Below are 115,343 nucleotides of genomic sequence, written 5' to 3'. Positions count from 1 at the left end.
AAATAAACATCCATTTGATGAGGTCGGCGCGGGTCTTGCTATTTTCCGCAGTAATTCGCTCATTAACTTTGCCAATCTCTTCTGTCATGCGCTCATTAACCTTGCCGATTTCTTCCGTCAGGCGCTCATTGACTTTGGAACTTTCTGTGGTGATACGTTCGTTGACCTTGGATATTTCTTCTGTCAACCGCCGTTCAAATTTTTCTTCCACAAACTCCAGCATCTCGTGTTTCCGCTGTTCAACACTTTGATTCACAAGACGAAGCAAACTTTCCGATGCGTCTTCGCCCAATTTTTCACGCAATGGTTTTTCTACAGTCAAAGCAGGCATTTCACCCTCCATTTTGATTTTAAAACATACATCAAGTTAAGGATATTTCACATAAATGCAAGAGAAAAAGCATCATCCTGCAGTTGTAGAATATATAGAAAAAGAGTGAGAACGGCACATTACCGGGAAAAAGGCTGGATCCTGCCGCTCCCATTTGTCGCACAGCAGGCGAGCTGTACGACAAAGAGCATAGCGGGCTGCAACGCCGATGCGATCCAGGTGTCCAATATTGGAATTATAATTTCCATTTTTGAAGCAGAAATGGAATTATTGTTTCCATTTTTAGATATTTTATGTATATTGTAGAAAAATAACAGGTGACGGCATGAAATATATTACCAGGCATTTTTCCCCGTCCGAACAATCCTATTTTCTGTTCGGCCCGCGCGGAACCGGCAAGTCCACGTTTTTAAAGCATCATTATCAAAATGCGCTGTGGATTGACTTGTTGATGGCTGATGTGTATCGGACGTTGTCGGCGTTTCCCGAACGTCTCAAAGAACGGGTCGAAGGCAATCCGGATAAAGATATCATCATCATCGATGAGATTCAGAAAATCCCGGATTTACTGGGCGTTGTGCATGCGCTGGTGGAACAGCACAACGACAAACAATTTATCCTGACCGGCTCCAGCGCCCGCAAGCTCAAACGAAGCGGCGTAAATTTGTTAGCGGGACGCCTGCATTATTACACCATGCATCCTTTTATGCTTTCCGAAGATGTGGATTCGTCTTTTGATGAGGCGCTCGATCGCGGATTGGTGCCGGTTGTGGCCAAAAACGCTGATCCGCGTGCGACGTTGGATGCGTATGTTTCGCTTTATGTGCAGGAAGAGGTGCAGCAGGAAGGGCTTGTCAGGAATATCGGCGCCTTTCACCGTTTTCTCGAATCGATCAGCTTTTCTCACGGTGCGCAGCTCAATATCAGCAATGTTGCCCGCGAGGCGCAAATCGAGCGCAAAGTCGTCGAGGGCTATATTCATATTCTGCAGGATATTTTATTGGCCTATCGAATTCCGGTGTTCACCAAAAAAGCCAAACGGGCGGTTGTTTCGCATCCCAAATTATTTTTGTACGATTGCGGTGTCTTCCGTACGCTGCGTCCCAGGGGGCCGTTGGATAGACCGGAGGAAATATCCGGGGCGGCGCTGGAAGGGCTCGTGGCGCAGCATTTAAAAGCGTTTCTTGCCTATGGCGCTGAAAAAAATGATCTGTTTTATTGGCGAACCCAACGCGGTGTTGAGGTTGATTTTATTCTTTATGGAGAAAGCGGCATAACGGCTATTGAGGTCAAAAATGCCAAACAGGTGCGTCACCAGGATTTAAAAGGGTTAAAAGCCTTTCGCACGGATTATCCCCGGGCACAATGCATTTTATTGTATCGGGGCGATGAGAAATTGTTGATCAGTGACGTGCATTGTTTGCCGGTTGCTGCGTTTTTGCGAAAACTGTCTCCGGGAAAATCGATTGACGAGGCGTTTTGATGTTGCAAATGATAAAACCCCGCGGTCTTTATGACCGCGGGGTTTTGGAGTTTGCTTTATGGAAGAACATTCTTACCTAAATATAATACAGAGTCAAGTGGAAATGAATCCTTAATCCAACCGATAAGTATATCAAAGCATCAAGATTGACCTTTGTAGAATCTGCATCAAAAGACAAGGCACCAGAAAAAACATCAGGATGCGGCTGCAAAAGAATCTTGACATGATCACCGGGATTCACATCGGTTGTATCAGAAAAATAATGATCAGCGGTTGTGTATGATCCGGGGGCCGCTCCGGCAGGGTTTTGCCAGGCCTTTGCCGGCACGGCCCGGAACCGGCGCCATGACATGGCCGTTGAGCGCATGTCCGCTTTTGGAAATGCGTTTGACAATCGAGCGGTGATGCTGTTGAAAGCGGACAAAATAGACGCCGCTGGGCTGGTTGGACAGATTCAGGGAAAAAGACCGGGATCGCGTCTGATCGCTGATCACGGTTCTGCCGAGAATATCGTAGACCGTCATCTGCACCGGCTCGGAGCGGTTGAATTCAAATCGAAACGCTCCGGCTGAGGGATTCGGGTACACGCGAGAAACATTGAAGGGGATCGTCGGGTTTTCAATGTCCTGAACATGGGTGAGATCAAACCGGAAAGAGCCGTCCGCGTTCACCGGTGTGGTCTGGCTGGTTTCGCCGTCCTGGTAAATCACAGTAGCGGCCGGGACGGGGTCTCGGTTCAATTCGTTCAGGACGGTGCCGTCGAGGGTCTGGGCAGCAGTCGTGCCGGTCAGCACGGCCGCGGTGATGAGTGTGAAAAGCGTCCGGAGCTTGAAGGACTGATTGTTATCTGTCATGAAACACCTGTGATTGTCGTGTGTTTGGTTGTCAGCGGGGTCTGGATATCCCCTTGCTTATAATTTAAACAAATTGTGGGGAAAGGCAAGAAAAAGGCTGTTATTGGAGTGAAATATCCGAAAGCTTTCACGGACTCGCGTCAAGGCAGAAATCGCATATACCGGTCCTCGTCGTACAATTCCAAAATGCGATACAAACATAGGGGGCTTGAGCCCTCTTTCGTCTTTGAGCTCACGGACGGTCTCCGCCTGCCGGCTGATTCATTCGTGGGCGGTTGGCCCGAATGGCAATCCTGTGCCGTATCCGCACACCGCTCCGGCGTCAATCAGCCGAAAGGGTTGCCCCTCCCATTTGTCGCACAGCAGCCAAGCTGTACGACAAAGAACATAGCGGGCTGCGCGGCAGCATCGCGGATGCTAAACTCCATATGCCACCCTCGTCGTACAATTCCAAAATGCGATACAAACATAGGGTGAGCCCACGGACGGTCTCCGCCTGCCGGCTGATTCATTTGTGGGCGGTTGGGCCTGGTGGCAATTCTGTGCCGTATCCGCACACCGCCCCGAATATCCGTGCATTGTATCTGAATTGTAAATAAGGTTGTGATGGGCGCGGTCTCTGGCTACTAAGGTTGACCCCGTAAAATAAAGTTTTCAATAATACGATTTCAGCACACAGCGGCAGATGTTGATCCGATAACGACAGTTTGTAGCTTTGCATTTTTTATCCCCTGTCCGGGTATTTTACCTTATTTTTATCTTTGCAAGCTTAGGTGCCGCAAGATAACAAAGGCATTACCTTATTACCTTATTTTATAACATGTTAAACGTTGTTGGCCATTTTCAAACGAGTTTATTTGAAAAACGCAAACAACAACCCCATAATCGCCCCGATTTGACCGATCCAGAAAGTAAACATCCATTTGATGAGGTCGGCGCGGGTGTCAGATATTTGATTTTTAACACCGGCAATCTCTTCCGTCATGCGCTCATTAACTTTGCCAATCTCTTCTGTCATGCGCTCATTGACTTTGGAACTTTCTGTGGTGATACGTTCGTTGACCTTGGATATTTCTTCTGTCAACCGTCGCTCAAATTTTTCTTCCACAAACTCCAACATCTCGTGTTTCCGCTGTTCAACACTTTGATTCACAAGACGAAGCAAACTTTCCGATGCGTCTTCGCCCAATTTTTCACGCAATGGTTTTTCTACAGTTAATATAGGCATATTACCCTCCTTGTTTATGGTAAACAAAAAATAATTTAATGATATTTCAGGTAAATGCAAGGAAAAAGTAAAGCCTGAAAGTCGAATAAACTTTAAAACCGAGTGTCCGGCCTGCGGTTCATTAGTGGACTGGCGACACGAGGCACAGGTCCGACTCGTAACGTTCACACAAGCGGTTCGAACTGCTGTCTGCGCTGCCGGGGTGTTTGTTTGGAGGTGGAACCTCTGTTTATCCTGCGTGCCGGTGTGGAACTCCGACGCGATCCGGGACAACAGCGGTCTTTAACCAGGTTGCTGCACCTCCCATTTGTCGCACAGCAGGAGTGCTGTATGACAAAAAATGAAATGCGTTTCAATATAATGTTTATTTTACTTGACATTTGTTAATTATTTTCATACTCTGATATCCTTCCATTGATCGGTTACGTCATCCTTGCTGCTGTGCACATTTATGCATTATTTTTTATATTTTGGCATTTTCGCCTGTACAAACAGGCATCAGTGTTCAGAATCGTGGTACTGATCCTCGGGATTGTTTCGTTATTATCATTCGGCGCCGAAAAAGTCATGATCGACGAAAAGCAGACGGCGGATTTGAAACGCGCCAGATTTAACAGTTGGTTGCTGACTCTGCCGTTGATGCTGTTCATATTTATCCTGCAGCTCCAAAATCTCGACGGACCGTTAAGCATTCACTGGCTGCCGATTTATATATTCAGTTCTCTGATCTTGTTCTCGGGATTCAGTTTGCTGTATTACAAGCGGGGATAATAAACGCTGCAAATATGAAAATGTCCGTATCCCGATCAGAAGAAACAAAGATACCGGGATACGGACATTGGAGCAACTCGCAAAGCGGTCTTGACATTATATTCAGATATTCAGATTGCCCTTATCGGGGCCAGTCATCCGTGCGGAACGATGACGCGGGCAGACCTTTTTCATTAAACAGAATGGCATCGCTGGTGTTATCCCAGGCATAACGCGCCGCCAGCGGCGTGTCAATGTCCGGATGCGAAACAACCAGGAAATTGCCGTTGATCTCAACCTCGGCAGGTCGAAACACACTGTCTGCTCCGGCAATTTCGAAATGAGTCTGCGGGTCCGCGGTCAGTTTCAAGCCGCCATCCACATAATCAAACGAACAAACGATTTTATCATCCCGAAGCGTCATATTCTGATAAAGCGGGCCGGACACATACACATCCCGGTTATAATCCCGGTTCAGCGCCCAGCGCGCCAGACGTGCACCGACATCCTGTTTATTGGCCGGATGAATATTTTGCGGATTGCCGATATCCAGAGTCACCGCCATGCCCGTATGGGGCAGTTTCAGCGCCTGCATTTGCGCTTCACGCAAGCGCTGTGATTCAGTCTGAGCCCCGTAATCATACGGGGCGATCTGTACAAAATAGAACGGAAAATCCCCGATTCCCCAGTTCTGCCGCCAGTGCGGATCATCTGCGGAAAGAGTTGAGCATATTGATCCGGATTACCGGTATTGGATTCACCCTGATACCAGATGGCGCCCTTGATGCGATAGGGCGTCAGGGGTGCAATCATGCCGTTGTACAGCATAGACGGCGTATGCGGACCCACCACAAACGGCAAATCCGGTTTGCTGTAAAAGTCAGGTGGATTGACATCAAACAGATAAAAGGTGTTACCGCGAAATTCTGCCGTCGGCAGGAAAGCCCAGTCACCTGAAAGCGGCAAAGCAATTTCCGGCTGGTCCTTTGGAAACAATTTCATCTGTTTGGGCTCACCGTAAATGCCGCCTCCGCCGCCCGTATCAATCACACGCACCGCGATCACATTCGAGCCCGTCTTGACCTGTTCTGCGGACACGTGATAAGTCCGGTTCACCTGCCAGGCGCCGTTCTGTTGAAGTCTGCCGATCTCTGTACCGTTAAAAAATGTGGCATCCATATCATCAACCGGACCGAGCTGCAGAGTCAGTTCTCTGTCTTTCCATGCTTTGGGGATATCGATACTGCGACGGAACCAGACGACACCGTCAAAGGCTCCGATCTCTGTATCTTCCCACGTTTGCGGCAGTTCCATAGTATTACACTGCGAATCATCAAATTCAGGATCGGCGACAACCGTCTGGCCAAAATCAAGCTGGGCCCAGAATTTATCCAAATCACGGTTGGGCACTTTGATTGTTTCTTTCTCTTCCAGCCATCTGTTATAGGCTTTGATTTTTTCATCCCCTTCCTGCAGAGCATCCAGAACCTTGAGAAATTCACCGGTTTCTCTCAAGGCTTCGGCATCCATCCAGGCCTGCACGGGGGTACCGCCCCAGCTTGAATGCAGCAGTCCGATCGGAACATCGAGTTGCTGATACAGATTCAGGGCGAAAAAATAAGCGGTTGCGCTGAACGCAAAAGCGGTCTCCGGCGTACAGGGTTTCCAGCTGCCGGATATCTCGTTTTTCGGCTGCATGGCTACTGAGCGGGCAGCCATAAACATACGAATGCGCGGATAATCCGCTGAACGGATTTCCCGGGCTGAATGGCGCACCGTATCCGCAGGCGGCCAGCCGGCAAGCGGCATTTCCATATTGGACTGTCCCGAGCAGAGCCAGACTTCGCCGAGCATCACATCCTGAATCCGGATCGTATCGTTGAACGCACTGATCGTCAAGGTAAACGGGCCGTCGGCTTGAACCGTCTCAAGCTCAACAAACCAGTGACCATCCTGATCCGCCCGGGTTTCCGCTGTTTCACCCCACTCTGACTTTACGACCACAGCCGTTCCGGGTTCCGCTGTCCCCCAGACCGGCACAGCAGTCTGCTGCTGCAGCACCATATGGTCGGAAAACAAGGGAGATAAATCCAAAGCTTGTGCAGATACAACAGTGAAAAACATGATTAATAACAGGCATTTCATAGCAACCACCTTGATGAATAATGATAAAAGTTAATGGGGACAGTGTACTGAAAATTCATTAAAGAAACAACACCGGCTTTTTATGCAAAAGCCGGTGTTTCACCTTACTTATAACTCCAGATCAGTTTCCACAAGCTTTGTCGTGGCTGTGCCGCCGCCCATCATGGCAGGCAGCTGACTGGTGGATTTGATCAAAAGATGCGGTTCCTTTTTTGTTACATACAGTGTCTGTTTTTCAGTGCCGTCCTCTTTATCGATTTCAACCACCAGGCATTCAAACTCACCAGCCGGCACAGTTACGGTTTGCGTACCGTTAATGCTTAAAATTCGTTTTTCAGCCTGCTGACGCAGCAGATTAAACATGGAAAATTGCGCCTGGTAATCGGTTGCAAGTGACATGCCCATGGCTGTAACATCAATGCTGCCCAATAGCTTCTCGGACACATCCACATTGATCTCGCGTTCGCGTCCGCCCATCTGCATGGATCCCGTCACACTGTTTTCATTATATTGCGTTTCAATACGGACCCGGGGCTGATTGACAATATGTTTGAGCGGCGCCAGATCGGTTGCAGCCAGATAAAACGAATCGACCGATGTTCCCTGCGGGGACTGTGCTTTATTGATCACCAGCCAGACGTCATTACCCTTGTATTTCGACTCGAGAACATTGCGCGTGACATCCATATTGATTTCCCGGCCCTGGGTTTCCAGCAGCTGTTCATAGCTTGCGGTAAAGGATGTCAGAATGCTGCCGTTCACATGCGGGAACCCCGCACCCTGGGAGACAAACGAGGTATCCGGCATGGCCACGCTGTCAATATCCACCTTGAGTTCATTCCAGCGTTCTTCAATCTCGGGGTCAACCGCCTTTTGATAGCGTCCGCCCAACTGTTCAGCGAGGAATTTTTCGATTGCCACCGCAACCACCAGACGATTATCCTGCTGTCGGAATCCGTGTCCCTCATTGGGCGCGACAAGATAGCTCATATCCAGGCCTTTTTCGCGTCCGGCCACCACAATCTGGTCCGATTCCTGTTTTTTCACGCGCGGATCATTGGCGCCTTGAATGACCAGCACCGGATCATCGATATTTTCCGCATGAAACAGCGGTGACTGCTGTTTGAGCTGTTTTCTGCCTTGCGAAGTATTGGGATCCCCGACGCGTTTGTAAAACATCTTTTTGATGGGTTCCCAGTAGGGAGGCAAGGAATTTAGCAGGGTCAAAAGATTAGACGGGCCCACATAGGAAATTCCCGCGTTGTATAATTCAGGAGTAAAAGTCAGACCGGCCAGGGTGGCATAGCCGCCGTAGGATCCGCCGAAAATGGCTATTTGATCCGGATGCGCATACCCTTTGTCTATCAGATCTTGACCGCATCCGAGATATCATGCTGCATCGAACCGGTGCCCCATTCTTTATTACCGGCATTCAGAAATTCTTTTCCATAACCGGCGGAACCGCGAAAATTCGGCTGCATGACTGCATAACCACGATTGGCCAGAAACTGGGCATAGGCATCGAATCCCCAGCTGTCACGCCCCCAGGGGCCGCCATGAATCAGCATGACAGTCGCCAGTTTCTCGGGCTCAACACCGCGCGGCAGGGTCAGATAGGCAGGGATTTCCATACCGTCCCGGGCTTTATAACGCAAAGCTTTCATGTGAGCCAAATGATCACTTTTGAGTTCAGGACGTGAATGATAAAGCAATTCAAGGTCTTTTTTGTCCCGGTCATACAAATACACCGAGCCCGGATTCACATCACTGGACAACCCCACCAGCACATAACGCATATCTTCACTGGCGGCGCGCACGGACAGTTCTCCATCGGGCAGATTTGATTTTAAAAACTCTATATCCTTTTCAAACTCTTTGGTTTTGGGATAAATGCGTTTTCGGTCACCCGTATACATGGTCGCAATCAGTTCCTCTGTGCGATTATCAAACAAGGCGCTGCCGAAATCCACTTTGCGTTCGGGATCGTACTCTACCAGTTCAGTCTCGCCGGTTTGCGGGTCCAGCAGGCAAAGTCGGGTCAGATCGACATTATCGCCTTTATTGGTCACAAAATATGCGCGCTCACCATCCTTGTGAAAGCGTACGCTATAGCAAGTTTCTTCAAAACCGACTTTGTAAATGCGTTCAAAGGCATCGCCGTCGAACTTTAGGATTTCCGTCCCCCCATCCTCGGTCTGCCGGGAAGCCAGTCTGAAGCTCCCCGTTCAGATCGAACGTAAAACCGGCAATCTGTTGTGTATTTTCAAATTCCTGTTCTTTCTCACCGGTAGAAATGCTCACCCGGTAAACATCATGATAAGAAGGATCCCGGTCATTCAATCCAACAATGATTTTATCCGGCGTATTTTCAGGAACTGAATAAATATAAGCGCGGACATCTTCCATTGGAGTCAGATCTTTGGCGGACGGAACACCGGTTTCAGGTTCAGGTTCAGCCCTCGGATCAACCGCGTAGACATGGTAATTTTCATTGCCGCCTTTGTCCTGTACATACAGGATATACCGGCTGTCCTGGCTCCAAAAGTATCCGGATACAGGACGATCATCTGCTGTGACCGGCAGGGCTTTTTCAAACGCTTCTCCACGTTTTTTTACATAAATATTTCTAACCTCTTTGTAAGGCTTTAGGAATGAAACATACTCTCCGTCCGGGGATATCTGAGCGCCGGCGATCTGTGGATCCCCAAAAAACAGATCCCGTTCGATCAGCGGTGGCAGGTTATCGAGATACTCCAGTTCGCCGGCCAACAAAACATTGGATACCAATAACAGGGTCAATACAAGAAAAAACCCCGATTGCTTCAAGAATGAATGCATGTGCTTCCTCCTTTGGTTAAATGTTATAATGTACAGGGATATTTTACCCCCAAATGCCATAATATTATTCGAACAAAAAAACGTTTAAATCTCTTCCTGTATCTCTTTAATATACCCCATATTCTCATATTTATTCAAGTTTCGGTGAAAAAGATAATATTTGCGTTTTAGGCGATTTATTTATAGTTTGCCGGTGTATCCTTATAGAATGCCATACGCCTGCAATAGAGACGCACTGTCCGGCAATCAGTTTCAAATAAATATGTTCATACAACAAAAGGTAAACCCATGAAACGCCTGTTCCTCATATTGATGTTCTCAGGGGTATTGACCGCTCAAGGATTCGCTGCCTCGCTGTTACTGGAAACGGAACGTTTTGATCCCGGAGGCTGGGTAGTCGATCCGCAGTTTGTTGAGCAGATGGGATCGCCGTATCTGCTGGCTCACGGCCTGGGACGTCCGGTTGAAAACGCTGCGATGCAATTCAAGGTTGCCAAGGCCGGTGTTTATCATATCTGGGCCCGAACCCTGAACTGGGTCCCGGGCTCCTGGGACGCACCCGGACGCTTCCGGGTGATTGTGGACGGGCGCGAACTGGATATGGACCTGGGCACGCGCGAAACCTGGGGATGGCAGTACGTTGGCACTGCCCGATTGAATCAATCTCAACACCTGATCGAATTGAGAGATTTAACCGGATTTGAAGGCCGCTGTGACGCACTTTATCTGAGCCGGAATAAAAAAGCCCCGCCCGATTCGGGAGACTCTCTGAGATACTGGCGGGCAGCCCGACTCGGAGAATCCTCGAATCAGATTGAAACCGAAACGTTTGATCTGGTTGTGACCGGCGGCGGCATTGCCGGCTGCGCTGCGGCGGTTGCAGCAGCCCAACAGGGTTTGCAAGTAGCGCTGATCCACGACAGACCTGTACTCGGCGGCAATGCGAGCAGTGAAATCCGGGTGCATACACTCGGCCTGACCTGGCGCTATGATGATATTCTTAAACATCTCAACACCAGCCACTACCCGAATGGTTCACCGCAAGCACAACAAGCCGATGAGAAACGCATGCAGTATATGCGCTCATTCCCGAATATTGCCCTGTTTCTAAATTGGCGTGCCTTTACGACAAAAAGCGATGACAGCCGCATTATTCACACGGATGCCCGGCACACACATTCCGGGAAGCGGCGTCGTTTCAAAGCCCCGCTGTTTGCGGACTGTACCGGAGACGGCTGGATCGGTTATTGGTCCGGCGCAGAATACATGTACGGCCGCGAAGATTCGTCCCGCTTTCACGAGCGCTGGCCGCAACACGACGAGCTATGGAGTCCCGCCGAATCGGACAACAGGGTCATGGGATCATCCCTATTGTGGCGTTCAATAGAAAACGAAACAGCCTCAAAATTTTTGTCCGTGCCCTGGGCTATGCCTGTTGCCGGAGATCATGCGGCGGTGAACGGAGAGTGGTACTGGGAATTTTCCCGTGACGATCTGCATCAGATCAGAGACGCAGAAAAAATACGCGATCATATGTTCCGGGCTATCTACGGGTCCTTTTACAACGCCAAACAACTCCCGGAGAACGCCAATCGAGAACTGGAATGGATATCCTATCTGCTGGGGAAACGCGAATCGCGACGTCTCAAAGGCGATTACATTTACACATTCAATGATATGCGCAAAAGCCGCACATTTCCCGACGCTGTGGTCAGAGAAAAACGCGACATAGATGTACACTACCAAAACATTCTTCTGGACCCGACTCGCCCCGATTTTTTATCCACTGCGTTATTCTATCCGGTGGAATTCTATTACGTGCCGTACCGGTGTCTGTATTCAAAAAACATTGAGAATCTTTTTATGGCCGGACGCTGTTTCAGCGGCTCACATATCGGTTTAGGCGGTCCGCGAGTCATGAACACAACCGGTCAGATGGGAGCAGCGGTGGGATACGCGGCCTCTCTGTGCGTAAAACATAAAACCGTACCGCGGCAAATATATGAACAGCATCTGCAGGAATTGTTGGATCTTATCAACCCGCAAAAGTAGGCATCAAAGTGAAGGGGGTTATGATTCGATTTATTGCAAAAAGTCTATTGTTGCGGCGGGATTTAATAGAAAATCAGGAGTATTGAGAACAATACTCCTGTTCGATTCAAATCAGGTATTAGGCGTCTGTTTTTTTGAAGGTTTGGACGGGGGCTCCTCCTCTTCATGAGACGGACGAATCGCCTTTTCCGCTTTCTCAAGGGCCTCTGCCGTTCTGGTACGCAGATTTCCAACCTGTTCCTTCAAATCCGCATAGTCCCCGCCTGATCGCCGATAAGCTAAAATGGCAAAAACAAGTGCGACAACCGCAATGATAAAATTAATAACGTGCATGAATCCTCCTGTCAGTTTATGAAAAGTTCCTGTTTCCTGTTATAACAACATCACATCACCTTTTTCATCCACAACATGAGTAAAAACCGTCATTTCAACATTTTTTTTCAAAACGGCCAAAAACAAGCCCCGCCACTCAATGCACATGTCCATGCGATTTTTCTTCATCCGTCGGTTCCCGAACACTCTCGATACTTACATCAAAATGCAGCCGTTCACCTGCCAGCTCATGATTACCGTCAACCGTCACTGTATCATCCTGAATACTCACAACTTTGATAGGAAGCGCGCCCTGTTCAGTCTGGGCCTGAAACCGCATCCCGACTTGCAGATCATCCACCCCTGAAAAGCGCTTTTTGGAACCTGCTGAATCAACTCTTCCCGGCGTTGACCATAGCCTTCATCCGGTTCGACTGTTACATCAACCGTGTCGCCTTCTGTCTTGCCGTCCAGGGCTTTTTCCAAACCATTTATAATATTACCTTTACCCTGCAAAAACTCGAGGGGCTCCCGTCCCTCGGAAGAATCCAGAACATCACCTGAATCGTTTTTTAATGTATAGTGTATACCAACTACTTTATTTTCTTTTACTTGCATAAACTTCCTTTCTTTGGTTAAAAAGTTGACTGTCAATCCTATAGATACTGACAATAGATCATTCTGCCGGAATCCGATCGATGATTATCAGTAATTTTTACGGAAACAAACGCCCCTTAAATAATAATAAAAATCATATCCAAATACAAGGGATATTTCTGATCTGTAACAACAGCACGAATTGAGCAGCTTTTTTTCTGAACAATCCGCGCTGTATCACTGTGATTATCTATTGAGGCTGCGTGGCTTCCGCTCTGTCTTTCAGCTCTTCGAGGGTCGTTTGTAGATTTTGCAGCGCATCCGCAGCCTGTCTGAACTGTTTATCAGCATTTTTTTGCAAATAATCATTAAATTCCTGATTGGCCTGTTGAACCAGTTCCTCAAAAGAAGCGGTCAATGCGGTTTCTGCGCCCGGCCCGGTCTCCGGAGACACCTCCTGAAACAATCCGCGAAGCGCTTTTTCAAATGTTTCCGCATAGCTGAGATTGTCGTTGTGCATCACCGCCACCAGCCGCAGTTCCGGATAGGCTGCCGTTTCCGCCTTGAGGTAAATGGGCTCCACATAAATCAAGGTTTCTTTCAACGGAATGGCCAGCACATTACCGCGAATCACACTGGAACCGCGCTGGTCCCACAAACTGAGCTGTCCGGACAGATAACTATCCTGATCAATTTTGGTTTCAACCTGCTGGGGACCGAGGACACGTTTTTCTTTCGGGAATTTATAGGACAAAAAGCGCCCGTAATTTTCACCGTCACAAAGTCCGGCAATCCAGCCAATCATCACCTGCCGGTTCTTTGGCGTAAACGGCAAAATGAGTGAATACTCGGGTATATCCGAACCCGGCGGCTCCCACATAATGTAATAAGGTTCCACCGGCTGAACGCGGTTGTAATATTTTTCCGTGGCCCGCACCCAAAGATCTTCCTGATTGTAAAAAACCGTAGGATCGGTCATATGGTACTTTGCGTAAACCAGTCCCTGAATCAGCAGCATATCCGCCGGATAACGGATGTGCTGATCCAGATTTGACGGCATCTCTTGCCGGGGCGAAAACAGGTCCGGGAAAATATTGCGCCAAACCTGCAGCACGGGATCCTCTTCATCGAACACATAGAAATCGACAGAACCATGATAGGCATCAACAACCACTTTAACAGAGTTGCGAATATAGTTGGCGCCTCTAAACTGATCATCGACCGGAGATGGCATCATCCGGGTATTGCGTCCGCCTGTCGATGTCAGATATTCTGTATTGGCAAATTTTTCACTGTAGGGGTAACGCTCCGAAGTGGTATAGGCATCGATAATCCAGTACAGCCTGCCGTTATCCGCCAATACGATATACGGATCTTTATCAAGCTTTAGAAACGGAGCCAGAGTCTGCACACGTTCCCGAATATTACGGTGAAACATCATCCGACTTTTAGCATTCGGATAGGACGACAGAAACAAACGTGTCCCGTCGAATTTCCAGCCAAACAGGAATTTCCGCCAGGCATTTTTGAACGGGACCCCGCCTTTACCTGAGTAATGGGTATATTTGTTTTCTTCTCCGCTTGGAAAATCAAACTCGGCTTCCTCGGAATTGACAACAACATGTGATGAGGATAATTCACCGTAATAAATACGCGGCTGTTTGACGTCAAGCTCTGGATATTTACTTTTAGGCGGAATATCCTGGATCAATAAATTGGGCAATCCTTCAGTCGTAAAATCGCTTACGGTTGTCAGCGTAATCCCGTTCCCATGCGTGTATTTGAATCGTCGATTGACAAACGTCTGACTTTGTTGCGGCAGGTTATTGACTTGCAGCTCTCTTGCCGACACCATAACCTGTTTATACTGGTCCTGGAATCGATAGCGGTCTATATCCACATCAAAAAATTCGTAATAAAGACGAATTTCCTGAAACTGCTTGTAAACCGCATCCAGCGCACGGTAATCCCACAATCGGATATTATCGAACAGATCCTGATCTTCCTGAACCATATTCTGCGTAAACTGTTCATCTGCGGGGAATTCACGTTCTTCTACTTTTTCCAGATCAAAAGCTTTTCTCGTATATTCAATATTATTCTCAATAAAAGGCCGTTCAAACGTAATTTCATTGGGTTCCACCCGCAACCATTGTAAAAGTCCCGGCGCCGCGGTTAATACGAATGAACCAGATACCTATGGCGAGAACCCCCACGGCCACCAATGCGTTCACCGGGTCATACCCGGTATTCTGACGTTTAAAAACAATCCGGCGCATCCGCTGCCTCAGAGAGGGTAAAAGTACGGTCACTCCCAACACAGCAGTTAAAATAATAGATACAATATATCCCGGAAGCCGGATATTGACATCGGTCCAGCCCGGCCCGGTAACCACACCAGGTCGAATACAAAAGTTCATAACGGTTGAGGAATTTACCTGCAGCCAGCATAAAAAGAATGGCTGCCGCATTAACATACAGCCAATTGACCATTTTTTTCCTGACCTCGACAGAAAAGGAGCGCACTTCCACTTGCATGCTGTTCTCATTCAAACGCACAAACAATGCACCCAGCAGCGTAGCCAGTGATAGAAACAGGATCAAAAGAATAAACCGGTAAAAACTAACCAGGAACGGCAGGACAAACATATAAAACCCGGCATCCTGACCCAGTACGGGATCTGCAACACCGGTTGACACTCGATTCATGAATTTTAGAATAACCAGCCAGTTGGAAAAGCCCCACAATGCTCCTATCACAGCACCCGCTCCCCTGGAAAACCAGCGTAAAAGACGGTTTTCTCCGGGAAGTGACAGTGTGAAAATAAACAAGAGTCCCCAGCCGATAAAAGCAGCGGCAGCCGCAAATCCCACTTTTGCCAGCAACTCGGTCCAGATCCGCTCTCCGTACCCGATCTGCTGAAACCAGAGTATTTCACCCCATAAATCAAGTATTGAAAAAAACACAATCGTGATCACAGCCAATGCACCACCGAGTACAGCAAGGGAAATGGTTTTTGTTTTGATCCCTTTGAACAGGATGAATGCAGATACCGCCAGCAGCAAAAACAACAGGGCAATATACATTAGAGTCCTCCACGTCAGTAAGTATAAAAACTATAGGGTTTTAGAAATAGCCTTCTATTATTGTAACACTTTGGAAATAGAAAAATTTCCAAGTCCGCTCTTGGATAAAAGCCCGCTTGCCCTAGCAAACGATAATTTCTTTAATATTAAGCTTGATTTTTTCCAATCTGTATTGTAGTTTGAATACAACCGACAATCCACTCGTGATCTATATTGCCCCCGTATCGAATGAACGTTACAGAATACATTTATCCGACTGCAAAAAGCGTTAAAAAATAAATCGCCGTTTAATTTCATATTGGAGGTGTTTGATATGCGTTTTTTTATTCTCACACTTTTTTTTCTGTTGGTCGTGACGACATATCAATTACAGGCGGCTGATCCCGTACTGGATTTGATCGAACAAGGCAAAAACGCTTACCAGCAGAAAGATTTCAAGCAAGCCCATGATCTTTTACAGCAAGCCCTGGGTAAAATTAATGAAAAGCTCAGTGCTTCATTTAAACCGTTTCTGCCAGAGGCGCCTGCCGGCTGGACAGGCGAGGAAGCGGACTCCCGTTCCATGTCATTTTCCGCGCCTGACGGCAATGTGCGGGTGACAGAGGCAAAGCAAAGGTTTGTGAATGATGCCGGCACGCAAACGGTACAGGTTACCATTACCAATACGCCGGAAATACTTAAACCCTACCAGCAAATGGCGCAGGCGATGCAGGCCCCGATGATGAAAGAAATGATGGATCAACAGGGAGTTGTGAAAACAGAAAACAGAGCCGGCTGGTATATCATAGTGGAGGAAACCAGCTCGGATACTTTTAAACTCACAGCGGTTCACGAAAAAGTGGTGGTTGTCATTTCGGGCGCTGACAGTGAAGAAACCTCTCGTAAGTTTCTAAGGAATATAGATCTGAGGAAACTCGCCAGGCATACCTGAGTTGCCGGTGTAACAAAAAACTGGTTTTCGCGTAACATTTAATGTCAAAATAAATCGAATTATCCATTCTATCCACTCTCTATCGACTATGCGAGTCTGTATCTTTTATCAAGACACCTGTGGACAAAATATGCGGAATGCTACTGCGCTGCTGGCTTCGGACCGAGACGGCAAAGCCGGTACGTATTTAGCCAGACATTTAAACCGTTTGATTGCCACAAAGCAGAAAATGATCATGCTTCCGGACTGCATGCGTCGGCAACACCATAGCGGCTTGATGAAATTCTGAATCCTGCCCCTGTGTCCGCTTAACTGCCGCCCGCCGTATCAAGAATCGAACGTATGCGCATTAAAAGTTCAGAGATCTGATATGGTTTTTGAAGCAGGTCTTCCTGAATATCGACTTTGAATTCATCACGCAGCTGATCGCGGCTGTATCCACTGGTGTACAGCACCTGGACTCCGGGGCGCACGGTGCGTACCTTGCGCAGCACTTCCCGGCCATCCAGTCCGGGCATCAAAACATCCATGATCAAAATATGGACACGGTCGATATTGCGCTTGAACTCGTCCCAGGCATCATTGCCATTTTTTGCACTGATCACATGATAGCCATTGGATTGCAGCAATTTCTCGACAAGCTGACGAAGAAGCTTGTTGTCTTCAGCATCACAGAATGGTATCGGTTCCCTTGACATCCTTCATTTTAAACTCTTTGGCTTTTAATTTTGCAGCATTATTTTTTTTCGCCGGGAGATAAATATTTAAATTATCACCGCTGTTTTGTTCGCCACACACTCGCATAAACCCTCCATTCTGCTTGATAAGCGTATAAATGGCAGCAAGCCCAGTATCCAGCTCTTTGGCGGCTTGTTCCGAAAACAGTGTGTTGACAAGCCGGTCAGGCAGCATTTTATTGCCGGCTTTGTCTACAAGCATAATACTCAACATCATAAAAGGTTCGGAAAGCACAGCTGGATTCACCTGGCACATCTCCGTGAAATCAGCCATTTTTAGAGATATATTCAGGCGATAATCCTGATGTTCGTGATTCTGAGAATTCAGACAAATGGACAAAAGAACCTGTTCAATCTGCAGCGGATCCGCAAAAACCGGATATTCGATCGGTTCCTTTTTAATTTCGACCAGACCATTCTCCCCCAACAAAGAGTTTAATCCGGGAGAAAGACATTCGATCAGATAGGATAAATAAAATTCGGTACCGTTGACATCTGTGAACCCCCCCACTCTGCCGTATTCACGGACCAGCGTAACCGCACGTTCAGTAGCCTTTATCATAGAATCCAGATATTCCATTCTCTGATTGGGCTTGCGACTGTTGTCCTTCATCAAAGAGGTATATCCAAAGATAATATGGAAAAGATTATTAAATTCCTGAGTGACATGTCCCGCAAACCGGCTGATCATATCCATATTCGACAAGGCTCTTCCCTGCACTTCCTGCTGTTTTTGTCGACTGACATCCTGAAGAGCGCCATATTTTTTAACCGGATTTCCATCCTGGTCATAGATATATCGGCCAAATTCCATGCAATGTTTAATTTTATCACTTTCTAAAAACACCCGGAAAGAACACTGATAAAAAGAGAGACGACGCTTTACCACTTCGTGATGCACAGCGAGATAATTATCGCGGTCCTCATCATGAACATAATCGTAAAATTGTTCAAAAGTCAAAGGATCGGACATGGAATGCACCTGCAGTATGCGGAACATACCTTCAGACCAGTTGATCTTGTTTTCCAGCATGTCATATTCGAAATATCCCAGTTTGGCCAGGAACTGCATTGAGCTCCAGCGATCATCCAGAGAATCCGCGGACTGTACCCGGGTTGATGTGCTCGGATCATCGATTTGAACGCCGAGGATATGAGAGGGTTCTCCGTTTTGATCCCGACCTACAATAAACGCTTTGACATAAATCCAGGTCCAGTCCCCGCCTTTGCTGCGCAGCAGAGCGCTAAATTCCAGTTTGTCGTCACGCTTATAATGATCAATCTGATGCTTGATACTTTCCCGCATGGTCGGATGTATCAGCTGAATCCAGGCATGGTAAGAGGAATTTAATTCATCCGGTTCGTATCCCAGCATACTTTTCAGATTTGAGCTATAATACGCCTGATTGGTATAAATATCCCATTCAAACATGGTACTGCGTTTAATATCATATTCAATATCGCCTGTGTCATTATTGCGCCGGGAATGATCAAGATGCGAACCGGCTACCGGCATGATCATTAAATGCCCGGACATGATCAACGGGTGCCCGTTCTGATCAATTTTCACAACTTTACCGCGGCGAACCACCCAAACCCAGTCTCCATATTCCATACGAAGCCGATACTCTGACCAGCGCATCACACCGATTTCGAACGCAGTCTGGATGTCATTCTGAGCCCGGTTAACATCATCAGGATGAATTCGATTCTCCCATTCGTGCGGTGATATATCAGTATCGGAATCGTTTTTTCCCAAAAATTGCCAAAAAGACGGCTCGCAATGAATCGTATGACCGGATATGTGCCACTCCCACAGCAAATCCGACAAAGCCCCTGGTATGCTATCGTCTCTGTTTTTGTCTTCAGGTTTCGCCGGTACAGCAGCCGCGGCAGGTTCCTGTTGAACAGGGGATATTTTTTGCTTGCGTATATTACGAATTTCCTGGATCTGAAAATTAACCGTTTGATATAGAGTCTCCATGAATTCCAGCATTTGTGCATGCGAAACCGTGAAAACTGATTCACCATTCCCATCTATGGGCACAATACTGTACCTGGGACCCGGTTTATAGGCGCCGTGACTACTGGCCAGCGCTGCTTGTATCTTTTTAACAAACAACTGTTCATTCAACGGCTGGGGTAAAAAATAGTCTGCATTGGAAGACAGTACATCATAAAAATCAATTTCATGAATAGAGCCGTACAAGATCACCGGAATATTGTTTCCGGGGGACAGGGATTTTATTTGACGGCTCAGGTGAATTCCATCCATATTGGGCAAACTGATATGACTGATGACCAAAGAAGGAGGGTTATTTTCAATGACGGAAAATGCCTCATTGCTGTCGTAACAGACCTGATGAGAAATACTGTGTTTATTCAACAGACGCTCAAGACACATAATTTGAGGACGACTGTCCTCCACCAGCAGTATATCATAACGGGATTCACGTTCTAAGCAATGCTCCAATTCTTTGATCAGAGCCTCGGTCCCGTGGCTTTTGGATACACAGCTGTCAAACACATGTTCCGCCTCGGTCAGCAATTCATCATCATTTGACAAGGTAAAGCAGATGACCGGGATATGTCTGAACCGATTGTCTGTCTTTACGGCCTGACAAAACTGAACGCCTCCCATGGATGGCAGCATTAGATCACAAATGATCCCGTCAGTGCGCTGCGTTTCCAGATATTCCATACCGCCCGGCACATCGGAAAACAACACTGGATTGTAACCTGCCTTTTGTAGCTTGTTTCGAATCAACAGCTGCTGAGCAGAGCTGTTTTCAATAATCAGGATTGTCCGCTCCAAATCATTCATACGCTATTTACAAATTCCTTTAATCGTTTAACGGTCATTCCATCCATTTCCGGAATAACAGTTTGGTCATCCAACTGATTCAGCATTTTACGCACCACATGAATCAATTTTACCACCAGTTCATTCTTGTTCCGAGTTTTATAAATAAATGACAACCCCATATACGCCGGCAGATATTGGGAATCCTGAGCAATCGCACGCTGAAACGAAAGAATGGCTGCATCCGAGTCACCTCGTTCCTGTTGTATAATAGCTCGCTGATAATGGCAAGAAGGATTGAACCAGTCATGCTGAACCGCCTCATCACACCATTGCATGGCCTCATTGATTCGATTCATCCCTTGGGCACATTTTGACATCAACAGACAGTCCCCGGCGGAAAGGTTTCCATTTTCCTGATTTAATAGAGAGTAAGCCTTTTCAAACTGACCCAGCTGGTAAAATTTTTCCGGGATCGAAATCAAATGCTCCTTCAGCACATCGTCCGGAGTGCCGTGTTTGTGTTTCACAGTAACTATGTTGTATTCAGGTGCCTGTATCTTTTTTTGACGCTGTTTCTGGAACAGAGTCACTCCATCAAAAGATACTGCTTTAAAGCCGGAATGATGCACCAATCCGGTCTCGCAGCGCCCTACCACAAGCCAGCCATTCGGCTTTAGTGATTTCCAAAACTTTTCCAGAATTACAGATATCGCCTGGGGAGTCATATATGAAAGAACATTGCGGCAAAACAAAAAATGCACCTCACCGGTATCCTGTTGTACATCCGGATATGAATCATCAAGCAGATTCAATTGCTTGAATTTGACTTTGCTCCGGATTGATTCTTTGAGACGATAAGACCCGTTTTTTTGTTGAAGGAAATAATGTCCCATCAACCAGGACAAGGAATTTCGGAACGACCAGCTTTTATACAACCCCTGACGTGCAGTTACCAGAAACTCGTGGTTAATGTCCGTGCCCAGCAGGGTCAAGTTAGCTTGATAAAATGCCGGATAATAACGATCCAGCAAAATGGCAATGGAATACGGTTCCTGGCCGCAGCTGCAGCCCGCAGACCAAATGCGGATTTTTTTACCGCTTGGAGCGGCTTTCTGTATCATCGGACCGGTCCATTTAAACACAGCATGCAGATATTCACTTTCGCGAAAAAAATATGATTCTCCATTTGTCAACTCGTAAACCAGGAGATTAAGCTGCCCGTAATTAATCCGGTTTTGCAAAAGATCATTAATATAGCTGCCAACCGAACGATATCCCTGAGATTCAGACATACGGTTCATGATCTTGTAAAGATCAGCATACTCGTCCTCATTGAAACTCATCCCAATCCGCTGTTCTATCAAATCAATCAACGGCTTTAGAACAGGCAAAAGGATATTTGATCTCGGCAGCACGTTTTCTCCATTCAGTCAGTAGTCATACACTAATTTCGCATAAAAACAGAGCCGGAATAAAAGCATCCAACGATAAATCGGCAATTATTGCGCCAAAATGATTGAAATTATTCCGGCCGGCGCCACATAAAATAACTTGATTTTATTTAACTTATAACTATAAATTGACAATAAATGAAAGTACCGGAATCATATTTTATAAATTGGGACATTAAAGTAACAAAAGAGAATTCGGGTTATACAGTTTTATCTTGATAAAAAAGGTATAAATTCATATTTTATAGAAATAAACAGGAGAGCCATTGAATTCTGAAAAACTTGCAAAACAGATTGCCCGAATATTAAAAGAGAAACAGGGCAGTGATATCGTGATCCAGGACCTGCGTGCCGTCACTACAATGACAGACTTTTTCGTATTATGCACCGTGCAGGCTGATGTTCAGGCGCAGGCGCAGGTGCAAACCATCGAAAAAGAAATGAAATCACAAGGTATCCGGCTATGGCATAAAGAAGGCCGATCGGGCGACCCATGGATATTAATGGACTATGTCGATGTCGTGGTGCATATATTTAAGGAGCAGGCACGCGAATTTTACGGACTGGAGCGAATGTGGGGAGACGCACAATTTATGGAAATAAAGGATGATGATGAATCATAAAGCGCTGATTGAGGAGAAACTCGAAAAAGCTTTGAAAAAGGCCGGCTATGAGGTTGACAGCCGGTCTATCGTATTAGAACAACCCAAACAGGAAAATTTCGGAGATATTGCCACTCCGGTGGCTATGAATCTGGCCAAGATAGCCAAAAAAGCGCCACGCCTTGTTGCAGAAGAGATTGTTCAGAATTTTGAGCCGGACGCTTCTGTTGTGGAAAAAATTGAGATTGCAGGGCCGGGATTCATCAACTTTTACCTTGCGCCCTTGCTTTTGCAGCAGACCATACATGATGTTTTAAAACAGGGGGCCGAGTTCGGGAAAAGCGAGTTCGGCGGCGGTGAGAAAATTCAATTTGAATTTGTCAGCGCCAATCCAACCGGGCCCCTGAACGTGGTCAGTGCACGCGCGGCATCGGTGGGTGATGTGTTGGCCAATATTTACCGCACAACCGGATTTGACATAAAAAAAGAGTATTATGTCAATGATGCGGGTCGACAGATTCGGCTTTTGGGCGAATCACTGAATGCCCGGTTTTTGACAGAGATCGGACAGGAAACCCCGATACCGGAGGACGGATACCATGGGGACTATTTGCGCGACCTGGCCAGGCAGATGGCCGAATCGGACGCCGAATCGCTGAAATCCCTGCCGGAAACCGAACGCATCCCGTTGTTCAGTGAAAAAGCGCTGAGCTATATGCTCGATCAGCACAGACAAAGTATGCACGAATTCGGTGTAGATTTTGATGTCTGGTTTCATGAAAGCGAATTGCGTAAAAATGAAGAACACCTAAAGGTTTTGCAACGCTTGGAGCAAAGCGGTCACACCTGTGAAAAGGATGGCGCAATCTGGTTCAAATCAACGGATTACGGAGATGAAAAAGACCGTGTTCTGGTGACAAGTAAAGGACGGCCGACCTATTTTCTGGTCGACGGTTTCAGTCCACGAAAACAAATATTTTAGAGGCTTTCACAAACTCGTTGATTTCTGGGGCCCGGATCACCACGGGTATATTCCGCGCATGTCGGCTGCACTGCAGGCTCTGGGGTATGATGAAAAACAGTTTAGCGTCAGCATTATACAACAGGTCAACCTTTTGCGCAACGGCCGGGTGGTCAAAATGAGCAAACGCGCCGGAGAGATCGTGGAAATGAACGAACTGATCAATGAAGTCGGTGTGGATGCGGCGCGTTATTTTTTCGTCGACCGCAGAATTTCTCAACCCCTGGATTTTGACATTGATCTGGCCAAAAAACAAACCGATGAAAATCCGGTTTACTATGTACAGTACGCCCACGCGCGCATCTGTAATATATTGCGGTTTGCGAAAGAGAACAACGTAGATATCCCGGATGCCGGCGACACCAGCCCGTTAACCGAACCCTCTGAATTGGAATTGATCAAAAAATGCGGCGAGTTTCCGGAAATCCTGAGCAAAGCGGCCCAGTTTATGGAACCGCACCGGGTGACCAATTATCTGCATGAACTGGCTACTGTATTTCATCGATTTTATCACGATCATCGGGTGGTGACAGACAACAAACAGTTGACCAGAGCCAGACTGATGCTGTGCAAAGCGTCACGTCAGGTTCTTTTCAACGGTCTAACCATACTCGGCATATCAACCCCTGAAAACATGTAACCAAGGAGCTTTTATTTATGAGCAGTTTACTCGTAGTCGGATCCATGGCCTATGATGATATCGAAACACCGTTTGACAAAAGAAAAGACGCTCTGGGCGGTTCGGCAACTTATTTTTCCACAGCAGCCAGCTATTTTACACCGGTGAATCTTGTTGCGGTTGTGGGCGATGATTTTAACCGCTCTTTGATCGATTATCTCGTGGAAAAAAAAGTCGATCTAAAAGGGCTCACAAACGAAACCGGCCAGACATTTCGATGGGGCGGAAAATATCTGGATAATATGATCGACCGTGAGACCCTGTACACACATCTCGGCGTATTTGAATCTTTTGATCCGATATTGCCGCCCTCCTATCAAAACAGCGAATATATTTTTCTGGCAAACATCCAGCCGAACCTGCAGTACAACGTGATCCAGCAGGTAAAAAACGCCAAATTTGTTGCCATGGACACCATGAATTTCTGGATAACCGGCGATCTGGACAATCTCCGCACCACTCTGAAAAAAGTAGACTGCCTGATCATCAATGATTCGGAAGTTCGGCTGCTCTCCGGCGAACACAATATATTCAAGGGCGCTCAGAAAATTCGTGAATGGGGTCCTGAAACCCTGATTATTAAAAAAGGCGAGCACGGATCCATATTGGTCAGCGGTGATAAATATTTCATGTGCCCAGCCTTTCCTGTGGAAAATCTTTTTGATCCGACCGGCGCCGGAGATTCCTTTGCCGGTGGATTTATGGGCTATCTAACTGCCACAGACCTGACAACGCCCGAAAGTTTGCGGCGTGCGATGATTGTGGGAACAGTCATGGCTTCTTTTTGTGTGGAAAGTTTTAGCACCGATAAATTGAAAACACTGAATGAACAGGAAATCAAAGCGCGAATCCGTGAATTGGTGTCCTTGTTCGAATTGGAGCGAGATAACATCTGGATTTAAACTATGGATATTATTACAGAAAAAATACCGTTAAAAACCAAAGGCCACTCTGATATCATAGATATCACCGGACGGGCTCAGGACATTCTGCAGCAAAGCGGTCTAAAAACCGGCACCATCACTTTTTTTATTGCCGGAGCCACGGCAGGACTCACAACCATAGAGTATGAACCCGGCCTGCTCAAGGACCTGCCTGAATTCTATGAAAAACTGGCTCCGGAAGGTGCGGATTACCATCACGATGCCACCTGGCATGACGGAAACGGCAACTCGCATGTCAGAGCCGCATTCCAGGGTCCCTCACTGGTCGTGCCGTTTGTCAACGGACAAATGATGCTCGGCACCTGGCAGCAGGTTGTTCTGATTGATTTTGACAACCGGCCTCGCAGCCGTCAGGTTATCCTGCAGATCATGGGTCAACGCAATCAGTGATGCAATGATAAAGATAGAAAATCTGAATTATCATTACGAGCCTGCCCGCACTTCTTCTACCCTAAAACACCTCAATCTTGGAATAGAACCCGGCGAACGTATTGCAGTGATGGGGCACAATGGCTCCGGGAAAACCACATTTGCCCGCTGTCTGAATGGACTGTTAACCCCGTCCAGCGGCAGCATCAGCGTGGATGGTCTGGACCTGCACGACCCGCGATCACTCCTCGAAATCCGCCGTAAGGTGGGAATGGTATTTCAGAATCCGGACAATCAGATTGTCTCTGCTACAGTTGAACGGGAAATTGCCTTTGGCTTGGAAAACCTGGGCGTGCCGGAACAGGAAATGCATCAGCGAGTCGAGTCGATGCTGCAGCAATTCAATATCGAAAAATATCGACGTCATTCTCCGCACAAACTTTCCGGCGGAGAAAAACAGCGGCTCGCTCTGGCATCTGTTATGGCCATGCAGCCCCGCTACCTCGTCCTTGATGAACCCACTTCCCTGCTGGATCCGGCAAATCGAAAAAGCATTTGCCACACCCTTCAAGTCCTGCACTCCAAAGATACTGAACTCGCTTCCATACTCATTACTCAATTTCCTGAAGAGGCGCTTGATGCGCACCGGCTGATTATATTTTACAAGGGAAGCATTGTCCACGACGAGCGGCCCGCCACCCTGTTTAAAAACAGCGCCCGCATCCGTGAACTGGGTCTGGAGCCGCCGCTTCTCTATCAGGTTAAAGAGCTGCTAAATAAAGATTGACATTTAGACAATTTTAAAATATATTGATAGAATCAGCAAAATTATCTCTTATCAGAGGAACGGCCGTGCAAGAATCGACCACACACCTACTCGACCTCATTGACAAAAGCGTCCTGAACGAAATTCAATCCACTTTTTCCAGAAAACACAACATTGGTCTGTGTATCTACGATGACGACTCGCAGCTGCTTACATCGATAACGGATTCATTCCCCGCTATTGCCAATCTCAACAAGGAAGAACGGACTTTTTTTAATGTGCTCTATGCTGTGGAACATATCGACACCGGGTTTGTGTTTAATGACCGGCAGCCGCTCTATCAAAGTTTTCTTAACGGCCTGGTCATCCAGACCGTTTTCCCTTTGCTTTTCAAAAACGAACTGTTTGGATTTGTCTGTCTGATCAAGGTTAACAACACTCTGAAACCCGATCAAAACGCGGAAGCTCTGGGCCTTCTCGAACAGATATTTAACGGGCAACAGGATATTGAAGACATCAAAGACTATACCACTCCCAACAATATTGAATCAAGCCTTCTTGTCGAAGAATTTGAAAACCTGATCCATCTATTGTTTGAAGCCGGACAGGTGCGGGCCAACTATATTGAAGACACCCCGGAAACACATGACCAGGAAGAGCCGGAGGAAACAGCTCTGCTGTTTTGCACACCGGACGGTGTCATTGTGGACACGCAGGAAGGTACAAATGCCCTCCTGGGACTGGGCGAACAGGAGAACCTGGTCGGAAAAAGTCTAATCTCCGATCTGACAGCGGATACCGACGATCTTGAAAAAATAAAAAGCATTATCAACTCTGAAACTGAAACAGAATGGGAATCGGTCACCCTGCGTACACCGGACGACCGGTTTGTTCTGGCGGATATCACGCTTGTTCCGCAAAAAGACGACCAGACCATAGTCGGATATGAGTGTTACATCAAAGTGCGTCAGAAAGAAACCCTGGATGAAGAAAATGACGATAGATCCGCTCTCGGAGTTATCGCCAATCATATGCTGCAGGAAGAAAATGCTTCTATGAACGAACTGGTCGAACATTATAAAGAATCCGCGCCCGAAACCACGGAGGAGCAGGAACCCGACCTCCTGTCCGTAAACAGATTGAACAAACCCGGTCTTTTTTCCTACTCTTTTAAAGGAGTTTCTCAACTCCTGGATGCTGTGCCTTTTCCGATTGTGGTTACGGATTCTAATGATAAAATCCGCATCTGGAACAAAGCGGTTGAGAACTTGCTCAACATATCAGCCGTCTCCATGCTTGACTCTGAATTCAGCAGCCTGATTGTCGATGAAATGCAGCAGGACTGGCAGGAATGGCGTGATACATTATACGGAAAGGAACAAACAGATTACAAGCCAAATTCGAAATTATTGGTCATTAGCAAAAAAGCTGATATTATCCCGGTACAGGTTCATCTGAGCCGAACCGATATTATGGGACAGGATTACATATCGATCCTGCTGGAATCATCTGAACAGAATTCTCAACCTCAACTCTGTCAGACTGAGACCCCAGATCAAAACAAAGAACTCTTGAACCACATAAAAGCCCAATTCGCTTCCATCTCTTGCCTTATCATTGAGCACTTGAAACATTTTCCGGGAGATTTAAAGCTAAATACCAAACAGCAAAAATCTCTAAATCACCTAAAAAGCCTGGCGCATGTACTGTCGGACGGTGCACACAAGCTCCAGTCCTATACCGGAGATATACAGCTCGACAAACGACCGGTAAATATCAAACATCTCATCGAATCCATTCGCAACAAACTCGAGCGCTTTCTGCCGGAACAATTTGAAATACGCCTCAATCTGCCGGGCCACCTGCCGCCTGCCCGCCTGGATCAGTTTAAAATAGTCCACATCCTCGGCTCATTGTGTAAAAATGCAGTTGACGCCATGCCGCAGGGCGGAATCATCCGGATTGAATCACATGCAACAGAAAATGAACTTTTAATCACAGTCAGCGATTCGGGACAAGGTATGGATCCGGCTATTCTGGAAAACCTGTTTAAACCTTTTACATCCGGCAAAAACGGTATTGCCAAAGGATTGACCCTGTCTTCGATTAAAGGCATCATGCTGGCCCATCAGGGATGGATCGATATCGATACAAATGAAAACGGCAGTACAGTAACTTTGAGATTTCCACTGCAATACGAGGCTGACACGCCAAAACATGAACAAGAGAAAGAAACGTCAACACCGGGTGTTTTGGTGGTTGATGATGATCAAGGGATCGCAGAAACGTCTGCGACAGCTTTAAAACATTACGGATTTCTGTCATTCAAGAGCAATTCCCCTGAGGATGCTGTAAAAACATTAAAAAAGGAGCAGGCAAAAATCCAGATAGTGGTGATTGACAATCATCTCGAAACCTGCAGCGGTCTGGACTGTGCACGTGAACTGCTGCAGATCAAACCTTCTCTTGACATTATTTTCACCAGCGGTGCACCGGCCGATACGGAACTCTCCGGTTATATTGAATCTCACTCGTTCGGATGGCTGCAGAAACCGTTTACCATGAACACCCTGGTAGACAACGTAAAGCACGTTCTGAGCGATTAAACACGCCCCCCGGCCTGGAATCTACACCGCAAAACGAAAACTGATTATATCACCATCCTTGACGATATAATCTTTGCCTTCCAGACGCAACACACCATCGGTCTTGCATTTCTGCAATGATTTTCTCTGAATAAACTCATCATAAGAAACCACTTCAGCTCGAATAAAACCGCGTTCAAAATCAGTATGGATAGCCCCGGCAGCCTGAGGCGCAGCTGTGTTCAACGGAATCGTCCAGGCGCGCACCTCGTCACTGCCGACCGTGAAAAAGGAAATCAGACCCAGGAACTCGTAGGACAGACGGATCAACCGCTGCATGGCAGAGTGGGTAATGCCGATATCCCGGCGAAAGGCTTCCGCCTCTTCATCGGACAGCTGTTGAATTTCCATTTCAATCTGAGCGGATATTAACACCACCGTGCTCTGTTCCGCCTTGAAAAGTTCCTCAAAAGCCTCAGGGATAGTTTCCGAATCCGGGATCTCCTCTTCACCGATATTCAGCGCCACAATCAATGGTTTTAATGTCAGAAACTGATAGCCCCGGATCATCATCTCCTGTTCCCGGCTGATTTCCAGGTCCCGCAGCGGGGTTTCGTTTTCCAGCGCCTCGCTGAAACTCTGCAAAAGATCATATTCCCGTTGATCTTCCGCAGTCTTTTTAGCTTTGATCTGTTTTTCCAGTCTCTGCATCCGATTTTCGATCACGTTCAGATCACTCAGCAAAAGATCGGATTGGATCAGATCAAAATCGCGTTTCGGATCTATAGAGTTTAACGGATGCGGTACGCTGTCGTTGTGAAAAGCGCGCGTTAAAATCAATACCGCATCCACTGTCCGTAAATTCCCAAGAAATTCATCCGTTAATCCGCCTTTCTTCTGTTCGGATGCGGTCAATCCGGCCAGATCGATATATTCAATAACCGCCGGCACTTTTTTTTCCGGCTGATATATTTCAGTTAATGTCTCTACCCGTTCATCCGGGACCTGAACATTGGCTTTATTGGCTTCCGCTTTGCCGGACGCGAACCCGGTCTGAGCGGCAGACCCTGTCAACGCATTAAACAATGTGGTCTTACCTGATTGGCCGAGTCCAACAATTCCTATTTTCATAATATCCTCAATAATTCAAAACCATTTTTTTTAATAACTAAATTTAAGGCTTGTGCAATGAATTGCAAGTGAAATATTAAAATCATGCTCATTCCCTGACAGGGGAACCATTTGCGCGTGAATTTGTTTGATAAAGTAATGATTTTTAATTACCTTTATCAAAAAAGGAGAATAACGTGCTGAAACGTCAGACAAGCGGTTCCATAAAGTGCCCCAAATGCGGACGTTTGATCTCGGCAAATTCAAAAAAATGTTCGTTTTGCGGGCGCTGGAATCCCGGTTTATGGGGATATGGTCCGTCCGTACGCCGTTTGTTCGGTGATTTTGACATGGTCAAGCTAATTCTGGGAACCAGTATTTTTTTGTACATCGCCAGTTTGCTGGCGGATTTGGCCGCCATATTCCAAACCCGGGGATTTTTGGGACTCTTGTCTCCCAGTATGCAGTCGCTTGATGCCCTGGGTATGACCGGACGCTACGCCATGGCTCAGGGACGCTGGTGGACCTTGATCACCGCGATTTATCTGCATGGCAGTATTTTGCATATTCTTTTTAATATGCTATGGCTTCGACAGCTGGGACATCTGGTTGAGCAATGGTTCGGATCCGGCCGTTCTTTTCTCATTTTTACATTTTCCGGAATTCTGGGGTTTTATATATCCGATATGGTCAATATTCCGTTCACGGTCGGCGCCAGTGGATCTATATTCGGCTTATTGGGCGCTCTGGTCTATTTCGGCAGAAAAAGCGGCGGAGAGTTTGGCAACGCCGTCTACAGGCAGGTCGGGACCTGGGCGATCATTCTCTTCGTCATGGGTTTTCTGATGCCGGGCGTGAACAACCTGGCCCACGCGGGTGGATTTGCAGGCGGATACCTCGCAGCCCTGGTTCTCAAATTCAACGATATCAAACCTGAAAATCAGAGTCACCAGATTGCCGCGCTGGCGACCGCGTTATTGACCATTGTTTGTTTTGTATTGGAAATCATAACATAAAAGCCCCTTAAGGGGGTTGGGCGCGCCCGGATGGACTCGAGAGCCCTCTGGCTCAAAGCCGGATGATCCAATTGAGCTACGGGCGCTGCTATTTTATTTCTGCTTTTTCTGGATTTTAGCCCAGGTATCCCGCAGCCCGACAGAGCGGTTAAAAACTTTTTCATCCGGGGTCGAGTCCAGATCCAAAACAAAATATCCCAGCCGTTCAAATTGACAAATAAAACCCGGTTCTTTATCCTGCAGACCGGGTTCCACCTTGCCCTGCAGCGCTTCCAGTGAATCCGCGTTAATATACTCTATAAAATCTTTATCTTCCTGTGTATCCGGATTCTCTACCGTGAGCAAGTAATCGTAAAGACGAATCTGCGCATCCAGGGCATGTCGGGCGCTGACCCAGTGCAGTGTGCCTTTTACTTTACGACCATCCGGCGAAGATCCCCCGCGGGTCTCCGGATCATACGTGCAATGAAGCTCGGTCACCCGGCCGTTCTCATCTTTGATCACATCCTGACAGGTAATATAGTAGGCATAGCGCAACCGGACTTCGCGTCCCGGAGCCAGTCTGAAAAACTTTTTCGGCGGATCTTCCATAAAATCAGTGCGCTCAATATACAACTCCCGGCTGAAGGAGACCGGTCGTTTGCCTGCATCCGGGTCTTCGGGATTATTAATCGCCTCCAATTCGTCTACCTGGTCTTTGGGATAATTGGTAATGACAACCTTGAGCGGCCGCAGTACACCCATAAATCTCGGCGCTCGCTTGTTCAAATCAACACGCAGACAATGCTCCAATAGCGCAACATCCACCACACTGTCACGTTTGGCCACACCAATACGATCTGAAAAATCACGAATGGATTCCGGGGTGTATCCGCGCCGACGTAGTCCGGAAATCGTAGGCATGCGCGGATCGTCCCATCCCCGAACCACACCTTCTTTGACCAGACGCATGAGTTTGCGTTTGCTCATGATCGTGTAGCTCAAATTCAGACGCGCAAACTCGATCTGCTGCGGATGATAAACCTCGAGCTGCTCCAAAAACCAGTCATAAAGCGGACGATGATTCTCAAATTCCAGCGTACACAAGGAATGCGTCACCTTTTCAATGGAATCTTCCAGGCCATGCGCCCAGTCATACATGGGATAAATACACCATTTGTCGCCGGTGCGTGGATGCGGCGCATGCAGAATCCGGTACATGACCGGATCGCGCATATTTAAATTGGGAGAGGCCATATCAATTTTGGCGCGCAGCACGTGTTCACCGTCTTTGTATTCGCCATTGCGCATGCGCTGCAGCATATCCAGATTTTCCTCGACGCTACGGTTCCGGTACGGACTTTTCTGGCCCGGCTCGGTCAGTGTACCGCGGTATTGGCGGATCTGTTCGCTGTTCAAACTGTCCACATAAGCCTTGCCTTTTTTTACCAGTTGGACAGCAAGTTCATACATGCGTTCAAAATAATCCGAGGCATAATACAGGTGATCGCCCCAGTCAAACCCCAGCCATTTGACATCTTTAATAATGGAATCGATGTATTCCTGTTCTTCCTTGATCGGATTGGTATCATCAAATCGCAGATGACAGCGGCCGTTATAACGTTCCGCCAGACCAAAATTCAGACAAATGGATTTGGCGTGCCCAATGTGCAGATAACCGTTGGGTTCAGGCGGAAATCGGGTGATGATCTCAGAGTGCTTGCCGCTTTTGAGATCCTGCTCGACAATGTCCCGAATAAAATGTGTCTTTTCGTTATTCAAAGAATCCGACGCTGAATCGCTTTTAATAGTTTTTTCACTCATACCCGTTCACCTTTAAAATTAAAAATGGTCTCTAAAACCAGTGATATTTCAAACAGGGCGGAAGCTCTTACCGCACAGATGACCATTCAATCACAAGTCTGTAATATACACTAAAATTCATCAAATTTCAACACATTTTACCCGGCGCTAAATCCGCAAAAACCGGGCTGATCATACAGTTCCCAAACAGAAAATAAGTGAGACGACACAGTCAAGTATGAAAAAGCACGACCGGCAGAGTATTTTATGCTTTCCAATATTGTACTGTCCTCCCTGAAACCACACGCTTGGTTTCTACAGACCCCGTCTCTGCCGTTTATGGAGGAACGGCTGAAAAAATCAAACCAAGCAAGCATATAATAATCAATAGAATATCTGTAAAAATCTTGCAAAATGCCCGTAATTTGCCTATATTTTAGTCACAGGTTAGAACAGCAAAAAAACCGGGAACGGCCATGTCCTCCTTTCGTTTTGTCATCATCGGCACCGGCAATATCAGTCAAACCTACTGGCAGGTGATTGAAAATCTCGATCAGGCCGAGGTAGCCGGATTTGTTTCACGCTCACTGACACGTCCGGACTATGTACCCAAAGACCGGCCGGTTGAGATCCAAAAAACGCTTGTACAGATTGAGTCAAGTTACCATGCCGTCATTGTCACCACACCGAACGGCCTGCATCACCGTGGCGCTATCGATGCCGCGGCGCTGAACAAACATGTACTGGTGGAAAAACCGCTGGATATTAATCGGGAAAACATGGCTGCCATGCTGCAGGCGTGCCGCCACGCCAACGTCAAGCTGGGCGTGGCGTACCAGCGCCGCATGAGCCGGGACAATCAGACCATCAAACAATTGCTTGATGAGGGTAAACTGGGGCGTGTTTACGCCGCGGATTTGTGGGTGAAATTCTGGCGCGGTCAGGATTATTATGACAGCGCGCCGTACCGGGGCGGCCGGGAGATTGACGGCGGCGGCCCCTTTATCCAGCAGGCCTGTCACAATGTCGATATTTACTGCTGGTTTTTCGGCAAGCCCGATAAAGTTGTGAGCATGACCGACACCTTTGCCCACCGCATTCAGGCCGAGGACCACGGGGCTGTCCTGCTGAGGCACCCGAACGGTATGATCGGAAGCATGGTTGCATCCACTGTGGCCTGGCCGGGATATGCGCCGGAGCTGCAGGTCCATGCAGAAAAGGGATCGTTCAGCATGAAAAATGATATCATCAGCGTGTGGGATGTGCCGGACCTTGAAAATCCCAGCGAATGTCAGGGGCAAAATTTTCATTCCGGAGCCGGCAGCGCAGCGGTCACACAGACGGCGGGGCACGAAACAATTGTACGCGATTTTATCGAGGCGGTGCAGCAAAACCGAAAACCCTGTGTGCCGGGGGAAGAAGCGAAACTGGCAACTGAGGTGATACTGGATATTTACGGCAACACGGTTTAAAGATATATCAATAAAGCGCTTATTTCTTCATTACCTCCCGCACTTTGTTTGCTATCATCTTGTGTGAAAAGGGTTTTTGCAAAAAATCAACACTATTCTCAAGCATGCCTTGATGCGAAATATGCTCACTGGTATATCCCGACATAAACAGGACTTTGATATCGGGGTAAATGTCAACCAGTTTTGCCGCCAGATCGCGCCCGTTCATCTCGGGCATCACCACATCCGTAATCAGCAGATGAATGTTATTGTCGGTTTTCTGTTCTTTTAACTGTTTTGCATACTCTCCGGCAAGTTGAATCGCTTCAACCGGTGTCGCTGCGCTCAGCACGTTATATCCTAAACGCTCAAGAAGCGTACCGGTCATTTTTAAAATAGCAGGTTCATCCTCTACAAGCAGAATGGTTTCTTCACCTGGTGCAGATGCCGTCGGGATCTCTTTCACATCATGCCGATCCTGTTGGGTCGAACACTCGGGGAAATAAAGTTTAAAGGTCGTCCCCTGTCCGGGTTCACTGTACACTCGTATGTATCCGTTATTTTGCTTTACAACCCCAAACACCGTGGACAACCCCAGACCGGTTCCTTTGCCGACATCTTTTGTCGTAAAGAAAGGTTCAAATATCTGGGCCAGAGTCTCTTTACTCATACCATGTCCGGTATCTGTGACGACCAGAAGCATATAATCGCCCGGCACAATATCAAAATTTTGGGAATAATCTTCTTTTTCAAAAGCAACATGATCAGTCGTAATGGTGATGCTGCCCACCTTGTCGATGGCATCGTGCGCATTGACACATAAATTTACAAGGATTTGATCCAATTGACTCGGGTCCATGCGTACACACCCGGTTTTTCGACTCGGCTGCCAGACCAACTCTATATTCTCCCCAATGAGTTTACGCAGCATACCGAGCATTCCCTGAATGGTATCATTAAGATCGATCACTTTGGGAGTGGTTGTTTGTTTTCGGGCAAACGCCAAAAGTTGTCGGGTGAGATCCGCAGAACGCTGTGCGGCTTTTCGGATTTCCTCAAGCGATGCCCGCCATATACTTTGCCGAGGCAGGTCATCCAAAAGCATTTCAGTATGACCCAGTATAACATTCAGCATATTATTAAAATCGTGCGCTACCCCGCCGGCCAATCGGCCAATAGATTCAAGTTTCTGAGCCTGGCTCAGTTGCTCTTGCAGTTTTTCGCGTTCCTGTTCTGCGACTAACCTCCGGCGTCTGTTTTCTGCTTCCTGAATTTCACGTTTGATAGCCGATGTCAGCCGCATTAATTTATCTTTCGAAAAATAATCATGCGCTCCGGCTTTCATAACATCTACCGCCACCTCCTCACCGATGGTGCCGGAAACCACAATAAAGGGGATATCCAGCCCGCTATCGAAAAGTACGCGCAGGGCGGATGGAGCATCAAAACGCGGCAATTTGTAATCCGACAGCACAACATCCCACTCTCGCTCTTTGAGAGCGGATTGCATCTCTTTTCTGGTCTGCACGCGCAGCCAATCCGGTTCATAGCCGCCACGCCGCAACGTACGCAGCACCAGTAAAGCGTCATCCTCAGAATCTTCTACAACAAGCACTCGGATAGTTTCACTCATAAGCAATTCCCTTCAATCGGCGGCGCCTGGTTCAGCAGCACCCAGTAACATCCCAATTGTTTTACCGCGCTGCAGAATTGTTCAAATTCGACCGGTTTGCGCACATAGCTGTTGGCGCCCAGCTTATAACCGTTAATTATATCTTTTTCTTCAGAAGATGAGGTCAGAATGACAACAGGCAAATGTTTTGTGCGCGGTTCAGAGCGAATATGCCGTAAAACCTCAAGGCCACCGAGTTTGGGAAGTTTTAAATCCAAAAGCACAACCGCCGGCGCGTCTCTTTCCTGATGGTCAGAATATTGACCCCGACCCAGGAGATAATCCAGAGCTTCCACACCGTCTCGAACCACATCGATCGGATTGACTATATTGCTGTCCTTGAGAGAACGCAAGGTCAGCAGCATGTCATTTTCGTCATCCTCAACCAGCAGTATTCTTTTTTCCCGCATGTCATACCTCTCGGATTTTTATTTTTTTTTTCAAACAATGTAAAATAAAACACAGCGCCTTTTCCAACACCCCCCTGCGCCCAGACGCTGCCGTTGTGTCGACGAATGATACGCTGAACCGTGGCAAGTCCAATACCTGTGCCGGGAAACTCGTTGTCCGTATGCAGGCGCTGAAACGGCTGAAACAGTTTATCAATATAATCCTGATCAAATCCGGCGCCGTTATCTCGAACGAAATAAACAAGTTCTTCCTCATCTATTTCCGCATTCGGGGCTTTGCACTTAAAATTGCTCTGCGCAGAAAACTCGATACACGCCTGTTTTGTTTTTTTTGTAAACTTCCATGCATTACCCAGCAGATTCTGGATCACCAGAGACAGAAGGTGAACATCACCGTAAGCGCTCATCCCGTCAGCACAGATCAATTTTACATTCCGGTCCGGCTCGGCGGTTTTCAGCCGTTCATACTCGTCGCGAACCATTTTACTAAAGTCAATGGTTTTCGGACTCATTTTATATCGTGACGCGCGCGACAATTGCAGCAAGTCATCAATCAGATGTCCCATTCTCTGGCTGGCGTCACGTACTCGCCGCGCATAATCACGGCCCTGCTCATCCAGTTTGTCCTGATAATCTTCCAACAGCGCCCGACTGAATCCGTCCATGGCGCGTAACGGCGCCCGCAAATCATGCGATACGGAATAGGCAAAAGATTCAAGCTCCTGATTGGAAAATTCCAGTTTGCGGCGTTCTGTCTTGAGTTCCGATGCGATTCGGTTCAGATCCTCGACCATATAAAGCATGGCTTTCTGACTTTTTTCAGACTCTTGAACCCTTTTCTGCAGTTCTTTTGTGCTTTGTTCCACTTTTTGTTCAAGACTTTTCTTGAGTTCTGTAAGTTCAGCGGTACGCTCCCGCACTCTGTCTTCGAGGTCATCCCGCGACTGCTGTAGCGCCTGTTTTGAGACTTGCAGTTCACGAGTGCGCTCGGCGACCATTTCCTCAAGTCGAAGGTTTCTCGCGCGAATCGTTCGGGTTCTATGTCGGATTAGAAATAGAATGAGCGCCAGTCCTGCAAACAGGCCCGTGATCCTGAACAAGGCGGTTTGCCAAAAAGGCGGAATAATTTCAAGTTCGACACGCCGGCCGGTTTCATTCCATATCCCGTCATTATTGGCCGCTTTTACAGAAAACGTATAATCTCCGGGATCAAGATTTGTATAGGTCACGGTGCGTTTGTGCCCCAATTGAATCCATGTTTCATCAAATCCCGTTAGCTTACAGGCGTATTTATTTTGCGACGGATTCGTGAAATTCAAAGCGGCAAATTCAAATGTCAATACCTTTTGTGTATCATTCAACTCGATACGCTTTGTTTCATTAATATGGCGGGACAGCGGAGAATTCTCATTGCCGAAATTTACCGATTCGTTAAAAAGTTTAAAATCCGTAAACACAATCGGCGGCGGTGTTCGATTGTAAGCAATGTTATCCGGATGAAACCTGTTATACCCCTTACTGCCGCCAAAATACAAATAGCCGCTGGAATCTTTGCAAGCCAAACCGCTTTCGAATTGGTACCCCTGTAAACCGTCAGAAAGATCAAAATTGACAAATTCACCCGTAGAAAGATCGAATCGCGACAGTCCATGAGAGGTGCCCAGCCAGTACAGGCCTTTGTGATCCTGAATAATACTCGCAACGGAATTGCCGGGCAGTCCATCCTCGCGTGTATAACGTTTGATGGTGTTTTTTGTGTGAGGATGAATCCGAAACAGCCCGTTTTCAGCCGGTATCCAGATATCATTGCTGTCAGAACGGTAAATTTGATTTCCACCCTTTAAGACGCTTACAGATAAAGAATCATCTGTAAAATGACCAATCGGGTGCACCTGTTGACGATCCGGTTGATAAATCCACACACCCTGCCGCTGCCCCGTCATCCAAACATCACCGTTGGCGTCCGATCCTATGGCCTGCAAATAGTCAGGCAGTTCCAAATACCCGGCAAGCGGTTGAAAGGAGCCGCTTTCATATTCAAAACGTGCGGCGCCGGGTTTAGACACGGTGAGCCAGATTCTGGATTGCTGATCCACATACATATCAGCTACATTATTCGATAAAAGGGATCGATCATCAGCGGGATTTTCCATAAAGCGGGTGAAATGACCGCGTTCGGGATTGAATACATTGACACCCCCGCCCCAGGTCGAGATCAAAATCCGGCCATCCGGCGCCTCTTCCACATCCATAACAGCATCCGAACTCAGGGCGCTGTTCGCCGTTGTGTAATGACGGAATCCCTGTTCCGGTCCTCTATACAAACAAAGCCCTCCATGATCAGTGCCCATCCAAAGTCTGTTTTTTGAATCCTGAAAGATGCTTGCAACCGGATTGGGGCTGAGTGAGGTAGAATCATAGGGATTGTTTTTGATCAAATCGAATTTTTTACGGCGCGGATCATGAACATTTACACCACCCGACAGGGTACCCACCCAGAGAATTTGGCTGACTCGGTCATAATAAAGAGAAAAAACATCTCCATTGGAGAGTGAAAATTGATCTTTGGGATCGGGTAAAATAGTGGAAAACGCTTTGGCGTCAAGATTAAAACACTGCAGTCCACCGCCGCCTTCAGTCCCAACAAACAAATACGATTGTATCTGAATAAAATCACAAGACAAATCTTTTGCAGGGTTTCCGGTATAATCTACAAAGCTGCTGTCCTTCGGCTGATAACGTATAACACCGTGTGCATCCGTACCGACCCAGATACATCCGCTGGTATCCTGAAAAAGATATTTTTCATAACGGCTATGGGGCAGTCCCTGAAAATCAAGCGCGGATGTAAATCTTTTGTTCACCGGATCGAATCTTTGAATGGTTTGATCCGCTGTCGCAATTAGGATATCTCCATTGCAAAGAGAAATGATATCCATGACAGTGTTGTTATTGATCGAATTGCCATTCTCCGGATCATGTTCAAACAGACGGAAATCGTTTTGCTCCGCATTATAAAGCGCCAATCCGCTATGCGTGCAGACAGCCAATTGCTCTCCGCGCAATACAGCAAGCTTGTGGATATAGATACCCTTTAGGTGGTGTTCGAATCCATCATACTCCGGGATATAACGATTCACCCCATTCTGAGTGCCAATCCACAGATTTCCTGAAGCATCAATTTCAATATCCGTGATCCAGCTATCGGAAAGTGAGAGGCTATCCGTACGGGCAGGGTAAATTTGAATATCATATCCATTATATTTATTCAAACCGGATGTAGTACCAAACCACATGAATCCATCCGGTCCTTTTTGTATCGCCGTTATTGTATTATCAGACAGGCCATCTTCAGTATCAATTTGATAAAACTGCAGGTTTGATGGATTGTACTGTGCTAACCCTGATGTAAACACCATACATAAGAAGAACAGAACTTGCTGACCCTGTTTGTTTTGCTATTGTACAACACTTGGCTTCCAATCACTCAAACGTTATTGCACCATGCCTAAAGCAATTTCCGCGACCTCTATTATTATATGCTTTGAAATGCCGGGGGCACACTCTTGCGTTAGCACTGCATAGATGTAATGCTTTGACAAGTCCAGTATAAAAAATTCAGCATTCAATAACAAGACATATCAACGGAGAATTCTTTGCATGAATATTCATGTTTTCGAAAAACTTTTTTAATCCCGTTCCTCTTTCAATGCCTTGATTTCTTGTCGCAACTCTTCCATACGCAATTCACGGTGAATGGTCGCATCCCGGAACTGCTGCAATCAGCTATCTTTTCCTGCAGTTCGATCGTATTTTCTCTGATTTTCTCTTCAAGTTCATTTTTCAACTGATAGAGTTCATCCTCGGTTTTCCGCCTTTCGGTAATATCCCGACAGCTTGAGTAAAAACAGCCATTGGGCAACCGAACTGCATTAATATCCACCGGAATACTCGTTCCATCCCGCTTTCGCAGCTCGAGTTCAGTGAAAAGACTGCCGGTTTCAACCAAATATTTGAACGTATCCGGTAATGTTTTCCGATTCAAGTCCGTGATATTCATACCGCAGAATTCTTGTTCTGAATATCCAAACAGTTCACAAGCTTTTTCATTTACATATTGATAATCACCCTTTTGATCCACAATAAAGATCGCATCCGCCGAATTTTCCGTGATGGACCGGAATCGCGCCTCGCTTGCTTTTAACTCATTCAAAGCAATATGATGATCAAACCTGACAAAAAACATAAACAGGAAAGCATTGAGGATAAAGGTAAAGAAAAATTTCAGGGACAAGGGTGCATTGGGATAAATTTGAAGAAACCCGAACGCATGCGTCAATGCAACAACAAGAAAAATCACCAGCCATGTATAACTGCTTCCGGCATAGGCCACAAATTCTTTGCGTTTGAACAGTACAATCACCAATGCCAGCATAATAAAAAGTGTTTGCAAAAATACAGCGGATTTACTCCCCAGTTCCGGGACGTACAGCATCGCAAGTCCGAGTATGAGGATCGGGGAAAACGTCCAGAACAGTACCGCGCGTTTGGAAATATGATAAAAATAAAGCAGGACTGCCCAAAGCAGCAAATAGGTCCCGATTGCAGCCGAAAGTCCAAAAACCGGGTGATTAATTTGTCCGGTATTATTGTACCCCCACAAACCAAGAATCGGACCGAGCAGATAAGCAAACCAGGCAAACGCAAGCACTGCATATTTCAGATCTCTTTTCCTCACATAAAGCTCAAAAAAGAACAGTAGAGCCACCAACCTGAAACCGATCAGCACCAGTAAAGAAATATTTATGGCATCAATAATCATCACATCCTATGCAGAAAACAGTTTATTCAGATTCTCTAACGTATACACGATCTATCCGCCCAATACTCGTCTCAACCAACCAACTAACCCTCACACCACACACCACACACCTCACACCTCATACCCCGTACCGCATACTGCAATACCGCATACCTCAACACCTCACATCTCATACCCCGTACCACAATACCACACACCAGATCATATGCGCGCTGATGATCATCATTGAATGTCTTTTATCTTTTCGCGGAGCTCATCATTTTCATCCCGCAGTTCTTTCATGCGAAACTCGCGTTCAATGGTGGCGTCATGAAAGCGTTCAAGCTCCTGGAGTCTCTGCTGCAACTCTTTTGTTTTTTTCTCCACTTCTTGTTCAAGCCTGTCTTTAAGCGTTCTCAATTCATTTTCCGCTTTTTTGCGTTGACTGATATCGCGGCAAAGTCCCATGATATAAACCTGATCCTGCAACCGGATTTTGGTCAGAGTCACCTCGGCCGGGAATATCTCGGCGTCTTTGCGTTGTTGCCGGGCTTCAAAGCGAACGGGATCGTTAAAATTCATCTGATCATAAAATGCGCCTTTTTCTTCGCGTTCATCATAATCCGGATCAATATCACTGACATTCATGTTCAGCAATTCATCGCGGGAATAGCCGTATTGATTGACAGAGGTTTGATTTACGGCCAGAATCTTTCCGTCCAGATCATGCAAAAGCAGGCCGTCAGCGATCTGTTCCACCAAAGTCCTGAATTTCCGCTCATTTTCTTTAATGATCTGATCTGTTTTTTTATGCTCGGTGATATCCTGAAGGGTTCCGCGCAGACCGATCACTTTCTCATGATCAAACACGGGTTCTCCCCGGGCCACAGTGTATCGGTTTTCACCTTTTTTGCGTATCAGTTCAAGCTCGATTTCATAGGGTTCACCGGTTTTTTTAGCGGTTTCCACGGCCTTTTGAAATCTCTGCCAGCTTTCAGGCGTGTAATAGCGCTTGTGCTGATCAACCCGCAGCAAGATTTTGTCTTTCTTTGCACCCATAATATTGTACATCTCGTCCGACAAATAGAGTTCATCGCTGTCAAAATACCACAACCAGCTGCCGATCTTGGCCAGGCGCTGGGCTTCTTTCAGATTCTGCTCGTTTTGCCGCAGCGCATCTTCCATTTGTTTGCGCTCTGATATATCAATGACGGTTGTAATAAAAAATTGAGGGTCACCCTGATCATCGCGATGCAGAACCGTACTGACATCCGCCCAAATGATCGATCCATTTTTATCAAGATATCGTTTCTCGAATCGGGCCGAATCCTTTTCTCCATTCAGCAATGGTGCTATTTGTGTTGTGCTTTTTTCTATATCTGCATCAGGAGTTAATTCCTGCCAGGTTTTGTCTCTCAACTCCTCCTTTGTATATCCCAGCATCTCGCAAAATGCTTTGTTAAAAAACACCTGACCGTCCGGCTGCGTGATACATTTTCCCACATTGGCCGTTTCAAAAACAGAACGGAATCTCTGTTCGCGCTCTCTCAACGCCTCCCGCATTTGATATTCTTTGCTGACATCCCGAAACACCAACACCACACCGGTTATTTCACCCGTTGCATTTTTAATCGGCGCGCCGCTGTCGGCGATCTGGTATTCCTGACCGTCCTTGGATACGAGTTTGGTATGATTGGCCAAACCAATAATGTTCCCCGATTTCAGCACCGGTTCAACCGGGTTTTTAACCCGTTTTCCGGTCTTTGCATTCTGAATGTTAAAAACTGTTCTCAAATCCTGACCCAGGGCCTCTTTTAATTCCCAGCCCGTCAGATCCCGGGCCACCGGATTCATATGTATAATTCGGCTTTTTACATCCGTAGCGATCACCGCATCGCCTATTGAATTGAGTGTAATCCGGTGCTTTTCTTCACTTTTGCGAAGCGCTTCCTCGGCGTGTTTCTGTTCAGTAATATCTTGCAGCGTTGCAAACACCTTGACGTTCTCTTTATCTCGCTCGATAACACCGAGGGCGTGCACGGTAATCACTTGACCGTCTTTTTTAACGAGCCTGTATTCATTCGGCTCCAGTTGATCACTGCCGGATTCAATACAGTCATTCAGCCATTTTGTCACCCGTTCCAGATCATCGGGATGATGAATCGGCGCATCCTCTTTCAGAATAAATTCAGAAAATGGTTTGCCGCGGAATTCCTCACCTGGACGGCCCAACATATCTCCCCAGGTGCTGTTGGTCTGGCGGATCATTCCCGCGTCATCCAGCACCACATATCCGACCGGCGCGTGTTCAAACAATGCGGCAAACCGGTCGCGGGTTTTCTGCAAAATGAGCTGCGTATTGCGCAGCTCTTCATGCTGCAGTTCCAGTTCAGCCTGATGCACCGCCAGTTCATGCGCCAGCTTGTTCACGTCCTGGAGTTCAGAGACTTTATAGGTCTCGGGGGATTCGTTCAACAGTTTTTCCGCCCGTCGTCGCAGAGCTACGGCTTTGTTTTTTCCGTTGCTACTCATGAGGCGCCGACCACGACAGCCGTCTGTTGTCCTGTTTTCCCAATTTTATTTTTCTTCATAGATACCCCCTTTCCGGCGGGACTGTCAAACTCCGCCGGGGCCATTCTTGGTCTGCAGGATACAGTATATGCTCTATCGATTTTTACCCCGTTGTGGTTCATCACCCTGCAAATCAAAAATCCCGTCAAACGGTATCTCTTACCCGGCCGAGTCATAAACTCTCCCGCTCCTGTTATTCCCGCCGCAATCGCAGACCCTTGTCCTCGCAATGGTCTTGCAGTGAAACAATCATCCGGCCAACAGCGTACACCACTATTCTACAATACAATGAGACAATTCATTATACGTAAAAAATTCAGTTAAATCAAGTATAAATCATGTTCCGGTCAAAGGCCGGGTTGAACCATTTGCAAAGCGGTGTAACATCATTTTTATTTCAATAATGGTTTAGTATATTCTAAACATTTCAAAATAACATTTTACAATCTGCCGGCCGCATTTCAAAGCAAGGCACAACAGATTTTTTCCAGATATCCGGGCATGACACACGGCAGTCAGTGGGTACAGGGCGATCACAGCATTTTCATCCAAAACGGATGTCCGGCCCTTGCCTTGTCATCCGATTGGCTGATCGAACACCTGGACACCCACAGGATCACACACTCGTCTGAAGATAATCCGGATATTGTAGAGCCGGGCAAATGCGTGGAAATTGCCGAGGCGCTGACGGAATTGATCACAGAGTTGGATGCATAGCAGATAAATTCGTTCATGGAAAATTTAATTTTCAAGACTTGACTCTCATTCTGTAAGAATCCAGCAAAAACAACCTGCCTATATAATGACTCGTGTCAGAATGTTTTCGCAAATAACGACCAGGCATATTCATGATAGACGGGATAATTTCAGGATGATTCACCAATACAAACAAAAATATATTAATAAAATAATGCATAAATCACCAGAAACGCACATATTTAGCAGAAGAAACGTTGTCTATCCTGGATTCCGGCGCCTGTCTTTTACCGGACTGCACCCTAATCGATATTATCGATCCAGAGCCCGGTTCAGGTTATAAGCCGCGCTGATTAATGCCAGATGGGTAAAGGCCTGCGGGAAATTCCCCAATGCCTCACCTGTGGGACCTGTCTCTTCGGCATATAATCCCAGATGATTCGCATAGCCCAGCATCTGTTCAAATATCAGGCGGGCTTGTTCCAGCCGTTTCGGGTGCACCCGACCAGCGCGCGTCAAAGCTTCCACAAGCCAGAATGAGCAAATATTAAAAGTACCTTCCGAGCCTTGCAGACCGTCTGAAAATGTTTGGGTATTGTAACGATATACCAGACTGTCCGAGACCAGGCCGCCGTTTTGAGGAGATTCGAGCACCGCATCCAATGTACTGAGCATTCTCCGATCATCAGGCGACATAAAAAAGACCAAAGGCATAATAAGGGTTGAGGCGTCGAGGTCCCGGCTGCCGAAATGCTGCACAAACGCCTTGCGTTTTTCATTCCAGCCTTGTTTCATTACAGTTTCATAGATCATATCCCGGGCAGACAGCCATGCATTGCGGTCCGCCGGGAACGAGCGTTTATCCGCGAGCCGCAGGGCTCTGTCCAGGGCGACCCAGCACATAACTTTTGAGTATACGAAATGCTGCCGCCCGCCGCGGGTTTCCCATACCCCTTCGTCAGGCGTGTTCCAGTTTTTGGCGACCCAGTTCATCAGCCGGCGCAACTGATTCCATAAATCATATGAGATAGGACTGCCATACTTGTTGTAAAGATAGACCGAATCCATCAACTCGCCGTAAATATCAAGCTGCAATTGGCCATAGGCACCGTTTCCGATCCGCACCGGGCCGGAGCCCCGATACCCTTCCCAATGGGAAAGCACCTGTTCGTCCAGTTTATGTTCGCCGCCAAGACCGTACATGACCTGCAGCGAGCCATCGGTAGAGAGTTCCCGGCAGCGCGCCTCCAGCCAGTTCATAAACTGCTCGGCTTCTTGAGTAAATCCGATGCGCAGCAATCCATAAAGCGTAAATGCCGCATCGCGTATCCAGGTATAGCGATAATCCCAATTGCGTTCCCCGCCGATCGCTTCGGGCAGGCTGCATGTGGGAGCCGCCACAATGGCGCCCGTCGGTTTAAAAGTAAGCAGTTTCAGAGCCAGTGCGGATCGATGCACCATTTCCCGCCACCGTCCTGTATAACTGCATGTTGAGATCCATGCACGCCAATACTCCACGGTGCGTCTGAATTCTTCCTGTGCTTCGCCCTTGCTGATTCCCGCCGCCGCACACGCCGGACACATTTCCTGCAATATAAAAAGCACGGAATCTCCTTCATGCAGATTGAGCTCTGCGCGACAGCCCTCATTGGTAATCTCTATCGGCACATCAGCAGAAAGCTGCATGTTCAAAGCGGATGAGGAAAAAGCAACACCGGACGCTGTCGGGGATACGTCCAGACTATCCCGTCCATAGTTGAATGCCGGATTACAGTGCATGCGAAACGTCAAAGATCCCCGAACCTGCCGAACCCTTCTGTACAGGCGTCTGTGAGCATGCGGATTATGCTCGTCGTATTTGTCCGGTATGGTCATAAAATCGATCACTTCACCCACCCCCTCCCGGCACAGAAATCGGGTGATCAACACATTGGTTTCGGGCCAGTAAAATTGTTTTTGTTTCAAACTTTTGCCATCCGGAGAGATGGAATATCGGCCGCCCTTTTTATCATCAAGGATTGCTCCGAACACACTGGGCGAATCGAAACGCGGATAACAGAACCAATCTATTGAGCCGTTTATCCCGACGAGTGCGACCGTTTCCATATCCCCGACTATTCCGTAATCTTCAATATTTTGGTATGCCATATCTGTTGCCCTTGTCAAGGTTGTAGCGCCGATAAAGCCAATTCATTCGGTTTATTCCTGAAAAACGCCCTCTCATCAACAACCCCTTTGGAACAAGAGTACTATTAAAAACCTCTTGTCCGGAACAGTCCGTTGCAATATCGCAGGCCATTTTAATGAAAACTGTCTCTGGACGTTTATTTATTCCATATAGTGGGTTATCGTCGAAATAAAAAATCCGATTCCTCTAAAATCGTAAACTCTAATATTTTGGTATTTCGATACCAAACAATTTTCGATACAATTCAATGGCATACGGGTCTGTCATACCGGACAAATAATCGAGCACGGACAGCACCTTTTTATAGACCGTATCATCCCCGGAATGGAATTGTTCGGGAATCAATCGCAGTATTTTCTGATCCCGGTGATCCGGGTTTTGTTTCAGCATGGCAGGGACAAACAGGGAGAGCAGATCACTCATAATTTTAAATCCGGCAATTTCCAGTTCGAGAACCGAATCGTGATTGTAAATGTTGTCAATGGATATTTTTTTAATTTCGGACAACAGCGCATTCTGATCCGTCAGGACATCCAGCAGTCCATTGTTGTAGCTCCCGTTTATGATGCGGTCGGCATTGTGGATATACAAATCAGCCGATTCCCGGGTCAATGTATTGATACACTTTGCCCGCAGATACGCGATCTGTTCGTTCTTGTCTGAAATCCGATTGTACGTTGCCCTGATCGCATCCATATCGTCCGTTTTTCTGCCAATGTTTTCAATCAAACTTGAAAACAGTTCCGCGACCTGTTTGTGCGGCAGAATATGCATGCGCTGGGCATCTTCAAAATCGACAATCCGGTAACAGATATCATCCGCCGCTTCGGTCAGAGTGACAAAAGGATGCCGACTGTACACCAAAGGATCATCCGATTGTTTACTGATAGTCAGGGCGTTTAAAATATCGACGGCCAACGCCTTTTCAGACTGAAAAAAGCTGAATTTCTTTGTATTGATGTTCTCTGTTTTAATGGCCGTAGACTCGCAGGGGTATTTGAGAATAGACGCCAATGTGGAATAGGTCAACTGATAGCCGCCAGCGGACTTGCCCTTGAATTGATGCGTCAATGTCCGGAACGAATTAGCATTGCCTTCGAAGGAAATCAGGTCAAGCCATTCTTCCGGTTTGAAATAATCCTGTAACGCTTTACCCGGTTCAATACCAACATGCGCATTAGATTCAAAGTAAGCGGATATCGCCTTTTCACCGGAATGTCCAAACGACGGATTGCCGATATCATGCGCCAGACAGGCGGACGCAATCACATTTTGCAGTTCATATTGGTAAAACTCTTGATAGTGTGCATCAATATATCCTTTATCGACCAGTTGTTTGCCGACGATTTTTCCCAGCGAACGCCCCACACTCGCCACTTCGAGAGAATGGGTCAATCGATTGTGAACAAACGTGGCCCCCGGCAGCGGAAAGACCTGGGTTTTATTCTGCAGTCTCCGAAACGCGGATGAAAACACCAATCGGTCAAAATCGCGTTGATAATCCGTACGGATTTCAGAGCTAATTGTGGTCCCCCCGGTGCGGTTTCCGGAAATAATAGTGTTCCAGTTCATAGTTATCCAGGTTTTATCGATTTGAATTCTCTGTCGTTCGGACAAGTCCGGCAGTTTTAACAACAAACAAAACAGCCTCAGAATTACCTATTTTATTTTGTTATTTTACAATAGTTTGAATCATGTCGAAACAGTACGTACTCCAGTACATACTGTTTCTGTTCTTTTGATTTAAAATCAGGGATTTTTTCGTTTTTCATACGCGCTTTTTTCCTTTTCACTCATCTCTCTTGCAGAAATAATTCGGACAAATTTATCCAATTTATATTTTATCCCGCCGATCACAAGTAGATTACTATTAGTCCAATCCCGGAAACACCTCTCTTAGTGTAAAATCAACCCAGAGCAGACCGCAGTCCTGGAAATGATGCTGAGCGATGGTATGGCCGATATCGGCGGGCGGATTCTGCAGCTGACGCCACCAGGGTCTGTCACTGGGATATCCGTATTGAAACCCCACTGGATTGGGTTTAAAATAATCCGCCCAGTACTCGACAAATTCCTGTATCATCGCGTCCATGCTTTCAAAAATCTGGCTGTCTGACACAAAAATCAAATCTCCGCGATACTCGGGCGGCATCCACAGGTAAGCGTTATGTTTGTTATGATCCAGGAACACCAGATTGGTGTCCGGCTGTCCCTCGGACGGAAATTCCAGTTTGCATCGGGTTTCTTGATGCATTCGTCCGACAATCCAGATGCCGCAGGGCGCGGAACCGTTGAAATGTTCTTGCATGCTGTTCATGACGGTTTCCCAGACCCGGGGAGCCGGAAACGGTTCGATACCATAGGAGGACGAGCGGGCGCCGGCATATTTGATATTATCAGGCGTGATCGTTTTATCAAGTGCATACTTTTTTCTGCCAATGTCAGCGCAGGACAATATGATTGTAAAGAAAAGCAAAACAACGAAAAACGATTTTCGTTTCATCAATAATTTCAAAAGCCTAACTCCTTTGTTTAATAATGTGTAATCGCAAAAATCTCTGCATGAATAATATTTCATACTGATATTTAACCATTTGTTTGACAAATATCAAGGGGAATTATAAAATTGCGGGTGTAAAGTTCAGCATCCGCGATGCTGCTGTGCAAGATCCAATAATCATGAAATAGCAATCATTTAATATTTTGATATTATCCGATATCTTTTACCGGATTCGCCGTTGCAGTTCGTGCCGTTTGTTTTGTTCGCTGTTCAAAGAAAATCAGCAACGAACAAGACGAACAAATAAACAAGCCCGGCATGTTTCATTTTTATCAGTTCCTGATAAAAATGAAACATGCAGCTCAGATCATTCACCAATACATGCCTGAATGTCAAAGATTGGTATTGCAAAAGTACCTACAATTCTAATAGTGGATTTTTAGAATTTCAGTTCGTGTCGTTCGTTTTGTTCGCTGCCCCGATATTCAGCAAGGAACGATACAAACAAAACATTGAATGATGAACAAAGAATAGCATCACAGGTAAAAAATTGAATGTCTTTTGCTTTATTGTGCCGCTCTCATTCACCGCCCTCTATTGTGCCGCGACCACTCGTTGCATAATTGGGGAATTGTACGACGAGGTCAGCATATAAAGTGCGGCATCTGCCATGCTGCCGTGCCGGGCAAAGCCGGGAAGCTCAGGTGTCCGTCAGAATCTGTGACCGATATATTCAGCGTCTGCCGCAACGCTCAACCGCCCCGGCGTGAACTCCGGGGCTGAGAAATGAAAGGGGGGCTCAAGCCCCCTATGCTTGTATTGCATTCCGTGCAAAAATTGAAATCCTGTTGATCCGTCCGATCCTGTCCAACGGCTCACTGCAACATCACAGTTTATCCGGATTGTTCCGGTTCAACAACAGTTCCCGCCAGAACCGCCCAATCACCTTTATAACCACCTTAATTTTATTCAGCACATTCCGGCTGTGCAGAAATGTCAGTCCGGCTTGCATGCTGTCGAGCATGCGCTCGCCATAGGGAAACCACCAGAATTTCTGACGCCGGAACTGCCGGTCGGCATTGATGTACTGAACGGACAACATTTCCTCAAATCCTTTTTTACCGTGCATCCAGCCGATGCCGCTTTGTTTCAATCCGGTCCAGGGCGCCTCCGGGAACCCGAATGACACGATACAGTCATTGATCATCACCGTGCCGGTTTCCAGTTGCATAGCCAGCGTCTCGCCTGCTTTGGGTTGTCGTGTCCAGACGGATGCGGTGAGTCCAAAGGGATTGTCATTGGCGAGCTGCACGGCTTTTTCCATATCCGTAACCGGCGTCACGGACACCAGCGGACCAAACACCTCATCGCCCCAGATGTTCGGCTGATCGGTTTCAGTAACCACCACGGTCGGCGCAAAATAGTGACCGTCCTGTTGCCGATGTTCTCCGCAGCGGATGATGCTCCCCCGCTCCTGTGCGGATTTCAGCATCATCTGCATCTTGCCGAATTCCTGTTTTAGGGCCAGCGGTCCCATATCCACCTCGGGATTCATGGGATCGCCCATGCGCAAGCGTTTTGTTTTCTCGACAAACCGTCGTACAAATGCGTCCGCCACGGATTGATGCACATAGATGCGCTCCACAGCGTTGCAGTTTTGTCCGGCATTCATAAACGCGCCCCACACCAGTCCGCTGGAAGCGGTCTCCAGATGCGCATCCGCACACACCAGCGTCGCGTCCTGTCCGCCCAGTTCCAGCACCACCGGAATCAAATTTTTGCTGCATTCGGACATCACGTGGCTGCCGATTCGGGTGCTGCCGGTGAAAAACAGCTTGTCTACCTGCGCATCAATGAGCGCCTGTCCGGCCTCCCCAGCCCCGTGCACGATCTGAAACACACCCTCGGGCAGACCGGCATCGCGGAACAGCCTGAGCAGCGTTTCATTGATCAGCGGTGTATGTTCGGAATGTTTGTGGACGACACAGTTGCCGGCCAGCAGCGCGGGCACAATGCAGCCCAGGGGAATGAGCAGCGGCCAGTTCCACGGTGAGATCACACCGATGACACCGAGCGGTTTTTTGATATCCAGACTGCGGCGGCGGGCGAAAAACAAATTGTGCAGCTGCAGCCGTTCCGGCTTTAACATTTTGGCGGCGTGTCCGGCGTAATAGCCGATCAGTTCCAGAGACGCCTGCACCTCCATCACCAGGGATTCGGTGATCGGCCGCCCCATCTCCGCGGTGATCAGTTCAGCAAACTCATCCCGGCGCTGCAACAGCAGTTGCCGACTCGCAGCCAGAATGGTTTGTCGTTGTCTGACGGATGTCTCCCGCCAGTCGGGACAATGTTGCCGGGCCATCTGTACGGCATTTACAACATCCTGTTCAGTAGAGCGGGTGACCGAACCGATGATTTCACCGGTTGCCGGATTGATCGAGTTCAGCTGTTTTGTGGTGGGCATAGCGGGTTCCTGTGTTGCGAATGTGTCGGTACCAGATGGCGTTCAGCCAAAATGATTTCAGTTTATTCAAAGGATAGCGAATATAAGCGTCAACAATCAAAGAAGGACGCACCAGGGGATTAAAGATCAGATAATGGACCATCATATCCCAGACAATGCGCTTGTGACTGGGCGGACAGCCGCGAATCCAGACCTTGCGGCCGCGCACAGGCAGCCGCGAGGTTTTGGCACAGTCGCCAATGAGCACAAAGCGTCCCGACTGCAGGTCCTTTTCCACCTTGCCGACAATGACGTTCAAGGCGGGCAGTTTTGCAAACAATTTCGGTTTGCGGTCTTTGATCATATAGATCCAGTCCAGGAAAATACCGTGACAACCGGCGGTGCAATACGGGGCGCCGCTGTGCACCGTCATGGGACTCTCGACCTGATCCACCGGCCGGAACCCCAGATCCAGTCCAGCTGTTATGGATTGCGCTTTTTTAACCGGATAATCACCGACAATCCGGACCTCATTTAGGGTTGCGGGACCATAACCGCGACGCGCCGCTTCCTGAATGTGTTCAATGCCGGCAGGATTCAGATTCAATAAACGGGCGCACACCAGATCATGCGCCACAGCATTGTCCGCCATCACAATCACACCCAGATGCGTGCCGTGCTGAGTCATCTGATTGCCGCCGTAGGCCATGCGGATGCCGTCGGTGACAATCAGATCGGGATTGGCGATTTCCAGCATATCCGCAATCTTGTGCGGCAGGTCATAATGATGCCGATGCAGGCGTTCCCGGCCGTCAAGAGTGCCGATGTTCAGTTTGAGAGCGCCGGAGAGTCCGTGCGACAGCACGTTGGATTTCAACTTGGGCATAAAAATGAGAACATCTCGTTCCGCCATTTCCCGGGCCACGGTCACGGTGTCATGCACCTGAGCGTTGTGCAGCGGCACATTCACTTTGGCAATGGCCTCCATGGCGCGCAGGCGCACGCCGTGCTTTTGTTTCAGTTTGTGATATCCGGCAGTTTTGAACATGGCAGAGGTGGTGATGCCGAGCCCTGATTTCTCCACAATGTCCAGTTTGCGGATCTGCGGATGATCGCGCCGCAGCAGGCCGAGCAGCGCGTCCACCACAGCCGGACGCGTATAGCCTTCCGTGGCCACAGCCGGATGCGCCATCACCAGATTGGGTTTGATGACCACATGGCCGGAAATGGACTGGTTGAATTGAATGGCGTCAAGACCGGTTTGAATGACATCTGCAATCTGCTGTGAATCATAGATTGAACAGGCGCCCAGATAGACATTGAACATGATTCATCCTTTCCTGAAAACACTCATAAAATAATATTTTGCCGCATAAAAGCAAGGTAAAACAGAGATGGGGAATGGAGAATTGTTATGGGTAAGGGGTGAATTTGAATTTATTATAAAGATGTTGTGCGTTGGTGCTTTGCTTATTTATATTATATTGAACATCTTTTATTTGTGTTCTAAAGTATTCGTAATCTTTGTCATCCATATGCCATATGGCTTTTACATTTTCAGGAAATTTTATTCCTTTAAAATCTTTATAATTGCTTAATTCTACTGACCATTTTGTTTTTTTATAACTCCCATCTTTTAGTGAATAAAATCTATCGTCAGTCGTAAATCTTATAAACTCATGATTACCGTTGAAATAAAAAATTCCAGAAACCACATTATCATTATCCCTATATTTTGCTTCAACTGAATTTTCATCAATGCTTTTCCACTTTATTTGTTCTCTTGTCGCAAAGCTTGGCATAAATAAAACTTCACTCAATAGTGTTGCCAGTGCTGATTTATCCATTTCCTTCCCTTTTGCATCAGCAACGGTAAACAATTTTAACAGTCTTATCAACATATTGCCTTTACCAGCTTGGTATTTATCTCTCCCCTCAAACGAGAATATCCCAATTATTTTACTTGAAATATATGCTAATCGAGTTGGATTATGAGTAAAATTGACTTGATAATACTTTATCTTTAGCCATTTCTTTTCTGGAGACATTTTAATAAATGAATTGCTGTAATCTATCTTGATGTTTTCTATTTTTTCTTTACCTATGTATCCACAATTTTTGAAATAATTTTGAATTTGCGCAGGTAAAGTAAAGAAATCATTCTCAGTATAGATTCCCCCTTTTTTAATAGGAGTATCATTTATTGTCTCACCAATTTCTGAGAGATATAATTTTTTAAGACTATTACAACTTGAAATCATAATCATTAAGCTTTTTAGTATTATTTTTAATTTTAAAATGGTAAATCTTTCTCATCTTCATTATCAGGCAAATCGGATTCTTTCTTGTTTTGCTCATTGCAATGATTATTAGAATCTTTTTCGCTATTCATTAACTCATAGTCTCCATTCAAATAGAAATCCAAATCAGTCGCATTTTTCTCGTAAAATTCATCTGCTGGAATGCCATCAATTACATAAATTCTACGGAATTTCATTCTTCCACCGACAAAGTAGGTCTCCTTTATAAATTCACATCCGTTTTTATCTCTATAAATCTTTTTCTTGCTTTTATTCATCACTTGTTCAAAATCCAAATTTAGTTGCACTACGGTTTTTGCATGCGGCACAACGGTGACGGTATGAAATCGTTGGAGATTGCAGCCTAATCTCCTGGCCAGTTACTCCAAACTTGATGTGTAGCAGGAATTTTAAATAACCACTTAAATCCCAATGTTTTATACCGCATGTTGTATGCTGGTGTTTATTTATGGAGCCTCACTGAATTAATATATCATACTCAATACTCTCTATATATTCAATATCATACTCAACCTCTTTCAGGTAATCTTTCCAATGAAAACCTTTAAAATCAGGCCACCTGTTCTCAGGATGTGTCATCATTACATAAGGCATTATTTGATATCTGGTTTTTGTTAGTTCCACAATTCTATTCCAATGCTGTAATGCTTTCTCCGCATGTTGAAGGGAGGTTTCTTTATCTCTTATATCCTTTGACAACATGTAAGTTTTTAAGGCAACTCCTGCATAAATCTTTTCTGCAAAATAATATCCAAGATAGCACCAGGTTTTAAGATCCTCAATTTCGGAATGGAATGTAGGATCATTACTCTGTTTTTCAAGACTGTCGATGATCCCTAATGATTTATCGCAGTTGCTTTTGGTTCTTTCTGCAAGCTCAATGGGGGTTATCATTTCCTTGTCTAGTGGAATATTTTCATGAACTTTTGTAACGTAATCCCCAATATTCATGTACCGTTTATCCAATGTTTCATGATCAATAAACTCCTGGAGAGAAATAAATGGTGATCTTCCATCTTCGATATCAGGTTGCCAGGGTGCTAAAAAGCCCTCGCTGTATAATGTTAAATCCCATGTGCCTTTATAAAATGTGGCAATATTCAAAGGAACCTTTGATGCCAGTGAATATGTTTTTAAGAAAGCTAGAGCATCAATAGCTGGATATCTTTTTTCAATCTCATTGGCAAGGGTACTATCTTTTTCATTTGGGTCAAAAAGTAATCGTCCCCAAAGGTGATAAAACAACCACTGTTTTTCAAAAGCATATTTCCATGTTTTTTGAGGATGAGGTTCAATATAAGAATAATCTTTTGCAGGAATGTAGCCCTCAGAACCGATGAAATATCCTTGAACATAATCGTGTTTATTAGTATTGATATGGTCTCTGATAAATTCAGGATCCCCCCAACAAAGTACAAAAAAATCTTCATTCCGTACCATCCAGGCTATAAAAAAATTCCCGGGATTTGGATCCCAAAATCCACTCATAATGGTACCATCGTCATTGGAATGGGTTAAAGAAAGATTGGGCGTTGAGTGCCCGTGCGACCAGTTAAACTTAATCTCAACGATGGTTTTTTCCGGTAAATCCGCATAATCAATCACTTCTCTCATTAATTTCGGATCACCTGATAAAACAGCTCTGTGAATGAACTTTACTTTTCTGTCTGCATTTTTTATTCCTTCAACAATGGTTTCTTTGATCCATTCTTCCCGTTCCTCCGGCGTCATTTTTTCATCGCCCCAATTTCCCATCCAGTCTGCCAGTGTCGTTCCAAATCCTGTCAGATCTTTATATTCATTTATCAATTGAGTTACCGATTCTCTGGTGTATTTTTTCACCAATTCTGAACGATCGAAATATTCTTTTGCTCCATAATTTTCGGCAAATTCGGGCGATACCACAATATTCCAATTAACAAGATATGTTTCGAGCCCCCTTTCTTTTGCCATTTTAAAAAGCGTTTTGTAAAAATCTTGCCATTTCGCAAGCTCCTCGTCATTAAATGGAGTGGCTTTGGGATAATTCTTTGCCCGAATCATGTATGGAAAAGGGTGGTTATTCCAGAGACTCACCGCATTAAACCTGTTTTTCACACACATATCTAAAAATGCTTCCCAAAATTTCAAGTCCTTGCAGGTTTCCAAGTGCACATCGTTTGTTGGACCCGGTCGGTATGGTGACCACGGAAGATTTATTTTTACCGCCCTAAACGCATTAGCAGGATTTATTTGTTTGGCCTCAACTTTAGAAATATCACAATCAGTTCCTGTTTGTTCTATCAAGTCGAATAACCCATATAAACATCCTCTTTCAGAGTTTCCAATAATATAAATTTGGCCCTCGTTTAAAATAATGTTATATCCGTCATCTTTATTTTCTGAGCGGTAACCTTCCAGTTTCGGGTTAAGCGAATCATTTTTAGTGATGATAATTATTCCCTGGTTTGCCTTGTCGAGTTCATTTTGTCGAACCACAAATCCTGACTCTTGAGCATGTTCTTCAAGTTTCGATACTCCGTACTTTAACACAGAAGAACCCTGGTTAAAACTGACGTGAATTGTTTTACTATTACCACATGAAAAGAATATTAACAATATGAATGCGCACAATAACTTTAATATATTTTGCATGTCCTCATCCATTATTCAATTACTATTGCGTCAAAATCCTGAAGATGATCTAATGTAAATTTAATGATTGTGTCACCCTCAAATTTTATTGTGTTGTCCGACTTTAAACCATATACTTTTTCAGGTTTTATATCCACTTTAAATTCAAAGTTGATATTATCTATTTCTAAAGGCTCAAAATAGCTGCGGCCATTGAACCCCGACAAGTTGATCAAATTAATGATGTATTTATTATAAGAATCTGTTGTATCGGAATTATACCTGAATTTATTAAATGTTATTTCAACTTGTGGAGGAGCATTGGTATTAAAATCCTGTGTGATTTCAGGATTAATATAGTCTATCACATCCAACAAGATATCTTTATGTGCAAAAAAACCATAGGTGTGATACATTCTTCCAATTTCCCATGGTATATAAACCATTTTTGATTTGTTCTTCTGATAAATACTAATACCAAACCACCCGGTGGGCACATGTCCTCCAATTCTTTCGGGCGGACCTTCTCTTCCTTTATCAAGCAAAGGCAGGTAAAGTTCACTTTCATCCGAGAATTTACATTTCATAAAATTACATTTAAGAAAACACTGATGCAATTTATCCTGCCTTTTAATAACAGCCTGATCTTTTAATTGCAGATAATATTTAAATGCATCAAAAGAAGATTCCTTAACTTTTGTACCAAATAATTCTTTTAATGCGCCAGGTGTATCCATCAATGCCTGATTAGTAGCAATAACATTTACACCATCATTCGTGAGCCTGGTAAGCGCCTCTATTTCCTTTTTATTGAAATTCCTGAGATGTCCAAGTATAATTATTTTATAGTTTTTAAGTTTTTTGTAGCTAACAGCAAAGTGTTTTTTAAGAATAAGATCGAATTGAATATGTTCCTCTTTGAGGTTTTGCTCAATTCCACGCATTTCTTCCATAACAGGCCCGCCTGGCCAGTAAGCCTCTTTTATAATGGCAATTTCTGCCATACTTTTATAGTCACCGTAATACTTTTCGTTCCTGGCGGCATAAGAATAAACCTTTTTAATTACATCAAAACCTCTTTCATCTTCGTAATCACGAAGGTCACCCATCAAACTAATATCAAGTCCAGAACCATGAGCCAAATTCTGATATAATCGATTTCGAATTCTTACGGGCGGTACAGCATGATATCTTGAACCAAATGTTATTTGTTGTATACTTGAACTGCTTGATATTTTATCATCAAAGGTTGATTCAACTGTATTAACATTTTCAGAGGCTATGTACGCGAAATAAGGCAGATGGTGAAGTTCACCCTGGGCTTCATGTCGCATTATGTCAACATAATCGTCATTATAAGTGCATAAAGCAATATTGGGTCTTTTCGACTTTAATAAATCATGTACCCTTTTTAGTAATTCGTTGGTTGTATGCTTTCTGAATTCATCATACTTTTGAAATACGGGATCATTCGGATCTTCAACTGTTGGTAGTTCCATTCCACCGGAATACTCTTTAAACCGTCTTTTATCGTTCGGGTTTTGATCAATACCATGATATACCCCATGATAATAATCCCATGTTTTGTAACCAAACATATTAATAAAAATACCATCAATCGGATAATTATCAAGTACTTCCTGAATAATTGCAAATGCATGTTTTTGCATGTATTCACCATTCACAGAGGTTACCAACATGTCGTAATTATCGACTCTTTCACCTTTAGGTGATATATAGAACCAATCGGGATGGTCTTTTAAAAAACTCTTATGTGCACGACTAAAGTCAAAACGAACAATAACTCTTATTCCATTTTCATGACATAAAGAAATTACCCGGCCCAGCATATCGCCTTTAACATGCGGGTTTTTATAATGAAAAAAAAGTTTTGTAGGATAAAAAGCCATTATCCCGCCTGCATTTATAAGCAAGGTATTTGCCGAAAACTTGATTAAATCCTTAACCAAAGAATCAGGATTCAAAGCTCCTTCGGGTGCAGGCAAGTTTGTTTGTATCAGTCGAAGGTTATTTTTTTCCCACCAAATTGAAGTATCTACGGTTGGATCAATTTTTTGAACGGCAGGAACCGCCGTATTTTTTGTTGATTGCTGACAAGAGAATAGTGCAATAACGCAGATACTTAATAGAATGTGTTTGATTTGAAATGATAATATGTTTTTATAATTTTTCATTTTTCGTTCCTTATTTCGATTTTTTTTACTATCAATTATAACCGTTTTATCAATACCACCCAATCCTGATCAGGTAAATTATTCTCAAATTCTGGTGGATTTCCCAATGAACGAATTCCGCCGCCATTTATTGATTTTATTGAGCCGATTTGCAATTCACTTCCGGTTAATGGGTTAAACCAGTGTACGCTAAAGCTGTTTTTGGAAATGCTTAAATCGAGCGTATAGGATTTAGAATTTGGCAAATAAATAGCATAAATCTCATCCTTCTTGCGCAAGCAATACGCTTCTTTTGAGTTAACCAAACCATGTTCGGGTTGCATTTCCCAATAGGGCAGGTATGTATCAAAAAATTCTTTAGCATAGTTTGTAATTTCCCAAAGACGGTTTCTTTGTCGCCAATCTTCCGAAGTTAAATCATTATGTGGATGCTTTGCTCCAAAATACCATTCAACACCAGCTCCTCCCGATAACAAGGTGCCCCAAAGGGCGTACCGTCTAAGTGTAGAATGATTAGGATCTTCAGCATCCGTCATGGCACCATCGTACCACATCCCAATTTCATCCATAGTAATCAGCCAGGGGTGACCAGCACTATCAGATTTTAACCTCCAGTTAGAGACTATCTCTGGTGCTGTTTCCCGTTCTGCATGTTGGAGAGAAATACCATCCAGATACTCAAAACCAAGCAAATTTGTTAAAATGTCCTTTCGTATACCCTCACTCGGTAAGGTATGTAATACGACCGGATGATTATACGGGTCGTGTTCTTTAATAAATTTTGCCATTGTCTTTCGTTGTTTATCATTCTGAGATGGCATATCTTTCGCCCAGGGTACCGGCCCATTCTCTTCACCCAGATTCCACACCAACCCCAAATGATGTCCAAACCTTGCAACAAGTTCCCGAAGGTATAATTGGCGAAAAGGTCCGGTATCTCCATTATCGAGCATGGTTTCATTTTCTGTTTCCTGTAACACCACATGCAATAAAATGCCTTTTGATTGCATATATTCAAATATAATTTCCCATTGATCTAATTTGCTCACATCAAATCGGGTAAAATCATCAGGACTCACATAAGGCCATGCATCTTTTCCATCGCCTAAAATATTTAAAGTCAAAAAGTAGGCTGAGTTCATTCCTTTTGACGCTAAATAATTGATAGCCCCGATCAATGATTTTCCTTTTCCGTTTTTCCAGGTAGGATCACCCGTTTTCCAATCATTTAAATGGGGCTCGTAAGCATGTATATTTTCTGGCGCAGCAGCTTCTCCTTCTCTGGCCTCAGCTTTGGTGCGATATGTACCATCAATATCAATGTAAGCCAATAGGTTTTCCGGACTATTTGTTCCGGCTTTAAGCCAATAATTATCGGTGCCCCTAAATTTAAAATATTCATGAGAGGCTTCTATTCGGCCGTGAGCCCGAAAATCATCACCGTCTTTATCTGATTTAATAACTATAAAGTTGCCTTTAGCATTCGAGACAGAAACTGTTTCTCCCATATTTAGATCATCGTTTAGGGCAATACGATCCCCTTTGCTTAGTTTTGCCGAGTATGACCATTTCCCTGTTTTGTCAGGAGTAAATCTCACTTGCCAAATGTTTCCTTTTTTAGCACTGGTTTCGGCTGCATCTCCATCAGCTGCATAAAAACCACGAATGCTTTGCTTAGTATCTTTGTTTTTAAATTCAACACTTAATCGATAGTTTAAAAATGGATTTTCTTGAGCCGCTTCAGATGTTTCGGGACCTTTGAAAGAAAGTGTGATGGTATGCCATTGCATAAATACTTTTGTGGTATCTAATATTTTAGATAGGGGCGCTACATCTCCTTTGGGTAATTCCAATCTTTCAACCGTTGTTAGTTCAGGTTCACCACCATGTCTTCCACAGCCTGATGCAGTGTATACATAGTTTCCAATAACGGCAAACCCGGTACCATGCCTGCCTTGATTTAGAGAAGGCCATTTACTCCATAGTTTTGTTTTGGCGTTATAGGCTTCTACTTCATTATGGGCATCCTCTTGTTCGGCGGTTTCGCCCCCGCCAATTATAATTGAATTGTTCCAGCCAAAAGCAAAATTTCCGGCTCTCATGGTTGGAATGGCTAAATTATTGGTTACTGCTTCCCATTTTTGAGTTTTGAAGTTGTATACATTACCGTGACTAACAGTTAAAGCCATATCTTGATCTGTTATTTTTGAAGTGGTTCGGCCGGCAAATGCATAAAGCTTATTGTCGACAACTACAGCTTGAAAATGATCACGTGCATTCGGCGCATCAGCCAATGTTTTCCATTCGCCAGTTTCGGGATTATATTCATCAAACCAAGGTTTATAACCATTCATATGGCCATTTGTAATACCACCAATTAAATAGACTTTATTATTATAAACCACTGCGCCAGCTCCACCTCTTCTTCGATGCTCAGGAATAGTGTCACCATATACATATTCATCACGTTCGGGATAATAAATAACAACCCTATCAACAGGCGTTTCGTTTGGCCATCCTCCGGTCATGGCACCAATCAAATAAATTGCATCGTTAAAAACTACTGGTTGAAAGTGATGTAACTCAATAGGCGTAGCCGATTTCTCTGTCCATGTATTTGTGGCAGGATCAAATACCGAAGTAGGATTAATTCTTCTCCCACCCATTAAATATAATTTGTCATTGTAAGCTACAAGACCTGCCTCATGGCGTGCTGTTGGTTTTCCTACCGTTGTGATAGTTTCCCATTGCCAATTGCCTGGTGTTGCGTTGTTACAACTTTCAATAAATAAAATACTGATGATAGAGAAAAAAACTAATGCTCTGAAAATGTGGTTCATAACTTGCTTCTCCTTCTTTGCTCTCATAATCGGCATTCCTTTCGCAATATGCATAGTCCTTGGCTACAAAAATGGGGCACACTTGCATACAACGGTTTGCGTATATGACTTGTGGCGGTTTTTAAAGCACTTTCTTGTCGGCTTGAAATAAACTTCCTTAAATGCTCAAAGCTTGAATTAACCACTTTCCCCGCCATGAGTTATATACGCTGTTGGCTGCTGTTATTTTCATTGTCTAGCAAGTAAATCAATTACTGTACCGATTAATATTGCCGTTATTGAAAAAGTTATCATGCCCAATATGTAAGCAGAAAACGCTTTAACATAATTGATAATCTTTCCTTTTCCATAAAATTGTCCAAGTCATATATATGAACCCAACAATCACTGCAACCTGTATTAGATTAAAATCTATCAGACTTTGAACGACACCAAAAGCCGCATAAATAAGCATTCCCATACCCATAACGAAACAAAAAAGTACTAGAATTTCAAATATGTTGACTTTGCGTTCTGAAAAAAAGTTTGACCCATCCTGCAATAAAGATAGCCATGATAATATTTGCATAGCCATAATTTCCTTGTATCCATTTGGATATTGAAAGAGTCGCTGAGTCTTTGTTGCCTGACAATTGTACGTAACCATCCTCAAAGTGAAAAATATTATTGAATATAGTATAAATAAGACGTTACTATTAAAAACAATACTGGTTTTACCAATCTATTTCTATCTTCATTTAAAAAGTCTTTTATGCTTTTCCCTGGGTTAGTGGATAGTTCGCGAACGGTAAATAAAAAACCTTTTTCAAAACTCAAGACAGAACAAAGTTCTTGAAGCAAATAATTTGCATCAATTCTTGTCATTGCTTTTGGATGACCTCAAAGTTAACAGTATTTTTGAGTTACCTCTGATTTGCATTTTTGACAGATTCCCGACATCATCTATTCCAAGTTTCGTTTTTTTAATTCATTTTTCAATGCTTCGTATTTCTTTGGTTTTTTCAAGAAAATATAAATTAAATACAATGGAATTAAGGTGAGAAAACCCCACGAGTTAGCAGCTACGCTGTAAATTATTATTCCAACCAAAAACCCAATAAAAAATGCGTCTATTATAGGTGAGGGTTTGCTGTTCTTTACTACTTCGAGCAATTCCTTATTGGATAATTGAGATAGTTCATTCTGGTTCATTTGTTCTGTATTTCGTTTATTTTTTCGAATTTAATTTACTTGCAAAGTCTTTTATAATAGCAGCCAACGTTCGAGCATAAACCCTGTAGCCGCTTCCACTGTCGTTTCATAAAAGTACGAAATTTTCATTTAACTTCATCACTATCCTATGAAACACCCGCGGCTATTGGGTTTGATGCTTTGTTGGCAATAGTTTTATATACCGAATTTCTGATATTTAATTCTCTATTCATGTTCATCATTTTAGAAGACATTTTATTCATTGTATATGCAACTGTAAGTTTATACTCAGGATCATGAAATACAAAACTTCCTCCCGCACCAAATCCACCAAAAGCTTTTATAGTTTTTGCAAAATCATGCTTTTTAGATGGTTTCATAAATCCAGCGTGGAATCTAAATGCATCCTGTTTAAAAACAATATCTTCCCATCCTTTTATTGGGGCTTCAGGATATTTCATCAAATATTCCAGTGTCTCTTTTTTTAAGTGTAAAGAATGATTCCCATCCGTTAATGAATCAATTAGAGAGGCTAATCCTCTTGCATTCCCAATGCCTCCACCAGCCCCCATCTCAAGTTGAAGTATCTCAGGTTTATTAAAGTTGGAATGATTACTAACAAACGGAGGATTTAACATTGATTTGAAAGAAAGTGACCAAGGCTTAAAGAATTCAAAAACAAACTTAAAAGGCATAGAAAATAGTCCTTTTAGCTTTGAGAAAGGTCTTAATGTGGCAATTTTTGACCAATTATAGTTATTTTCAACACCAATTCGGACTTCACCTTCAATATTTGGAAGTATTTCCTGTTCAATAAATTCTTTAAGAAATCTTTTCCGGGGTTCAATTCTTGAAAGTAATGAGCTAATATACCATCCTATGTTCCAAACATGATATCCTTGATAATGTCCAGGGTACCAAAATGGCTTTTGTTTAGCTATTACTTTGTCTAAAAACTTCCGGTTTTTTATTTTCTCGGAATTTAATTTTTCATCTATGGCCGAAAGTCCAGCTCTGTGTTGAAGTAATTGCTCAACAGTTATTTCTTTCTTGTTTTCCATCCCAAACTCAGGCCAATGTTCACAGACTTTACTGTTATAGTCAAATAATCCTCTGCTGTGGCAAATAGCTAAACAAGTTGAGGCTATAGCTTTTGTGGTTGAAAATATAGGTACAACAGTATTTTCATCCCATTCGTTGCCTTTTTTCAGATCTTTATATCCACCCCAAATATCTATCACCTTTTCATTGTTGTGATATATGCAAAGTGATGCACCTAACTCTCCAAATATTTCAAAGTTTTTTCTAAACGAGTCGGCTATTTCAGTATAATCTTTTTTTATGTATCCTTTTACCTTCATGTTCTCTTTAAATTATTGCCAACGTCTGTATATATTCTGTTGTTTTTATACCGCTGTATTGGAAATATAAGGAAAATTGTTTATATTTCCAATTAGCAAAAGTAAATTTATTCAGAGAATTCATCTTTTGGGTACCGAGTGTTATCAACTGCTTAAAAAAAAGGTAAAATCTCCATCATTTTTAAACCATTTCATCCGAATGACCGGATATATCGCAGATCTGTGCCTTGTTCAGGTAAAGGTATGGAAAATGATGAAATGGAATCAGGCGGCCAAAAATTTCCACCATTATATACCGCAAAAGTTATCGTACCTCCCGCACCCGATATAGTTGATTCCTGCTTCTGTACAATCCCACACGCTACCCCGCGTTTTAACTTTATTGTGAGGAACTTCAATGCCCCTCACAGAACCGGACTTGTGAATTTTCCACATCCGGCTCCTCAGTTTATCTCACCTTACACGTGACCCATAAAAGCTGTGCATGATTTTCGGTTCGGGCTACGGATAATGATCAAGATATTCTTTGAATCTCTTCCAGTTCATTTTCCGTTTCTGACTATGTCGGTTTAACCATTTCTTCACCATATTCAGGGTAAATCTGTAAAACCTGGCTATCCCTCTGTAGTTCTCACTCACTCCATAATACTGAAAATGTCCTCGTAATTTGGCTCTCAGTATCTTCCACCAGTCTTTCGTTGCTATCTAATTCCTGATAGATTTAAGCCACGCATTCATCTCCTTGCATTTGGCTGTATATTTCTTGCGACTGGTTTTGCGGCCTACCTTAAAATAGCCTCGCCTCGACCAGTCACAGTAGTGAGTAAATCCCAGAAAATCAAATGTATTGGCGCGGCGTTTCTGGCTCCTGGCGTTCTCCCGTTCAAACCGTCCAAAACTTATGTTCCGGCTCTTCGTCAAATGAATCTCCAGTCCATACTGGGTGAATCGGTTTTGTAAGCCCCGTTCTATACGGTGCGCTTCTTTTGCATACCGTACCACGCACACAAAATCATCCGCGTAACGGATCAAATCACAAAAACCGTTCATTCGCTTGCCCGGCTCGTCAAACTCAAACTCACCTCTAACGTTTGTCTTGATATTGGCTTCCAGGAAATGAAACCTTTAACCCAAAGCAATATGGAATATTTCGGGACTCGATACCTTCACCCTGTTAGATAACAGTATTCCAACAGGATTCACCTTATCAAATATAAATCTAACAGGGTGAACTTGCCTGTCTGGGTGCTGGCACGCACAGGCTAACGTTATGGCTGACAAACTGCCTTCAACATGGCTTCGTATGATTTGTTGCCGCCTCATACGCATGGTTCCGTGCTGGTGGTTAGCCTTTGCACGTTCCGGATTGTCCGGCTTGCTTATATTAGCTTCGCTTGGCGCACTCATATTGTTTCCAATTCATTTTTGGTCTTGAGTTATTCCAAACATGGCACAACGTTTACTGCTATGCAAAGTTGCCCGAAGCGCAGCGCAGGACAATTTGGGAGAGGGCGGTACTCCGCCCGAACCGCATAGCCGCTGTTATGTGAAGTGGCGTGCCTCTTCCAACGAAATACCCAGTGTGAAGACAGGACGTATTCACACTGGTAAAAAATCTCTTTATATTGCCAGGGCATTAATTGACATGACGACTGCTGCGATAAATGTTGTTACAGCAAAAATCAGCTTTAAATACTTTGGGTTTGTTTTAATTGCCAATTTGCCACCGAGAATACCAGCCAATATAGCAGCAATAGCCAAAGGAATAGCATATTCCGGCTCAAAGTGTCCACGCATAGTATGACCTATAAACCCCATGATTGCAGTAGCAGCAATCATGGCTGATGATGTCCCGACTGCGATATGCATAGGGACCCCACACAATAAAACCATTAGAGGAATCTTGAATGAACCGCATGATATTCCGACAGCCCCAGCCACCAAACCGGCGAATGCTGTAATAGGTATTGTATACCAAAGATTTACAACATACTTTTCACCATTGAAGTTTCTATGCCAATAACCAAACCGTTTATCCGTTTGAATAGGTCTTTCTTTAATTTTAACAAGCATAGAAAAGCCTGCCAAAACCAGGAATGCTGACAAAACTATTTTAAGAGTTACCCCGCTTATATAGCTGGAAAAGTAGCCTCCGACAAATGCCATTATATCAGTCGGCGGATCAATAACCAAAGCAAGTTTCCAATCGACCATTTTTTTCTTGTTAAAGACAAGCATCCCCGTTAATGCTGCAATCATAAGAATAAATTGACCCATAGTAGCGGCTTGATGCATTCCCAGTCCTGCAATAACAAGCAGTGGGACGTAGAAATTGCCTCCGCCTCTTCCAGACATGGTCATAATAAGGCCAATGGCAAAAACCGACAAACTAATTATTATTATCTTTGTCATTCTTTGCTCTTACCTTGTGTAATATGTTTCAGCAATTTACCGGGTTTAAAATCATCTACTAGTTCAGCGTAACCCCCTTCAAATATTCTTACATTTTCAAAGCCGAATGTTCGCAAATAAAAATAAATCATTGTTGAACGAACACCGGAAGAACAAAAAATACCAACAGTTTTGTCGCGAGGTATTTCTGATAAGCGATCCGGTATTTCATTAATGGGAATATGTAAAACCGGCATATGATGCACAAGGCTAAATGCAATTGTCTCTAATTCTTCTTTAGATCTTACATCCAGAAATAAAGAATTTTTTGAAGAAAGATGCATTGATGGAGTAATTTTATGTTTTCCGCTACCAAAAAAATCAAATGTCATTGATTTCAGTATTTCGTCTATCTTGTTCATTGTTGTTTTCCTAATATTTGTAGTGATAAAGTAAAGATTGATTAAAAATGATTAATCAGTCGCCTCTCCACCAACAGTAGCAAGTTTTTCTTATCTTCATTTCTATTCCTTTGACTTTAACCGTTCACGGATGCACGGTTTTCTATTACCTAAATTGAGCGGTTTTTAAAAAAATAAAAAACCTTTTGGGTTTATAATAGTTTGTTATTATTTTAGTTGTGTAACCAATAAAAAGAATAACAACAAAACCCAAAAGGTAGCCATAATATGCAGAAAAAAACCGATACAACGCAACCTAAAATATCAAAAATTGAGATCACAAAAGATAAAATTAGCGGTCGTGGTGGTCTGTTGTTTTTTCTTAGATATATTGACCAAATTCGATTCTATTCTCTATTTGAAAACGTTTTTAGCTTTTTAAAAGGCTCTTCTAAAGGACTGGGATACCGTCAGTTTGTCAAACAGCTTTTTGCTTGGTTTATTGATGGTACGGATATGTCAATCTGTTCTTTTGATCGTCGAAAAAACGATGAAGCCTATGCTGCCGTGCTCGAAAATCGCCCGGAACAAATGGCAACATCCCATCAAATCAAAAGGATGTTTCGCAAGTTCAGTTTTGTTGGGCAAATGATATTTCGGTCTCTTTTGTTGGAGATGTTTATTTGGCGACTTATTATTGAACAACCCAAAGAAGTTATTCTTTTTGGTGACAGCGTAGTTTTCGACAATGACGGCGCTAAAAAGCGTGAAGGCTCAAATGTGACCTATAAAAATAAAAAAGGATTCCAGCCTATGCAAATTAGTTGGGGGCCTTATGTTGTTGATGCGCTGTTCCGAGCCGGAGATGTTCATTGTAATCATGGCAGCGACTTTATAAAGTCAGTGGGGCGTCTGGTCAAAGCTATTCGACGTCGCTATAAAGATGTTCCAATCATTCTGCTAACAGACAGTGGTTTTATGGATGACCAGAACTTTCGGTTCTTTGAACAACGCCTTGGTATTCATTATGTTTGTGCCGGGAAAATATATAACGATATTAAACAATATGTTAACAATCTTAGTTATGATGCTTTTCGTTCTTATAGACAGACATGGACTTTTGTCGAATTTGCTAATCGCCTCAAATCATGGAAGACATTTCGCCGTTGTATTTTTACCTCTTAGAAAGCTGAGGAAAATGGTCAACTCTTATTTGATTTTGCACAACCGGATTCAGTAATCTATACCAATATAGGCCGAAACAGTGAGCTTGGATGAAAAACTAATCAATGCTGGTAGTGGCAATTATCTCAAGGCCGAAAAGATTATCGAGTTAAACCACAGTCGAGGTAGAGCTGAATTAGTACACCGATCACAGAAAGAATTTGCTGGAAGAGAACAGTTACCATTTAAGCGTTTCGGTATGAATAGAGTTTTTTACTATTTGATGATCATCAGCCATTTTCTTTTTGAAGCATATAAAAGGGACATCCCCTGTGAAGCAGTACCAGTTACCGCTTACCCCAATACCTTTCGTCGGATCATGATTGATTTTGCAGCCAAAATTGTGACAACAGGCGGAAAAATTATACTAAGGGTAACACAGACAGTCTATGATTCCCTGAAGATTTTAAAATTATGGTCATTCATTGAGGAGTATGAACCCGCATTTGTGACGTAAAACATAATAAAAATTAATCGTATTAAAGAGCTAAACAATGGGAGAAGTATGCCGTTACACTGATAATTCTCTGACTTTAATGCAAAATCAGTTCAAAAAGCAAGGTTGATTGCGTAATAAGAAGTTATTTCAGATGAAAACAAATAGAAAAAGACGGCACCGGCAACATTTTGCGCCGTTTTTATTTGGTGCCCTTATAAATCGATCAATTTAGGTATTAGTTATCGGCACGCTATTTCACACAACGGTTGAGTGTATGTGCCGTAAGGGATTGCGGGCTACTTGCCTGTCCACCGATACGAAGGCTTGAGCAGGCTACAACGCTGGAATACCCTCTGAAACCCGCATGCACTATACCATGTGTTGTGCCGTCGTGCATTTTTTTTAATTATGTGTTTTTAATTCTTTACCGCATTTAAATCCATCGCCAAGTTTTTCTCCAATTGACCAATATTCTCTTATAGTTGAACAATAAATCAAAGGGTTAAGCATTTTAATGTCAACTTTTTTATCGTCAATGAATTTATCGTTATCGATATGAGTTTCAAGTATCTCACCAATTATCATTGTATAATTTCCAATATTGAATCAGGTTTTCCCAATTCTCGTTTTGGTAATTCTGTATTGCAATCCACCTGTCATTATTGCCATTGGTAGCGTAGTTTGGAAATTTAAATGGACTGGCTTGATATTGTAAATGAATAATCCGATGTGTATTATTTGAAACAGAATCAACCATATGACCAAGTATCTGCTTTATTGTCCGGTTCTGACTATTTCGTTTATTCATAATCGTATCTTTAGGTAATTCCGTCAGTTTTGATTCCCAGGTTTTTATTCCTTGTCAAATTCCGTTTGTAATACTTGAAAAGTCCATAATTATCAATTTAGTTTATCGTTTAGCAGGGTGTTTTTTTGCATGCGGCACAACGTTCCGCAAATATGATTAGTTGCGGAATGCGGGGCACTTTCCTGTCGAGATGCACCGAGGTTTGTGCGGGTGATAATGTTGATTATCAGCACTGAAACCGCAATTAATTATATTTTGCTGTTATGTTATGCCCAGTATTTATCTATTTCAATTTCTCAATATCATATTCGATATTTTAATGTCAGGATGATGATATCCTGTTGGGGATTTATCAACTGAAACAATTCCTCCTGTTATTGCCTCTTGTGGGCACCAATTGATACAAGCCAAGCAAGATTCGCAAAGGTTTTGCCAAACTGGTCTACCCTCAATTATCTGGATATCATTTGCAGGACATATATTTGCACAAATTCCACATCCATTACAATTACTATTTACTTTAAAACTTTTGTCGGAATATTTTACCGCTTCTTCATAAGACAAATAATTGTCGTTGGCTAAATTACGATAAAGAGATAATGTTTTTTTCTTACCATTTGATAAGAATGGGGTCATAATTAAGTTCAAAAAAGCTGGATTTTCATATCTCCCTTTTTTTTTGCTCTTAACATATTGAGATATAGCTTTTCTTTTCTTTGCCCAATTATTAAAAATCTTTTCTTGTTTTCTCGTAGAAACTGGACTAGAATTATCTGGCATGATTACGGTAAAACCGGCAGATAATTTTCCGCCTTTTTCTATTAATATTTTATCAAAATTAGTTATAGTCGTATGGGACCAACCTAAACAGGTACAAATAACAAAAATATATTTTGAATTAATTTTTTCTAGTTTCTCTGCAAACTTTTTAACCATCACAGGCATCCCTTGAACAACTGCATTATAAACGGGAAAAACAATTCCAATTATATCGAACTCAGGAATAACGATATCCTCTTCAATTACATTAGCAATAGGTATCTTGACTCCATTTAGTTCTTTTGCAATATCCCTTGCAACAACATATGAATTACCTGTCCCTGAGAAATAATATATTACAGTATTCATTTATTTAGTTTTGTTTAAAAATTATTTTAATCATTTTGAATTGTTCCTTTGTAGTGTCCTGTTAATATTGGGCATAACGGTTGGCAATAAGAAACGCAGGGCATTTCAAAGCCCCTACCTGTCAAGTTACCAAGCCGTTTATTAATTGTTATATCGTTCAAATTTAGTACTTTACGCCCTATTTTTTTATTGCGTGTTGTGCGTTCGTGCTTTTTTTTGTTTGAAACTTTATCAGTTTATATCTACTTACAAATCCGCTTTTTTCAATAGTTTTCTGTGATGCCAAATTTTCTATTGCACATCCACAACTCGGTTTCATATTGTTATTTATTGCAAACTCTCTCAGGTTTAATAAAATCTGAGAACCAAAGTATTTTCCTCTTTTTAAAGGATTAACCCAAACACCCAAATCACAGAAATTCCAATCCAAATGTGTCCGAATTACCATTCCACATCCAATTAACTCATCATTTTTATTAAATGTAAAAACACTCTCATTTTTTATAAAATCAGTTAATTGCTGTTCTGTCTCAAAAAGTTCCTTTATTGAATCGTCTTGTATTAGCAATAATCCGACTGATGAAAGGTTTACTTTTTCCATTTTTATTTCCAAATCCTTTTTAATTGTCGGCTCAATATAATCACGATACATTGCTCCAAGAACTGAATAGTAAAAAGAACATAATAAACAATTGCTTAGCAATAGAGAATCAAATGACTTGCAATATATATCTGTAATTGATAAATCCTTTAAAACCTGACCAAAGAATTCTTTGCTCTCTGTGATAAATTTGTCAATCAAATAAAACTCTATCAGAATACCATCATTATTTTTAATTGCATAACCAATCTCTTCATTATTAACCTGAAGAAGATAATAATCAGAATTATTTATCATTATCTCTATGAATAATTCCTGAAATTCAGGTAATGAATTCAAATAATCTGTCCGATATTTTTTGATTCTATCAATTGTTGTTTTTTCAATTATCATAATTTGAAAAAGTTACTGTTTGCGGTCTCCCAGCATGACGCACAACGGTATATTGTATGAGTAGTGGCAGATTGCGTGGCACTTTCCCGTCAAACCGCTACGCAGTTTGAGCGGGCTACAAACCTTGATATTTACTACATCACCTGCTATTACTTATACAAAATGTTAGTAGCCGTTTTTTCTTCTAAGTATATATATGATTGAGGAGCACAGAATTTTTCAAAAAAATCTGCAGGGTCAACACCTTCTTCAAATTCCTCATATGTATCAATGCCTATCGAAAATCCTGTTTCTACATTTTTATAGTATTCAAAAAAGTCCTTTTTACTAATTCCACCAACTTTACTGAATTTTTCCCAAAGTCTTTCTGGAGAATCTTCAACAATTTCTCCTATTCTAAAATATCCAATAATCTTCTTTTCAGGAGAAGAAGAATATACAAACACCTTGTCTACAGGTTTTTTAAATATTTTCTTTCTAAACTCTACCTTTTTTATGCCTGACATAATAGCTTTAGCATAAATCGGTTTAATTGATAATATAACGCTTGTCAAAATATCCTTCATTTTTCAAACTTAAATAATCTTCTTCATTTATTTTAGTGACAGTCTGCAATTTATTTTTGAAGCTGTCAATTTCATTAATTTTCTGCAATCGAATTTTCTTATCCATATATGTAATTAGCCTAAAGATAATTACATGTAGCCATCCCTTTTCTTGTAACATTTCATTCAATTGCTGTTGCGAAAATACTGTCTTTTTCTTGACAATATTCCATAAATCTTCAAAGTTATCCACCTTTGTCGCTGATTCCAAAATCCCAATTGGCTCTATTGCTTTATTAGTCTTGGATGAATAAAAGAAAAGTAAATCACCTTGTTTAAAATTCTTAACTCGGGTATTTGAAATATAAGCTTTTACAATTGTATTTCCTTGAATTTCATTTACGCTATCAGGTGCAGAATCAAATAAAGTTGGAGGTCTTAATTTCCCATCCTTAAACAAACTACCGTAATATTCTGGACGTATTGGTATTACGAATTTATTTATGGTTTTTCCGTCATGATAAAATGGATGAATTACCATTAAATTCTCATTACTTTCAATTTTGTTTTTGTCTAAACTCTTTATCATTCTGATTTCACCAAGTCCTTGTGAATTTGTAAAAACTTGTTTTTGAAACCCAAATTTTTCAAGTAACGATATTAACTGTTCTTGTTTTTCATAAACGGTTAAGTATAAATGCGCTATTTTATGATTGATGCAATATGTAAACATTTTATTTAAGAATAGTTCTCCCAACTTAATGCCGAAAGCATCATTAGAAACTTTTAATGTACATATTTTGAGAACTTTATTGAATATTCCCTCTATCTTATGGTCTTCTACTTTCTCAGAATTATAAATTAAAAGAGCTTGCAATTTATCTTCAACTATCAGAGAATAACATTTTCTATCTTCTTTTACGCATTTATTTAACCAGTTTTGAAATTTATCAGCTTCATAATCATTACGCAAGCTGTCAAAAAACTCTTTATCAAAATGCTTTTCAATGAATCGAATACTATGTTCCCGTAAAATTGGGTGTTGTGGTATTTCAATTATAAATTGTTTTTCTAATATCCCAAGTGCATCTCTGACTGTCAGCACCTTATCTTCAAATCCAAATTTCATTGATTTGGAGTGAATACCATTATCCTGAGTTACAAAAAAATCAACATATCCTTTATATAATTGAAATAGTTGTCTATTATCAATTTTATCATTAATTTTTTCGTCTTTGATGCTTTCAAGAAACTCTTCTGTTGGTTTTGCAAAATTTTCAAGTCTTTGATATTTTTCAAGCTTTGATAATATTACATTTTTTCGTTCTGTGTTTTTGTCTCGCTCAATATCTTTAGGAATTGCGTCGGGGTGATATAAAATCTTACAATCATTTGAGATTGCGAGATTATAAAATTTAGAGAATTCCCTTTCGATAACTCTGTTATCCTCTAATTGAATCAGAATATTTGTATCAATCAGTATTTTCACAGTTTATTCATTTGTGGGGTATTTCTTTAAAATGGCTACTAACGGTTACGTATATGAAACGTTTGGCGATTCGAAGCACTTTCCTGTCAAGTTACAAGTGCTTTTGATACGAGCTGAAACGCTCGATAACCCACTGACTGCCAAATGTTTTATATACGATGTTATGCCCAGTTTTTATTTTCAACTCATTACTGTTACTAAATCTAATAGTTTTAATCCTATTGAATTGTCTCCAATTATCTTAATCTTAGTTTTATATTTCTCTTTGTCCCTATCCGTATTTGTGAATATAATCCACGCAATATCATCGGGTATTTCTACTGAAGTATGAATATCTGAACTTCCCAAATCAATAAAATCCCATTTATCTGTTTGTCTTTCAATCACCCAATCTTTTCTCAATTTACCGGTCAAACTGGTTTTAATTTTTGTTCCATTGTCATAATTGGTAAAATCACGATATAAATAAGGCAAGGCAAACATAAAAGTGTCGTATAATGGCTCAGAATATTCAGTATCTAATAGAATTGGTTTATCTAGAGCCAATCGAATTTGCATTTGATGATGCCATTTTTCGGTATATTCTCTTGCTATGTCAAACCAATTTTCCGATTCAGTTTCTCCAGCCCAAGCGACTGCAAATATTGCTTTGTCATTTGGATTTTTACTTTTCAAAAAGTCATAAAATTGTTTGTCTGAATATTCCAACAAATCAATAAGTATTGTAGGGCTTAATCTCCGCGAAACAATCATCCAGTCTTTATTTAATTTTTGAATGTGCTCAACTAAATCCTTATACGAATTAATATTTGGAACATTTGAATCATCCACAAAATTGTCTCGTTGAATAGATAAATTTCTCAATGAACCGTCGATTATATGTGAAACCAAATCCTTAACGGTTCTTCCATTTATTGGAGAAGGCTTTAACCAATCAGAAATCTCTAATCCTTGCAATAATTTCAAGAGTTCTTCTGTCAGTTTTGGGAATAAATGTAATGTTTCAATCTGTTTCATATTATCGTATAAGTTCGTTAAATTGGGCATAACGTCTGTATATATTCTATTGTTTTTATACCGCTGTATTGGAAATATAAGGACAATTGTTTATATTTCAAATATAGCAAAAGTAAATTTATTCAGAGAATTCATCTATTGGGTACCGAGTGTTGTCAACTGCTTAAAAACAAAAGGTAAAATCTCCATCATTTTTAAACCATTTTACCCGAATGACCGGATATATCGCAAATCTGTGCCTTGTTCAGGTAAAGGTGTGGAAATTGATGAAATGGTATCAGGCGGCCAAAAATTTCCACCATTATACACCGCAAAAGTTGCCGTACATCCCGCACCCGATATAGTTGATTCCTGCCTCTGCACAACCCCACACGCTACCCCGCGTTTTATCATATACCGATTTTATTGATTTTTTGCGAAAGATGCAAGCAATTAAGTTTTAAGGGAAAAGAAAGTTCAAAGCCCCTTGGCAGTGTGAATTTTCGGGAGCGTTCATTCATTATATATAAAATCGATCCGGATATACGTACGAATTGCCGGCGAGTTCAATTGTGCCTCATAACCCTAAAGCCAAAGGCGCTGTGTTTTTGCGTGTTTTAAAGCATCGATTCAATCTGCTGCTCGGACGTCCGCCCGGCCAGACTCTAGAGTTACCTGCGGGCGTTTCAGGAGGTGGAAACCGCCCTGATCCGGGAGCGTAAACAAAGCGAGCGGCTAAAAAGCATCGAAACACAGATCGCCCTGACGGTTGAGACCTACAGACAATTGCGCATCGAGTACTTTAAGGGGGTCGGCAATTACATTGATGTGTTGACCGCATTGACCGATGAACAGCGACTGCGCCGCGATCGGCTGTCAGCGCAAATGGATCTAATCGAATACCGGATTGATCTGTACCGGGCGCTGGCAGGCGGATTTGAACCGGCTAAAGATTATGTAAAAAGCCTTTGATCGTGATGGTGGGCATTCCGTTCGGAATCGTCGGCGCGGTGATCGGACATATTCTGCTCGGATACGATCTCTCCCTGATCAGCCTGATGGGGGTCATTGCCTTGTCCGGCGTAGTAGTCAATGATTCCCTGATTATGATCGATTATGCCAACCGGCAGCGAAAAGACACAACAGCATTTAAAGCCATTCACCGGGCCGGTCTGCGGCGTTTCAGACCGATCATTCTGACGACGTTGACCACGTTTGGCGGACTCACACCGATCATACTGGAAACCTCCCGGCAGGCGTATTATTTAATCCCCATGGCGATCTCTCTGGGATTCGGGATCATTTTTTCAACGGCCATTATTCTGATCATTGTCCCGTGTCTTTACATGATCATGGAAGATATCGTGTCGCTGACAAACCGTTTCGGAAAACCGGCGTAATCTCTTGTTTCAACTATGCGTTTCATTTCTTAAATTAATGCCCGTTACAGGCTAATGGTCATTCATTTAATGAAACACCCTGGACAATGAAATACTCTTTGCGCAACATACTGCTGGTTTCGGCAGGATTGATCTCGTTTGTACTGGGAGCGGTCGGAGTGGTTCTGCCTCTTCTGCCCACGACCCCGTTTCTGCTGCTGTCGGCCGCCTGTTTTATCCGCAGTTCGGACCGTCTGTATTCATGGCTGATTGGGCACCGGTATTTCGGTGAATACATTCGCCGTTACCGGGAACACCGTGCGGTGACCCGGAGGAACAAAATTGTATCCATCTCGCTGCTGTGGATCGTGATCAGCATATCCGCGTTCACGGCCGTACAAAGCTGGTGGCTGCGCGGACTGCTGTTTGTAATTGCGACCGGTGTGACGGTGCATATCCTGTCTTTGAATACCTGGAAGGATGATGATCAGTAAGGACGATGCATGCATCGTCCTTACGCGCTGTCCTTACCGATGGCACATGACTGATCATCCTTATCGGTCATCCCCCTCTCTACCCTTCTACATCATCAGCGCGCACCGGACCGCGTCGATTTATCGTCCAGGCCTGCGTACTTTGGCCCGGCACCACACCGCCTTGCGGTCTGCCACTGTTCCAGATGGGTTCCCAGGTTTCACGGTCATTGCGGTCCGGGGTCATGTCTTCAACCGGGGGCACGGTATCGCCGGTTTCCTCGGTCCACTGATCCAGAACACGTCGCATCAACTGCAGGGTCTCCGCATAGTCCGGTTCCAGAGCCAGATTGTTCAGCTGATGTGGATCGGTTGTTACATTGTAAAGTTCCTCCGGATGCCTCGGCTTGTCAAGAACCCGACACTGGGCCAGGTTCAATTGTCCGCGTTTCTGATGTTCCACCAGTTCCAGATAAGCGGACTGGAACAGTTTGCCGTAATGGATAATGTTGAATCCGGTATACTGCGGCAATTGATTGCGGATATAGACGAATTCGCCATGTCGCAGCATGCGCTCATGATAGCGCTGACCGTGCCAGTTGCGTTCGGCAAAGGCGAAATCACGTAGCGTTCGATCCGGATTATCGAGCATGGGCAGCAGACTCACGCCCTGCAGGGATGCCGGTACCGGAACCCCGGCAAGTTCCAGAAGGGTGGGCGCCAGATCAATCGTACTGGCCAGTCCGGAAACAACAGAAGGCTCTTTCCATTTCCACGGCGCATGCACGACAAACGGTGTTTTGATACCGCTGTCATAGAGCCAGGTTTTGTCACGCGGAAACGGCCGACCGTTGTCCGTCATGACAATGATCACCGTGTTTTCATAGACGCCCTGCTTTTCAAGTTCATCGACCACCTTGCCGATATTGGTATCATAACGGTGCACTTCATCATAATAATGCGCCAGATCCGTGCGCGTCCCCACACCGTCCACCTGATACGGCGGCACTACCGCGTCCTCCGGGAGATGCGGGCCTTCGGTCATAGCCAAATCCCAGTCCCGATGCGCATCAATCGCTGCAAACCACATGAAAAACGGTTTGTCTTTGGGACGTTCCTGTAAACTTTTCACCCAGTTTACCGCTCCACTGACACCCCCCTCATATTTTTGATCAAAAGAATGAGTGACGTCACCATTGAAATGCCACTTGCCGGCCTGAGCGGTAAAGTAACCGGCCTTGCGCAGTTCATGCGGAAACTGCGGCAGGTCTTTCAAATACGGGGCATCGGTCATGTGCAGTTCCGGCGCGCCGGTGTTATGCGGATAGCGGCCGGTAATCAGACTGGTGCGGGTGGGACTGCAGGAACTGGTGGTCAGACACATATTGGTAAAGCGAATGCCCCCGGCAGCCAATTGATCCACATTCGGGGTCCGTATGGTCGGATGGCCGTAACAGCCGAAATCCGATACAGATATATCATCACCAATAAACAGCACAAAATTCGGTTTTTCCGGATCAGCATGAACAGTTTTGGTCTGCCATCCAGTTGCCAACAGTGCTGCCGCGGCACCGGATTTTAAAAATTGACGTCGGGTTGACATAGGTGTCCTTTCTTAAGGTCAAAGTTCGAAAACTCTTTTCATTGTAAAACAAATATTTTTTCAAATTCAAATCAGCAGCAATTGAAAAGACCGGCTAATAGACAGTATTTTCTTTGCAAGCCTGATTCTATGCGTAACTTAATTATGGAATCATTGGACGCAGAGGGAAAACCAAGAACCAAACATTCATATAGAAATACAACCATTCAAAAATAATATTCAGGCCCTTAAAGATTCCCAACTATTTGAAAGCATAATTTATATTAACTTTTGTTTTTCTTTGCGAGTTCTGCTTCTCTGCGTGATATTTATTCGGCTTTACATTTATAGTATTTTTGCAGCTCATAAAACGCCAGTTTCCTCTGACCCTGGTCCGAAATCAATCCCTTGCGGTTCCAGAAATCCTGAATACGTGGCAGGGGGCGGCGCGGGGAGCGAAAATCCTTGAGAATCCAGGGGGTCATGCCCTGAATAAAATCCACTTTGTTCAGCATATCGATATTGTGTCGATAAACAGAGGCCTGAAATTCCTCGGACCAGCGCGTCAGAGAGTCTCCATGCATATTGTACAGCGCGCCAGCGCCAAATTCACTGATGATCACGGGCTTGTTGTAGGCGCTCGTCCAGGTGATACTATCGCATTTGGCGGGCAGCCCGTCGTACCAGCCGATATATTCGTTGCAGCCCAGCACATCCACGACCTCACCAAAGGGATCATCAATCAACAGGGTATACTCGTCCGTGTAATGCCGTTCCATGGCCGCCGTGAGCAGCCGAGTCGGGTCCAGAGCGCGCGCCTGTTGCGCCAGTGAGGTCAGAAAATCGAGCCGCGCTTCCGACAGCGGCGTTTCATTGGCCATAGACCAGAGAATCACGGACGCGCGGTTTTTGTCGCGGTTGATCATTTCCGTCAATTGATTTTCCGCATTTTCATAGGTGTGCTGGTTCTTCCACTGTATCGTCCAGTACACCGGTATCTCGGACCACAGCATCAAACCCAGTTCATCCGCCACCCGGGTCATCCATTCGTTGTGCGGATAATGCGCCAGTCGCACAAAATTACAGCCCAAATCTTTGGCCCATCCGAGCAAGATCCGCGCATGATCCTCGGAAAAAGCACGCGAGCCGTCTTCATACGGGGCTTCTTCGTGAATACAGATTCCACGCAAATAGACGGGTTCACCGTTGAGCAGTATCGATGTTCCCTCGGTCCCGATAGAGCGGAATCCGATCCGGTCGGACAGCGTATACGTTTCTGTCTTGATGATCACATCGTACAATTTTGGTGTTTCAGGAGACCAAAGTTTCAGATTATGATTGAATTGTATTTCAGCCCGGCCATCCGCATCTGTCTCGGTTGCCTCCCGGATGCCTGCCTCCGGAATATGAATTTCTATTTTTTGTTTCTTTTGTACACCGTCCAGCTGCACAAATCCCGTCATTTTCTCACTGTTTTCAGGATCCAGTTGTATCCTGTAATCCCGGATAAATGTTTCATGGGTGCGCACCAGCATGACCCGTCGGGTGATACCGCCGTAATTGAACCAGTCCGTATTTACAGTGGGCACCGCTTGCATATGACGTGTATTGTCCACCATGAGGATCAGGTCATTTTTCCCCGCTTTGACCTGATCGGTAATCTCGAAATGGAACGGCGTGAATCCCCCGATATGTTCACCCAGTTTTTCACCGTTCAAATAGACCCGGGCGTGATAATTAACAGCCCCGAAATACAGGAACAGCCGTTCATCAGGTTTGGGCTGCACCTGAAAATAGTTCTGATACCAGATAGTGCCTTCGTACAGATAAAGCGATTCTTTCTGAGAATTCCAGTCACCCGGAACATTCAGCTGCAGGTCTGTATCAAAGCTGTACTCTACGCGCTCCCAGCGCTTTTGCGGTTTTTCATTTTTAAAAAATCCGTTGGCGCTGGGTTGGTACCGATAATCGTAATAACCCATCTGATAGGGATCGATCACAATGGACCACTTGCCGTTCAGGGACACCGTTTCGCGATGATCCACATTGATGAGCGGCATAGCCCTTAAATTTACAGCAAACAGTAAAAATAGAAAAAGAATATGAATCTTCATTTCAACCTCATTTCACAGATATTCAGAAACAGTACGAATTTATTTCACCTGTTCAGGCTGTATATGCATCACAAATCCGCCTGCCGGCGCCATCTCAGCCTGAATCACCGTTTCTTTCATCACATTTATTGTTCTTTTTGTCAGTTTTTGCGGGAACCGATCAGCGTCCGGTGCATCCCGCCAAATTTGAGCCGAATAAGACACATCCTCCTGAAGAAATCCCAACGGAATATCCACCGTCCGGGCTTGTCCGTCGGTCAGAGCGCCGATATACCAGTCTTTACCGGTTCTACGGGCAACCACAATATAATCATCCACATTGGAAACCGGCACTTTGGTGTCATCCCAGGTGGTGGGCACATTGCGCAGCACATCCAGACCGGCCGGACTGTTGCGATAGTTATAGGGCGAATCGCACAGCACCTGCAGCGCGCTCTCATAAACGATCATCATGGCCAGCTGGCGGCAGCGGGTTCCCATGACCATCGGTGACGGTGCTTTATTTTCTGTGACAAAAGAATCCGGCATCACATTGACAAATCCGCCAGGCGTAAAATCCATTTCGCCCAGCATAGCGCGTGTATAGGCCAGAGTCAAAGTATGTTCCGGGGTGATGCGGTCACTCCATTTGTTATATTCATTGCCCAGAACGCCTTCGCGGGTCAACAGATTCGGGTAGGTGCGACTGAATCCGGTGGGTTTATAAGCGCCGTGAAAATTTACCAACAAATGATGTTCCGCCGCTTTTTTCACCAACCGGTGATAAAAATTCACCATCTCCTGATCATCCCGCGCCATGAAATCCACTTTGACGCCGGCAATGCCCCATTTTTCATACAGCGGAAACGCTTCCTGCATCTGCCGGTCGGCATGATTCCATTCCAGCCACAGCCACAGGCGCACATTCTTTTCACGCGCATACTCGACCAGGCCGGGGATGTCAATTTGATCTGTAGACCGGGTAATATTCACATCCGGATTCGGTGCATTCGGATGATCCTCTGTGGGCTGAAACGGCTCGCCGTACCACTGCCAGTCCACCAATTGATACGGCCAGCTCATTTCTGAACTAAAGTCGATAAAATACTGCATGGTTCGGGTATTTGAACCCAGCTCAAACTCCGCATCCGGGGCGTAGCGGTTGCACCACCACCAGTCCCAGGCGCATTTTCCCGGTTTGATCCAGTCCGTATGTTCTATGGCGCACGGGTCATTCAGATTGGCGATTAAATCCGATTCGATAAAATCGCCGGCAGATTCACCGATCATGATCACACGCCACGGTGAAACGCGCGGCGCAGCAGAGCGCACACACACCGGGTCATGTCCGGGCAGCGGAGCCATCAAAGTCCGCAATGAATAGTCATTTCCGGCGCGCCCGAGATACATCCCGGCCCAGTCCGTTAAATCCGCTTCCGCAATCGACAGCCACACGGAATCAGAATGTTGAATGAGCATCGGCAGGCCGTACACGGTTTCAGAATCAAGGTCGGCAATTCGCTGTTTATAAAATTCAGACTCCTGATGCGAGGCATAGCCGCCGTAGCTGACCGCCCAGACATCGCAATCAAATCCCAAATCAAATTCCGTCAAATCCCCCGTCAACGAAAATGAATCAATTGCAGACTGTTTGGGGATATGGTAACGCAAGGCAACACCGTCATTATAAACCCGGAAATGCATGTTTAAATGTCGGTTCGGCTTTTCTGATTCCTGCAGTTCAAGAATGAGCTCACGATAGTGATTCATGACATTTTTTCGTTTGCCCCAAAGACGCTGCCAGGTATGAGTATATTCCGTTTTCCGGGCATCAAGGACCTGCCAGTTAGAAATCATCTCAGGCATATCTTTGAAAACCAAACCGGTATTCGACTGTTGGATGAGCGGTCGATCTTTGAAATCAACCCAGAATACCAATCGTTTGTTCTGCGTCAATGCGGCTGTAACCTCTACACGACCGTCCGGTGAAACACATTTATAGGAGCTGGCAGCAGATAAAATTGACGAAATAAACAGTACAAAAAGCAAACAGCGTGAGGTTTTCATGATGACTCCCGGGAAAATCTATTTCTGTTCCATTCGAAACGCAAAGTAACAACTTTTTTTTGAGCAAATAGGTAGATAACAACATTATTAAAAAAAGATGAATAAAGCAATAAATATCCGGCATATTTTGAATAGTCGATAAAAAAAACGGAATGATTTAAAAGCGCCCGGTTTATCCTAAACAGAATCAATGTTCGATCGGTTTTAATCATTGTACCGCCGGGACCGATTTTACGCATTCATTCCTGTAAAACCGTTCTCAGTTCCGCAAGTGTATCCTGATAGCGCGCAGGGAAGCGATATTGAACAGCTGCAGCGAATCCGTGCGGTAATCGTACAATTCCTCTTCCGGCCGCGATGTGACAAACACATCAGCCTGAATGGGCGTCAATTGACCCTTTGCTTTCAAAGGCGTTTCATTAAAAGAAATAATGCCGACATCCCGACCGGGACGATAATTCTCTGATTCCAGTCGCCCCACCAGGGCGACCCGTTCTTCATCCTCATGGATTACAAAGCACATGCCGGATTCTACATTCACCTCAGATATACGATGCACCACCCGAGCCTGTAAATCAAATGGTTCGCAGAACCGGTAAAAACCCTTTTCCATCTGTTCAGTCATGATACGGCGCGATTCATTGCCAGGCGGATCAATCACCATCATCATGGAGGTATAGCCTTTGATCCATTATGAAACACAGACCTGAGCGAGCCTGTTTAGGATGAAAACGGTGAATGGTCGGGAAAAACAAGGTTACTATTCCGGTTCGCAAACAAGCCTTCCTCTGTCACCGGGCAGATCTGCCCGGTGCTCTTTCTCCTGTCAATCCGCTTCTAACTGTAAAAGCCGGAAAAAAGCAAATCTTTCTGAATCTTTTTTAGATTCATACATCTAATTAATAAATATGTAAAAGGTTACACTTTTTGTAAAGGAGATCATTCATGGCAACTGTAAATCTTACAATGGATAAACTTGAAGATACATTGAAAAATAATGATATTGTTTTGATAGATTTTTGGGCGGAATGGTGCGGACCCTGCAAAATGTTCGGTCCGATTTATGAAAGCGTATCGGAAAAACACCCTGATATTGCGTTTACCAAGGTAGATACCGAAAAAGAGCAGGAACTGGCCGGCGCATTCGGTATTCAATCGATTCCCACCTTGGCAATTTTCCGCGACAATATTCTCATTTTCAAGCAACCGGGCGCTTTGCCGCAGCAAGCCCTGGAGGATGTTATCAAACAGGTGCGCGAACTCGATATGGATGAGGTCCGGGCCGAGGTTGAAAAGCAAAAAGCAGAGCAAGCAGAAGCCAATTAACGCATTCAAAAAGCCCTGTCAATTATGACAGGGCTTTTTTTCGCTGTATTCCGGGGAACAGGTCATATTTCAAAAGTCATTCAGATATTGGTAACAAAAAAAAGCGCCGATATTCAAAACACCGACGCTCTTTGTAATCAATAACATACTATTGGGTGGTTGTTTTCAATTCATCAAACAACTGCTCACTTGCCTTGAGCTTGTCCTCATTGCCATAGACACAATAAGGGCTTTGCGACAGGACATCCTTGATAAAAGCACTCATGTCCCGGATGTCCTGGGCTGTGGTTGATAACACAGCATTGCGTTCCTGTTGTTTGTCTTCCGGTGTGAGGTTTTCAAAGTACCAACGCACCGCCACATCGCCTTTCTGAGACGGCGTCAGGGGACGATCCATACGCGCAATCGTACCGATAATATACCGCGTCATGGCTTCCTCATCCGCTTTAAATGACTCGAGATAATTCACCATCCCTTGATAATTATCCAGCGTCTTTTCAAGATTGGGATCCCGATAAGAGGCAAAATAAATACTTCCGTCGCGCTGAATGACGCCAAACCCGCCATAGGCTCCGCCGATCACCCGCAGCTGATTGGTCAGCCAGTCCCTCGACAGAATTTGACCAAGAACCAGCATCTTGCCGTCCCAGTCATAGCCGAGCTTTTTGTAATCATAACCCTGCAGCACATACTGCACTTTGGAGGCCGCCAGCAGCCCTTCATTGACAGGCTTGGGTTCAAGCGCCCATTTGTGCAGCTGCACAGGCAGATTGTTAAAGGACTGCACTACATTCTCGGCCGCCTGGCTGCCTTTCTCAAAATCATCCTGTCCACAGGTAAGCGTCACAACCACATTGTTCTGATTGAACAGCATCTCTGCTGTGGATTCCAGATTTTGCACAATCGTTTCAAACTGGTCATCGTATGATTTGACCAGCCGGGTGACAAACTCATAATAGTCCAGACCGCCGCTGAGTTCATCAAACAGTCCGGCATGGCTGTAATACGACTGAAGACGGGTTCTGGCGATTTGATAACCATTGCGCTCCACATACGCCTCGAGTCTGGACTGATGACGGGTCAGCAGGGTTTTCAGACGTTCTTTATCATTATAAATCGAGTGATTCAATATTTCAGCCACCAGTTCCGCAGTCTTGTCCAGCTTGGAGCTCATACATTTGGTGCGGACCACCAACTTGGGTAAAAGGTTATCATTCCGGCTGTCCCGGGCATAACCGTTCACAGTCACCCGGAAATCTCCGGTATGCAGATTCAACTGATTATCCAGCTCACCATAGGTATAGGTGTCTGTATTCAAACCGGACAGCACTTTTGATAATAACGCCACCCAGGGGATCATTTCATCGTTCAGAACCCGCGCATCGAAATAAAGCCGCGTATAAACCACATCATTGGTAAATTCTTTATGATACAGCAGCGGCGCATTGACGGCAGTCTTTCTTCCACCTCGTACCATTCAGTCTCGGCATCAATATCGCTCAGCTTCAACATCGGTATAGTCGCCAAAGCCTCGGGTGAATCCTCGCGCTGCTGATATTCAATCAATTCCTGTGTTTCCTGAATCAATGCGGCTTTTTCTTCTTCAGAAAGCTCCTGTTTGTATTGCTGCAGCTCTTGCTGCGTTTCGGCATTAATCTGCTGCTGCAGTCCGGGTTTGGGTTTTAGAGTTAACAGCAGCGCATGCGGATTATCCAGCAGCTGTTCGCGGATCACCTGCTCGAGATATCCGGCTTTGATATCCGCTTTCAGCGCGGATAAATGCTGTTCCCATTCCAGACTCAGAAACGGATCGTCTGCGAAAAACCAGCCGTTCAAGACATTGAAATTGTAGGTCAGACCTTTTTGCGCGTCATCCCCTCCCGTTTGCGGAATTCAAGACGGTTCAAAGTGCCGCGCACAGCCGTTGAATCCACACCTTCTTCTACAACCTGCTGCAGCGTGTTCCTTACAATGGATTTAAACTGTTCGTCCTGCGCCGGATCAGCATTCTGCACCCGAATCTGAAACACCATTTGCTTCATGGGATCGATAAAGGCGCTGACATCGCGGCCAATTTCGGCCTTTTGCAGCGCTAAACGGACCGGCGCGGATTCCTGATTAATCAACACATCACTGAGTATATCAAGCGCATAGCGCAATTTTTGATCCGTATTCTTTCCGCACACCAGGCTCAACGAAAGGTAGGATTGACCGGTTGTGTCCGTGCCCTCTGAAATCGGATAATATTCCGTCACCTTTTTCATTTGATCAAAAGGTTCCTGCAGGGCAAAGGAAACCTCTGCATCGGATTTTTCATAGGCAGCGAGATATTGCTCATTGATAAACGCTAGTTCTTTATCCAGATCCGCGTTTCCATACAAAAAGATATAACTGTTCGGAAGGATGGTAATATTTGCGATGAAAATTCAAAAACGCTTCCTGCGTCAGGGATGGAATGGCAGACGGATATCCGCCGGAAGAATATCCGTAACCGTTGTCCGGGAACAAATGTTTATCAATTTGATATCCGAGTTCACGGGTTGGACCTGGAAAAGGCGCCTTTCATTTCATTATAAACCACCCCTTTGTAGATCACCGGACTCTTTTCATCCGTGAGCTCATAATGCCATCCCTCCTGTTTTAGAATACGCGGATCTTTGTAAATGAGGGGATTAAACACCGCGTCCAGGTATACATGCATCAAATTAAAATAATCTTTATCATTCATGCTGGCAACCGGATAAATCGTAATATCACTGCCGGTCATGGCATTCAGAAACGTATTCAGCGAACCTTTGGCCAGCACATCAAACGGACTTTTCACCGGAAAATTTTCAGAACCATTCAGCACACTGTGTTCCATAATGTGCGGAGTACCGGCATCGGATTCGGGAATGGTTTTAAAGGCAACACTGAATGTCTTATTGGGATCATCAGCGTCAATTTTCAACAGTCGCGCCCCGGTCTGTTCGTGTTCGAACAGCAGACACTCTGAATTTACTTCTTTGACAAATCGTTTTTCCTTCAGCTTAAATCCATGGTAGGTTTTACCGGTCTCAAAAGCTAAACACATGGTCACCCCGACAATTAATAGGATTGAAAACACCAACATCACATACGTCTTGAATTCATGCATATCATCACCTTTATCTGTTTGATTATTTGTTTACACATCACTTACGGTAAACAGAGCCAAAAGTTGCATCATAATCCGGTTTGTACTCTTGACTTTACATCACAAATAATCCGGTTAAAATAAAGTCTTTGTATCTGATATGCAAGATAAAAAGTGGACATGCATAGATTTCCCTGTCGGCTTGTACCCCTGTGAATTGAAATCCAAAACAGATTATTTAAGCAGCGTCGCCTGCCGGATTACCTGATGAGCCGCGGTTTGCAGTCTGATCAGATAAACGCCGGACGCAGCCGGAATCCCGTTGCGGTCAACACCATTCCAGGCAAACGAATGCAAACCGGCGCGTAAAAACCGGTCAGTGATGACCCGGACAAGCCGTCCGCTTGTGTTATAGATGCAAAGCTTGATCGCGCTGTTTTTTTCAAGCTTGATATCAATTGTCGTATTTGGATTAAACGGATTCGGATACACGCGACTGATCCGCAATACTCTGAGCAATGGGAGCGACGGTCAGACATGTGGGACAGGCATAACCGAACCAGTACAGGTAAACAACTTTACACTGGTAACTGCTCAGGGTATAGGTTTCATTCTCTATACTTTCAAGAGTAAAATCCGGCGCATCGTCGCTGACCTCAAGACCAAACCCGACGGAGATACTCAATAATAACAGTGTTAACATTTTCATCGTTTTATTCTTCAAACTGTTCGATTAACCAGGTTTTATTTAACACCTGCATCCTGTGAATTAATCCACCTAAATGTTTTACAGATAAAACTTTTTACGGTTTTAACGGGGGTCACAGGAAAAGTACGTCCGAAAACAGGTTCCGCGTTTAGAAAATCAACCAATCAAAAAAATGTATTTTAGACGGGTAATGGTTTGTTTTTACGATAAGCCAGCCCCTGAAATGTCGCGATTATCTCATTGGACTCGTCATAAATCGTCACCCGGCAGGACGACAGCTTGGAATTCACCGCAATCTCTTGCGCATACGCGGTCACCACACCGCTGCTAACTCCCTTGATGAACTGAATGTTCACATTAATCGCCAGTGAAAACGTTCCGTGTGAATTGGTTGCGGCTGCAAACGCATAATCGGCCAGCGTAAACAACGCGCCGCCATGCACCACCTCAGCGCCGTTCAGATGCTTGTCTTGAATGCGCATGCTCGCAACCGCCTTGCCCGTTTCTACAGAAACAAGTTCAATATCATTATGTGCGGCAAAGCGGTCGCGTTTTTCGAAAAATTCTTTGATCTTTTTCAAACTCATGATGATGCCCTAATGTATTACGGCTTTTTCTTCGCCTGTTTATGACAGGATCACAGAATAGTGCGGATGATTGGTGTAAAAACAAGCCAACCGGGGTTCAAACAATTCACAGTTCTTGATTTAATCCTGTTGATCGGTGCAATCCTGTTATCCTGTCCCAAAAGCAAACAGCCGGAGCCTCGGCGTCACTCCGTTAAAGCTGTGGTATCGTGTTACAGATAATCCCGTAGATCCATCACCCGGTTGGATTTCCCGGCCGTGCGTTCCAGGGTTTTGGGTTCGACCAGGGTGATTTTTGCGGATATGCCCAGCGCCTGTCGCACGCGTGACTTTATCTTTTCCTCCATAACCCGCATCACACGCATTTCATCGGAAAACCATTTTTCATTCAGCTCAACCTTGATTTCCAGAGCATCCAGAGCGCCTTCCCGGGTGACCACCAGCCTGATAATGCGGCTCGGTTTCTTCCATATCGACCAATACGGTTTCAACCTGAGACGGAAAGATATTCACACCGCGAATAATCAGCATATCATCCGTGCGTCCGTGCGGTTTGGTCATGCGCAGCAAACAGCGGCCGCATTCACAGGGTTCATCGAACAGCGTGGTGATATCACGTGTACGGTAACGCAAAACCGGTATGGCCTCTTTGGTCAATGTGGTGATCACCAGTTCTCCGGTTTCACCGTACGGCAGCGTCTTACCGGTTTTGAGATCAATGACTTCGCAGAGAAAATGATCTTCATTAATGTGCATGCCGTTTTTCTGCCCGCATTCCATAGACACGCCCGGTCCCATAACCTCGGAAAGTCCGTAATTATCCGTGGCGCTGATCGCCAGCCGTGATTCGATTTCATCGCGCATACTGTCGGTCCACGGTTCGCCGCCGAAACATCCCACACGCAGTGACAAGTCCCGTTCAGGATCAATGCCTTTTTCCGCCAGCGCTTCCCCCAGATAGATCGCATAGCTGGGTGTACAGATCAGCGCCGTGCTTTTAAACTCACGCATAATCATAATTTGACGCGCCGTATTACCGGAAGACACCGGGATCACCGTGGCGCCGAGTTTTTCAGCGCCGTAATGCAGCCCGAATCCGCCGGTGAACAGCCCATATCCGAAAGAAATCTGGATGATATCCATTTTACTTACACCGCCGGCGGCCAGCAAGCGGGCAATACATTCCGACCAGTTATCCAGATCCTGGCGCGTATAACCGACAACCGTCGGCCGACCGGTGGTGCCGGACGAGGCATGCAGCCGAATCACGTCTTTCAGGGGCACCGCAAACATGTCATATGGATAATTGTTCTGCATCTCGTCTTTGGTCGTGAACGGCAAACGCGTATAATCGGCCAGGGAACCAATATCCTCCGGCTTTACACCCGCCTGATCCAGTTTTTGCTTATAAAACGGCACTTTGTCATAAACATAGCGGACGGTTTTGCAAAGACGTGATTCTTGCAGAGACAGCAACTCCGGCCGTGCCATGTTCTCTGCCTTTTCATTCCAAATCATGCTCAATCCTTTCCTTGTTTCCGGGAGATTACATTGAATAAATCTGTTCGCCTTTCAAAAGCGTGACATTGTTTTCCATGAGCGTCTCGATGGCTTTTTCCGTGTATTCCACCCGGATGACCATCACAGCTTCTTTGGAATTTTCTTCAACAAAACCGTACATGTACTCGACACTAATATTGACATCGGCCAGCACGCTCAGAATTTTGTTCAGACCGCCAGGTTTGTCCTCCACCGCACAGGCAATCACGGTATTTTCCCGAAGGGTAAATCCTTCCTTGCGCAGAATCTCCAGGGTATAATCCGGTTTATCGACGATGAGACGCAAAATACCGAAATCCGAAGTATCCGCCAGAGCCAGGGCGCGGATATTTACTTTTTCCTTGCCCAGGATACCGGTAATTTCCGCAGCCGTCCGGCGCGGTTTTCCATAAAAATAGAAATTTGACGTACTTGCATAGGTCCTGTCTCCTTTATAATGCCCGTTCATCAATCACACGTTTCGCCTTGCCTTCACTGCGGGCAATGGTTTTGGGCTCGACCAGCTTGACACGCACAGAAACGGCGTGGCTTCTTTGGTCAGGGTGGTGATCACCAGCATGCCGTCTTCACCCTCGGGTACCGGCTTGCCGGTTTTCGGATCCAGAATCTCGGGTAAAAAATGATCCGCCCAGATATGCAGCCCGTCCTGTCCCACACATTCATTGGCCACACCCGGTCCGATAATCTCGGACAATCCGTAAATATCATAGGCTTTGATATTCCAGAGGTCTTTGATCTCTTTGCGCATGCCGCTGGAGGCGTGAATCTCCTTGACCTCTTTCATCGGCAGCACAAACATGTCGAACGGATAATTGACACGCAGGGTTTCCTTGTCTGTAAGCGGCAGGTTCTGCAGATCATTTAGAGACTGAATATCATCCGGCGTGCCGCCGCTCTCCTTGAACGCGTTTTGATAACAAGGCACATGATCATAGACCCGCCGGGACACCTCGCGCAGCCGCTCCAGCTGCAATTCCCGCAGCAATTCAGGGTCGATATACTCTACAATATGCTTTATTCAGGACTCCTTTGCTGAAATTCGAAACGTGAACAGGCGCTCACTTGCGCTGTTCGCGTCCCAGTTGAAACGCTTTATTATTGATTTCGATTGTTTTCTTCGGCACCTGATTCTGAATGGCGCTGATCCATGCGGATTCATTAAATTGCAGCAATGTCGACAGCACGCCCAGCAGCACGACATTCACACTCTTGATATGTCCGGCGGTTCCGGCCAGGTCGCGTCCGTCCACCGGGTACAGCGCCGCACAGTGCGATTCCAGTTTTGTCAGCACATCATCCGGATACTCGGCTTTGCCGCTGGCCACAGGCATGGGATCGATCTGCTGCGTATTGACGATCACGACACCGTCAGGTTTCAGTGCATCAACCCAGCGCAGCGATTCCATCAATTCGAATGACAAAAGCACATCCGCCCTGCCGCGTTCAATGGTCGGCGAATCCACTTTTTCACCAAAACGCACGTGACTGGACACCGAACCGCCGCGCTGTGCCATGCCGTGCACTTCGCTCTGTTTGACATCCAGTCCCGCCGCCAATGCCGTGTTGGCCAGCACTTTACTGGCCAGAATAATTCCCTGACCGCCCACACCCACAATTAATATATTGATTGTCTCGCTCATATGATCTCCGGTTTATGTGATATTTTACGTTCTCATGTTTTTACAGCGGCTGTTGCAATCATTCACTGGACAGGATAACAGGATATTCGGGATTTACAGGATTCTTTAAATAATATTTTTTTATCTATTTAAACATCTTGTTTCAACGTCTATTCTGTTGATCCTGTTATCCTGTCTAAAAACCATCTCTACTTTACCCTCCGGATCGCATCAGACGGACAGATCTGCTGACACACACTGCATCCAAAACACATACTGTCGTCAATCACCACTTTGCCGTCATGAATGCTGATGGACGGGCATCCGATCTGCAAACAGCGTTTGCACTCGGTGCACAGTTCGGGATCGATCTGCATATGCCCCTCAAATTGCTGACGGTCCACCAGTACGCAGGGACGTTTGGCCACCACCACAGCCGGACCGTCAAACTCCATAGCCGACTGAATCGTTTCATGCGTCAGATCCTTGTCAATGGGATCGATGCTGCGCACAAATCCAGCGCCCATCACGCGCGCCACGGCTTCAAAATTAAACTCGGGCACGGTTTTTCCCTTTAGGGTTTTGCCGGTCCCCGGATTGTCCTGATGTCCGGTCATGGCGGTGATGCGGTTGTCCAGAATGATGAGGGTGATATTGGCCTGATTGTAGACCGCATTGGCCAGACTGGGAATACCGGAATGAATAAACGTGGAATCACCCAGCACGCTCACGGTTTTCTTTGCTTTGCGCTGCGGCAGAGACCGAACCAGTCCCTGAGCCAGGCCCACACTGGCGCCCATACACAGACAGGTGTCCATGGTGTTCAGGGGCGGCAGCGTGCTCAGCGTGTAACAGCCGATATCGCCGCTGACCACGGCGTTCATGGATTTCAACACACTGAACACGGCCCGGTGCGGACATCCGGCGCACATCACCGGCGGACGGCCGGGCAGCCCGGATTCAGGCTCGGTAGGCTGAGCACCCAGCAGGTTTTGCCGCAGCAGTTCCGGAGAATATTCGCCGGTACACGGCAATTTATTTTTGCCAATGACCTCAATTCCCTGCTTTTTCAGTTCATCCTCGATCACCGGTTCCAGCTCTTCAATGACATAGACGGTTTTGTGCTGTTTGGCAAATTCAGTCAATGTTGCAATGGGCAGGGGATGTGAAACCCCCAGCTTGAAAAAGGACGCCTGCGGAAAGACCTCGCGCGCATAGGTGTAACTCACACCGCTGGTGATCACACCCACCTGTGAATCACATTTTGTGACAACATTCAGCGGACTGGATTCGCTGTATTCCAGCAGCGCGTTTGTGCGTTCGCGCACCTGCACATGCCGGCCGCGCGCATGCGCCGGCACCATGACATACTTTTTCGCATCTTTGCGATAAGCTTTCTGTGCCGGGACCACACGATCTTTAAACTCCACCACGCCCTTGCCGTGACAAATTCGGGTGGACAGACGCAGAATCACCGGCGTATCAAACTGTTCGCTGATTTCAAACGCCTGCACGACCATATCCTTGGCTTCCTGACTGGAACCGGGCTCCAGCAGCGGGACCTGGGCGAATCGGGCGTAAATTCGCGTGTCCTGCTCGTTCTGGGAGCTGTGCATGCCCGGATCATCCGCAACCGCCAGTACAAATCCGGCATTGGTGCCGATATAGGAACTGGTCATCAGCGCGTCAGCCGCCACATTGACCCCCACGTGCTTCATTGCAGCCAGCGCGCGGCGTCCGCCAATGGCCGCGCCGTACGCCACTTCGAATGCCACTTTTTCGTTCACAGACCATTCAGCATATATTTCATCATAGGTGGCCACATTGGCCATTATTTCAGTGCTCGGTGTACCGGGATAAGCGGCCGCAATCTCGACTCCGGCTTCCCAGGCGCCGCGCGCCACCGCTTCATTTCCGGATAAAAGATGTTTCATGACTCCTCCAGTGATGCTCTGATACGATTAAGATTTGACGCGCACAACACCGTCAAATGCATTTTTTACAGTGTCTTCTGGCTATAACAGTTTTTCACCCCCCATCCAGCGCCTCCCGCAAGGTGCTCAGCAATTTATCAATTCTCAAGGGTTTCTGGATCAGAACAACATCATGTTCCACAATCCCCTGCCGGGAAATCACACCGATGGGATATCCGGAAATATATACAACCGGAAGGTGCGGATTCAATTGATGAATGACTTTGTAAAGTTCCTGACCGTTCATACCCGGCATGACCACGTCGGTTAAAAGCAGATTAATGCTGTCACAGTTTTCCTTGTACATACGGATACCCACCTCCGGTGATTCAGCAGATATAACTGTATAGCCGTATCGGGTCAACACATCGGTGATAAAAGTGCGAACCGCATATTCATCTTCTACCAACAGCAGCGTCTCTGAACCATGCGGGAGATTCATATCTTTATCATTTGCTTCTTTTTTCAGATGATCGTCAACAGCCAGCGGAAAATAAATATTAAAGGTCGTGCCCAGCCCCACCTCGCTGTAAACCGAAACATGTCCGTCGTTCTGCTTGACAATCCCGTAAATCGTGGACAATCCCAGTCCGGTGCCTTCTCCAAGCTGTTTGGTTGTAAAAAACGGATCAAAAATTCTTTTTTGTATTTTTTTCTCTATCCCGGCCCCTGTGTCACTCACGGACAACAAGGCGTAACGCCCTTTTGGCGAACCGGCTTCCTGTTTGTCAAACGTGATCAGTTCATCCGACACGGACACGTCAATCAACAGACTGCCGCCGTTCGGCATGGCATCGCGGGCATTAACCGTCAAGTTCATAAGAATCTGATTCAACTGCCCCGGATCGATCATTATCGGAACCGCAGCCGGGGCGGGCGTGACTTTGAGCTCGATACGTTCTTCGATCAATCGCTGCAGCATGTTTTGGGTATCCAGCACCAGCGCATTCAGATCAACAATGCGCGGTTTGGCAATCTGCTTGCGGCTGAACGCGAGCAGTTGATTGGTTAAATCCGCGGCTCTTTGACCCGCCTGACTGATTTCAAGGATCATATCCTTTTGCGGTTTTGACAGTTTTTCATCATCGAGGAGAAAATCAGAATATCCATTGATCACCGTCAATAAATTATTAAAATCATGCGCCACACCGGCGGCCAGTTGACCGATGGATTCCATTTTCTGCGATTGATTTAATTTCTCCTGCAGACGTTTGCGCTCCGAAATATCACGGATAATTCCCTGAGTGGCAATGCCGTCCCGATAATTGATATAGGAAATAGACACTTCAACATCCAGTTTGCGTCCTTCTTTGGTCAGAGCTGTGAACTGATAACTGGGCTCGGGTAAATCATCGTCGGCCACTCGTTTAAACCGCTGTTCCACGTCGTCCCGACTCTCCGGCGCCACCAGCTGCATGAAATCAAAACCAGGGGCTTTAACTTGTTCAAGTGTAATGTGAAACATGTCTTGGAATTTCGGGTTGATCCATTCAAAGCGTCGATTGAAAAGCAGGTAAATAGCATCATTGGACTGCTCGATCAGGTTGCGGAATTTTTCCTCACTTTCGCGCAGCGCATCTTCCATCATTTTGCGTTCCGTGATATCAACACACGTCCCGATCACCGCTGTTTTCCCCTTCCAGTCAATCACGCCGGCGGTAAAATCAACCCAGCGTACTTTATGCTCCTTGCAGACAATTTTAAATTCGTAACGGGGCGGAAGGCTTTTTCCCTGCTGTCGGGCCATCCCCCGCCTGTGAACCAGGTTTTGATCATCCGGATGCACGACATCCCAAAAGCGCATATTGAACAGCTCTTCCTGAGCATATCCGGTCATCAGTTCAGTTGAATGGTTCACATAGACAAAATTTTCTCCCTGAAAAATAAAAATTGCCGTTGCTGTGGTATCCGCCAGGCGTCTGAACCATTGTTCCCGCTCCCGCACAGCCTGCTCGGCCTTTAATCGTTCGGTCATATCCGTGAGAATGGCCATAAAATACTTTGAAATTCCGTTTGAATCTTTGAGAACACTGGCTGACAAGGATACCGGGATCGTTTTGCCGCCCGGTGTTAAAATATCATATTCGACATTCTGTACAGGCTGACCCTCAAGCGCCTTTTGCAGATTTTTCCATGCTCGTTCTCCATCCGCGTCCGAAATCAAATCCAGAACGTTCCTTCCCAGCATGTCACGTTTTTTCTCTACAGCATGCAAATCAAGGGTTTGTTGATTGCAGTCAATCACAACACCCTCTAAATCGGTGATCGTAATGCTGTTGGGAGATGAATCAAAAATATTGCGCAGTTTTTCCTCATCCTCGCGCAAATGCTGCTCAGCGCGCTTGCGCTCTGAAATATCACTGATAAACCCTTCCAAAGCCAAAAGTTTGTTTTTTTTGTAAACTCCTTTTCCGCGCTCCCACACCCATTTGACCTGGCCGTCGGCCGCTTGAATCCGATATTCCACAATAAAAGAAGCTTTGCGTTGTAATCCTCTCTGCACTTCCCGTTCCACCCGTTGCCGATCCTCCGGCAGGATAACAGAAGCATAGGCGCGTTTATCATTATTGATAAAGTCTTCCGGGGGATAGCCGGTCAAATCCCGCACCCCCTTGCTGACATATTCCATCGTCCAATCGGCATCATCAGCACAGCGGTAGGCAAAACCGTCCAGATTGTCGATGAGCAAATTAAGCCGCCGGTTGCTTTCCTGCAGTTCCTGCCGCATGTGGTGCAGTTCCGTAATATCATGAGCCATCCCCATAGAACGTATCATTTTCCCGGATTCCCGGTAATGCTCACATTTTTCATGCAGGGTCCGAACAGTTCCGTCATTTTGCCGGATAACCCGATGAATGATCTCGTATCCGTCTGTATTGTTTTTCACAGACTCGTAATAAGTGGATTCGACTCTTTGCCTGTCTTGCGGATGGACAAACTTTAGAAAATTTTCCAAGGTGCCGTCAAACTCGTGCGCTTCTATTCCCAAAATCCGATAAATTTCCCGTGACCAGACCAGCTTGTCCTGCTGCACATCATATTCCCAGCTGCCCAGATGTGCGATTTCCTCGGCCTTTTGCAGTCTTTCCTGGCTACGACGTAACGCCAATTGCGCATCAGTCCGCTCTTTCTCGGAGCGTTTTTGATCCAGTGCGCTCGAAACAGCAGGGCCCAAACGCTTAATATGTTCCTTGATGACGTAATCCGCAGCGCCCGCCTTCATGCATTCCACAGCGGTGTCTTCATTCATGGATCCGGTGAGCATAATAAACGGCGTGAACGGAGTATGTTTCAGAGTGAGTTCAAGCGCGCGCATGCCATCAAATTCCGGCATTCGATAGTCTGAAACAATAATTTGTGGCTGAAAGGTGTGGAGAGCATTCAGAAAATCAGATTCAGTTTCCACGACTTTGGAAAACGTTTTAAAATACTTTTTAATTTCCCGTATGGCCAGTTCCGCATCTGAAGACAGGTCCTCAACAATGAGTACAGAGAGTGATTTTTGCATATTTTTGCCTGCTTATTTAGAACACTCGTTAATAAGCAACCAGTAAAATCCGAGTTTATCCATTGCTTGGAAAAATTCTTCAAAATTCACAGGTTTGACCACATAGCTGTTGGCGCCCAGATCATAGGCGGCCTTGATATCCGGATCTTCCCGTGAAGAAGTGACAATAATCACCGGTATGCTTCGGGTCAAAGGAGTCGACTTTATTTCCTTGAGAACCTCCAGTCCGTTCAGCTTGGGTAGTTTGAGATCCAGAAAAATCACTTTGGGCAGTTGATGGGTCTGTTTTTCGGAAAATTTGCCGCGATTGAACACAAAATCAAGCGCCTCCTCACCGTCTTCAGCAACAAACAGTTCGTTCGCGAGCTTGTTTTTTTTCAAGGCCCGGATCATCAGTTCCGCATCATGGGGGTTGTCCTCCACGATTAAAATATTGACTGCTTCATGCTGTAGTTCCTGCATACCTCACCTCATCCTGTTCTTGAATGATTTTATCAACTCATCATTGATCGGCATCCGGCTCGCGGGCTGGCAATGAAAAATAAAAAGAAGCGCCCTCCCCGACCCGGCTTTCCCCCCAAACCTTTCCGTGATGGCGTTCTACAATTCGCTTGACCAGCGCCAATCCCACACCGGTCCCGGGAAATTGTTTTTCACTATGCAGCCTCTGAAAAACACCAAACAACTTGTCTTTGTATTTCATATCAAATCCCGCGCCATTATCCCGCACACAATAAACAACACTCGAGTTTTTCCGGGTACTGAACACATGAATGTTTGCCGGATCCTGCTGCCCGGTAAATTTGACCGCATTTGACAATAGGTTGTTCCATACATGGCGAATCATCGATGTATCCCCGACACTGTTTTCAAGGGGTTCAAGGTTCAGTTGAATGCGTCGTCGTGTTTCAGGGGTGGTGATCTCGTGATAAAGCGAATGTACCATATCTGTCATATTGATCTCGGTAAAGGTCATGGAACTCCGCCCCATGCGCGAAAACGCCAGTAAATCATCAATCAATTGCCCCATTTTTGTGGCATTTTTCTGAATCACCGAGCAGATGCGCTGACCTTCGGAATCCAGTTTTCCAGCGTATTCTTGCATCAGAATACCGGTAAACCCGTTAATTCCCCTCAGAGGCGCCCGCAAATCATGCGAAACCGAGTAGGCAAAGGATTCCAATTCCTTGTTTGCGTTTTCGATTTCCTTGGTCCGTTCCTGTACCAATTCTTCGAGGTGCTCGCGATATTCCCGCAGTCTGATTTTCATCACGAACCCGCTGCGTGATGTCGCGCACAAATTCAATCACACCGAAAATTTCTCCGGTTTGCACATCTTTTAACGGATAACTGTACAATTCAATCCATTCGACAGGAGAATCCGGCAGGCCTCTAACAATATTCATCTGCGTCACACCCTGCTCCAGTGCACGTTTTGTGGGGCAGGGCACACAGACTCTATCTGCATTATGATAACAACGAAAACATTTTTTCCCGACCAGCGGCATGTTGGACGCATACCATTTCTCCATAACCGGGTTTGTATACCGAATGGTGAAATCGGGATTCACCACGCTGATACCGTCCTGAATGCTGTTGAACACTCCCTGCAAAAAGTTGCGACTTTCCCGCATTTGCTGTTCAACCTGACGAAATGCGGATACATCCTGAATAATGCCATATACAAGGTTTTGCTGTTGATCATATTCTGCAACCGAATGGATATCTATTATCTTTCCATCGGTCAACCGCCAAAGTTTAAAATCAACCTGGTATTCCTTTTCACCATTGATCAAATCCTGCAGCGCTTTGTTCAGCATCGGGCGATACTCTTTTAACGGTATCTGCTGAACGCGCTCAATGGTTACCTGTTCATCCCAAATACCATAAATACGTCTGGCGCCTGCGGACGCTCTAACCAGTCGCGTATTCAAGTCAAACTCCCAGTTCCCGGACTTTGAGACAATTTCAGCTCGCATCAATCGTTGTTGACTGGTTTGCAAACTTTCGACCATTTGTTTTCGTTCAGTGATATCCTGTATGGTGGCTATTGAATAGAGCAATTCCCCAACATCATTTCGCACACAAGAAACCGTTAAAAAGACAGGTACTGTTTGTCCGCTTTTCGAAACAAAACGCTTCTCCATCTGATAACTGTTAATCTCACCTTGTATAATACGTTGAAACTCTTTAACATCTCTTTCACGATCTTTCGGATGTGTTATATCCAGCCAGGTCAGGGACTCGAGTTCAGAAAAGGAATAGCCGACTATATCACAATATCGCTCGTTCACCCGCATCCAGGTCATATCAGGATATGTAATCGAGATGCCGATATTGGCATAGTCAAATACGCTGTTGATGATTATTTCGCTTTGTTTTAGCCGGGACTCGGTCTGTTCCCGTAATAGCATGACAGATTTTATAATAGCCCCGAACACAAGAAAAGCGGCCACAATAAGGGTACGCACGTACAGCTCATGCGATGGCACGTCCCAAATCAAAAGATTCCAGAATGAATCTCTGTAAAAAATCAGCCAGTCCAAAAGTGTATCAATCACCCAGATGAACACGCCAAAGACAAGCGACACAAGAGCAAGCCGGCTGGAAAAGAATCGTTTAACGATAAATAAAGTGCGGGAATGTTTTGCCTTGTTTAGCATACTACATCCAGAATGTAATGTTGCCCACACGGTTCTTTGTTGGTTTCAGCAGACGCATAGCACCGTGCCCAATGGCGTTTTATCTATGGTCAAGCAAAAGGCGGCTCAACGTTTCACCGAATAGTCATACTACATGACATTTAAAACATACACCTCACAGCCCCTCTGACTTTTAACATAAGAAATCTTACTATCTTTGTAAAGCAAAACTTTACCAAATCCTTTGGTTCTGCTATTCTGCCATGCTCAGCAGCCCTGCACCAGATGTTCAATTAATATTTTCAGCCCGATACCGATCAAGATCAATCCACCCGCAACATCTACACGTTTGCCGACTAAATTCCCGGTGCGGTCACCAAGAAATACTCCGGCTCCGGACATCAAAAATGTGACAAGGCCGATAACCAATACAGGCGTGATAATCGAAATTTTCAGAACCGCAAATGTTAATCCGACGGCAAGTGCATCAATACTGGTGGCAACCGACATTATAAACAGGACATGCCAGTCAAGCGGATTGCTCTTTTTTTCATACGTTTGTCTTGCTTCCCATAACATTTTACCCCCCACAAAGGCCAGTAGAAGAAAGGCAACCCAGTGGTCGATTGATTCAATCAGTCCTCTGAATCCAAGTCCGAGCAACCACCCGGCAACCGGCATCACAGCCTGAAATAATCCAAAAGCAAGGGCCACCCGAACAACATGGCGTTTTTTCAATGCTTCAATAGAGACACCGCAGGTAATTGAAACCGCGAATGCATCCATGCCAAGCCCTACAGAGATAATTAAAAGTGATAACGTATCCAAATCGACTCTTTGTTTAGGATTTTTTTGTATTGATCTACATAAACAAAAGCAAACTAAGCGCCATAACCATCATACCCGCAACCAGACCATAAATAGACAAATGATGCTCTCCATATTTTTGCGCAGACGGCAAAAGCTCATCCAGGGATATAAACACCATAATTCCGGCGACAATTGCGAATAAAACTCCGAATAAAACCTCGTTGAAAAACTGAAAGAACAAAAAATAACCGATCAACGCGCCGATGGGTTCGGAAACACCGGATAAAAAGGAAAAAACAAACGCCTTTTTTTTACTTCCCGAGGCGTAATAAATCGGTACGGAAACCGAAATTCCTTCGGGAATATTGTGAATGGCTATGGCGATGGCTATGGAAATACCCAGAGACGGATCCGAGAGTGCAGCGGCAAACGTTGCAAGGCCTTCCGGAAAATTATGGATAGCAATGGCCAGGGCCGTAAACATCCCCATGCGCATAAGCTTGGGATCTTGGGTCGGGGTTTTCTCCATATCCTCAACGTCCTTGATCTCATGAGGGTTTTCAAATTTCGGCACCAGTTTATCAATAATTCCGATGATCAGTATACCGGAAAAAAAGGCAATGACGGTATACCAGGTGCCGGTCACATCACCGAACGCATTTATCATGGCATTTTTTGCTTTGCCGAATATTTCTACAAAAGATACATAAATCATAACACCGGCGGAAAAACCGAGGGCGATTGACAGAAATTTGGTATTGGTCTGTTTGGCAAAAAAGGCCATAGCACTGCCGATACCGGTCGCAAGTCCGGCAAACAGGGTCAGGCTAAACGCCACCAACGCCGCGTGATCAAACATAAGCAAAAATTCCTTAACAATTAATCTGTGGTTCAAATATAACAAACAAGCGTAAAAAAGCCGGCTTTAATCCGGGAAAATAAAAGGGGGTATGAATCCATAGCAAAAAAGGCTGTGTATTTGTATCATTTTTCTTTAATATCCACGGTAAACGTCAAAGATTCAAGCAGCGGCGACCAATCCGTCATCTCATAGTCAAAAGATTCGGCAAAATTGCGGCTCAGCTCATTTTCTGCTTCTTCTGCCTTGTTTTTGCCGTCACCCAAATCCAGACGTCCTCCGGCGATCATGTCATGCCCACCGACATTGCGGGTATCGGGCACAATCCGGGTCAACACTTTGTTTGCTTTTTTCTGATTGTTGGAAGTTCTCAACGACAGTACAAGTTGATTTTTAAATCTCCCGGTACATAATGTCCATGAAATATGTTCACGTCCCATAAAAAAATCAGCCATCTCGGCCACAATTTCAACATTGGAAATATTTCCCAAATGTACGCAAATCAAATTTCGGATATTCATGGCGCGATGCAGCGCTTTGGCTACCATCTCATAATAAGCTTGCGAACGTTTGGGATTGATAATACGCGCCAAACGCTTCATACTCGCTTTGACAAACACAAACAGGTACGCATCAATGTCGATCACACTGGCTTCCCGCCCCATATTCTGGGTCTCGGAACTGATGGCATAAGACAAACCGGTTGCCAGATTTGCAGGCATGTTGATTTCACATTCTTTTAACCATTCAATCAAAATGGTGGCGCTCACTCCAATTTTGGGTTCAATCACCAGCAAATCAGACTTTACGTGTTTCTGTTCTGGATGATGATCGACAACAATATGAGGTACAATATCCCCGTCCAGGCTGTTATTCCCCGCCCCCGGCTGCGTATCCACGGTAGCAAACCTGTCGTATTTATCATAATGGATCCGGTTGATCTGCTTCAACTGAACATCCAATTCCCGAAGAAGCGCTTTGTTTTCGGCGCGGGCAATGTCGCCGCCGTATGCAATACTCACAGGAATGGAATAGCGTTCGCGTATCAAATGATGCAGCGCAGCCGCTGTTGCCAGGGCATCGGGATCCGGATCATTATGAACGACAATCAGCATTTCCTGACTGTCTTTCATTATTCTATCCAGTTCTTTAATGTGCTGCTTTACGCTCTCACTAAAGCTTGATTTTGTCAGTTTCATATCGGTCTCTGGGGCTTTTCGGAATTGTCCACAAAAAAGGCGGAGAGCAAATCTCCCCGCCTTGGCTAACAAAACAGGTTAAAATAATCAGCCAACCTTGACTTGTTTGCTGCTTTCCCACACACCATGGATATTGCAAAATGACATGGCATGCAGGGTGCCGGATTTACGGGTTTTCATGGTTGAAACAGCCTGGTGATGCGTGTAGACAGGACCTTCATTCGCACCGGCCGGAGATTCACCATGAGCATTGAATTCAAACTGTCCGATTTCATAAGGATTGGGGTCACCTTCGGGGTGAAAAAACAATTTGACCCAGCGGATATGATGTTCAGTGGTGTTCGGATGAGCCACTTCCTTGCCCAGGCCCACCTTGACATCAAAAAACTCATCCGCCTTTACACTGTCCGGGCATTCAATAACAGGCACGTGCTTTTCCGACTTCCAGTCCGCACTATGAATATGCTCACTGAGTTTTGCCATAATAAATCCTCCTTTTTCTCAATGATTGAGTATTGATTGTCGCTGAAATCAGGACAATATTTCTTTCTTTTGCTCCTGATACTCTTTTTTGGTGATTTCACCCTTTTCATAGCGCTCCTCAAGGATTTCCAGCGCTTTTTCCTGCAAATTGCCTTCCGGGTGCTTTTGAATACGATAAAGCTTGATGATCACCAGTAAAAGCAATACCAGTAAAATCAGGGCCACCAACCAGGCCCAACCGGCGAAAAATTGCTGCACATTTAAAATTTCCATAAACCTATTCTGATTTGCGATCCTGTGACTTTATTATTAGAACGACATGCAAACAAACACTATTTCATAAAATTCAAATTTAGCAAAAAATGCGACAATGACAAGCTTAAACTTCAGGGCATGATACCCGCGCCCAACAGACTTTTCCGTTCAGAAAAAATGTGTTTCAATAGTGCAGAAAACCTTTTATATTAAATTAATGTGAATATCAAGAGGAGCTGTATGATCCGTCTATTCTTTGTCATTATTTGTCTTTTTAGTTCTATTACATCCTGTTCTCTATCCGAAAATTACAATGATCCGGAAACGCCATTATACTCGGGTGATTATCGCACAGACTCGGTTTTGATTCCGGATACCCTGAAATTGGTTTCGTTTAATATAAAGTATTCCCGGCGGCCCCGGGAAGCTCTGAATCTGCTGAATTCTTACTCCCAATTAAAGGATGCGCATGTGATCCTTTTGCAGGAGATGCAGAACAAGGACGTTGAAACGATTTCCCGCAATCTGAATTGTCAATATATCTATTATCCGGCCACGTTTCATATTGTCGCCGGACATGACTTTGGCAATGCCATACTCTCCAAATTTAAATTATCAGACCCGGAAAAAATTGTTCTTCCGCATCTCAATCCGGTCAATAAATCCATTCGAATTGCAGTCATGGGGAGCGCGCATGTCGGTTCCAAGCGCATACGTCTTGTTTCTCTGCATCTGGAAACACCGCTGATGCGTTCAAACAATAAACAGGATCAGGTCCAGGCCGTTCTTGATGAGATACAACACCAGAATCAGCCGATCATTATCGGCGGCGATTTTAATACGGCCTTTAAAAACAGCGCTCGAATGATCAATTCACTGATGACACGCAACGGCTATACGAATGTGACCCGGAATTCAGGTTACACAATGAGGGGTTCGCTGCTGCCGTTTTTTAAATTCAAGCTGGACCATATTTACAGCAAACATGTGTACATTCATGACAGCGGTAAAGTCATTGATTTCTCCGCCAGCGACCATCTGCCGTTGTGGTTCACTTTTTCTCTTTAAATCAAACTTTTCTCTTTGCAGGTTCAATTATTATCTGTATTAATGATATGCAGCAGACCGAAAAGGAATGAAACCCTTGTTCCCGTATGTTATAAATACGCTGATACTCGTCCGTCTTTCTCCGCGAAACCGGACACAGTTTCATTCGTAAACATTACATTCTTTTATCGTAGTTTATACAGGAGGATAGCATGAAAAGCACACTCTATATGTGGGGGATGGGAATTATGATCCTCACATTCAGCCTTATATCATCTGCTTCAGGCGGTTCCAACGCCCCGACAGCAGACCTGAGCGCAGCCTCTGTAACTGAACATCAATTGCTCCAGAGTATCCGGATGCAAGAGGATATGCATTCAGCACTGAAAACCGGACTTTTACAGCGCCAAAAGCAGCTCATGTTTGAACAAAAGGTTGTAAACAGCCTCACACCGCATGTCCTGATACCTGAATTTTTAAAATTCTACAAGCACAATGAATCTCTGATCAATGAAAAACCATTGCGCTTGTCCAAACGTCAGGCAGAGGAATCCGGCAGTATTTCGGGGACGGTTACAGTAGAAGGAGCGGTTCCGGAAAACAGCATTGACGTATTCGTATTTGACCGTCACGGTTTTTTTGTGGCTTCCGCCTCTGTATCACTGGACAACGGTTCTTATTTGATCGAATCCCTGCCCGCCGACTCGTTTTATGTCATGACCGACAGTGATGACTATGTGGATGAAATCTATAATAATGTTCAGGATCCACTGCACACAATGCACGCCTGGAAAACAGCAGAACAGGTGGTTGTGGCCGACAGCGCTGCGGTCAGCAATATCAATTTCGATCTGCAGACCGGCGCACATATTGTGGGTAGTATCTACGACACACGGGATTCACTGCTCACAGATGTAACGGCCGATTTTGAGATCTATGAGGCGGTCAGCGGCGAGCTTTTTTCTGCACATACCCTTGATATCGGCGCGGACGGCGCCTACCAACTGCCGATACCGGTCACCGGGCAATTCAAAGTCAAGGTCAGTGTTCCCGGTTACCTGGACACCTGGGCCGAATCCGCTTTGAGTCAAAGCCAGGCCGTAACCCTGACCCTTTCCTCACTAAAAGATGAAATCCAAACAGACATCCGCATGGCCGGTGAACAGGATGAAGATGAGGAGACCGGTTCAATTGCAGGAGGAGTTGCAAATGCATTTATCTCCATCGCTCTCGCGTTTGATGTTTCGGACACCTCCCTGGCGGGATTCGGCTTTGGTATTTTCAGCGGCTACAGCATCGAAGATTTATCTCCGGAAGATTATTATATTTATGTGAATGATTATCTGGCCGGGGGATTCGGAGGCATTAATTTTGCCGGTAAATTTTACGACGGCGGAGCCGGCAGTTTCTCTCTCAGTGGCGCGCAGCCGGTGACGGTTTTCGCAGACTCGACGCTGGAAGACATCAGCGTGACCCTGGAACCCGGCGGCGAAATTACCGGACAGGTATTGGACAGCAGCGGCGAACCCGTTGATTCCCTGCTGCTCATTGCCGTTCGAACTGATCTGATGCAGCAGGACAGCATCCCGTTCCCGGCTGATGTGGATATTGTTCCCGCCATCACGGCAATTGACGGCTCCTATCAAATCACCGGACTGGCCAGCGGCAAATATATCATCCGCACGGTGTCCGAATACATGTTGATCCTGGATTTACAGGCAATAATGGGCGGAAATCTCAGCCTGGATGCTTTTATAACAGACGGCAAGCACAAAGGTCAGGTCGTGGATGCCTGGTACGGCGATGTCTACAATCTGTTGTCGTTTGGCAAAGCCGAACGCGTCTCCGTCACCGCGCCTCTGACCGTTGAAAATATAGACATCCATCTGGAATCGCCGCATTATATCAGCGGTGATATCACGGACGCGATGAGTTCGGATTCGGTACATGGGGCATGGGTCATTGCCATGCGGCCGGATGCGCCGGTGCCGTTTTTCCGCTATGTAAGCCCGAAGAACGGCACAACATCGTATCGGCTCGGCCCGCTGCCGCCGGGACAAATCAAAGCCGCAGCCATTGTCAATCCCCTGCAGAATGAGGTTCATCTGTCCGAGTATTACGGCAATGTCCGTTCATTCGACCAGGCGCCTCTGATCGAGCTATCGGATTCCCTGACCACCGGAATTGATTTCGCTCTGGAACGCGGCGCCACGGTCCAGGGATTTGTCCATTTGCAGACAAATGGCAAAGGTACACCGGCCGGAGTCGATACTCTAAAAAACACTCAGGTGATTGCGTTTGAAAGCGAAACCGGTAAAGTGGCCACCTATAATCAGGCCCAGTTCAACAGCGGTTTCCGCCTGCGCCGCCTCGTCCCGGGAACCTATAAAATTCTGGCGCTGCCCACACAGAAACCATTTGCAGCAGCCTACCACGGCGGCGGCACACATTACAATCACGAGCAATCGCAAACCCTGACTGTGGCACAGGGAGAAATCCGTGACATTGTTCTCAACATACCTCACCAAACCGGCAGTATCAGCGGTGCGATCCACGATGCGCAGTCCGATGAACCGCTCAGCCATATCGGTGTGGCCGCCTATGATCCAAGCGGACATGTCAGCGCCATGACCGTAACCCGGGACGACGGGTCTTATGTTCTCGACGGACTGCATGCCGGCGAGTACCGCATCCGCACCTTGTCGTTGGCTGCGCTCCTAAAGATCGAGGAAATGGCGGAATCGTTGCTGTCCGAGATCAATCTGGATGATCCGATGGCTTTGCTCTCCGGCGGACTGCCGGATATCAGCGGGTTTTCTAATTTAATGCCGCATGAGGATATGTGGTATCCCGGAGTTCCCGCGGTTCAGGGTATTGTACTGGATGAATTCATCTTTCGTATTGCCGTCTATGGACTGCCGCACTGGACAGAAGCCGGAATCGCGCCGATTTATCTGCCCATTCCCTACTATGCGCCTGCGCCCGAAGATGCGGGTATAGTCAGTCTAACTGACGGCGAATCCCGAACCGATATCAACTTTAATCTGGCGGCCGGAATTCCTGTCACTGACGTGAATGAGAACAAAACAGTTCCACTGACGTTTGAAATGCATCAAAATGCGCCGAATCCCTTCAATCCGTCCACGCGCATCACCTATGTGACACCGCAAGCTGCACAGGTGACCCTGAACATCTATGATGTACTGGGTCGCCATATCCGGACATTGACCGACCAGCAGCAGCCGGCGGGTGAACATTCCATAGTCTGGAACGCGATGAATGAGCAAAACCAGACTGTACCTGCGGGATTGTATTTTGCCAGGATCAATATAGGAAACCATTACAAAAAGTCGATCAAAATGATGTTGATCAAGTAAAACAAAAAAAGGCTATGCAAGTTGCATAGCCTTTTTTTTAGGGTTGGTGAGCAAATCCAAATTTAAAAAAAGTAATAAGCAGCCAAAAGCAGCCTCAGATTCCCCACAAACTCTGCATCGTCAACGCTGCCATCAGAAGCCATAGTGCCGTAGCTTGCTGCGGTATACTCGAGTTCAGCCGCCAACCGTGTAGAACCGGAATTCCACATCACCCGCGGGGAGACCCGGTATATCATATCAATATCAGAGCCGCGGCCCCAAAACGAGAGCAGGTCTTCACTGGCGCCCAGATTTTTAGTCACACCGGCAAACAATCCCATGGCCATGCGGTTGCCCGTCGAAATATCCGTCCAGGCTGAAAACATATTGGTCGGAATATAGGTTTCCAATCCGGTTTCCTCATTCATAGACTCGACACCATAACCGCCGAGCATGAGATGATCGGTCATATTCTGACCATAGATGCCTTCCACTTTCCACACCAGATCATTCAGTTTAAACCTGGCATAAGCAAGTCCGGCCAGACTGGTCACCCGGTTTTCATTTTTAGTGCCATAGGGTGTGCTCAGTCTCGGGTTGAGCATTTTGAAATCCGCTCCAACTCCAAGCACCATACCGTCATCCTGCAACTGAACCTGAGCATGCAAATTGGGAACCGCCGCATTGCGCAAGTACATAGAACCCGTGCCCTGAGGGCCGCTGCTGGCAAAATCGCGTTGCTCCATGGCAGCAAGCATCAGCGCTGTCTTGCCAAAATGCCGGGTCAAACGAATTTGCGGATTGCGCGAAAACGGCTGAAACGGCGCGCCGGTGTTGAACGAGACCGTTCCCGGAAACACCGATGTCACAAACATAGGATGCCAGAATTGGCCGATTAACAGACTGGTATGTTCCCAGTCCAGGGTTAAAAACGCATGACGCAGCCGGAATCCGTTGACATCACTGTTGGTGGTGCCGAAAAATGCGGCTTCAATACGTCCTCCGGTTTTGGCGCCGAATGCATCCGGACCTGTGATATCGCCTTTCAGCCGGCTCTGAATCGCCAGCATGTTTAAATTCGGGGTGGCATTGATATCATCACCGTTCTGATCCTTGTTTTCCCCGGCCGGATATAACAGATAATGTCCTTCCCGGGCCGCAACGGTCTGCCGGGAATCCAACATGAGGTCGGTTTTTACAAAACCGGAAAAGTGAATCCCAAAATCCGAATCGCCGGCGTAAAGACTGCTTATGCAAATGAACAGGATGAATACGAGTCGTTTCATAATTCCCTCAACTGTTATGAATTGAAAAGGCGCACCATAAAGAGGCGCGCCCTTGGAAATACTTGTATTTTAAATAAAGATTATTTCCGGACCGATCCCAGCGGAAAAACGGTTGTCATACCAAAACCCGTCACGCCCCAAGGAGCCGGATTTGAGGGGGTATCCTTGATCTCGGTTACCTGGTCTGCCACAGTATACCTCCTCTATTAAACGTAAATGGTAAAGGCGCCGGACAGGTCCGGCGCCTCTTGATTTATACCTTAATTCTTTTTTCTGTCTTTGATCAGTTTTTCAACAACATCGGGATCGGCAAGCGTCGATATATCGCCGAGATTGTCCGTATTCTTTTCAGCAATCTTGCGCAGAATACGGCGCATAATCTTGCCGGAGCGCGTTTTCGGAAGCGAAGGCGCAAATTGAATCGCTTCCGGAGCCGCGATCGGACCGATTTCCGAGCGAACATGCTTGATCAGTTCTTTTTTCAACTCGTCCGTTGCTTCCGCATCACCAACCAGGGTCACATAGGCATACAAGGCCTGTCCCTTGATATCATGCGGAATCGGGGTCACTGCCGCTTCAGCCACCTTGGAATGACTGACCAGCGCGCTTTCCACTTCCGCGGTTCCGATACGGTGACCGGACACATTCACCACATCATCGATGCGACCGAGCAGCCAGAAATCGCCGTCCTTGTCAACACGGCATCCGTCTCCGGCAAAATAAATATCATTGTACATGGAGAAATACGTATCGATAAAGCGGTCATGATCGCCCCACGTGGTCCTCAACATACCGGGCCAGGGTTTGCGGATACACAGCTTGCCGCCTTCATCCGGATCGCATTCACTGCCATCGTCACGCAGCACAACGGCATCCACACCAAACATGGGCCGGCTGGCGCTTCCCGGTTTCAGTGTATGCGCGCCCGGCATCGGCGTGATCATAAAGCCGCCGGTCTCGGTCTGCCACCAGGTATCCACGATCGGGCACTTTTCGTGACCGATGTTTTTGTAATACCACATCCAGGCTTCGGGATTGATGGGCTCTCCCACGGTTCCCAGAATACGCAGCGTATCCAGTTTGTATTTTTTCGGCCATTCATCGCCCTGGCGCATCAACGCGCGGATAGCTGTGGGCGCGGTATAGAAAACGGTAACGCCGAATTTGTCACAAACCTGCCAGAATCGTCCCGCATCCGGATAGGTAGGAACACCTTCAAACATCAGCGAGGTGGCGCCGGCTGCCAGCGGACCGTACACAATATAGCTGTGGCCGGTGATCCAGCCGATATCCGCGGTACACCAGTAAACATCATCGTCATGAATATTGAAAATAAGTTTAAATGACAACATGGTGTGCAGCAGGTACCCGCCCGTGGTATGAACCACACCTTTGGGTTTACCTGTAGACCCGGAAGTGTACAGGATGAATAACGGGTCTTCCGCATTCATTTCTTCGGCAGGACAGTCATCATCCGCTTTTTCCATTTCCTCGTGATACCAGACATCACGACCGCTTTCCATCTCACATTCATCGCTGTCCGCAACTTTGACCACGACAACACTTTCAACCGTCGAGGTGTTCTCCAGCGCATCATCCACAATATCTTTTAACTTTATAAATTTTTTACCGCGGCGGGAAATATCCGCTGTGATGATCATTTTACAGTCTGAATCGTTCACACGACCCGCAATCGCATCCGAACTGAATCCTCCGAAAATAATCGAATGAATGGCGCCGATCCGGGTACAGGCAAGCATGGTCACGGTCAGTTCCGGAATCATAGGCATATAAATCGCAACACGGTCGCCCTTTTTGATGCCTTTTGATTTCAGGACATTGGCAAACTTGCTGACCTGTTTGTGCAGCTCTTTGTAGGTGATATTTTGCGCGTCGGAATCTTCGTTACCCTGCCAGATGATGGCGGTTTTATTTTCGGTGGGTGTGCCCAGATGCCGGTCCAGGCAGTTGTATGATACGTTTAGCGTTCCATCTTCAAACCAGGTGTGTTCGATCTTTCTGGCCTCGGTATCCCATTCATAATCCAGAGCTTTGGTCGGTTCCTTGAACCAGTCAAGTTGTTTTGCCTGTTCAAGCCAGAATTTATCGGCTTCATCTCCGACCGAACGCTCCCACATTTCCTGATATTGCTCCACACTGCTGATATGTGCATTTTCCTGAATATGCTTGGGAGGCGGAAATGTACGGGATTCGTGCATCAGAGACTGCATTCCGCCTTTTTGTTTCTTGTCACTCATAGTCCACTCCTTGTTAGATTGGTATTACGATTCGATTATTTATAAATTGATGCAAACGGCATCAATATATCCAGTATTACAATCGTTGTTTACCGCTTTGGAGTTTTTTGAGTTTCTGCAAGCATCGCGGAAACCTGATGCCGGTCGGAAACCGTCCGGCATCATCAAACGTCATGCATGACAGCCGGGACTGTGGTTATCGATTAAAATCCTCGTCTTTGAAGAAAAAGTCAACCTCCACTTTGGCGGTTTCGGGCGCATCTGACCCGTGCGTTGCGTTGTGGGTCAAATCCGTACCAAACCGGTTACGGATTGTCCCTTCTTCGGCTTTTGCAGGGTTGGTCGCTCCCATCATATTCCGCCATTTTTCGATTGCCTTTTCTCCTTCCAGCGCCATCGCGAAAATCGGCCCGGATGTCATATATGAAATCAGTTCCTCAAAAAACGGTTTTTCTTTATGTACAGCATAAAATGATCTCGCCTGTTCTGAAGACAAGGTCAATGTTCTTATTCCAATAATATCAAGATCACTCTCTTCTATAACAGTGATAATCTTTCCACAATTTCTGGCAGCATAAGCATCCGGTTTAATCAGGGCTAATGTTCGTTCTTTCATGTTTCCAATCCATTGAATTTTTGGTTTCGGTTCGAAAATGAGCTATAGTCATAATATTAACAATTTTTTTAATAGATATCAAGTAAAAACGATCATAAACGGCCGAGTTTTACATTTAATTCACATAATCCACGGCATGATCAGAAATTGCTCGTGTCATATAAAAATCCTCACCCGGTTCGATCACCTCATCGTCGAGGGTCAGATACTGGACCTGATCCTCACTCCAGAATTTTTCCATATTGAAACAATCACAGGCGCCGTTGATAAAAGCAAAGGAATGATCAAATTCGTGATTTCCATGACATTTAATTTGCGGCGTTGCCCGAGATTATCGTACGCGATTTTGCGTGCTGTTCAAAACATTCAGCGCATGATCGGCCAGCCCGCACCACATATTTGTTTTCCCGATCGTCGCAGCGCGTGTTCAAGAAACGGCACAGCCGGCCGCGCATCCGCGCCCATCTGTCGAGTGCATGCGCCGCAGCCAGCACGCACCCACTCTCCCGCTCGCTCTGCAACTCCTGTATCAGCAGCGGCAGTGCAGAGTCCGTATCCCCGGCATGATACAGCGCCCGGGCCGCGGCCACCGGCGCCCGGTCTTTGAGCGCGGCACGCAACTCGCCGTTTGTCATAGTCTCCGATTTTTTGCAGATTTCCCAGCCCGATGGCGGCCCAGTAACGCACACTCGCCTCTTTATCTTTGAGCGCATTTAACAGAAAAAAGCGATCTCCCGCATCCGGTCGCCCGGCCACCGACGCCGTGCTCCAGATTCTTTCGAACAATTCCGATCCGGCGGGACCGCGAAAATAGGCGTAGCGGTTGCCGTATTCGCGATCAATATTAAACAGTTCGGGTTCAGGGATGAACGCCAGATCGCGGATATCCCGCATCCATTGCATCAATTGCTGCCACAAGCGGTATTTGATGTCCGAATACGCCGGATCATCCACCAGATTATGAATCTCGTGCGGATCAGTCTCCAGATCGTAAAGTTCTTCCAGCGCGTTGACATCAGCGAAAAACTGAGCCGGCACCTTGACGGTTCATGATAGCCGTTCAATCTGCGCAAGCCTCGGACATGACCGGACCGTTTTCACAGGAGCGCATGTATTGATGGTACGGTTTATAAGGCTCGTAATTGCGGATATAGCGATACCGTTTGTCGCGCACCATCCGGATAATATCATAACGTTCATCCATGCGGTCTCTGGCGCCAAAAACAGCACTGCGTTGCGCGGTAAGATCAGGACCGAGAAACGGGCGTCCCTGCATATACTCAGGCGCCGGCAGACCCGCCAGATTCAGAACCGTCGGTGCAAAATCCACACTGCTCACCAGCTGGTCATCTACGCTTCCGGACTGCCCTGAGCGCCGGCACCATATTGTTCAGGAATATGCACGATGAGCGGAATATGCGTCCCGGAATCGTACAGCCAGCGTTTGGCGCGCGGCATGCCCACGCCGTGATCCGACCAGAAAAATACAATCGTATCATCATAAAGTCCGGCATCCTCCAGTTCCTGCAGCCGCTCAGCAATCCAGTAATCCAGGCCGGTGATCAGTTCATAGTATTTAGCCCATTGCCGGCGCTGAAGACGGGTATCCGCATAATACGGCGGAAATGAGTCAAGCTGAAAGCCGTCGCCCTGGCGCTGCTCTGGCGTTAAACGGGCCGTCACCTCCTGATGCCTGCCGGGTTCAAACCGGGTAGAACCTTCATGAGTATAGGTATAATTAAACACCGCAAAAAAGGGCATATTTGCATCCGGCCGATTCTTCCAGTGCGCCTCATGACTGCACTCGTCCCAGGCGCTGTCCGGGGGATCAAAATTATAATCCGTTTTGTAATAATTGGTGCAGTAATATCCTGCATCGCGTAAATATTCAGAGAAACACCTGACCTCATTCGGGACCGGCGGTTCGTGGGAGACCTCCACCCCTTCGCCACCGGAGCGCATATGATGCGTGCCCAGACTATTCGCGTGCACTCCGGTGATGATGGTTGACCGATTCGGCGCACACACACCGGACACGGTAAACGCGTTAGAATAACGGATACCGTTTGCAGCCATTTGATCGAGAGTGGGGGTGTGAGCATGGGGATAACCGTAACAGCCCAGATGCGGACTGATATCCTCGGTGGACAGCCAGAGAATATTCGGTTTTTTAGTTCCGGCCTTGAGAGGCAGAGCTGACAGCACAGTCAGGGCGCCCAGAGATTTTAAAAAAGAACGACGGTTGTTCATAAGGATCTCCCTTTTTCGCATACAGCGCTCATTTGGTCTGATGTCAGATTTAATTCCTGTTCCAATACAATCCATGCAAGCACCGATTTATAGCTGTGCTCATTCATGACCTAATAACTGGTTCCATCAATCCAGCGGATAATCGATCCTGAATTCACAGGATTGCTGTTCTGTTTCCCGGTTATTCTTGATGCAGGTCCCGGTACGCAGCTTCCATGAGCAGAAAAAAGGCATTGCCTTCCGGCGCCACATACGCCCGGTCAAAATACGGCACGCCGCAGACATCCTGCACATAACCGTAGCGGTCAACTTTGTCATGCGCCGCATTGCGCATAGGCGTGGCGGTATCGAGATAATCGCGCTCCATCCAGCCGGCCTCCACGGCGCGGTAAATGCTGTAGGCGATCATCTGTGACAGATTGACTTCCACAAATGACGATGGATCATCCACAATATCATGAAACAACCCGTCATCACGCAGGTGCGCCAGACAGCCGTCCACCACGAGTTTCAGTTTCTGCTTGAGCTGTTCCTTTTCTTCCTGCATGGATTCCGGTAGATGCCGGATCACGCGCACGAGTCCGGCTGCCGCCCAGCCGTTACCGACGCCCCAGTAGGCCTTGCGCTTGAACGTCTTGTTCTCATCGTCCCAGATATGAGACAGCAGTTTATCATTTGGATTCCACAACAGTTGCCAGGTGCCGTTGATCTGTTTGACCGCTTGCTCATATTCACCGGCGGCCGCCAGAAACGGCGGCGTCATGTAAAACGCATCTGACCAGACCTCACGCCGCGGCGCCATGGGATGATACAATACACCCGTTTCACTGCGGTGCTCTGTTTCCAGAACAATCTTGAGCATCTTGTCCGCCGCCTCCTTGAACAACGGATCATCCGTGAGTTCGTATGCGGCCAGCACCGGCTCACCGTTGCTGGCCGCGTCGTTGACCGGCATATAGTCGTTAATCGTTGCCAGATACCCGTCACGCTGCCGCATCACCGCGCCGCGCGCCAGGGAAATCAAACGCTCGTCATCCCCGAGTTCCAGCATGGCCTGTCCTGCCACACCCTGCTCCCAGTTCATGCGCTGCATGCCCATGAGAGCAACCGACACACGCCGAATCAAATCGGTGTTTTTTGCGTCATGGGATTCAGGCGCTGCGCAGGTGAGTGAACCCGACGCCAACACCGCACAGCCGCCGCCCAAAGATTTGATAAATGTAGCTCGAGAACACGGTTTCATAATCACCTCTCTGTTTTGTCGTCGTTCCTGTATAATAAATTCTGACATGGTTCAAAACGGTTTGATAAACAGTGCAGCCTGGTTATGAATTTATCCGGCACATTGACTGCCGCCACCAGGAACCTGGCAGAAAAGACTTGACAATGCGCGGACAACATGCAGACCGGGTGAAGGAGCGAAAAGGGTTGAGCTTTTATAAAAGTCCATAAAACCGTTTCCGGTGTGATCAGGAATTCACTTAACTTACATTATTTTTCATTCTCAATCAAGCTTAAAAATGATGAAAACCGGTCAAAAACTGAACTGAAATGCTATTTCAAAACAAAACCACTTGATTTTTTGCAGCAGAATGACGAAAATTCTACATGCAAAATGACCCCGAAATATCGCGTTTTATCCGCACTCTGCGCACCGGTCACCCGCAGGAAGCACAGCAAACCGATGCACTGATGCATGACAGAGGCTTTCCAGAGGACAATGCCGGATTTCTCTGGGTCGAAGCGCTGGCCGATGTGACCAACCAGCTCATGTGTGCGGGCCAATCAGACAAAATCAGGGCCTTGTTCCAGGACATAGCCGGCATTTATCAAGACGCCAGCGATCCGGTGCGGGATTGTATTGATGTGAGTTATGTCGAAAATCTGTTTTTCGACTGTCCCGCGAAAATTTGTAAAAGATACTGGCCACACCTGCCGGACAGCCTGCAGCGCCTTTATCTAAAATTTCATGCAACAGCACCCGGATCATGATAACAATAGCAATCCCCCGGACTCGAGCAAGAACAGTATATACTATAGTATATACTGCTGGTATCAGGCACAGAACATCCGGACAATCAGCTGCGCCTGGGATTTAACACAAATGCAAACCGCGGTTATATCAGCGCCATGGATGGTTCTGTGCT

Annotated in this window: 96 protein-coding genes and 4 pseudogenes (2 of these 100 only partly in view); 24 read left to right on the top strand and 76 right to left on the bottom strand. The window is 45.5% G+C overall.

Annotation, left to right across the window (positions count from 1 at the left end; all coding sequences use genetic code 11):
* A protein-coding gene (locus U5R06_01550) for a hypothetical protein (protein MDZ7721524.1) crosses the window boundary here: on the bottom strand, positions 1-331 show its 5' portion. The gene continues 56 nt to the left of window position 1, outside the view; 331 of the gene's 387 nt are visible here — the first part of the coding sequence; its start codon is at positions 329-331; its stop codon lies beyond the left edge, outside the window.
* 325 nt (positions 332-656) lie between these two features.
* Here U5R06_01550 and U5R06_01545 point away from each other — a divergent pair, with 325 nt between their 5' ends.
* Positions 657-1,814, top strand: a complete 1,158-nt coding sequence (locus tag U5R06_01545; GenBank protein MDZ7721523.1) for an AAA family ATPase — start codon at positions 657-659, stop codon at positions 1,812-1,814.
* Positions 1,815-2,080: 266 nt separating this feature from the next.
* Here U5R06_01545 and U5R06_01540 read toward each other — a convergent pair whose 3' ends face one another.
* Positions 2,081-2,668, bottom strand: a complete 588-nt coding sequence (locus U5R06_01540) for a T9SS type A sorting domain-containing protein (protein ID MDZ7721522.1) — start codon at positions 2,666-2,668, stop codon at positions 2,081-2,083.
* Between the two features lie 853 nt (positions 2,669-3,521).
* Positions 3,522-3,896 (bottom strand): hypothetical protein, encoded by a 375-nt coding sequence (locus tag U5R06_01535; protein ID MDZ7721521.1) that lies wholly within the window; start codon positions 3,894-3,896, stop codon positions 3,522-3,524.
* Positions 3,897-4,397: 501 nt separating this feature from the next.
* On the opposite strand from U5R06_01535, the gene U5R06_01530 reads away from it, so the two are divergent.
* Positions 4,398-4,667 (top strand): hypothetical protein, encoded by a 270-nt coding sequence (locus tag U5R06_01530; protein ID MDZ7721520.1) that lies wholly within the window; start codon positions 4,398-4,400, stop codon positions 4,665-4,667.
* Between the two features lie 121 nt (positions 4,668-4,788).
* Here U5R06_01530 and U5R06_01525 read toward each other — a convergent pair whose 3' ends face one another.
* The 5 genes from U5R06_01525 to U5R06_01505 all read right to left on the bottom strand — a co-directional run bounded on the left by U5R06_01525 (position 4,789) and on the right by U5R06_01505 (position 9,629).
* Positions 4,789-5,256, bottom strand: coding sequence for a hypothetical protein (locus tag U5R06_01525; protein MDZ7721519.1), 468 nt, complete (start codon positions 5,254-5,256; stop codon positions 4,789-4,791).
* The gene (locus U5R06_01520; protein MDZ7721518.1) at positions 5,229-6,791 is read right to left on the bottom strand and encodes a glycosyl hydrolase family 2; all 1,563 of its coding nucleotides are present in this window, start codon (positions 6,789-6,791) and stop codon (positions 5,229-5,231) included. The genes U5R06_01525 and U5R06_01520 overlap by 28 nt, the downstream gene beginning before the upstream one ends.
* A 108-nt stretch (positions 6,792-6,899) precedes the next feature.
* Positions 6,900-8,120 (bottom strand): prolyl oligopeptidase family serine peptidase, encoded by a 1,221-nt coding sequence (locus tag U5R06_01515; GenBank protein ID MDZ7721517.1) that lies wholly within the window; start codon positions 8,118-8,120, stop codon positions 6,900-6,902.
* A 35-nt stretch (positions 8,121-8,155) separates the two neighbouring features.
* Positions 8,156-8,860 carry a prolyl oligopeptidase family serine peptidase gene (locus U5R06_01510; protein ID MDZ7721516.1) on the bottom strand — a complete coding sequence of 235 codons (705 nt, stop codon included), beginning with the start codon at positions 8,858-8,860 and terminating at the stop codon, positions 8,156-8,158.
* Between the two features lie 76 nt (positions 8,861-8,936).
* Positions 8,937-9,629 (bottom strand): hypothetical protein, encoded by a 693-nt coding sequence (locus tag U5R06_01505; protein MDZ7721515.1) that lies wholly within the window; start codon positions 9,627-9,629, stop codon positions 8,937-8,939.
* Between the two features lie 288 nt (positions 9,630-9,917).
* On the opposite strand from U5R06_01505, the gene U5R06_01500 reads away from it, so the two are divergent.
* Positions 9,918-11,681, top strand: coding sequence for an FAD-dependent oxidoreductase (locus tag U5R06_01500; GenBank protein MDZ7721514.1), 1,764 nt, complete (start codon positions 9,918-9,920; stop codon positions 11,679-11,681).
* A gap of 111 nt (positions 11,682-11,792) precedes the next feature.
* Here the strand turns inward: U5R06_01500 and U5R06_01495 are convergent, their stop codons facing one another.
* From U5R06_01495 to U5R06_01475, 5 genes and pseudogenes are all read right to left on the bottom strand, one after another.
* On the bottom strand, positions 11,793-12,014 hold the full coding sequence (locus tag U5R06_01495) for a hypothetical protein (GenBank protein ID MDZ7721513.1): 222 nt from the start codon (positions 12,012-12,014) through the stop codon (positions 11,793-11,795).
* A 136-nt stretch (positions 12,015-12,150) separates the two neighbouring features.
* A pseudogene (locus tag U5R06_01490) lies at positions 12,151-12,611 on the bottom strand (peptidylprolyl isomerase).
* A 229-nt stretch (positions 12,612-12,840) separates the two neighbouring features.
* Positions 12,841-14,733 carry a UPF0182 family protein gene (locus U5R06_01485; GenBank protein ID MDZ7721512.1) on the bottom strand — a complete coding sequence of 631 codons (1,893 nt, stop codon included), beginning with the start codon at positions 14,731-14,733 and terminating at the stop codon, positions 12,841-12,843.
* Entirely contained in the window at positions 14,720-14,869 is a 150-nt protein-coding gene (locus tag U5R06_01480) for a hypothetical protein (protein MDZ7721511.1), read from the bottom strand. The genes U5R06_01485 and U5R06_01480 overlap by 14 nt, the downstream gene beginning before the upstream one ends.
* The gene (locus U5R06_01475) at positions 14,850-15,677 is read right to left on the bottom strand and encodes a UPF0182 family protein (GenBank protein ID MDZ7721510.1); all 828 of its coding nucleotides are present in this window, start codon (positions 15,675-15,677) and stop codon (positions 14,850-14,852) included. Before U5R06_01475 ends, U5R06_01480 begins: the two co-directional genes overlap by 20 nt.
* A 313-nt stretch (positions 15,678-15,990) precedes the next feature.
* Here U5R06_01475 and U5R06_01470 point away from each other — a divergent pair, with 313 nt between their 5' ends.
* Entirely contained in the window at positions 15,991-16,608 is a 618-nt protein-coding gene (locus U5R06_01470; protein MDZ7721509.1) for a hypothetical protein, read from the top strand.
* Between the two features lie 130 nt (positions 16,609-16,738).
* Complete coding sequence (locus U5R06_01465; GenBank protein MDZ7721508.1) at positions 16,739-16,897, top strand: hypothetical protein; 159 nt, start codon at positions 16,739-16,741, stop codon at positions 16,895-16,897.
* Positions 16,898-16,916: 19 nt separating this feature from the next.
* Here U5R06_01465 and U5R06_01460 read toward each other — a convergent pair whose 3' ends face one another.
* The 3 genes from U5R06_01460 to U5R06_01450 are packed head-to-tail and all read right to left on the bottom strand — an operon-like array spanning position 16,917 to position 21,566.
* On the bottom strand, positions 16,917-17,306 hold the full coding sequence (locus U5R06_01460) for a response regulator (protein MDZ7721507.1): 390 nt from the start codon (positions 17,304-17,306) through the stop codon (positions 16,917-16,919).
* Positions 17,278-20,169: a PAS domain-containing protein gene (locus U5R06_01455; GenBank protein MDZ7721506.1), complete on the bottom strand. Its 2,892-nt coding sequence runs from the start codon at positions 20,167-20,169 to the stop codon at positions 17,278-17,280. Before U5R06_01455 ends, U5R06_01460 begins: the two co-directional genes overlap by 29 nt.
* Positions 20,166-21,566: a CheR family methyltransferase gene (locus U5R06_01450; protein ID MDZ7721505.1), complete on the bottom strand. Its 1,401-nt coding sequence runs from the start codon at positions 21,564-21,566 to the stop codon at positions 20,166-20,168. The genes U5R06_01455 and U5R06_01450 overlap by 4 nt, the downstream gene beginning before the upstream one ends.
* A 302-nt stretch (positions 21,567-21,868) precedes the next feature.
* Between U5R06_01450 and rsfS the strand changes: the two genes are divergently transcribed.
* From rsfS to U5R06_01415, 7 genes are all read left to right on the top strand, one after another.
* A complete protein-coding gene (gene rsfS, locus U5R06_01445) occupies positions 21,869-22,225 on the top strand; it encodes a ribosome silencing factor (protein ID MDZ7721504.1) in 357 nt (118 codons plus the stop codon).
* Entirely contained in the window at positions 22,209-23,186 is a 978-nt protein-coding gene (gene argS, locus U5R06_01440) for an arginine--tRNA ligase (GenBank protein MDZ7721503.1), read from the top strand. The genes rsfS and argS overlap by 17 nt, the downstream gene beginning before the upstream one ends.
* A 58-nt stretch (positions 23,187-23,244) precedes the next feature.
* Positions 23,245-23,865 carry a DALR anticodon-binding domain-containing protein gene (locus tag U5R06_01435; GenBank protein ID MDZ7721502.1) on the top strand — a complete coding sequence of 207 codons (621 nt, stop codon included), beginning with the start codon at positions 23,245-23,247 and terminating at the stop codon, positions 23,863-23,865.
* Between the two features lie 17 nt (positions 23,866-23,882).
* Entirely contained in the window at positions 23,883-24,806 is a 924-nt protein-coding gene (locus tag U5R06_01430; protein MDZ7721501.1) for a PfkB family carbohydrate kinase, read from the top strand.
* A gap of 3 nt (positions 24,807-24,809) precedes the next feature.
* Positions 24,810-25,238, top strand: a complete 429-nt coding sequence (locus U5R06_01425) for a secondary thiamine-phosphate synthase enzyme YjbQ (protein ID MDZ7721500.1) — start codon at positions 24,810-24,812, stop codon at positions 25,236-25,238.
* A 4-nt stretch (positions 25,239-25,242) separates the two neighbouring features.
* A complete protein-coding gene (locus tag U5R06_01420; GenBank protein ID MDZ7721499.1) occupies positions 25,243-26,004 on the top strand; it encodes an ATP-binding cassette domain-containing protein in 762 nt (253 codons plus the stop codon).
* Between the two features lie 65 nt (positions 26,005-26,069).
* On the top strand, positions 26,070-28,589 hold the full coding sequence (locus tag U5R06_01415; protein MDZ7721498.1) for an ATP-binding protein: 2,520 nt from the start codon (positions 26,070-26,072) through the stop codon (positions 28,587-28,589).
* 21 nt (positions 28,590-28,610) lie between these two features.
* On the opposite strand, the gene ychF is transcribed toward U5R06_01415, so the two are convergent.
* A complete protein-coding gene (ychF, locus tag U5R06_01410) occupies positions 28,611-29,699 on the bottom strand; it encodes a redox-regulated ATPase YchF (GenBank protein MDZ7721497.1) in 1,089 nt (362 codons plus the stop codon).
* Between the two features lie 176 nt (positions 29,700-29,875).
* On the opposite strand from ychF, the gene U5R06_01405 reads away from it, so the two are divergent.
* Positions 29,876-30,694 (top strand): rhomboid family intramembrane serine protease, encoded by an 819-nt coding sequence (locus U5R06_01405; GenBank protein ID MDZ7721496.1) that lies wholly within the window; start codon positions 29,876-29,878, stop codon positions 30,692-30,694.
* Between the two features lie 93 nt (positions 30,695-30,787).
* On the opposite strand, the gene U5R06_01400 is transcribed toward U5R06_01405, so the two are convergent.
* On the bottom strand, positions 30,788-32,497 hold the full coding sequence (locus U5R06_01400; GenBank protein MDZ7721495.1) for a glutamine--tRNA ligase/YqeY domain fusion protein: 1,710 nt from the start codon (positions 32,495-32,497) through the stop codon (positions 30,788-30,790).
* A gap of 455 nt (positions 32,498-32,952) precedes the next feature.
* On the opposite strand from U5R06_01400, the gene U5R06_01395 reads away from it, so the two are divergent.
* Positions 32,953-33,948 carry a Gfo/Idh/MocA family oxidoreductase gene (locus U5R06_01395; GenBank protein ID MDZ7721494.1) on the top strand — a complete coding sequence of 332 codons (996 nt, stop codon included), beginning with the start codon at positions 32,953-32,955 and terminating at the stop codon, positions 33,946-33,948.
* Between the two features lie 19 nt (positions 33,949-33,967).
* On the opposite strand, the gene U5R06_01390 is transcribed toward U5R06_01395, so the two are convergent.
* The 5 genes from U5R06_01390 to U5R06_01370 form a co-directional block, all read right to left on the bottom strand.
* Positions 33,968-35,560: a response regulator gene (locus tag U5R06_01390; protein ID MDZ7721493.1), complete on the bottom strand. Its 1,593-nt coding sequence runs from the start codon at positions 35,558-35,560 to the stop codon at positions 33,968-33,970.
* Complete coding sequence (locus tag U5R06_01385) at positions 35,557-36,009, bottom strand: response regulator (GenBank protein MDZ7721492.1); 453 nt, start codon at positions 36,007-36,009, stop codon at positions 35,557-35,559. The genes U5R06_01390 and U5R06_01385 overlap by 4 nt, the downstream gene beginning before the upstream one ends.
* Positions 35,955-39,428, bottom strand: a complete 3,474-nt coding sequence (locus U5R06_01380; GenBank protein MDZ7721491.1) for a two-component regulator propeller domain-containing protein — start codon at positions 39,426-39,428, stop codon at positions 35,955-35,957. Before U5R06_01380 ends, U5R06_01385 begins: the two co-directional genes overlap by 55 nt.
* A gap of 287 nt (positions 39,429-39,715) precedes the next feature.
* Positions 39,716-40,831 carry a PAS domain S-box protein gene (locus U5R06_01375; protein ID MDZ7721490.1) on the bottom strand — a complete coding sequence of 372 codons (1,116 nt, stop codon included), beginning with the start codon at positions 40,829-40,831 and terminating at the stop codon, positions 39,716-39,718.
* Positions 40,832-41,053: 222 nt separating this feature from the next.
* On the bottom strand, positions 41,054-43,342 hold the full coding sequence (locus tag U5R06_01370; protein ID MDZ7721489.1) for a PAS domain S-box protein: 2,289 nt from the start codon (positions 43,340-43,342) through the stop codon (positions 41,054-41,056).
* Positions 43,343-43,882: 540 nt separating this feature from the next.
* On the opposite strand from U5R06_01370, the gene U5R06_01365 reads away from it, so the two are divergent.
* On the top strand, positions 43,883-44,098 hold the full coding sequence (locus U5R06_01365) for a hypothetical protein (GenBank protein MDZ7721488.1): 216 nt from the start codon (positions 43,883-43,885) through the stop codon (positions 44,096-44,098).
* 291 nt (positions 44,099-44,389) lie between these two features.
* On the opposite strand, the gene U5R06_01360 is transcribed toward U5R06_01365, so the two are convergent.
* From U5R06_01360 to U5R06_01290, 15 genes are all read right to left on the bottom strand, one after another.
* Positions 44,390-46,225 (bottom strand): glycoside hydrolase family 15 protein, encoded by a 1,836-nt coding sequence (locus U5R06_01360; GenBank protein MDZ7721487.1) that lies wholly within the window; start codon positions 46,223-46,225, stop codon positions 44,390-44,392.
* Between the two features lie 241 nt (positions 46,226-46,466).
* Positions 46,467-47,837: a dNTP triphosphohydrolase gene (gene dgt, locus U5R06_01355; protein ID MDZ7721486.1), complete on the bottom strand. Its 1,371-nt coding sequence runs from the start codon at positions 47,835-47,837 to the stop codon at positions 46,467-46,469.
* A 298-nt stretch (positions 47,838-48,135) separates the two neighbouring features.
* Complete coding sequence (locus U5R06_01350; GenBank protein ID MDZ7721485.1) at positions 48,136-48,780, bottom strand: hypothetical protein; 645 nt, start codon at positions 48,778-48,780, stop codon at positions 48,136-48,138.
* An 871-nt stretch (positions 48,781-49,651) separates the two neighbouring features.
* Positions 49,652-51,229: an aldehyde dehydrogenase family protein gene (locus U5R06_01345; GenBank protein ID MDZ7721484.1), complete on the bottom strand. Its 1,578-nt coding sequence runs from the start codon at positions 51,227-51,229 to the stop codon at positions 49,652-49,654.
* Complete coding sequence (locus tag U5R06_01340) at positions 51,183-52,535, bottom strand: DUF362 domain-containing protein (GenBank protein MDZ7721483.1); 1,353 nt, start codon at positions 52,533-52,535, stop codon at positions 51,183-51,185. Before U5R06_01340 ends, U5R06_01345 begins: the two co-directional genes overlap by 47 nt.
* An 85-nt stretch (positions 52,536-52,620) precedes the next feature.
* On the bottom strand, positions 52,621-53,469 hold the full coding sequence (locus tag U5R06_01335) for a DUF6544 family protein (protein ID MDZ7721482.1): 849 nt from the start codon (positions 53,467-53,469) through the stop codon (positions 52,621-52,623).
* Between the two features lie 32 nt (positions 53,470-53,501).
* Positions 53,502-53,804: a hypothetical protein gene (locus U5R06_01330; GenBank protein ID MDZ7721481.1), complete on the bottom strand. Its 303-nt coding sequence runs from the start codon at positions 53,802-53,804 to the stop codon at positions 53,502-53,504.
* A 181-nt stretch (positions 53,805-53,985) separates the two neighbouring features.
* Entirely contained in the window at positions 53,986-56,061 is a 2,076-nt protein-coding gene (locus U5R06_01325; protein MDZ7721480.1) for a hypothetical protein, read from the bottom strand.
* A 113-nt stretch (positions 56,062-56,174) separates the two neighbouring features.
* Positions 56,175-58,337 (bottom strand): family 10 glycosylhydrolase, encoded by a 2,163-nt coding sequence (locus tag U5R06_01320; protein ID MDZ7721479.1) that lies wholly within the window; start codon positions 58,335-58,337, stop codon positions 56,175-56,177.
* Positions 58,338-58,372: 35 nt separating this feature from the next.
* On the bottom strand, positions 58,373-61,204 hold the full coding sequence (locus U5R06_01315; GenBank protein ID MDZ7721478.1) for a DUF5060 domain-containing protein: 2,832 nt from the start codon (positions 61,202-61,204) through the stop codon (positions 58,373-58,375).
* Between the two features lie 292 nt (positions 61,205-61,496).
* Entirely contained in the window at positions 61,497-61,751 is a 255-nt protein-coding gene (locus U5R06_01310) for a hypothetical protein (GenBank protein MDZ7721477.1), read from the bottom strand.
* Between the two features lie 763 nt (positions 61,752-62,514).
* Complete coding sequence (locus U5R06_01305) at positions 62,515-63,729, bottom strand: serine hydrolase domain-containing protein (protein ID MDZ7721476.1); 1,215 nt, start codon at positions 63,727-63,729, stop codon at positions 62,515-62,517.
* A 705-nt stretch (positions 63,730-64,434) separates the two neighbouring features.
* Positions 64,435-64,779: a reverse transcriptase domain-containing protein gene (locus tag U5R06_01300; GenBank protein MDZ7721475.1), complete on the bottom strand. Its 345-nt coding sequence runs from the start codon at positions 64,777-64,779 to the stop codon at positions 64,435-64,437.
* A 570-nt stretch (positions 64,780-65,349) separates the two neighbouring features.
* On the bottom strand, positions 65,350-66,141 hold the full coding sequence (locus U5R06_01295; GenBank protein MDZ7721474.1) for a sulfite exporter TauE/SafE family protein: 792 nt from the start codon (positions 66,139-66,141) through the stop codon (positions 65,350-65,352).
* Positions 66,138-66,542 (bottom strand): rhodanese-like domain-containing protein, encoded by a 405-nt coding sequence (locus U5R06_01290; GenBank protein ID MDZ7721473.1) that lies wholly within the window; start codon positions 66,540-66,542, stop codon positions 66,138-66,140. The genes U5R06_01295 and U5R06_01290 overlap by 4 nt, the downstream gene beginning before the upstream one ends.
* A 267-nt stretch (positions 66,543-66,809) precedes the next feature.
* On the opposite strand from U5R06_01290, the gene U5R06_01285 reads away from it, so the two are divergent.
* Complete coding sequence (locus U5R06_01285) at positions 66,810-67,706, top strand: transposase (GenBank protein MDZ7721472.1); 897 nt, start codon at positions 66,810-66,812, stop codon at positions 67,704-67,706.
* 85 nt (positions 67,707-67,791) lie between these two features.
* Positions 67,792-68,202 carry a hypothetical protein gene (locus U5R06_01280; GenBank protein ID MDZ7721471.1) on the top strand — a complete coding sequence of 137 codons (411 nt, stop codon included), beginning with the start codon at positions 67,792-67,794 and terminating at the stop codon, positions 68,200-68,202.
* 384 nt (positions 68,203-68,586) lie between these two features.
* Here the strand turns inward: U5R06_01280 and U5R06_01275 are convergent, their stop codons facing one another.
* The 6 genes from U5R06_01275 to U5R06_01250 form a co-directional block, all read right to left on the bottom strand.
* Entirely contained in the window at positions 68,587-68,769 is a 183-nt protein-coding gene (locus U5R06_01275) for a hypothetical protein (GenBank protein MDZ7721470.1), read from the bottom strand.
* Between the two features lie 511 nt (positions 68,770-69,280).
* Complete coding sequence (locus U5R06_01270; protein MDZ7721469.1) at positions 69,281-70,120, bottom strand: EFR1 family ferrodoxin; 840 nt, start codon at positions 70,118-70,120, stop codon at positions 69,281-69,283.
* Positions 70,121-70,298: 178 nt separating this feature from the next.
* Complete coding sequence (locus tag U5R06_01265; GenBank protein MDZ7721468.1) at positions 70,299-71,114, bottom strand: GNAT family N-acetyltransferase; 816 nt, start codon at positions 71,112-71,114, stop codon at positions 70,299-70,301.
* Positions 71,115-71,263: 149 nt separating this feature from the next.
* Positions 71,264-71,668, bottom strand: a complete 405-nt coding sequence (locus U5R06_01260; GenBank protein ID MDZ7721467.1) for an ASCH domain-containing protein — start codon at positions 71,666-71,668, stop codon at positions 71,264-71,266.
* Positions 71,643-73,148, bottom strand: coding sequence for a hypothetical protein (locus U5R06_01255; GenBank protein MDZ7721466.1), 1,506 nt, complete (start codon positions 73,146-73,148; stop codon positions 71,643-71,645). Before U5R06_01255 ends, U5R06_01260 begins: the two co-directional genes overlap by 26 nt.
* Before the next feature lie 180 nt (positions 73,149-73,328).
* Positions 73,329-74,165: a maleylpyruvate isomerase N-terminal domain-containing protein gene (locus tag U5R06_01250; protein MDZ7721465.1), complete on the bottom strand. Its 837-nt coding sequence runs from the start codon at positions 74,163-74,165 to the stop codon at positions 73,329-73,331.
* Positions 74,166-75,098: 933 nt separating this feature from the next.
* Here U5R06_01250 and U5R06_01245 point away from each other — a divergent pair.
* Both U5R06_01245 and U5R06_01240 read left to right on the top strand, forming a co-directional pair.
* Positions 75,099-75,544 (top strand): annotated as a pseudogene (locus tag U5R06_01245) (efflux RND transporter permease subunit).
* An 86-nt stretch (positions 75,545-75,630) separates the two neighbouring features.
* Positions 75,631-76,017, top strand: coding sequence for a YbaN family protein (locus tag U5R06_01240; GenBank protein MDZ7721464.1), 387 nt, complete (start codon positions 75,631-75,633; stop codon positions 76,015-76,017).
* Between the two features lie 79 nt (positions 76,018-76,096).
* On the opposite strand, the gene U5R06_01235 is transcribed toward U5R06_01240, so the two are convergent.
* The 4 genes from U5R06_01235 to U5R06_01220 all read right to left on the bottom strand — a co-directional run bounded on the left by U5R06_01235 (position 76,097) and on the right by U5R06_01220 (position 82,408).
* The gene (locus tag U5R06_01235; protein ID MDZ7721463.1) at positions 76,097-77,599 is read right to left on the bottom strand and encodes a sulfatase; all 1,503 of its coding nucleotides are present in this window, start codon (positions 77,597-77,599) and stop codon (positions 76,097-76,099) included.
* A gap of 308 nt (positions 77,600-77,907) precedes the next feature.
* The gene (locus U5R06_01230; GenBank protein ID MDZ7721462.1) at positions 77,908-79,692 is read right to left on the bottom strand and encodes a glycoside hydrolase family 2 TIM barrel-domain containing protein; all 1,785 of its coding nucleotides are present in this window, start codon (positions 79,690-79,692) and stop codon (positions 77,908-77,910) included.
* A gap of 39 nt (positions 79,693-79,731) precedes the next feature.
* Positions 79,732-81,738 (bottom strand): glycoside hydrolase family 97 protein, encoded by a 2,007-nt coding sequence (locus U5R06_01225; protein MDZ7721461.1) that lies wholly within the window; start codon positions 81,736-81,738, stop codon positions 79,732-79,734.
* A gap of 259 nt (positions 81,739-81,997) precedes the next feature.
* Positions 81,998-82,408, bottom strand: coding sequence for a hypothetical protein (locus U5R06_01220; protein ID MDZ7721460.1), 411 nt, complete (start codon positions 82,406-82,408; stop codon positions 81,998-82,000).
* Between the two features lie 275 nt (positions 82,409-82,683).
* Between U5R06_01220 and trxA the strand changes: the two genes are divergently transcribed.
* Entirely contained in the window at positions 82,684-83,064 is a 381-nt protein-coding gene (gene trxA / locus U5R06_01215) for a thioredoxin (GenBank protein ID MDZ7721459.1), read from the top strand.
* A 148-nt stretch (positions 83,065-83,212) separates the two neighbouring features.
* On the opposite strand, the pseudogene U5R06_01210 reads toward trxA, so the two are convergent.
* The 20 genes and pseudogenes from U5R06_01210 to U5R06_01115 all read right to left on the bottom strand — a co-directional run bounded on the left by U5R06_01210 (position 83,213) and on the right by U5R06_01115 (position 102,401).
* A pseudogene (locus U5R06_01210) lies at positions 83,213-84,798 on the bottom strand (hypothetical protein).
* Positions 84,799-84,917: 119 nt separating this feature from the next.
* On the bottom strand, positions 84,918-85,445 hold the full coding sequence (locus U5R06_01205) for an insulinase family protein (protein MDZ7721458.1): 528 nt from the start codon (positions 85,443-85,445) through the stop codon (positions 84,918-84,920).
* Between the two features lie 152 nt (positions 85,446-85,597).
* Positions 85,598-86,200, bottom strand: coding sequence for a hypothetical protein (locus tag U5R06_01200; GenBank protein MDZ7721457.1), 603 nt, complete (start codon positions 86,198-86,200; stop codon positions 85,598-85,600).
* A gap of 213 nt (positions 86,201-86,413) precedes the next feature.
* Positions 86,414-86,671 carry a FlgD immunoglobulin-like domain containing protein gene (locus tag U5R06_01195; GenBank protein MDZ7721456.1) on the bottom strand — a complete coding sequence of 86 codons (258 nt, stop codon included), beginning with the start codon at positions 86,669-86,671 and terminating at the stop codon, positions 86,414-86,416.
* Positions 86,652-86,888: a hypothetical protein gene (locus U5R06_01190; protein MDZ7721455.1), complete on the bottom strand. Its 237-nt coding sequence runs from the start codon at positions 86,886-86,888 to the stop codon at positions 86,652-86,654. The genes U5R06_01195 and U5R06_01190 overlap by 20 nt, the downstream gene beginning before the upstream one ends.
* Before the next feature lie 179 nt (positions 86,889-87,067).
* On the bottom strand, positions 87,068-87,475 hold the full coding sequence (locus U5R06_01185; GenBank protein ID MDZ7721454.1) for a PaaI family thioesterase: 408 nt from the start codon (positions 87,473-87,475) through the stop codon (positions 87,068-87,070).
* 212 nt (positions 87,476-87,687) lie between these two features.
* Positions 87,688-88,993 (bottom strand): annotated as a pseudogene (locus U5R06_01180) (phenylacetate--CoA ligase).
* A 28-nt stretch (positions 88,994-89,021) separates the two neighbouring features.
* Positions 89,022-89,483, bottom strand: a complete 462-nt coding sequence (locus tag U5R06_01175; GenBank protein ID MDZ7721453.1) for an ACT domain-containing protein — start codon at positions 89,481-89,483, stop codon at positions 89,022-89,024.
* The gene (locus U5R06_01170; GenBank protein MDZ7721452.1) at positions 89,467-89,550 is read right to left on the bottom strand and encodes a hypothetical protein; all 84 of its coding nucleotides are present in this window, start codon (positions 89,548-89,550) and stop codon (positions 89,467-89,469) included. The genes U5R06_01175 and U5R06_01170 overlap by 17 nt, the downstream gene beginning before the upstream one ends.
* A 543-nt stretch (positions 89,551-90,093) precedes the next feature.
* Entirely contained in the window at positions 90,094-90,675 is a 582-nt protein-coding gene (locus U5R06_01165) for an indolepyruvate oxidoreductase subunit beta (GenBank protein MDZ7721451.1), read from the bottom strand.
* 188 nt (positions 90,676-90,863) lie between these two features.
* Positions 90,864-92,588: an indolepyruvate ferredoxin oxidoreductase subunit alpha gene (gene iorA / locus U5R06_01160; protein ID MDZ7721450.1), complete on the bottom strand. Its 1,725-nt coding sequence runs from the start codon at positions 92,586-92,588 to the stop codon at positions 90,864-90,866.
* Positions 92,589-92,682: 94 nt separating this feature from the next.
* Positions 92,683-96,135: a PAS domain S-box protein gene (locus tag U5R06_01155; protein ID MDZ7721449.1), complete on the bottom strand. Its 3,453-nt coding sequence runs from the start codon at positions 96,133-96,135 to the stop codon at positions 92,683-92,685.
* A gap of 12 nt (positions 96,136-96,147) precedes the next feature.
* Entirely contained in the window at positions 96,148-96,597 is a 450-nt protein-coding gene (locus U5R06_01150) for a response regulator (GenBank protein ID MDZ7721448.1), read from the bottom strand.
* A 40-nt stretch (positions 96,598-96,637) separates the two neighbouring features.
* On the bottom strand, positions 96,638-97,405 hold the full coding sequence (locus tag U5R06_01145; GenBank protein ID MDZ7721447.1) for an ATP-binding protein: 768 nt from the start codon (positions 97,403-97,405) through the stop codon (positions 96,638-96,640).
* Positions 97,287-98,798, bottom strand: a complete 1,512-nt coding sequence (locus U5R06_01140; GenBank protein MDZ7721446.1) for a PAS domain S-box protein — start codon at positions 98,796-98,798, stop codon at positions 97,287-97,289. Before U5R06_01140 ends, U5R06_01145 begins: the two co-directional genes overlap by 119 nt.
* A 246-nt stretch (positions 98,799-99,044) precedes the next feature.
* A complete protein-coding gene (locus U5R06_01135) occupies positions 99,045-99,605 on the bottom strand; it encodes a manganese efflux pump MntP family protein (protein MDZ7721445.1) in 561 nt (186 codons plus the stop codon).
* A 34-nt stretch (positions 99,606-99,639) separates the two neighbouring features.
* Positions 99,640-100,446, bottom strand: coding sequence for a zinc transporter ZupT (gene zupT, locus U5R06_01130; protein ID MDZ7721444.1), 807 nt, complete (start codon positions 100,444-100,446; stop codon positions 99,640-99,642).
* 125 nt (positions 100,447-100,571) lie between these two features.
* Positions 100,572-101,645 (bottom strand): DHH family phosphoesterase, encoded by a 1,074-nt coding sequence (locus tag U5R06_01125; GenBank protein ID MDZ7721443.1) that lies wholly within the window; start codon positions 101,643-101,645, stop codon positions 100,572-100,574.
* 87 nt (positions 101,646-101,732) lie between these two features.
* A complete protein-coding gene (locus U5R06_01120) occupies positions 101,733-102,128 on the bottom strand; it encodes a class II SORL domain-containing protein (GenBank protein MDZ7721442.1) in 396 nt (131 codons plus the stop codon).
* Between the two features lie 48 nt (positions 102,129-102,176).
* Positions 102,177-102,401, bottom strand: coding sequence for an SHOCT domain-containing protein (locus tag U5R06_01115; GenBank protein ID MDZ7721441.1), 225 nt, complete (start codon positions 102,399-102,401; stop codon positions 102,177-102,179).
* Between the two features lie 222 nt (positions 102,402-102,623).
* On the opposite strand from U5R06_01115, the gene U5R06_01110 reads away from it, so the two are divergent.
* Together U5R06_01110 and U5R06_01105 are read left to right on the top strand one after the other, a co-directional pair.
* On the top strand, positions 102,624-103,451 hold the full coding sequence (locus tag U5R06_01110; protein MDZ7721440.1) for an endonuclease/exonuclease/phosphatase family protein: 828 nt from the start codon (positions 102,624-102,626) through the stop codon (positions 103,449-103,451).
* A gap of 191 nt (positions 103,452-103,642) precedes the next feature.
* Entirely contained in the window at positions 103,643-106,807 is a 3,165-nt protein-coding gene (locus tag U5R06_01105) for a FlgD immunoglobulin-like domain containing protein (protein MDZ7721439.1), read from the top strand.
* 62 nt (positions 106,808-106,869) lie between these two features.
* Here the strand turns inward: U5R06_01105 and U5R06_01100 are convergent, their stop codons facing one another.
* The 8 genes from U5R06_01100 to U5R06_01065 form a co-directional block, all read right to left on the bottom strand.
* Positions 106,870-108,072, bottom strand: coding sequence for a DcaP family trimeric outer membrane transporter (locus U5R06_01100; protein ID MDZ7721438.1), 1,203 nt, complete (start codon positions 108,070-108,072; stop codon positions 106,870-106,872).
* A 260-nt stretch (positions 108,073-108,332) separates the two neighbouring features.
* Positions 108,333-110,330, bottom strand: coding sequence for an acetate--CoA ligase (acs, locus tag U5R06_01095; GenBank protein ID MDZ7721437.1), 1,998 nt, complete (start codon positions 110,328-110,330; stop codon positions 108,333-108,335).
* Between the two features lie 196 nt (positions 110,331-110,526).
* On the bottom strand, positions 110,527-110,946 hold the full coding sequence (gene ndk, locus U5R06_01090; protein ID MDZ7721436.1) for a nucleoside-diphosphate kinase: 420 nt from the start codon (positions 110,944-110,946) through the stop codon (positions 110,527-110,529).
* A gap of 115 nt (positions 110,947-111,061) precedes the next feature.
* The gene (locus U5R06_01085; GenBank protein MDZ7721435.1) at positions 111,062-111,187 is read right to left on the bottom strand and encodes a hypothetical protein; all 126 of its coding nucleotides are present in this window, start codon (positions 111,185-111,187) and stop codon (positions 111,062-111,064) included.
* Between the two features lie 125 nt (positions 111,188-111,312).
* Positions 111,313-111,984, bottom strand: a complete 672-nt coding sequence (locus U5R06_01080) for a DUF4976 domain-containing protein (GenBank protein MDZ7721434.1) — start codon at positions 111,982-111,984, stop codon at positions 111,313-111,315.
* A 22-nt stretch (positions 111,985-112,006) separates the two neighbouring features.
* Positions 112,007-112,276, bottom strand: coding sequence for a hypothetical protein (locus U5R06_01075; protein MDZ7721433.1), 270 nt, complete (start codon positions 112,274-112,276; stop codon positions 112,007-112,009).
* A 20-nt stretch (positions 112,277-112,296) separates the two neighbouring features.
* Complete coding sequence (locus U5R06_01070; protein ID MDZ7721432.1) at positions 112,297-113,196, bottom strand: sulfatase-like hydrolase/transferase; 900 nt, start codon at positions 113,194-113,196, stop codon at positions 112,297-112,299.
* A 181-nt stretch (positions 113,197-113,377) separates the two neighbouring features.
* On the bottom strand, positions 113,378-114,439 hold the full coding sequence (locus U5R06_01065; GenBank protein ID MDZ7721431.1) for a glycoside hydrolase family 88 protein: 1,062 nt from the start codon (positions 114,437-114,439) through the stop codon (positions 113,378-113,380).
* 365 nt (positions 114,440-114,804) lie between these two features.
* Here U5R06_01065 and U5R06_01060 point away from each other — a divergent pair, with 365 nt between their 5' ends.
* A complete protein-coding gene (locus U5R06_01060; GenBank protein ID MDZ7721430.1) occupies positions 114,805-115,188 on the top strand; it encodes a hypothetical protein in 384 nt (127 codons plus the stop codon).
* Between the two features lie 150 nt (positions 115,189-115,338).
* Positions 115,339-115,343, top strand: partial view of a hypothetical protein gene (locus tag U5R06_01055; GenBank protein MDZ7721429.1) — the beginning only. The gene runs 982 nt beyond the window's last position; 5 of the gene's 987 nt are visible here — the first part of the coding sequence; its start codon is at positions 115,339-115,341; its stop codon lies off the right edge, out of view.

It is taken from the genome of candidate division KSB1 bacterium, from assembly GCA_034521575.1.
Taxonomy (GTDB): domain Bacteria; phylum Zhuqueibacterota; class Zhuqueibacteria; order Residuimicrobiales; family Krinioviventaceae; genus JAXHMJ01.
This window is presented reverse-complemented; position numbering and strand designations above follow the sequence as displayed.

Coding starts and splice junctions, on each gene's coding strand:
- U5R06_01545 (MDZ7721523.1), top strand. CDS start 657: ATGAAATATATTACCAGGCATTTTTCCCCGTCCGAACAATCCTATTTT.
- U5R06_01540 (MDZ7721522.1), bottom strand. CDS start 2,668: ATGACAGATAACAATCAGTCCTTCAAGCTCCGGACGCTTTTCACACTC.
- U5R06_01535 (MDZ7721521.1), bottom strand. CDS start 3,896: ATGCCTATATTAACTGTAGAAAAACCATTGCGTGAAAAATTGGGCGAA.
- U5R06_01520 (MDZ7721518.1), bottom strand. CDS start 6,791: ATGAAATGCCTGTTATTAATCATGTTTTTCACTGTTGTATCTGCACAA.
- U5R06_01505 (MDZ7721515.1), bottom strand. CDS start 9,629: ATGCATTCATTCTTGAAGCAATCGGGGTTTTTTCTTGTATTGACCCTG.
- U5R06_01500 (MDZ7721514.1), top strand. CDS start 9,918: ATGAAACGCCTGTTCCTCATATTGATGTTCTCAGGGGTATTGACCGCT.
- U5R06_01495 (MDZ7721513.1), bottom strand. CDS start 12,014: ATGCACGTTATTAATTTTATCATTGCGGTTGTCGCACTTGTTTTTGCC.
- U5R06_01480 (MDZ7721511.1), bottom strand. CDS start 14,869: ATGCGCCGGATTGTTTTTAAACGTCAGAATACCGGGTATGACCCGGTG.
- U5R06_01475 (MDZ7721510.1), bottom strand. CDS start 15,677: ATGTATATTGCCCTGTTGTTTTTGCTGCTGGCGGTATCTGCATTCATC.
- U5R06_01470 (MDZ7721509.1), top strand. CDS start 15,991: ATGCGTTTTTTTATTCTCACACTTTTTTTTCTGTTGGTCGTGACGACA.
- U5R06_01465 (MDZ7721508.1), top strand. CDS start 16,739: ATGCGGAATGCTACTGCGCTGCTGGCTTCGGACCGAGACGGCAAAGCC.
- U5R06_01460 (MDZ7721507.1), bottom strand. CDS start 17,306: ATGTCAAGGGAACCGATACCATTCTGTGATGCTGAAGACAACAAGCTT.
- U5R06_01455 (MDZ7721506.1), bottom strand. CDS start 20,169: ATGAATGATTTGGAGCGGACAATCCTGATTATTGAAAACAGCTCTGCT.
- argS (MDZ7721503.1), top strand. CDS start 22,209: ATGATGATGAATCATAAAGCGCTGATTGAGGAGAAACTCGAAAAAGCT.
- U5R06_01435 (MDZ7721502.1), top strand. CDS start 23,245: ATGTCGGCTGCACTGCAGGCTCTGGGGTATGATGAAAAACAGTTTAGC.
- U5R06_01430 (MDZ7721501.1), top strand. CDS start 23,883: ATGAGCAGTTTACTCGTAGTCGGATCCATGGCCTATGATGATATCGAA.
- U5R06_01425 (MDZ7721500.1), top strand. CDS start 24,810: ATGGATATTATTACAGAAAAAATACCGTTAAAAACCAAAGGCCACTCT.
- U5R06_01420 (MDZ7721499.1), top strand. CDS start 25,243: ATGATAAAGATAGAAAATCTGAATTATCATTACGAGCCTGCCCGCACT.
- ychF (MDZ7721497.1), bottom strand. CDS start 29,699: ATGAAAATAGGAATTGTTGGACTCGGCCAATCAGGTAAGACCACATTG.
- U5R06_01400 (MDZ7721495.1), bottom strand. CDS start 32,497: ATGAGTGAAAAAACTATTAAAAGCGATTCAGCGTCGGATTCTTTGAAT.
- U5R06_01395 (MDZ7721494.1), top strand. CDS start 32,953: ATGTCCTCCTTTCGTTTTGTCATCATCGGCACCGGCAATATCAGTCAA.
- U5R06_01390 (MDZ7721493.1), bottom strand. CDS start 35,560: ATGAGTGAAACTATCCGAGTGCTTGTTGTAGAAGATTCTGAGGATGAC.
- U5R06_01385 (MDZ7721492.1), bottom strand. CDS start 36,009: ATGCGGGAAAAAAGAATACTGCTGGTTGAGGATGACGAAAATGACATG.
- U5R06_01380 (MDZ7721491.1), bottom strand. CDS start 39,428: ATGGTGTTTACATCAGGGTTAGCACAGTACAATCCATCAAACCTGCAG.
- U5R06_01375 (MDZ7721490.1), bottom strand. CDS start 40,831: ATGATTATTGATGCCATAAATATTTCTTTACTGGTGCTGATCGGTTTC.
- U5R06_01370 (MDZ7721489.1), bottom strand. CDS start 43,342: ATGAGTAGCAACGGAAAAAACAAAGCCGTAGCTCTGCGACGACGGGCG.
- U5R06_01365 (MDZ7721488.1), top strand. CDS start 43,883: ATGACACACGGCAGTCAGTGGGTACAGGGCGATCACAGCATTTTCATC.
- U5R06_01360 (MDZ7721487.1), bottom strand. CDS start 46,225: ATGGCATACCAAAATATTGAAGATTACGGAATAGTCGGGGATATGGAA.
- dgt (MDZ7721486.1), bottom strand. CDS start 47,837: ATGAACTGGAACACTATTATTTCCGGAAACCGCACCGGGGGGACCACA.
- U5R06_01345 (MDZ7721484.1), bottom strand. CDS start 51,229: ATGCCCACCACAAAACAGCTGAACTCGATCAATCCGGCAACCGGTGAA.
- U5R06_01340 (MDZ7721483.1), bottom strand. CDS start 52,535: ATGTTCAATGTCTATCTGGGCGCCTGTTCAATCTATGATTCACAGCAG.
- U5R06_01335 (MDZ7721482.1), bottom strand. CDS start 53,469: ATGATTTCAAGTTGTAATAGTCTTAAAAAATTATATCTCTCAGAAATT.
- U5R06_01320 (MDZ7721479.1), bottom strand. CDS start 58,337: ATGAAAAATTATAAAAACATATTATCATTTCAAATCAAACACATTCTA.
- U5R06_01315 (MDZ7721478.1), bottom strand. CDS start 61,204: ATGAGAGCAAAGAAGGAGAAGCAAGTTATGAACCACATTTTCAGAGCA.
- U5R06_01310 (MDZ7721477.1), bottom strand. CDS start 61,751: ATGGCTATGCAAATATTATCATGGCTATCTTTATTGCAGGATGGGTCA.
- U5R06_01305 (MDZ7721476.1), bottom strand. CDS start 63,729: ATGAAGGTAAAAGGATACATAAAAAAAGATTATACTGAAATAGCCGAC.
- U5R06_01300 (MDZ7721475.1), bottom strand. CDS start 64,779: ATGAACGGTTTTTGTGATTTGATCCGTTACGCGGATGATTTTGTGTGC.
- U5R06_01295 (MDZ7721474.1), bottom strand. CDS start 66,141: ATGACAAAGATAATAATAATTAGTTTGTCGGTTTTTGCCATTGGCCTT.
- U5R06_01290 (MDZ7721473.1), bottom strand. CDS start 66,542: ATGAACAAGATAGACGAAATACTGAAATCAATGACATTTGATTTTTTT.
- U5R06_01285 (MDZ7721472.1), top strand. CDS start 66,810: ATGCAGAAAAAAACCGATACAACGCAACCTAAAATATCAAAAATTGAG.
- U5R06_01275 (MDZ7721470.1), bottom strand. CDS start 68,769: ATGATAATTGGTGAGATACTTGAAACTCATATCGATAACGATAAATTC.
- U5R06_01270 (MDZ7721469.1), bottom strand. CDS start 70,120: ATGAATACTGTAATATATTATTTCTCAGGGACAGGTAATTCATATGTT.
- U5R06_01265 (MDZ7721468.1), bottom strand. CDS start 71,114: ATGATAATTGAAAAAACAACAATTGATAGAATCAAAAAATATCGGACA.
- U5R06_01250 (MDZ7721465.1), bottom strand. CDS start 74,165: ATGAAACAGATTGAAACATTACATTTATTCCCAAAACTGACAGAAGAA.
- U5R06_01240 (MDZ7721464.1), top strand. CDS start 75,631: ATGAAATACTCTTTGCGCAACATACTGCTGGTTTCGGCAGGATTGATC.
- U5R06_01235 (MDZ7721463.1), bottom strand. CDS start 77,599: ATGTCAACCCGACGTCAATTTTTAAAATCCGGTGCCGCGGCAGCACTG.
- U5R06_01230 (MDZ7721462.1), bottom strand. CDS start 79,692: ATGAAGATTCATATTCTTTTTCTATTTTTACTGTTTGCTGTAAATTTA.
- U5R06_01225 (MDZ7721461.1), bottom strand. CDS start 81,738: ATGAAAACCTCACGCTGTTTGCTTTTTGTACTGTTTATTTCGTCAATT.
- U5R06_01220 (MDZ7721460.1), bottom strand. CDS start 82,408: ATGATGATGGTGATTGATCCGCCTGGCAATGAATCGCGCCGTATCATG.
- trxA (MDZ7721459.1), top strand. CDS start 82,684: ATGGCAACTGTAAATCTTACAATGGATAAACTTGAAGATACATTGAAA.
- U5R06_01200 (MDZ7721457.1), bottom strand. CDS start 86,200: ATGCATGAATTCAAGACGTATGTGATGTTGGTGTTTTCAATCCTATTA.
- U5R06_01190 (MDZ7721455.1), bottom strand. CDS start 86,888: ATGAAAATGTTAACACTGTTATTATTGAGTATCTCCGTCGGGTTTGGT.
- U5R06_01185 (MDZ7721454.1), bottom strand. CDS start 87,475: ATGAGTTTGAAAAAGATCAAAGAATTTTTCGAAAAACGCGACCGCTTT.
- U5R06_01175 (MDZ7721453.1), bottom strand. CDS start 89,483: ATGAACGGGCATTATAAAGGAGACAGGACCTATGCAAGTACGTCAAAT.
- U5R06_01165 (MDZ7721451.1), bottom strand. CDS start 90,675: ATGAGCGAGACAATCAATATATTAATTGTGGGTGTGGGCGGTCAGGGA.
- iorA (MDZ7721450.1), bottom strand. CDS start 92,588: ATGAAACATCTTTTATCCGGAAATGAAGCGGTGGCGCGCGGCGCCTGG.
- U5R06_01155 (MDZ7721449.1), bottom strand. CDS start 96,135: ATGCAAAAATCACTCTCTGTACTCATTGTTGAGGACCTGTCTTCAGAT.
- U5R06_01150 (MDZ7721448.1), bottom strand. CDS start 96,597: ATGCAGGAACTACAGCATGAAGCAGTCAATATTTTAATCGTGGAGGAC.
- U5R06_01145 (MDZ7721447.1), bottom strand. CDS start 97,405: ATGAAAATCAGACTGCGGGAATATCGCGAGCACCTCGAAGAATTGGTA.
- U5R06_01140 (MDZ7721446.1), bottom strand. CDS start 98,798: ATGCTAAACAAGGCAAAACATTCCCGCACTTTATTTATCGTTAAACGA.
- zupT (MDZ7721444.1), bottom strand. CDS start 100,446: ATGTTTGATCACGCGGCGTTGGTGGCGTTTAGCCTGACCCTGTTTGCC.
- U5R06_01125 (MDZ7721443.1), bottom strand. CDS start 101,645: ATGAAACTGACAAAATCAAGCTTTAGTGAGAGCGTAAAGCAGCACATT.
- U5R06_01120 (MDZ7721442.1), bottom strand. CDS start 102,128: ATGGCAAAACTCAGTGAGCATATTCATAGTGCGGACTGGAAGTCGGAA.
- U5R06_01115 (MDZ7721441.1), bottom strand. CDS start 102,401: ATGGAAATTTTAAATGTGCAGCAATTTTTCGCCGGTTGGGCCTGGTTG.
- U5R06_01110 (MDZ7721440.1), top strand. CDS start 102,624: ATGATCCGTCTATTCTTTGTCATTATTTGTCTTTTTAGTTCTATTACA.
- U5R06_01105 (MDZ7721439.1), top strand. CDS start 103,643: ATGAAAAGCACACTCTATATGTGGGGGATGGGAATTATGATCCTCACA.
- U5R06_01100 (MDZ7721438.1), bottom strand. CDS start 108,072: ATGAAACGACTCGTATTCATCCTGTTCATTTGCATAAGCAGTCTTTAC.
- acs (MDZ7721437.1), bottom strand. CDS start 110,330: ATGAGTGACAAGAAACAAAAAGGCGGAATGCAGTCTCTGATGCACGAA.
- ndk (MDZ7721436.1), bottom strand. CDS start 110,946: ATGAAAGAACGAACATTAGCCCTGATTAAACCGGATGCTTATGCTGCC.
- U5R06_01085 (MDZ7721435.1), bottom strand. CDS start 111,187: ATGGAAAAATTCTGGAGTGAGGATCAGGTCCAGTATCTGACCCTCGAC.
- U5R06_01070 (MDZ7721432.1), bottom strand. CDS start 113,196: ATGAACAACCGTCGTTCTTTTTTAAAATCTCTGGGCGCCCTGACTGTG.
- U5R06_01065 (MDZ7721431.1), bottom strand. CDS start 114,439: ATGAAACCGTGTTCTCGAGCTACATTTATCAAATCTTTGGGCGGCGGC.
- U5R06_01060 (MDZ7721430.1), top strand. CDS start 114,805: ATGCAAAATGACCCCGAAATATCGCGTTTTATCCGCACTCTGCGCACC.